Origin of the sequence: Pseudomonas sp. UYEF17 (assembly GCF_040546125.1) — a bacterium.
Taxonomy (GTDB): domain Bacteria; phylum Pseudomonadota; class Gammaproteobacteria; order Pseudomonadales; family Pseudomonadaceae; genus Aquipseudomonas; species Aquipseudomonas putida_Z.
Genome location: NZ_JBEPNE010000004.1, coordinates 344,364 through 458,341 on the forward strand (window position 1 = coordinate 344,364; position 113,978 = coordinate 458,341).

Consider the following 113,978-nt stretch of genomic DNA (forward strand, 5'->3'; position numbering starts at 1 on the left):
CTTCCTGGTGTGTTCGTTCTGGCTGGCCGATGTGTATGTATTGCTGGGCCGCCAGGCACAAGCGCAGGCACTGTACGAACGCCTGACCAGCCTGTGCAACGACCTTGGCCTGCTGGCCGAACAGTACGACCCGGCGGGCCAGCGCATGCTCGGCAACTTCCCCCAGGCGTTCAGCCATATCGGCATCATCAACACCGCACTGAACCTGCACCGCGCACAGTGCCCGGTGCGTGATCGGGCGAGTTGTGGATAGAGTCGCATCCTTCGGTAATTAATGTGTGACGCATTGCGTCACACATGATACTTTGCTTCGTGTGATGCATGGGGTCACACTTGGCTCGTCTCCCAAATGGACACGGCGAGCTACCCATGATCATCAGTTTTCGACACAAGGGACTGCGAATTTTTCATGAAACGGGCAACACCCGAGGGATCCAGGTCTCTCACGCAAAGCGCTTGAAGCGGCAACTCCAGTTTCTTGATTGCGCCATGTCTGCGCAAGATTTGAGCGTTCCAGGCTGGCAGTTGCATCCGCTCAAAGGGGAGTTATCGGACTTCTGGTCAGTCAGTGTCTCTGGTAACTGGCGGCTGATCTTTCGCTTCGTGGGTTCGGATGTCGAACTGGTCGATTACCTTGATTACCACTGAATAGGAGAGCTGAGCATGCCTTTGCACAATCCGCCACATCCAGGCGAAACCTTGCGTGAAGATGTTCTGCCCGCGTTAGGTCTGACGGTGAAAGCCTTCGCATCGCATCTTGGGTTCTCTCGAGAAGCGCTTTCGCGGGTATTGCATGGTCGCGCGGCGATGTCTCCAGACTTGGCAATACGCCTGGAGATGGCTGGAATCAGCACCGCCCGGTTGTGGTTGGCCATTCAGGCTGATTACGATATCTGGCAGGCGCGTCACCGACAGCAACCTGTGATTACCCGGTTGTTTCAGGCCGCCTGATGTAAAAGTGTGAAACGACCGGGGTAGACTAGGGCAAACCCCTTCGGCACGGAGCACACATGGGCATTCGCGGTACTGATCGGCAGATCGACAACATCGAGTTCAATTTCATCTACCCAGACGGTTATGAGCTTGCGGTGTGGACGGCCCAAGCCTGATGGCCAACCACAAGATCGAAATCCGCCGGCGCAATATCGAGAAGATCCTGCAGGCGGCGGAAAAGGTGTTCGCCGAGAAGGGCTACGGCGCCACCTCGATGGGTGATATCGCCGAGCACGCCGAGTTGCCGCGTTCCAACCTGCATTATTACTTCAGCACCAAGGACGACCTGTTCCGCGCGGTGCTGCAGGACCTGCTGGATGTGTGGAAGCAGGACGCGCTGTGCTTCGAGAACTTCGACGACCCGCGCGTGGTGCTGACCAGTTACATCCGGGCGAAGATGGGCCACTCGCGCTCGCGACCGCTGGGCTCGAAGATCTGGGCCGAAGAGATGCTGCATGGGGCGCCGGTGCTGGGAGTGAACCTGGATGAAAGCCTGGTGCCCTGGGCCAAGCTGAAGGAAGCCAAGATCCGCCGCTGGGTGGAGGAGGGGCGCATCCTGCCGGTGGAACCGTCGGCGCTTTTGTACATGATCTGGGCCTCGACCCAGCACTATGCCGACTTTGGTTACCAGGTGACGTTGCTCAATGGCGGGGAGGCGTTGTCGGACATGGCCTTTGAAAATGCCGTGCAGACGGTGACCAGCGTGATCTTGCGGGGGATCGGGCTGGAGCCTTGAACCGAGAGCCAGGCTGACGCGGCTTTTGTAGGAGCGGCCTTGTGTCGCGATCGGGCCGCAAGGCGGCCCCCGGTTTTCTGCATCAAAGCGCAAATTGCCGGGGCCGCTTTGCGGCCCGATCGCGACACAAGGCCGCTCCTACACGAACCGCACCAGATGGGCCGGGCAGCAATCTGCCTCAACTGGCCTCGCGGTAGGGATTACGCGGGTCCTGCGTCCAGTTCAGGTACGGCTTGCCGGTATCCTGAGCCACCATCTCGATGCAGTTCTCCACCGGGCAGGTGATCTGGCACAGGTTGCAGCCCACGCATTCCTCCTCGATCACGCTGTAGGCATGCGTGCCATCTGCCTTCAGCGTACTGGCAATCGCCTGGTGCGAAGTATCCTCGCAGGCAATGTGGCAGCGCCCGCAGCCAATGCATGCTTGCTGGTCGATGTGCGCCACCGACTTGTAGTTCATGTCCAGGTACTTCCAGTCGGTGGTATGCCCCACCGCCTGGCCGCGGAACGCCTCGATGTTGCGGTGCCCGTGCTGGTCCATCCAGCGCGCCAGGCCGTCCTTCATGTCCTCGACGATGCGGAAGCCGTGCAGCATCGCTGCCGTGCACACTTGCACGGCGCCACTGCCCAGGGCCATGAACTCGGCTGCGTCACGCCAGCTGCCGATGCCGCCAATGCCGCAGATCGGCAAGCCGCGCGTTTGCGGGTCGCGGGCGATTTCCGCCACCATGTTCAGGGCAATCGGCTTTACCGCCGAACCGCAGTAGCCGCCATGGGTGCTCTGGTCGCCGACGATGGGGTGGGCGACCATGCGGTCGAGGTCGACGCTGGTGATCGAGTTGATGGTATTGATCAGCGACACTGCATCGGCCCCACCACGGTGCGCGGCGCGCGCCGACTGGCGGATGTCGGTGATGTTCGGCGTGAGTTTGACGATCACCGGCAGCGAGCAGTACGTCTTGCACCAGCGGGTGACCATTTCAACGTACTCCGGCACCTGGCCGACCGCAGCACCCATGCCGCGCTCCGGCATGCCGTGCGGGCAGCCGAAGTTCAGTTCGATGCCATCGGCCCCGGTGGCTTCCACCAGCGGCAGGATGAACTTCCACGAGTCTTCCACGCACGGCACCATCAGCGACACGATCAGCGCGCGGTCGGGCCAGTCCTTCTTCACCTGGGTGATTTCGCGCAGGTTGATGTCCAGCGAGCGGTCGGTGATCAGCTCGATGTTGTTGATGCCCTGCACCTGGCGGTTGGGGCCGTAATGCGCCGAGTAGCGCGACGACACGTTGACTGCCGCCGGGTCTTCGCCCAGGGTTTTCCACACTACGCCACCCCAGCCGGCCTCGAAGGCGCGGACCACGTTGTAGGCCTTGTCGGTTGGCGGTGCGGAGGCCAGCCAGAAGGGGTTGGGTGCCTTGATGCCGGCAAATTCGATGGACAGGTCGGCCATTTACGCAGCCTCCACGTTGAGCATGAGTTGGGCATGGATGGCTTCGGCGGCCAGCTTGCCGTGTTGCACCGCCTGGACGGTAAGGTCCTGGCCCAGGGCGGTGCAGTCGCCGCCGGCATATACGCCCGGCAGGCTGGTTTGCATCCTTTCGTCGACGCGGATGCGCTCGCCGTCGCGAGCCAGTTGTGCGGCCACCGGGTCGCCGAGGCTGGCGTCGTCGAAGCGTTGGCCGATGGCCTTGAAGATGGCGTCGGCGGCCAGCTCGAAGGTTTCGCCGGTGTCGCGCAGGCGGCCGTCTGCCAGCTCGGTGCGGGCAAAGCGCATGCCGCGCACCTTGCCGCTGTCGTCCAGCAGCACGGCATCGGGGCGGGCCCAGGTGTGTAGGCGTACCTGGTTGGCCTTGGCGATGTCCTGCTCGTGGCCGGTGGCACCCATGTCGGCATGGCCACGGCGGTACACCAGGTTGACATCGCGGGCACCCAGGCGGCTCATCTGCACGGCCATGTCGATGGCGGTGTTGCCGGCGCCGATCACCAGGCAGCGGTCGGCCAGGGGCAGCTGGCTCAGGTCGTCGGCCTGGCGCAGTTCGCGGATGTATGCGGTGGCGGCGAGCAGGCCGGGGGCTTCTTCATCCGGCAGGCCGAGCTGGCGCACGGCATTCAGGCCCAGGCCGAGGAACACTGCGTCGTACTGATCGCGCAGTTCGCCCAGGCCGAGGTTGCTGCCCAGGCGCTGGCCATGGCGGATCTCGATGCCGCCTATGCCGAGCAGGAATTCCACTTCACGCTGGGCGTAGTCGTCCACCAGCTTGTAGCGGGCGATGCCGTACTCGTTGAGGCCACCGGCCTTGTCGCTGGCCTCGAACACCACCACATCATGCCCGTGCATGGCCAGGCGGTGGGCGCACGACAGCCCGGCGGGGCCAGCACCAATTACGGCGATGCGCTTGCCAGTGGCCGGCGAGCGCTGGAACGGGTGCTCGGTGAACTGGGCGTTGTCCAGGGCATAGCGCTGCAGCTGGCCGATCAGCACCGGTGCGCATTCCTGCGCGTTGTTGCGCACGCAGGCTTGCTGGCAAAGGATTTCGGTCGGGCAGACGCGTGCGCAACTGCCGCCGAGGATGTTGGCCGAGAGGATGCGCTCGGCGGCGCCTTGCAGGTTTTCGTCGCTGATGCGGTGGATGAACGACGGGATGTCGATGTCGCTGGGGCAAGCGTTGACGCAGGGGGCGTCATAGCAATACAGGCAGCGTGCGCTTTCGACGGCAGCCTGGCGGGCGGTGAGGGGTGGGGCCAGGTCGCTGAAGCGCTCGGCCAGCTGGTCGGCGCCGGCCTGGGGGCGCGGCAAGTGGTTCAGGGCGTCGATCACGGTTGTAGCCTCTCTATTTTTATGGATGCAGGCGACAAGCATTGCGGTGGTTTCTGGGGCCGCTGCGCGCCCCATCGCGACACAAGGCCGCTCCTACAAGGAACCGCGCACTCCTGTAGGAGCGGCCTTGTGTCGCGATGGGCTGCGCAGCAGCCCCAATGGCTTCAGCGCTGGACGGGCGTCGGCCGCTGCACTTCGGCCCTGCGCCCCAGCACCTCGTACACCGACGGATACGCCGGCCGTTCCACATACCGGCCCGCGCCTTTTTCCGCACGCAGGTCGCCATCGGCCCAGAGCACCTTGCCCTGGCTGATGGTATGGCTGGGGATGCCGCGCACGGTACGGCCTTCGAAGATGTTGAAGTCCACCTTCTGGTGGTGGGTCCTGGCCGAGATGGTGCGCGTACCTTGCGGGTCCCACAGCACCAGGTCGGCGTCGGCGCCAACACGAATGGCACCTTTGCGCGGGAACAGGTTGAAGATTTTCGCGGTGTTGGTGGAGGTCAGCGCGACGAACTCATGCATCGACAGGCGCCCGCTGTTCACCCCGGCATCCCACAGCACCGCCATGCGGTCCTCGATGCCGGCAGTGCCGTTGGGGATACGGCTGAAGTCGTCGCGGCCCATGGCTTTCTGCTCGGCGCAGAAGCAGCAATGGTCGGTGGCGGTGGTGTGCAGGTTGCCCGACTGCAGCCCGCGCCACAGCGCCTCCTGATGTTCGCGCGGACGGAACGGTGGGCTCATCACGTAGCCTGCGGCGGTGGCCCAGTCCGGGTCACGGTAGACGCTGTCATCCAGCAGCAGATGGCCTGGCAGCACTTCGCCGTACACCGGCTGGCCCTTGCCCCTGGCATAGGCGATTTCGTCCAGCGCTTCGCGGCTGGAAACATGCACCAGGTACAGTGGCGTGCCCAGGGTCTCGGCAATGCGGATGGCGCGGCTGGCCGCCTCGCCCTCGACCTGGGAGGGGCGTGACAGTGGGTGGGCTTCCGGCCCGGTCAGGCCCTGGGCCAGCAGTTTTTTCTGCAGGTGGTACACCAGTTCGCCGTTCTCGGCATGCACGGTGGGCACCGCACCCAGTTGCAGGCAGCGCTCGAAGCTGGCCACCAGGGTGTCGTCGGCGGCCATGATCGCATTCTTGTAGGCCATGAAGTGCTTGAAGCTGTTCACCCCATGTTTGGCCACCAGTTCGCCCATTTCTTCGGCCACCTGCTCGCTCCACCAGGTGATGGCGACATGGAAGCCGTAATCGCTGGCGCTTTTCTGCGCCCAGCCGCGCCAGGTGTGGAAGGCCTCCAGCAACGACTGCTGCGGGTTGGGGATGACGAAGTCGATGATCGAGGTGGTGCCACCGGCCAGGCCCGCGGCGGTGCCGCTGAAGAAGTCTTCGCTGGCCACGGTGCCCATGAACGGCAGCTGCATGTGGGTATGCGGGTCGATGCCGCCGGGCATCAGGTACTGGCCGCTGCCGTCGAGGATCTCGCAGTCGGTGGGCGGTTCGAGGTTTTGCCCGATGGCGCGGATCAGGCCATCGGCACACAGGACATCGGCGGGGTAACTCTCTTCGTGAGTGACCACGGTGGCGCCACGGATCAACAGGGACATGCCGTTTTCCTCGCAGGCTGACCGGTCTGGGCCGGTTCTTGGAATTGTCTGGGTGCAGGGCGGGCAGGGCGGTTAATCCTGTCAGACCTGACAAGATTGGAGGCTAGATGCAGATACGGCATTCAGCAAGAAAATTTTCCCATTAATTTTGTGGTTTTTAACTCATTGAAATTAAGGAAATTATTTGATTTGCGGTGCTGACTACGGGGCTTTTTGAAACTTTGACTGACTTGACAAGATGGAAATCTGGTCGAGATTTTCAAGCACATAAAGCGTGTGTACTCCGGCCATCGCATCAACCCGATGGGCAAACAACTACAAGAACATCTGGAGAAGGCCCCCATGCAGCAGAGCAGATCGGAAGTGGTCGAGCAGGATGGCCTGTTCGAGCTGTCCGAGGGCAGCGATGTCCTCGACAGCCCGCGCTACAACCACGACATCGCCCCGACCAAGGTGCACCAGCGCACCTGGAACAAATGGCATATCACCGCCCTGTGGGTAGGCATGTCCATCTGCGTGCCCACCTACACCCTCGGCGGCGTGCTCACCGCCTACTTCGGCCTCAGCGTGGGCGAGGCCTTGCTGGCGATTTTGCTGGCCAACCTGATCGTGCTGATCCCGCTCACCCTCAACGCCTTCCCTGGCACCAAGTACGGCATTCCGTTCCCGGTGCTGCTGCGTTCGTCGTTCGGCATCCTCGGCTCCAACGTGCCATGCCTGATCCGGGCAGTGGTCGCCTGTGGCTGGTTCGGCATCCAGACCATGTTCGGCGGCCTGGCCATCCATCTGTTCCTCGGCTCGGTGTTCGACGGCTGGAAAGCTTTGGGCGGCACCGGCGAGGTGATCGGCTTCATGATCTTCTGGTGCCTGAACCTGTGGGTGGTGCTGCGCGGCGCCGAGTCGATCAAGTGGCTCGAAACGCTTTCGGCACCGCTGCTGGTGGCGGTCGGCGTCGGCCTGCTGTTCTGGGCCTTGCCGCACATGTCGATGACCGAACTGCTGGCCCAGCCGCCCAAGCGCCCGGAAGGGGCGAACATGCTCGGCTACTTCTGTGCCGGGCTTACCGCCATGGTCGGTTTCTGGGCCACGCTGTCGCTGAACATCCCCGACTTCAGCCGCTACGCCCGCAGCCAGAGGGACCAGATTCTCGGGCAGATCTTCGGCTTGCCGCTGACCATGTTCCTGTTCGCCGCGCTGGGCGTTGTGCTCACCGCTGCTTCGGCATCGCTGGTTGGCGAGACCGTGTCCGACCCGGTCAGCCTGATCGGCAAGATCCACAGCCCGTTCTGGGTGGCCCTGGCCATGGCGTTGATCGTGATCGCCACGCTGTCGACCAACACCGCAGCGAACATCGTGTCGCCGACCAACGATTTCCAGAACATCGCCCCACGCCTGATCGGGCGCAGCCGCGCGGTGTGGCTGACCGGCTTCATCGGCCTGGCGCTGATGGGCCATGAGCTGCTGAAGAAGCTGGGCTGGATCGTCTCCGACCTGAGCCTGGAGAGCGTGTACTCCAACTGGCTGCTGGGCTATTCCAGCCTGCTGGGGCCGATCGCCGGGATCATGGTGGTGGACTACTTCCTGATCCGTCGGCAGAAGCTGGACCTGGCCGGGTTGTACCGCGACGACGTGTACCCGGCGTGGAACTGGGCCGGTTTTGCCGCCTTTGCGTTGCCGGTCGCGCTGACCGTGATGGCCATTGGCAACAGCAGTTTCAGCTGGTTCTACGACTACGGCTGGTTCACCGGTTCGCTGCTGGGCGGGGCGCTGTATTACCTCTTCGCCGGCGTGGTCGCGCGCAGCCCGGCGCGGGTGGCCAAGCCCTTGCCGTGAGACCGCGCTGGCTTCTTCGCGGGTAAACCCGCTCCCACAGGTACAGCGCAGGTCCTGAGGCCAACGCTGTACCTGTGGGAGCGGGTTTACCCGCGAAGAGGCCGGCACAGACAACAAAAATGCCTGAGGAAAATCCCATGACCCCAGCCCAACAAGTACTGCAATCCACCCAGCACCACATCGACAGCACCCGCCTGTGGCAGTCCCTGATGGACCTGGCCCGCCTCGGTGCCACCGCCAAGGGCGGCGTGTGCCGCCTGGCCCTGACCGACCTCGACCGCCAGGCCCGCGACCTGTTCGTGCAGTGGTGCGAGGGCGCCGGTTGCACGGTCAGCATCGACGCCGTCGGCAACATCTTCGCCCGTCGCCCGGGGCGTAACCCCAAGCTGCCCCCGGTGATGACCGGCAGCCATATCGACACCCAGCCCACCGGTGGCAAGTTCGACGGCTGCTTCGGGGTGATGGCTGGGCTGGAGGTGCTCCGCACCCTCAACGACCTGGGCATCGAAACCGAAGCACCGCTGGAAGTGGTGGTGTGGACCAACGAGGAAGGTTCGCGCTTTGCGCCGTGCATGATGGGTTCCGGGGTGTTCGCCAGCAAGTTCACCCTGGAGGAAACCCTGGCCAAGCGCGACGCCCAGAGTGTCAGCGTTGGCGAGGCGTTGAACGCCATCGGCTACGCCGGCCCGCGCGCCGTATCAGGCCACCCGGTGGGGGCCTATTTCGAAGCGCATATCGAGCAGGGCCCGATCCTCGAAGATCAGGCCAAGACCATCGGCGTGGTGCTGGGCGCGCTAGGTCAGAAGTGGTTCGATCTGACCCTGCGCGGTGTCGAGGCCCATGCCGGCCCTACGCCCATGCACCTGCGCAAGGACGCCCTGGTCGGCGCGGCGGCGGTGGTGGAGGCAGTCAACCGCACCGCCCTCGGCCACCAGCCCCATGCCTGTGGCACGGTGGGTTGCCTGCAGGCCTACCCGGGCTCGCGCAACGTGATCCCGGGCGAAGTGCGCATGACCCTGGATTTCCGTCATCTGGAGGGTGAGCAGCTGAATGCCATGATTGCCGATGTGCGCGCGGTGATCGAGGCGACCTGTGCCAGGCATGGCCTGAGCCACGAACTGGTACCCACGGCCGATTTCCCGGCCTTGTACTTTGACCAAGGGTGTGTCGATGCCGTGCGCGAATCGGCGCAGGCGCTGGGCCTGCCGCACATGGACATCGTCAGCGGCGCGGGGCACGACGCGATCTTCCTGGCCGAACTGGGGCCGGCGGGGATGATTTTCGTGCCGTGCGAGAACGGTATCAGCCATAACGAGATCGAGAACGCCACGCCCGAGGACCTTGCTGCGGGCTGCGCGGTGTTGCTGCGCGCGATGCTGGCAGCGTCGGAGGCGATTGCCAGTGGGCGGTTGGCGGCCTAGCGCCGTTACCGTCAGCAGGTTGCGCTGCCTACCTTGGCCTCATCGCCGGCAAGCCGGCTTGCGGCTGATACGGTCGAGGTGGGAGCGGCCTTGTGTCGCGAAAGGGCCGCACAGCGGCCCCGGCAATATCAGCGTTGATCTCAAGATACTGGGGCTGCTTTGCAGCCCTTTCGCGACACAAGGCCGCTCCCACAGAGGATCGCACCAGCCTGATCAGATCTGCCCGGGGCAGACGCAGGTCGAACGTGCCGCGTGCACAATTGTGGCCATGCCAAATCATCCGGCCGGTTCGAGACAGCCATCGCGCCCGATGTGATAGCGCTGCAGGTCCTGCGCCAGGGTCAGCTGCCCGCTGTAGTGGGCGAGGGCTTCGTCGCGCACGTTGTCGATGCTCGGGCTGCGCCGTGGGTCGTTCTGGTAGCGGGCGCTGAAGTGCGTCAGCACCAGGTTGCGCACGCCCGCAGCTTCGGCAAAGCGCGCCACTGCAGCCGCGGTGCTGTGGCCGAAGGTTACCCCCGTGCGCTCTACCACCGCCTGGGTGAACGTGGCTTCGTGCACCAGCACGTCCGCGCCCTTGGCGACGTCGGCCAACAGCTCGGGGTTGTCGTTGTCGCCGCACACGATCACCCGCCGTGGCGGGCGCGAAGGGCGCAAGTATTCATTGCCGTGCAGCAGCCGACCGCCATGCTGCACCGTCAAACCCTTGGCCAGCTCACCCCACAGCGGGCCGCGGGGGATGCCGTCGGCATCCAGGCGCGGTATGTCCAGGCGCGGTTCGGGGTTGAGCTCGGTGAACACGAAGCCGACGCTCGGCACCCGGTGCGAAAGCTGCACGCTGGTCACTTGCAGGGCGTCACTGCGCCATTCCACCAGCTCTTCCACGGCCAGCAGGCGCAGTTCGAACGGCAGGAAGGTATCGCTGGCCACCAGCCCCTGGCGCACCCAGTCGTGCAGGGCGGCGGGCAGGACAAGGTCCAGCGGCTGGGTGCGCCCGCTCATGCCAGCGCTGGCCAGCAGGCCCGGCAGGCCGAAGCAATGGTCGCCGTGCACGTGGGTGATGAAGATGGCTCGCAGGTCGCGGATCGACAGCGGCGTATGCAGCAGCCGGTGCTGGGTGCCTTCGCCGCAGTCGACCAGATACCAGTGGCTGCCACTGGCTTCGATCACTGCGATGGCGCTGACGTTGCGTGCCTTGGTCGGCACGCCGGCGGAGGTGCCCAGGAACAGCAAATCCATGGTCTGGCTCCTTGTTTCAGTCCAGCAGTGACGTCAGCACCAGCGGGCGGATGGGTGTCGGACGGATACGGGGGGCAGGTAGCGGCGTGGTACTCAACGGGCTCGTTCCTTCGAGGTGGTAAGGGCGCACACCTTAGCCGGATTGCCGCATGTCGTCGATGGCCCGCCAGGTGTTGCCTACTCGGCCTGCCGCCAGATCAGCTTGCTGGTGTCATAGCCTTGCTCCCGGGCGATCGTCAGCAGTTGTTCGCGCAGCTGGTCGGTGACCGCGGGCGTGCGCGAAAGCAGCCACAGGTATTCGCGGTTCGGGTGGCCGACCAAGGCTACGCGGTAGTCCTGGTCGTGGTACAGCACCCAGTACTCGCCCTTGGTCAGGCCGGGCGCGAGGCGGCTGAACCAGTTGTCGAAGCGCACCCAGAGCTTGTCGGTGCTGCCCGGTTGCTGGGCTTCGGCGATGCCCTTGGCCTGGTTCCACTGGCCGTCCTTTTCCTGGCAGCGGTTGGTCACGTCGAGGCGGCCGTCCTCTCGCAGGCCATAGTGCGCTTCGGACTGCACGCAGTTGCGCTGGAAGAACATCGGCAACCGCGCGAGTTCGTACCAGGTGCCCTGGTAACGTTGCAGGTCGACCTGCTGGGTGCGCGGCGGCGCCGGGTGATCGTTGCCGGCACAGCCGAACAGGGCCAGGGTCATGCAGCAAAACAGCAACGTGGTGCGTAGCGCCATGGTGAACCTCCTTGATACGGACGGGGCTTACCTGTGTTTCGATGCGAGCGAGAGGCAAAAGTTGTACGGAATCGTGCCTTTCAGAACGAACCGGTCTGCACTTCGCCGGCACGCACGTAACGGGTGATGACTACGCCCTTGGGCGAAACCTGCGAGTGCTGCAGGGTGAAGGCCGCCGCTGCCGCATCGTCACCGAACAGGCGCTTGCCGTGCCCGAGCAGCAACGGGTGGATCAGCAGTTGCAGTTCATCGACCAGGCCCGCTGCCAGCAATTGCTGCACCAGATCGCTGCTGCCCTGGGTCAGCAGGTTGGCGCCGTCCTGTTGTTTCAGCGCGCGGACCGCTGCTGTGATGTCTGCGCCCAGAGCATGGCTGTTGTGCCAGTCGAGGGTTGCGGGGGTGTGGGTGGCCACGTGCTTGGGCACGCTGTTGAACAGGTTGGCGATGGAGAAGTCTTCCGAGCTGTCTTTTACCTTTGGCCAGTAGCCGGCGAAGATGTCGTAGGTGCGCCGGCCCAGCAGCAACTCGAAGGGCTGGCTGAACAGGGCCTGCATGGCCTGGCCGAAGACTTCCTCGGCGTAGGGCACGATCCAGCCGCCGTAGGTGAAGCCGCCGCTGGTGTCTTCCTGCGGGCCACCGGGGGCTTGCATGACACCGTCGAGGCTGATGAAGGCGGCTACGATGAGTTTGCGCATGGGGACTCTCCTGTTGGCAGCCGGGGTGGCTAGGGGCATGGGATAGTCGAATGGCAGGCAGCAGAATCGACAGGGCTGTTTGAGTGGTCTGCACTGGCCCTTTCGCGGGTAAACCCGCTCCCACATGATCACCACAGTTTCGAAGGCTGTGCAGTACCTGTGGGAGCGGGTTCACCCGCGAAGAGGCCGGTGCAGGCTACCTCAAAGCCAGTAGGTCACCGCCCACCACCCCAGCCCACCCATCACTACGGTATAGGGCAAGGCCATCCACACCATTCGCCCGTACGACAGCCGGATCAGCGGCGCAATCGCCGAAGTCAGCAGGAACAGGAACGCCGCCTGCCCATTCGGCGTCGCCACGCTCGGCAGGTTGGTGCCGGTGTTGATCGCCACCGCCAGCGTCTCGAAATGCTCGCGGCTCATGCTGCCATTGAGGAACGCCTGCTTCACCTCGGTGATGTAGATGGTGGCAACGAACACGTTGTCGCTGATCGCCGACAGCAGGCCGTTGGCCAGGTACAGCATGCCCGGTTGCTGCTCGGCCGGCAGCGCCAGCACCCAGGCAATCAACGGGCTGAACAGTTGCTGCTGGTGAATCACCGCCACCACGGCGAAGAACACCACCAGCAAAGCGGTGAACGGCATGGCGTCCTGGAAGGCACGGCCCAGGCGGTGTTCGTCGGTGATGCCGGTGAATGCCGTGATCAGCACGATCACCATCAGGCCGATCAGGCCGACCTCGGCAACGTGCAGCCCCAGGCAGACGATCAGGATCAGTGCGGCGAACCCTTGCACCCACAGCGCGATGCGCTGGGCAGTGGTGCGTGCTGCATCGTCCTCGGCGGCGTAGGCGGCCAGCACCTGACGCACCGGCTCGGGCATCAACGTGCCGTAGCCGAACAGGCGCAGCTTCTCCAGCAGCACGCAGGTCAGCAGGCCGGCGCCCAGCACCGGCAGCGACACCGGTGCCACCTTCAGGAAGAAATCGGCGAAATGCCAGCCCATCTCATGGCCGATCAGCAGGTTCTGCGGCTCGCCCACCAGCGTGCACACGCCGCCCAGGGCGGTACCCACCGCGCCATGCATCAGCAGGCTGCGCAGGAAGGCGCGGAACTGGTCGAGGTCTTCACGGTGCAACTGTGCGACCTGCTGGTCGCTGTCCAGCGCACTGTCTTCGCGCGGGTTTGCCCCGGAGGCGACGCGGTGGTACACCGCATAGAAACCCACCGCGGCGCTGATTATCACGGCGGTCACGGTCAGCGCATCGAGAAACGCCGAGAGGAATGCCGACAGCACGCAGAACAGCAACGCCAGGATTGCCTTCGAACGCACCCCCAGCAGGATGCGCGAAAACAGGAACAGCAGCAGTTCCTTCATGAAGTGGATGCCTGCGACCATGAACATCAGCAGCAGGATCACCGGGAAGTTGTGCTGCAGCTCTTCGTACAGGGCTTGCGGGGTGGTCATCTGCAACAGCAGGGCTTCGACCAGCAGCAGGCCGCCAGGCATCAGCGGGTAGCACTTCAGGGCCATGCCCAGGGTGAAGATGAATTCGAGCACCAGTGCCCAGCCGGCAGCGACCGGGCCGGCGGTAACCAGCAGCAGCGGGTTGAGCACCAGGAACAGGCAGATGACTGCCTTGTACCAAAGCGGCGACTGGCCCAGAAAGCTGTGGGCGAGGGCGCCGGTCAGGGAGCGCGACATGAATTTGTATCCTTATGATTCGGCGATGGCGCACGGTGCCGGATCAGCGCGTCTTAGGCAAGGCGTAAAGTCCCGTTTTTGGCACAAGTGCGGTCATCGGGGTGGGTTACCATCCGTGCCATGAACCCTTCACCCGCAGGAGTGCCGCCCGTGACCGAGTACAGCGCATTCAAGGTCGAACTGACCGACAGCATCGCCCACGTTCAGATCAACCGCCCGGACAAGCGCAATGCGATGAACGCGGCCTTCTGGGAGGAGATCATCGACATCTTCCGGTGGGTCGACGACACCGACGCGGTGCGGGCGGTGGTGATCAGCGGTGCCGGCAAGCATTTTTCCGCTGGTATCGACCTGATGATGCTGGCTTCGCTGGCCGGGCAGATGGGCAAGGACGTGGGCCGTAACGCACGCTTCCTGCGCAGCACCATCCTGCGCCTGCAGGCGTCGTTCAATGCCGTGGACAAATGCCGCAAGCCGGTGCTGGCCGCGGTGCAGGGTTACTGCATTGGCGGCGCCATCGATCTGATCTCGGCCTGCGACATGCGCTACTGCAGCAGCGACGCGCAGTTCTCGATCAAGGAAATCGACATGGGCATGGCCGCCGATGTCGGCACACTGCAACGTTTGCCTCGTATCATCGGTGACGGCATGATGCGTGAGCTGGCTTTCACCGGGCGCAATGTCGAGGCCGAAGAGGCGCTGCGCATCGGCCTGGTCAACCGGGTCTATGATGATCAGGCCGCGCTGATGGACGGGGTCTTTGCCATCGCCGGCGAGATTGCCGCAAAATCGCCGATCGCCGTGGCCGGCACCAAGGAAATGCTCAGCTACATGCGTGACCATCGCATCGACGATGGCCTGGAGTACATCGCCACCTGGAACGCCGCGATGCTGCAGTCCGAAGACCTGCGCGTGGCGGTGGCGGCGCACATGAGCAAACAGAAACCGACGTTCGCCGACTGATCAGGCCGGGGGACGCGCAGTAAGGGAACCCCCGACATGTCAGCACGCTGGACTACCGCAGTAATCGACCCGCAGATCACCGGGGGGCTGGCCGTGGCCCGCAGCCCGGAAGGGTTCCTGGTGGACGACAACGGCGCGCTGTTCCCTCGCGACTGGCTCAAGCGCCAGGACCTCGATGTGCTGTGCGAGCACGGCATCGGCCACTTCGACGGCCAGCCGGTGTTCCTGCTGGAGCTGCGCAGCGCCACCGACGTGCCCGGCTGCGCCTGGCGCGGCCTGCGCGCGTTCATGCTCGAGGGTGACTTCGACACCTACAAAGTGCTGGGCTATGCCGCGCAGATCGGCACCTGGGCCCGCGAGCACCGTTTTTGCGGCAGCTGCGGCCAGGCAATGACGCAGATCCGCTGGGAACGGGCAATGTACTGCCAGCCTTGCGACCTGCGCAGCTATCCGCGCATTTCGCCAAGCATGATCGTGCTGGTGACCCGTGGCGACGAAATCCTGCTGGCGCGTTCGCCACGCTTCGTCACCGGGGTGTACAGCACCCTGGCAGGCTTTGCCGAGCCGGGCGAGTCGGCCGAGGACTGCCTGGTGCGCGAAGTGCGTGAAGAGGTGGCGGTGGAAGTAAGGAACATCCAGTACGTCGGCAGCCAGTGCTGGCCGTTCCCGCATTCGATGATGCTGGGCTTCCATGCCGAGTATGCCGGCGGCGATATCGTCATGCAGCCGGACGAGATCGAGGACGCCAAATGGTTCAGCGTCCACGACCTGCCGCCGCTGCCGGCTGGGCGGTCGATTGCCCGGTACTTGATCGATCTGTACGTTGCGCGCCGCCTAGGCTTGGCCGAACCAGTGCTGCCACGCTAGGCGCACGGTCAATGCCAGCACCACGGTGATGAACACTGGGCGGATGAACTTGCTGCCGCCACTGATCGCCGTGCGTGCGCCGAAGAAGGCGCCAACCATCACCGACAGGCCCATGCACAGGCCGACGATGTAGTCCACCTGCCCGGAAATGATGAACACCGTCAGCGCTGCGATGTTGCTGACGAAGTTCATGCTGCGCGCCACGCCGCTGGCACGGACCAGGTCGATGGGGTAGAGCAGCAGGGTGCTGACCGTCCAGAACGCCCCGGTGCCCGGGCCGGCCACGCCGTCATAGAAGCCCAGGGTGAAGCCTTGCGGCACTTGCCACTTTTTCCTGATCGGCGCATCGGCATCCAGCGGCGCCTTGGGCGTGCCGCCGAACAGCAGGTAGACGCCACAGGCGAAGACGATCACCGGCAACATCTTGTTCAGCCATTCGGCCGGCATGTAGTGGGCGATCACTGCACCGAGCAAAGCACCGACCAAGGTGGCGAACAATGCCGGGCGCCATTGCGCCGGGTGGAACAGCTTGCGCCTGTAGTAGGTGAAGCCGGCGGTGGCCGAGCCGAAGGTAGAGCTGAGCTTGTTGGTGCCCAGTACCAGGTGCGGCGGCATGCCTGCGGTGAGTAGCGCCGGGGTGGTGAGCAGGCCGCCACCGCCGGCGATGGCATCGATGAAGCCGGCGACGAAGGCGACCAGGGCCAGGATCAGCAGGGTGAGGGGTTCTACGGTGAGTTCGAAGGGCATGGGGTTTTGGCAGGCAGGGAGGCAGGGGGCGGCAAAGGGCCGCACTAGAAGGGTGACATGGTAATCCTGGGGGAGGTGTGTTGCCAGTGCCGGCCCTTTCGCGGGCATGCCCGCTCCCACAGGTTACCTGCACATTTCGATACCTGTGCAGTACCTGTGGGAGCGGGCGCGCCCGCGAAAGGGGCGGTACAGGCCATCACATCAGCTACGGATAAACGCCAGCAAATCCGCATTGATCACATCGGCATGGGTGGTCGGCATGCCATGCGGGTAGCCTTTGTAGGTCTTGAGTGTGCCGTTAGGCAGTAGCTTCGCCGACAGCACCCCGGAATTTTCATACGGTACGATCTGGTCATCGTCGCCGTGCATCACCAGCACCGGCTGGGTGATGCCCTTCAGGTCTTCGGTGAAGTCGGTCTGGGAAAACGCCACGATGCCATCGTAATGGGCCTTGGCACTGCCAATCATGCCTTGGCGCCACCAGTTGCCGATGATGCCTTCGCTGGCTTCTGCACCGGGGCGGTTGTAGCCGTAGAACGGCCCGGCCGGTACATCCCGGTAGAACTGCGCACGGTTGCTGGCGACCTGGGCCTGGAAGCCGTCGAACACCGATTTGGGCAGGCCACCGGGATTAGCGGGCGTCTGCACCATCAGTGGTGGTACGGCGGCGATCAGCACGGCCTTGGCCACCTTGTCTTCAGGGTGCCGGGCCATGTAGCGCACCACTTCACCGCCACCGGTCGAGTGGCCGACATGTACGGCGCCCTGGATGCCCAGGTGAGCGACGACCGCCGCCACATCGTCGGCGTAGTGGTCCATGTCGTGGCCGTCCCATACCTGGCTGGAACGGCCATGGCCGCGGCGGTCGTGGGCGACCACGCGGTAACCGTGGGCGAGGAAGAACAGCAACTGGGCATCCCAGTCGTCGGCGCTGAGAGGCCAGCCGTGATGGAAGTGGATAACCGGTGCATCGCGCGGGCCCCAGTCCTTGTAGAAGATCTGAACGCCGTCCTTTGTAGTTACATAGCTCATGGTCGGGTCTCCTGTGTGCAGGAAGCGAAGGGAGCTATTGAGAATAGGAGGTATTTTGCCTGGTACTGGAATTTGTGGGGCACTCCCGGCCCTGCTCGGTCCCTTGTAGGAGCGGCCTTGTGTCGCGAAAGGGCTGCAAGGCAGCCCCCGGCAATGTGTGCATCTGTGCTGAAACTCTGGGGCTGCTTTGCAGCCCTTTCGCGACACAAGGCCGCTCCTACAACGGGCTGTGTCAACCGATCAGACGCGGTCGCGCATCCGGTACCAGGCCTTGGCCGCAGCTTCCAGCGGTGCTGCCAGCAGGTCTCCGCCGGGGAAGCGGCCGTTGTCGATGCCTTGGTACAGCGTCAGCAGGTCGTCGTCGCCAAGAATGGCATCGCTGACCGCCCGCGCCGCCGCCAGTGTAGGCAGCACGCCATGGCCAGAGAAACCCTGCAGCCAGTAGCGCTGGCCCTCGCGACCGACATCCGGGGTGCGCTGGATGCTGCAGTCGATATGGCCGCCCCAGGCATAGTCGATGGCCACCCCGGCCAGCTGCGGGAACACCCGCTTCAGGTAGGGGCGGGTGGCGCTGGCGACATCTTTGGGAATACCGCCCAGGTAGGTGCAGCCGCCGCCGAACAGCAGGCGATGGTCCGGGGTGAGGCGGAAATAGTCGGGCACGAACTGGTTGTCGATCACGCAACTGTTGCGCGGCAGTAGCGACTGGGCGAAGTTGGCATCCAGCGGTGCGGTGGCTACCTGATAGGAGCCAACCGGCAACAGGCGGCGCGACAGGTTGCGGTCGAGGCGGTCGATGTAGGCGTTGCAGGCCAGCACCAGCACCTGGCAGCGTACTTCGCCGCGGTCGGTACGGGCCACATAGCCGTCGCCGGCTTTCTGGTAGTCGAGCACCCGGCTCTGTTCGTAGATCCGCCCGCCAGCCGCCTCGATGGTGCTGGCCAGGCCCTGGGCCAGCTTCAGCGGGTTGAGGTGGGCGCCATTGGCGTCGTATAGCGCGGCCTGGTAGCGCGGGCTGTCGATCCATTGCGGCAGCTCGTCGCGGCCGATCAGGCGCAGGGCGTCGTAGCCCCATTTGTGTTCGGCCTCGTGCAGGGCTTCTTCCAGCATATTTACCCGGCGCGGCAGCACGGCGGTCCACAGGCTGCCCAGCCGGTAGTCGATGTCGAAGCCATGGCGCTCGGGCAGTTCGCGCATTTCATCGGCGGCCCAGCACATGCTGGCCCACAGGCGTTGGGTGCGTTCGACGCCCAAGGCCTTTTCCAGCGGCGGCATGTCGCACGACCAGCCGAGCAGTGCCTGGCCGCCGTTGCGGCCGGACGCGGCCCAGGCCACGCGGCTGGCTTCCAGCAGCGTTACGCGCTTGCCAGCCTGGGTCAGGCGCAAGGCGGTGTGCAGGCCGCTGAAGCCGGCGCCAATGATCAGGACTTCGGTGTCGTGGCTGCCTTGCAGGGTAGGGTGCAGGGGAATGCTGGCGGGGTAGGTCTGGGCGTAGTAGCTGGCGACGTGCTGGGCGGATTGTTTGAACATGCAGGGGTCTCATGAAAATTATTGTGTTTATTTTCATGAAAATTTAGCAGGTAAATTTCATGTCGCCAATGCATTGGCCGGGTTTGTGGTTTACCTCGCGTTGTTGTGTTGCCTGTCCTGGCCCTTTCGCGGGTAAACCCGCTCCCACAGAGTCATCACCGGTCTCGAGGTCGGCGCTGTAAATGTGGGAGCGGGTTCACCCGCGAAGGGGCCTGACCTGAAAGTGCAAAATCTTCAGGTTGTCGCCTTTTTTCGAGGCTGTCTTGGCTTGCCTGCGGCCGCTTTGCCCTTCCCGCCACCCCGACGCTTCTTCTTCCACGGCGGCGCAGCCCCGGCTGCCGGCCCGCTGATGGTCATGCGCATGCCGCTGCACCGTTCGACCAGCTTGCCCATCCATGCCGACTGCCGGGCGACGAACTCCTCCAGCGTCATCTCGCCACTCTGCACCATGTCCAGCGCCTGCTCCCAGATAGCCGTGGTGCCTGGGTCGGCAATGGCGCGTGGCACGGCGTCGATCAGGCTGAAGGCCGCAGGGGTGGCGGACAGCGCCTTGCCGTTCTTCACCAGGTAGCCGCGGTCAAGCAGGCCCTGGATGATGCTGGCGCGGGTGGCTTCGGTGCCGATACCAGTGGTTTCCTTGAGCTTCTGCTTCAACCGCGGGTCGTCCACCAGCTTGGCCACGTTCTTCATTGCCTTGATCAGGTCGCCTTCGGTAAACGGCTTGGGCGGCTGGGTCCACAGGTCTTTCAGTTGCAGGCCCTGCACTGTGCAGTCCTGGCCTTCGCGCAGCGCCGGCAGCACCTGGGCCGGTGGTGCCTCGCGGCCCTTGGCCGGGGTCAGCGCCTCGGGCAGCGCACGGCGCCAGCCTGGTTCGACGATCTGCTTGCCTACGGCACGCAGGGCATGGCCGGCGCAGTCGAAGTCGGCCTGGGTACGGTCGTACTCGTGGTTGGGCAGGAACTGCGCCAGGTAGCGGGCGCGGATCAGGGTGTAAACCGCCTTGTGCTTGGCTGGCAGGCGCGACGGGTCGCTGGCGGCGGCGGTGGGGATGATGCCGTGGTGGGCGCTGACCTTGGCATCGTTCCACGCCCGTGAACGGCGTTGCGGCTCCAGGTAGGGCTGCAGCGGCGCCAGGCTGGCATCGGCCCGTTGCAGGGCGGCGAGGATGGCTGGCGCTTCGGCGTGCTGGCTTTGCGGCAGGTAGCCGCAGTCGCTGCGCGGGTAGGTGATCAGCTTGTGGGTTTCGTACAGGGCCTGGGCGATGTCGAGGGTTTCCTGGGCGCCGAGGCCGAACTTTTTCGAGCACAGCTCCTGCAGGGTGCCAAGGTCGAAGGGCAGGGGTGCCGCTTCACGCACGCGCTCGGTGGTCACCTTCACGGCCCGGGCTGTACCCGCATTGCCGATGTCGGCGGCAGTCTGCTGCGCCAGGGCCTGGTTCAGGCAGCGGCCCTGGTCGTCGCAGGCGTCCTCGGGCGCGCGCCACTGGGCGTTGAAGCCAAAGCCTGCGTGTTCGAGCTGCACGTCGATGGTCCAGAACGGTACCGGCACGAAGTCGGCGATGCTGCGGTCGCGGTCGACCACCAGGCGCAAGGTGGGCGTTTGCACCCGGCCCACCGGCAGCACGCCCTGATAGCCCGACTGGCGGCCCAGCAGGGTGAACAGCCGGCTCATGTTCATGCCGATCAGCCAGTCTGCGCGCGAACGGCCCAGCGCCGAGTGGTACAGGTTGAAGGTTTCGTGGCCCGGCAGCAGCCGCGCCAGGGCCTTGCGAATGGACGCGTCATCCAGTGCCGACAGCCACAGGCGCTGCACCGGGCCGCGGTAGCGGCAATGCTCGACCAGTTCGCGGGCGATCATTTCGCCTTCGCGGTCGGCGTCGGTGGCGATCACCAGTTCGCGCGCTTCGCCGAGCAGGCGCTTGACCGCCTTGAACTGGCTGGCGGTCTTGGGCTTGACCAGCATCTTCCACTTTTCCGGGATGATCGGCAGATCGGCCAGGTTCCAGCGCTTGTAGCGTTCGTCGTAGCTGTCGGGCGGGGCGGTTTCCAGCAGGTGGCCGATGCACCAGGTCACGCAGACGTCGGTGCCTTGCCAGCAGCCATCGCCCTTGCGGTTGGCGCCGAGCACTTTGGCGATGTCTTTTGCCTGGGAGGGTTTTTCGCAGAGGAACAGGCGCATGGCCGGGGACGCTTCATCGGGGGTGATGGGCGATAGGATGCGCAAGAGAGGGCGCGGAGGCAAGTTTTATCTGGATGGATGTACAGGTTTTTGTCAGGGAAGATGTATTTTGCTGTGCCGGCCTCTTCGCGGGCTTGCCCGCTCCCACAGGTACTGCACAGCATTCAATATCTGTGGGGTCCTTGTGGGAGCGGGCAAGCCCGCGAAGAGGCCGGTACAGGGATCAGGCGCGCGAGTCGCGCACCATGTCCACGTGCGGGATGCCGGCTTCGAGGAACTCTTCGCTGACTACGCGAAAGCCCAGCCGCTCGTAGAACGGCGTGGCGTGCACCTGGGCGCTGAGCATTTGCTGCTTCAGGTCGCGGTTCTGTGCTTCGACAATCACCGCGTTCATCAGCGCGTCACCCACCTTCAGCCCGCGCCAGTCCTTCAGTACCGAGACCCGGCCGATGGTGCCGTCAGGCAGCAGGCGCGCGGTGCCGATCGGGTAGTCGCCTTCCAGGGCCAGGAAGTGCGCGGCGGTCGGGTCATCCGAGTCCCACTCCAGCTCCGGCGGCACGTGCTGTTCGGCAATGAACACCGCTTCGCGGATGCGGCGGATGTCGGCGTTGTCCTTGTGCCAGTCGGCGAGGCGCACACGAATCTTATTCATTGGCGAATCCCAGGCTTCCTTGTTTGACCAGCTGCTGTACCAGCATAAGGCCATCTTCATCCTGCAGCCATTCGCCCAGGTTGTCGATGTGCAGGGCGTCGGCCGCGCAAACCAGCTTCAGCAGCTCGCGCAGTTTGCCCGGCAGCGGGCAGCTGCGGCCGCTGGCGAACAGCAGCAGGTCTTCTTCGAACTCCGACCAGGCCAGGCGGGCGCTCGGGTTGCGGATCAGGATGGCGCCTTGTTCCAGGGCATCGATCAGCTCTTCCTCGGACAGCTCTTCACCGACGATCTGCTCGGGGTAGCGTGGCTCGGTCATGAACTGGCCGAACCAGGTCAGCAGCAGGTCCTTGTCGCCCATGTGCTTGTCGAGCAGCGCCTTGAGGCGGTCGAGGGCGTCGTGCTGGATCTGGTGCGGGTCGCTGGCCGGCTGGGCATCGGCGTCGCTGTAGCGTTCTTCGTCGGGCAGGAACTGGCCGAGGAAATCGGTGAAGTGGGTCAGTACTTCAGCGGCGCTTGGCGCGCGGAAGCCTACCGAGTAGGTCAGGCAGTCGTCCACGGCCACGCCGTAGTGGGCCAGGCGTGGTGGCAGGTAAAGCATGTCGCCCGGCTCCAGGGTCCACTCATCGCTCTGCTCGAAGTCGGCGAGGATGCGCAGGTCGGCGTGCTCCAGCAGCGAGCTGTCGCTGCTGCACATCTGGCCAATTTTCCAGTTGCGCTGGCCGTGGCCCTGCAGCAGGAACACGTCGTAGTTGTCGAAGTGCGGGCCGACGCTGCCACCGGGGGCGGCGAAGCTGATCATCACGTCATCGATGCGCCAGCTGGGCAGGAAGCGGAAGTTTTCCAGCAGTTCGGCTACTTCCGGGACGAACTGGTCCACGGCCTGCACCAGCAGGGTCCAGTCCTTTTCCGGCAGCTCGGCAAAGGTATCTTCGGTGAACGGGCCGCGGCGCAGCTCCCACGGGTGCGCGCCGTGCTCGAGCACGATACGCGACTCTACTTCCTCTTCCAGGGCCAGGCCGGCCAGCTCGTCGGGGTCGATCGGGCTGATGAAGTCCGGGAAGGCCTGGCGCACCAGCAGCGGCTTCTTCTGCCAGTAGTCGCGCATGAATTCGCGGGCCGAGATGCCGCCCAGCAGCTGCAGTGGAGTATCAGGATTCATGTTCAACCTATTGAAAAAATGTAATTTTCGTTCGGGAATAAAAACGCCCGGCCAGGCCGGGCGTTGAACGCGACGGTCAGCTTAGATGCGTTTGGCCTGTGCTGCCGCGTTGCCGATGTAAGTAGCAGGGGTCAGCTGCTTGAGCTCGGCCTTGGCTTCGGCTGGCATGTCCAGGCCGTCGATGAAGGTCAGCAGCGCTTCCGGGGTGATGCCCTTGCCACGGGTCAGCTCTTTGAGCTTCTCGTAGGGGTTTTCGATGTTGAAGCGGCGCATCACGGTCTGGATCGGCTCGGCCAGCACTTCCCAGCAAGCGTCCAGGTCGGCGGCGATGCGGGCTTCGTTGACTTCCAGCTTGCCGATGCCTTTCAGGCTGGCTTCGTAGGCGATGACGCTGTGGGCAAAGCCCACGCCCAGGTTGCGCAGCACGGTGGAGTCGGTCAGGTCACGCTGCCAGCGCGAGATCGGCAGCTTGCTGGCCAGGTGCTGGAACAGCGCGTTGGCGATACCCAGGTTGCCTTCGGAGTTTTCGAAGTCGATCGGGTTGACCTTGTGCGGCATGGTCGACGAGCCGATTTCGCCGGCAACGGTCTTCTGCTTGAAGTAGCCCAGCGAAATGTAGCCCCACACATCGCGGTCGAAGTCGATCAGGATGGTGTTGAAGCGGGCGATGGCGTCGAACAGCTCGGCGATGTAGTCGTGCGGCTCGATCTGGGTGGTGTACGGGTTGAACTGCAGGCCCAGCTCGTCTTCGATGAAGGCGCGGGCGTTCTGCTCCCAGTCGATCTGCGAGTAGGCCGACAGGTGGGCGTTGTAGTTGCCCACGGCACCGTTGATCTTGCCCAGCAGCGGTACGGCGGCAACCTGGGCGATCTGGCGCTCCAGGCGGTACACGACGTTGGCCAGTTCCTTGCCCAGGGTGGTCGGCGAAGCCGGCTGGCCGTGGGTGCGCGACAGCATCGGCACGTCGGCGTGGGCGTGGGCCAGGGCGCGGATGGCATCGGCGATCTGGCGCATCAGCGGCAGCAGCACTTCGTCACGGCCGGCGCGCAGCATCAGGGCGTGGGACAGGTTGTTGATGTCCTCGCTGGTGCAGGCGAAGTGGATGAACTCGCTGACCTTGGCCAGCTCAGGCAGCTTGGCGGCCTGCTCCTTGAGGAGGTATTCGATCGCCTTGACGTCGTGGTTGGTGGTGCGCTCGATTTCCTTGACGCGTTCGGCGTGCTCGAGCTTGAAGTCGGTGGCCAGGCTGTCCAGCAGGGCGTTGGCTTCGGCGGAGAACGCCGGCACTTCGCCGATCTGCGGGTGGGCGGCCAGGCGCTGCAGCCAGCGCACTTCGACCAGGGCGCGGAAACGGATCAGGCCGAATTCGCTGAAAATGGGGCGCAAGGCCTGGGTTTTGCCGGCATAACGGCCGTCTACAGGGGAAACCGCAGTGAGCGAAGAAAGCTGCATGGGGTGTTCTCGGACAGTCAGGCTTTTGGAAGGGCGCATATCATACATGAAAAATGCGCTCAGGTCGGGTGGCTGACCAAAGGTCGGCCCATGAAAAGCATGTCGCGGTCTCTGTGTAGGAGCAGCCTTGTGCTGCGAATGGGCTGCGCAGCAGCCCCGACAAGGTGTGCCGGGGCCGAAATCCTGGGGCTGCTGCGCAGCCCATTCGCAGCACAAGGCTGCTCCTACACAGGGTTCAGCGTGCGCCTTTCAGGAAGGCGAACGCATCATGTCGTACAGTTCGTTCAACAGCTTGCGCCGGCTGAATACCAGCTGCCAGCGGTGCCCGCCCAGCTGGCGCCACAGGCGTGCGGCGCGGATGCCGGCCAGCAGCAGGGCGCGGATCTTCGAAGCGTTGCTGGCCTGCTGCAGGAAGCGCATATCGCCATGTACCTGGATGCGCTGGCGCAAGGTGCTCAGGGTGTCCTGGTACAAGGCTCCACTGGAAGCGATGACGTTTTCATGAACCAGGCCGAAATGCTCGGCCTGGGACTGGATTTGCGGCAGGCGGTTGCCGATGGTGTCGAGCAGGTCGCCGCGCTTGTTCAGCTGGCGCTCCAGGCCCAGCATCGACAGGGCGTAGCGCAGCGGCTCGCGCTGCAGGCTGCTGGGGTCGCGCTCCAGCGCGCCGACCAGCGCGCGATAGCCGTCGCGCAGGTTCAGGTCGTCACCGCCGAACACCTCCAGGGTGTCCTTGGGGTCGCGGACCAGCAGGCTACCGAGCATGCAGCCGATGTTGGCCTCGCTGGCCTGGCCGGTGCGGGCGATGCGGTCGACCAGTACGGCGGCCTGGAACACACCGCCCAACGCAATCAGCTGCTCCTGCAGGTTGCTCATGCGCGCGGGCTCCACGGCTCGGCGGCTTCGATCACGCCGCCGCCCAGGCACACTTCGCCGTCGTAGAACACCACCGACTGGCCCGGGGTAACGGCGCGTTGCGGTTCGTCGAACACCGCACGGTAACCGCTTTCGGTCAGTTCCAGGGTGCACTGCTGGTCGCTCTGGCGGTAGCGCACCTTGGCGGTGAGCTGGCGCGGGCTGCTGAGGTCGACCGGGTTGACCCAGAAAATTTCCGAAGCGAGCAGGGCGCGAGAGAACAACCACGGGTGTTCATTGCCCTGGCCGACCACCAGCACGTTGCGGGTCAGGTCCTTGTGCAGCACGTACCACGGCTCGTCACCGGCGTCCTTCAGGCCGCCAATGCCCAGGCCCTGGCGCTGGCCGATGGTGTGGTACATCAGGCCGTGGTGGCGGCCGATCACTTCACCGTCGGTGGTCTCGATGTTGCCCGGCTGGGCCGGCAGGTATTGCTTGAGGAAGTCGCTGAAGCGGCGCTCGCCGATGAAGCAGATGCCGGTGGAGTCCTTCTTCTTGGCGGTGGCCAGGCCGTGCTTTTCGGCAATGGCGCGTACTTCGGGCTTTTCCAGCTCGCCAACCGGGAACAGGGTGCGGGCGATTTCCTTGCCGCCGACGGCGTGCAGGAAGTAGCTCTGGTCCTTGTTCGGGTCCAGGCCCTTGAGCAGTTCGGTGAGCTCGCCGGTGTCGCGGCGGCGCACGTAGTGGCCGGTGGCGATCAGGTCGGCACCCAGCGACAGGGCGTAGTCGAGGAACGCCTTGAACTTGATTTCGCGGTTGCAGAGGATGTCCGGGTTGGGCGTGCGGCCGGCCTTGTACTCTTCGAGGAAGTGCTCGAAGACGTTGTCCCAGTATTCGGCGGCGAAGTTGGCGGTGTGCAGCTTGATGCCGATGCGGTCGCATACGGCCTGGGCGTCGGCCAGGTCTTCACGGGCGGTGCAGTATTCGGTGCCGTCGTCTTCTTCCCAGTTCTTCATGAACAGCCCTTCCACCTGGTAGCCCTGCTCCATGAGCAGAAGGGCGGAGACGGAAGAGTCCACGCCGCCGGACATGCCGACGATAACGCGGGTCTTGGCGGGGTCTTTGAGTGCTGGGCTGGTCATGGTTACCGGTGTGTATCAAGGGGGAAAAACGCCGATTCTATCAAACCTGCGGCGGCGCGTCAGTCGCGCAGCAGGTCGAGGCTGTGCAAGGGGCCTTTGAGGTAGTCGTCGAGGCAGCGTGGCACCAGCTCGCTGCGCCAGCGGGCGGGGTCGGCCAGCAGTTCGTCGCGGGTCAGCCACACGGCGCGGACGATGTCGCTGTCCAGCGCCAGGTCGGCGTGATGGCGCACGGGGCGGGCGGCGAAGCAGATGCGCTGGTAGGTCACGCCGTTGCTTGGGGCGGTGTACAGGTAGATGCCTACGACGCCGGTGAGCTCGACTTCCCAGGCGGTTTCTTCGAGGGTTTCGCGCAGGGCGGCCTGGGGCAGGGTCTCGTTGGGTTCGAGGTGGCCGGCGGGCTGGTTGAAGACGTGCTGGTTGGCTTTGAACTCTTCGACGAAGAGGAACTTGCCTTCGTGTTCGACGATGGTGGCGACGGTGATGTGGGGTTGCCAGGTCATTGTTGTTTCCTTGTCGATTGAGGGGGCCGCTTTGCGGCCCTTCGCGGGCATGCCCGCTCCCACAAGTGGTGCGCCAGCCTGACTGAAAGCACTTTTCCTGTGGGAGCGGGCGTGCCCGCGAAGGGCTGCAAAGCAGCCCCGGGGGCCAGAAAGCACAAACCCCGGTGCGTGGCCGGGGTTTGTGCTGTTACTTCAAGCGAACCTTACAGGGCGGCAATGGCGCTGTTCAGGGTCTGGCTTGGGCGCATCACCTTGGCGGTCAGCTCGGCATCCGGGGCGTAGTAGCCACCGATGTCGGCCGGCTTGCCCTGGACGGCGTTGAGCTCGGCGACGATGGTCTCCTCGTTCTCGGTCAGGGTCTTGGCCAGTGGTGCGAAGCGTGCCTGCAGGGCAGCGTCGTCGTTCTGCGCAGCCAGGGCCTGGGCCCAGTACAGGGTCAGGTAGAAGTGGCTGCCGCGGTTGTCGATACCACCGACTTTGCGCGAAGGCGACTTGTTGGTGTCGAGGAACTTGCCGGTGGCCTGGTCCAGGGTATTGGCCAGCACTTTGGCGCGCGGGTTGTCGTAGGTGTTGCCCAGGTGCTCCAGGGAAGCGGCCAGGGCCAGGAATTCACCCAGCGAGTCCCAACGCAGGAAGTTCTCTTCCACCAGCTGCTGCACGTGCTTCGGTGCCGAACCGCCGGCGCCGGTTTCGAACAGGCCGCCACCGCTCATCAGCGGCACGATCGACAGCATCTTGGCGCTGGTGCCCAGTTCCATGATCGGGAACAGGTCGGTCAGGTAGTCACGCAGCACGTTGCCGGTCACCGAGATGGTGTCCTTGCCTTCGCGGATGCGGGCCAGGGAGAACTTGATGGCGTCGACCGGTGCCAGGATGCGGATGTCCAGGCCGGAGGTGTCGTGATCCTTCAGGTACTTCTGCACCTTCTCGATCATCACGCCGTCGTGGGCGCGGGCCGGGTCCAGCCAGAACACTGCAGGGGTGTTGCTCAGGCGGGCACGGTTGACGGCCAGCTTGACCCAGTCCTGGATCGGCGCGTCCTTGACCTGGCACATGCGGAAGATGTCACCGGCTTCGACGTTCTGCTCGAGAACGACCTGGCCTTTGCTGTCGACCACGCGCACGACGCCGTCGGCCTTGATCTGGAAGGTCTTGTCGTGGGAGCCGTATTCTTCGGCCTTCTGTGCCATCAGGCCGACGTTCGGTACGCTGCCCATGGTGGTCGGGTCGAAGGCGCCGTTGGCCTTGCAGTCTTCGATGGTGGCCTGGTAGATGCCGGCGTAGCAGCGGTCCGGGATGATCGCCTTGGCATCCTGCAGTTCGCCGGCGGCGTTCCACATCTTGCCCGAGTCACGGATCATGGCCGGCATCGAGGCGTCGACGATGACGTCGCTCGGCACGTGCAGGTTGGTGATGCCTTTGTCGGAGTTGACCATGGCCAGGGCCGGACGCTGGGCGTACAGGGCCTGGATGTCGGCTTCGATCTCGGCCTGCTTCTCGGCTGGCAGGTCCTTGATGCGGGCGTACAGGTCGCCGATGCCGTTGTTGGCGTTGAAGCCTACTTCAGCCAGGGCGGCGGCGTGCTTGGCCAGCACGTCGTTGTAGAACTCTTCGACGATGACGCCGAACATGATCGGGTCGGAGACCTTCATCATGGTGGCTTTCAGGTGTACCGACAGCAGCACGCCGGAAGCCTTGGCATCGGCGATCTGCTCGGCGATGAAGGCTTTCAGGGCCTTGCGGCTCATGGTGGCGCAGTCGATGACTTCGGCAGCTTTTACCGCAGTCTTTTCTTTCAGTACGGTGGTGTTGCCGTCTTTGCCGACCAGCTCGATGCGCAGGCTGTCGTCAGCTTCGATCAGTGCGGCTTTCTCGCTGCCGTAGAAGTCACCCTGGGTCATGTGGGCAACGTGCGACTTGGAGTCGGCAGCCCAGGCGCCCATCTTGTGCGGGTGCTTGCGGGCGTAGTTCTTGACCGACAGCGGCGCGCGGCGGTCGGAGTTGCCTTCGCGCAGGACCGGGTTCACGGCGGAACCTTTGATGCGGTCGTAGCGGGCGCGGGATTCTTTCTCTTCCGCGGTGGCCGGCTCGTCGGCGTAGTCAGGGATGTTGAAGCCCTTGCCCTGCAGTTCCTTGATCGCGGCTTTCAGCTGCGGTACCGAGGCGCTGATGTTCGGCAGCTTGATGATGTTGGCTTCAGGGGTGGTAGCCAGCTGGCCCAGTTCCGCCAGGTGATCGCCTACTTGCTTCTCTGCGCCCAGTTGCTCCGGGAAGGCGGCGAGGATACGGCCAGCCAGGGAGATGTCGCGGGTTTCGACGGCGATGTCAGCCGAAGCGGTGAAGGCTTCGATGATCGGCAGCAGCGAGTAAGTGGCGAGGGCGGGGGCTTCGTCGGTGAAGGTATAGATGATCTTGGAACGGGTGGGCATGCGGGTTAACTCTCTGTGTGCTGAGCGTGCTCGAGTCTCGTGGTGCGCAGGGTAGGCGCATCGCCCTGGCAACGCCATGAGCGGAAAGTCGAGAGGCTGCGAGCGGTGATGGTGGATGCATCAGTCGAGCGTCAAGTGCTGGGCTGCGGTAACAGTCCAGGCTTCGTGGCCAGGCTTTGTGTCCATTCATGGCCAAGGGCGGTCCGCATTTTTCCAAGGGATCGCCCCGATGACCCTTCGGTCGCGGCGGAGTATACCAAACCATTCGGGCTAATCAGCAAGGCCAAGTGATATCGGCCCATTTATAAGACCAAAGACTAAGCGGCAATGTGGCGGGTTGTCGCATGCCTTGCAGGTCGGCAGATGTGGTTTAGGCTCAGTGGATCGCATGATGTCCAATCACACCCGACAGCGGAGTAGTGCAAGCATGGGATACCAGAAAATCAAGGTTCCGACCGACGGCGCGAAGATCACCGTCAATGCAGACCATTCGCTCAACGTTCCCGACAACCCGATCATTCCTTATATCGAGGGCGACGGGATTGGCGTCGATGTCTCGCCGGTAATGATAAAAGTGGTCGACGCCGCCGTGCAGAAGGCCTACGGCGGCAAGCGCAAGATCGCCTGGATGGAGGTGTACGCCGGCGAAAAAGCCACCCAGGTGTACGACCAGGACACCTGGCTGCCCCAGGAAACCCTCGATGCCGTGCGTGATTACGTGGTGTCGATCAAGGGGCCGCTGACCACCCCGGTGGGCGGCGGTATCCGTTCGCTCAACGTGGCCCTGCGCCAGCAGCTGGACCTGTACGTGTGCCTGCGCCCGGTGCTGTGGTTCCAGGGCGTGCCCAGCCCGGTGAAGAAGCCAGGCGATGTGGACATGGTGATCTTCCGCGAGAACTCCGAAGACATCTATGCCGGCATCGAGTGGAAGGCCGGTTCGCCCGAGGCGAACAAGGTGATCAAGTTCCTCAAGGAGGAAATGGGCGTTACCAAGATCCGCTTCGACCAGGACTGTGGCATTGGCGTCAAGCCGGTGTCGAAGGAAGGCACCAAGCGCCTGGTGCGCAAGGCCCTGCAGTATGTGGTGGACAACGACCGCGAGTCGCTGACCCTGGTGCACAAGGGCAACATCATGAAGTTCACCGAGGGTGCCTTCAAGGACTGGGGCTATGAAGTGGCGCGCGACGAGTTCGGGGCCGAGTTGCTCGATGGTGGCCCGTGGATGAAGTTCAAGAACCCCAAGAGCGGCCGTGAGGTCATCGTCAAGGACGCCATCGCCGACGCCATGCTGCAGCAGATCCTGCTGCGCCCGGCCGAGTACGACGTGATCGCCACCCTCAACCTCAACGGTGACTACCTGTCCGATGCCCTGGCGGCGGAAGTGGGCGGTATCGGCATTGCGCCGGGTGCCAACCTGTCCGACACCGTGGCCATGTTCGAGGCCACCCACGGCACCGCGCCCAAGTATGCCGGGCAGGACAAGGTCAACCCGGGCTCGGTGATCCTGTCGGCGGAGATGATGCTGCGGCACATGGGCTGGACCGAGGCGGCGGACCTGATCATCAAGGGTACCAATGGCGCGATTGCCGCCAAGACCGTGACCTATGACTTCGAACGCCTGATGGACGGCGCCAGGCTGGTAAGCAGTTCAGGCTTTGGCGATGAAATGATCAAGCATATGTAAGGCAACGGAAAACCGGCCGCTTCCAGTCAGGAGGCGGCCGGTTTTTTCGTGTACCGGCAGGCAGCGCGGCAGTTCAGGCGTCGGCAGTGCTGCTGGTGTGCGGAGCCCTGGCGGCCGCGGCGGCAGTGGCGCTGCTGATATTCACCGCGTGCAGGCCTTTGGGGCCCTGGACGATGTCGAAGCTCACGGCCTGGCCGGCCTTGAGCGTCTTGTACCCGTCCATCTGGATGGCTGAATAATGAGCGAACAAGTCGTCAGTCTTGCCCTCTTCATTGATGAATCCGTAGCCCTTGGCATTGTTGAACCACTTGACTTTACCGCTTGCCATCCCTATGTCCCTCTGCAAAGGACTCCATCACTGGAGTATCATCCACTTCATCCGCATACGAACCATGCGAAAAATCTGGTTGACTGCGCGGATCTTTATCGACCACGGTGGGTTCTTATTGGTTGTAACACCGTTTTGCCGATAGTCAAGGTCGCCCGGCGCCTGCGCTGGCCGTGCCCTTCGCAGTCAACCCACAACCTTAACCTGTCGCTCATGATGAAATTCTTTCCATGCATGCACCTAGTGAGATTCGACTAACATTCAATCAGGATCGCCCGCAATCGAATGAGGACGACGGCTCGGGTCTTGCAGTTCAGGAAGCCAAGCCGATCCTGCAGGCGCCACCGATGTACAAGGTGGTTTTGTTCAACGATGACTACACGCCGATGGATTTCGTCGTCGAAGTGCTCGAGACGTTCTTCAATCTGAACCGCGAGCTGGCGACCAAGATCATGCTGACCGTCCATACCGAAGGGCGGGCAGTGTGCGGATTGTTTACCCGTGACATCGCCGAAACAAAGGCTATGCAGGTCAACCAATACGCCAGGGAAAGCCAGCATCCGCTACTCTGTGAAATCGAGAAGGACGGTTAATCGCCGACCACTTGGGTATGAGGTGAAGCTATGTTAAACCGCGAGCTCGAAGTCACCCTCAATCTTGCCTTCAAGGAGGCTCGTTCGAAGCGTCATGAGTTCATGACCGTCGAACATCTGCTGCTGGCACTCCTTGACAATGAGGCTGCCGCGACCGTTCTGCGCGCCTGTGGCGCCAATCTCGACAAACTCAAGCACGACCTGCAAGAGTTCATCGATTCCACCACACCCCTGATCCCGGTCAACGATGAAGATCGCGAAACCCAGCCGACCCTGGGCTTCCAGCGTGTACTGCAGCGTGCCGTGTTCCACGTGCAAAGCTCCGGCAAGCGTGAAGTCACTGGCGCCAACGTGCTGGTGGCGATCTTCAGCGAACAGGAAAGCCAGGCCGTGTTCCTGCTCAAGCAGCAGAGCGTGGCCCGCATCGACGTGGTCAACTACATCGCCCATGGCATCTCCAAGGTGCCGGGCCATGGTCCGCATTCCGAAAACGACCAGGAAATGCAGGATGAAGAGGGCGGCGATACCGCCTCTTCGAGCAACCCGCTGGATGCCTATGCCAGCAACCTGAACGAACTGGCCCGTGCCGGCCGTATCGACCCGCTGGTAGGCCGCGAGCAGGAAGTTGAGCGCGTGGCGCAAATCCTTGCCCGTCGGCGCAAGAACAACCCGCTGCTGGTGGGTGAGGCAGGCGTAGGCAAGACCGCCATCGCCGAAGGCCTGGCCAAGCGTATCGTCGATGGCCAGGTGCCCGATTTGCTGGCGCAGAGCGTGGTGTATTCCCTCGACCTCGGCGCACTGCTGGCGGGTACCAAATACCGTGGCGATTTCGAGAAGCGCTTCAAGGCGCTGCTCGGCGAGCTGCGCAAGCGCCCGCAGGCGATCCTGTTCATCGACGAAATCCACACCATCATTGGTGCCGGTGCGGCGTCGGGCGGGGTGATGGATGCGTCCAACCTGCTCAAGCCGTTGCTGTCGTCCGGTGAGATCCGTTGCATCGGTTCGACCACGTTCCAGGAATTCCGCGGCATCTTCGAGAAGGACCGTGCCCTGGCGCGGCGCTTCCAGAAGGTCGATGTCAGCGAGCCATCGGTCGAAGACACCGTTGGCATCCTGCGTGGCCTGAAAGGGCGTTTCGAAAGCCACCACAACATCGAGTACAGCGACGAAGCCTTGCGCGCCGCCGCTGAGCTGGCCTCGCGCTATATCAATGACCGGCACATGCCGGACAAGGCCATCGACGTGATCGACGAAGCCGGTGCCTACCAGCGCCTGCAGCCGGAGGCCAACCGCGTCAAGCGCATCGACGTGCCGCAGGTCGAAGACATCGTCGCCAAGATCGCGCGGATTCCGCCGAAGCACGTCACCAGTTCCGACAAGGAACTGCTGCGCAACCTCGAGCGTGACCTGAAGTTGACCGTATTTGGTCAGGACCAGGCGATCGATTCGCTGGCCACCGCCATCAAGCTGTCCCGCGCCGGCCTCAAGTCGCCGGACAAGCCTGTCGGTTCGTTCCTGTTCGCCGGCCCGACCGGCGTCGGCAAGACCGAAGCAGCACGGCAGCTGGCCAAGGCGCTGGGCGTGGAGCTGGTGCGCTTCGACATGTCCGAGTACATGGAGCGCCACACCGTGTCGCGCCTGATCGGTGCGCCTCCTGGCTATGTTGGCTTCGACCAGGGTGGTTTGCTGACCGAGGCGATCACCAAGCAACCGCACTGCGTATTGCTGCTCGACGAAATCGAGAAGGCCCACCCGGAAGTCTTCAACCTGCTGCTGCAGGTGATGGACCACGGCACCCTGACCGACAACAACGGGCGCAAGGCCGACTTCCGCAACGTGATCCTGATCATGACCACCAACGCTGGCGCAGAAACCGCCGCGCGGGCCTCGATCGGCTTTACTCATCAGGACCATGCGTCCGATGCCATGGAAGTCATCCGCAAGAGCTTCACGCCGGAGTTCCGCAACCGCCTGGACACCATCATCCAGTTTGGCCGCCTGAGCCACGAGACGATCAAGAGCATCGTCGACAAGTTCCTTATCGAACTGCAGGCGCAGCTGGAAGACAAACGAGTGTTGCTGGAAGTCAGCGATGATGCACGCGGCTGGCTGGCGGCCTCGGGCTACGACGTGCAGATGGGTGCGCGGCCGATGGCGCGGCTGATCCAGGACAAGATCAAGCGGCCGCTGGCCGAGGAGATCCTGTTTGGCGAACTGGCCGAGCATGGTGGCGTGGTGCACGTCGACCTGCGCGATGGCGAGTTGGTGTTCGACTTCGAGACCACGGCTGAGGTTGCGTGATAGCGGGGGCCGCGTTGCGGCCCATTCGCAGCACAAGGCTGCTCCTACAGGGAATGCGCGTTGCCCTTGTAGGAGCAGCCTTGTGCTGCGAATGGGCTGCAAAGCAGCCCCTGCAATCCTGAAGGCACAAAAAAGCCCGGCACATGGCCGGGCTTTTTCATGGCTTGAGCTTAGCGCGCACGGTAGGTGATGCGGCCCTTGCTCAGGTCGTAGGGCGTCAGTTCGACGCGGACCTTGTCGCCAGTGAGAATACGGATGTAGTTCTTGCGCATCTTTCCGGAGATGTGCGCGGTTACGACGTGCCCGTTTTCCAACTCCACGCGGAACATGGTGTTGGGCAGGGTGTCGACGACAGTACCTTCCATTTCGAAGCTGTCTTCTTTCGACATGCAGTAGAGCCCTCGGATCCAGTGTTGGCCCGACGCATAACCGCACCGGGCAAAAAAGTGGCGTGGATTATGCCCGAAAACTGTGTGTCAAGCCAATGCCTTTCAGTTGAGGGTGACCCAGCGCTGATTTATCAACAGTTCGATAGGCCGATACTGCGTCTTGTAGTTCATTTTCTTGCAGTTCTTGATCCAGTAACCCAGGTAAACCGCCTCCAGGTCCTGGCGCAGGGCTTCGGTGATCTGCCAGAGGATGGCGAAGCGGCCCAGGCTGCGGCGTTCTTCGTCCGGCTCGTAGAAGGTGTACACCGCTGACAGGCCGTTGGGCAGCAGGTCGCATACCGCTACCGCCATCAGGCGGCCTTCCAGGCGGAACTCGTAGAACCAGCAGAACGGCAGGTCGCGCACCAGGAAGGTGGAGAACTGGTCGCGGCTGGGCGGGTACATGTCACCGTCGGCGTGGCGCGTTTCGATATAGCGCCGGTACAGCTCGAAGTACTCTTCCTTGAACGCCGGGCGTGCGGCGGTCACGGTCAGGTCGGCGTTGCGCTTGAGGATGCGCCGTTGCTGGCGGTTGGGGATGAAGCGTGCCGCCGGGATGCGTGCCGGCACGCAGGCATTGCAGTTCTGGCAATGCGGGCGGTACAGGTGGTCGCCACTGCGGCGGAAGCCCATTTCCGACAAATCGGCGTACACGTGCACGTCCATCGGCTGGCTGGGGTCGAGGAACAGTGTGGTTGCCTGTTCGTCGGGCAGGTAGCTGCAGGAGTGGGGCTGAGTGGCATAGAACTTCAACCGCGCCAACTCTGTCATGATCAACCCCCTCGGTGAGACTTTGCTTTAAGTGTAAGCCAGCTATGGGAACTCGCCTAGGGAAGCCATGTGGCGCTGTTGGGCTGGTCGAGGTGGCGTGCCAGGTAGCCGGCGAACTCGGCGCGGCTGATGGCGTGGGCGCCCAGGCTGTGCAGGTGGTTGGTCGGCATCTGGCAGTCGATGAGGACGAAGCCGGCCTGGCGCAGGTGGTTGACCAGGGTCACGAAGCCGACCTTGGAGGCGTTGTCGGCGCGGCTGAACATCGATTCGCCGAAGAACAGCTGGCCCATGGCCAGGCCGTACAGGCCGCCGACCAGCTCGCCATCCTGGCGCACCTCCACCGAATGGGCGATACCGCGCCGGTGAAGCTCGCAGTAGGCGGCGCGCATGGTGTCGGTGATCCAGGTACCGTCGGCGTAGTCGCGTGGCGCGGCGCAGGCGGCGATCACCGCCGGGAAGTCGGTGTCGAAGCTGACCTGGTAACGACCCTGGCGCATCAGCTTGGCCAGCGAGCGCGACACGTGCAGCTGGTCCGGGAGCAGCACCGTGCGCGGGTCGGGCGACCACCAGAGGATCGGCTGGCCGTCCTGGTACCACGGGAAGCAGCCATGGCGATAGGCCTGCACCAGGCGCTCGGGGCTCAGGTCGCCGCCGGCAGCGAGCAGGCCGTTGGGGTCGTGCAGGGCCTTTTCCAGTGGCGGGAAGGTCAGCGAGTCGCGGGTCAGCCAGGTGAGCATGGTCTATCGTGCGGTGGGGGAGGGGAGAGGGCAGCATGGCGCGGGTGAAAAGCAGGGTCAATCTCTTTGGCCCCCAAAGCCAGAGGGGCACCTTGTAGGAGCAGCCTTGCGCTGCGAAGAGGCCATTAGTGCCACAGCCGGTGTGACGGCCTTGGTGGCCTCTTCGCAGCACAAGGCTGCTCCTACAAGGAGCAAGGTTGCCTCGGTAATTTAGGCAATTTCCTACACATTCATGGAACAGCAGGCACCATCCGCTACATTTGCTGTCACACCTGTGCAAAAACACAGCATAAGCCTTTGTCACAAAAGAAAATGCATGCTCAAATTGCAGCTATATGAAAGTCGCCCCCGGCCATACCCCCATCTGGCGTGCCGCCATGGCGGCTGGCGGGCAGTAATGTTAAAAGTAGTGGTTCATTGGCCGCACCGTCGGCCGATCACTATTGGACGCGCAGCACGCGCAGGAATAGACGCGTTTTGAAGAAATCCACCGCAACTCCAGCTCCCTTGCCCGTCCCCCTGTGGCGGCAGCAGCTGCATTATCGCCTCAAGGAAGGTGCGTTGATCGCTGTCGGCGCCCTGTGCCTGTACCTGTGGATGGCGCTGCTGACCTACGATACGTCGGACCCGGGCTTCAGCCACACCAGCAACATCGACCAGGTGCAGAACGCCGCCGGGCGTGCCGGTGCCTACTTCGCCGACATCCTGTTCATGGTGCTGGGGTACTTCGCCTACATCTTCCCGCTGCTGCTGGCGATAAAGACCTGGCAGATCTTCCGCGAACGCCACCAGCCCTGGGACTGGAGCGGCTGGCTGTTCTCCTGGCGGCTGATCGGCCTGGTGTTCCTGGTGCTGTCTGGTGCGGCGCTGGCGCATATCCATTTCCACCCGCCTGCGAGCATGCCGTTCTCCGCCGGTGGCGCACTGGGCGAGAGCCTGGGCGACCTAGCGCGCAACCTGCTGAACGTGCAGGGCAGCACGCTGATGTTCATTGCTCTGTTCCTGTTCGGCCTGACCGTGTTCACCGACCTGTCGTGGTTCAAGGTGATGGACCTGACCGGCAAGATCACCCTCGACCTGTTCGAGCTGGTGCAGGGCGCCGCCAACCGTTGGTGGGAAGCGCGCAACGAGCGCAAGCGCCTGGAGGCGCAGCTGCGCGAGGATGAACCGGTGGTCAAGGCCGCGCCAATGGCCGCCGACAAGCGCGAACCGGCCAAGCCGGCGCTGCGCGAGCGCATCTTCAAGCGTGAAGAAGCACCTGCCCAGCCGGTCGAGCCACGTGAGCCAACCCTGTCGCGCGAGCCTGTGGTGCCACGCGAGTCGCCGGCACCACGTGAGCCGGTAATCTCCCGCGAACAACCTGCCGCGGCCCCGATGATCGTGCCGCCGACACCCGCCAGGGCGCCGGAGCCGAGCAAGCGGGTGATGAAGGAGAAGCAGGCGCCGCTGTTCGTCGACAGCGCGGTGGAAGGCACCTTGCCGTCGATCTCCATCCTCGACCCGGCCGAACAGAAGAAGATCGAGTACTCGCCGGAATCCCTGGCCGGTGTCGGCCAGTTGCTGGAAATCAAACTCAAGGAATTCGGCGTGGAAGTGGCGGTGGACTCGATCCACCCGGGCCCGGTGATTACCCGTTACGAAATCCAGCCGGCCGCCGGTGTGAAAGTCAGCCGTATCGCCAACCTGGCCAAGGACCTGGCGCGTTCGCTGGCAGTGACCAGTGTGCGTGTGGTCGAGGTCATCCCCGGCAAGACCACCGTGGGTATCGAGATCCCCAACGAGAACCGGCAGATGGTGCGTTTCTCCGAAGTGCTGGCCACGCCGCAGTACGACGAGCAGAAGTCGCCGGTCACCCTGGCCCTGGGCCACGACATCGGCGGCAAGCCGGTGATCACCGACCTGGCCAAGATGCCGCACCTGCTAGTGGCCGGTACCACCGGTTCCGGTAAGTCGGTGGGTGTGAACGCGATGATCCTGTCGATCCTGTTCAAGTCCAGCCCGGAAGACGCGCGGCTGATCATGATCGACCCGAAAATGCTCGAACTGTCGATCTACGAGGGCATCCCGCACCTGCTGTGCCCGGTGGTCACCGACATGAAGGATGCCGCCAACGCCCTGCGCTGGAGCGTGGCCGAGATGGAGCGGCGCTACAAGCTGATGGCGGCCATGGGCGTGCGTAACCTGGCCGGCTTCAACCGCAAGATCAAGGACGCCCAGGACGCCGGCGAGATCATCCATGACCCGCTGTACCGCCGCGAGAGCATGGACGACGAGCCGCCTGCGCTGAAAACCCTGCCGACCATCGTGGTGGTGGTCGACGAATTCGCCGACATGATGATGATCGTCGGCAAGAAGGTCGAAGAGCTGATCGCCCGTATCGCCCAGAAGGCACGTGCGGCCGGTATCCACCTGATCCTCGCTACCCAGCGCCCATCGGTGGATGTGATTACCGGCCTGATCAAGGCCAACATCCCGACCCGCATGGCGTTCCAGGTGTCGAGCAAGATCGACTCGCGGACCATCATCGACCAGGGTGGTGCCGAACAGCTGCTGGGCCACGGTGACATGCTGTACATGCCGCCGGGCACCAGCCTGCCGATTCGTGTGCACGGCGCGTTCGTCTCCGACGACGAGGTGCACCGCGTGGTGGAAGCGTGGAAGCTGCGCGGCGCCCCGGACTACAACGACGACATCCTCAACGGCGTCGAGGAGGCCGGCAGCGGCTTCGAAGGCGGCGGCGGTGGTGGCGATGGCGAAGATTCGGAAAGCGACGCCCTGTATGATGAGGCCGTGCAGTTCGTGCTGGAAAGCCGCCGCGCGTCCATCTCGGCCGTGCAGCGCAAACTGAAGATCGGCTACAACCGCGCCGCCCGCATGATCGAAGCCATGGAAATGGCCGGCGTGGTCACCCCCATGAACAGCAACGGCTCGCGGGAAGTGATAGCCCCGGGCGGCCCGCGCGACTGACGAACACCTTGCCGGGCGCCAACGGTGGCGCCCGGCCTTTTCAATGCTCGATGAGGACTCCCATGCGCGCGATTCGCATGCTGTTGGTTTCTGCCCTGGCCGCGGCTTCTGTGTCGGCCACCGTATCGGCTTTTGCCGGTGAGCAAGACGTACAACGCCTGACCCAATTGCTGGAAAAGTCGCAGACCATCGAGGCCAACTTTTCCCAGCTGACCCTGGACGCCGGCGGCACCAGCCTGCAGGAAACCTCCGGCAAGATGACCGTCAAGCGCCCGGGCCTGTTCTACTGGCACACCGATGCGCCGCAGGAGCAGGTGGTGGTATCTGACGGCAAGAACGTCACCCTGTGGGACCCGGACCTGGAGCAGGCGACCATCAAGAAGCTCGACCAGCGCCTGAACCAGACCCCGGCGCTGCTGCTGTCCGGTGACGTGTCGAAGATCAGCCAGAGCTTCGACATCAGCTCGAAGGAGCAGGGCGAAGTGATGGACTTCACCCTCAAGCCGAAGACCAAGGACACCCTGTTCGACTCGCTGCGCGTGTCGTTCCGCAAGGGCCTGATCAACGACATGCAGCTGATCGACAGCGTCGGCCAGCGCACCAACATCCTGTTCAATGGCGTGAAAGCCAACCAGGCGGTGCCGGACAGCAAGTTCAAGTTCGACATCCCCAAAGGCGCGGACGTCATCAAGGAGTAACCAGAGCTCGCCATGGACCTGTTTCGAAGCGAACCCGTCGCCCAGCCCCTGGCCGCTCGCCTGCGCCCGTCCAACCTGGACGAGTACGTCGGCCAGGAGCACCTGCTGGCGCGCGGCAAACCGCTGCGCGAGGCGCTGGAGCAGGGTGCGCTGCACTCGATGATCTTCTGGGGGCCGCCAGGGGTGGGCAAGACCACCCTCGCGCGGCTGCTGGCGCAGTTCTGCGACGCGCACTTCGAAACGGTGTCGGCGGTACTGGCCGGGGTGAAGGAAATTCGCCAGGCGGTCGAGGTGGCCAAGCAGCAGGCTGGCCAGTACGGCCGCCGTACCATCCTGTTCGTCGACGAAGTGCACCGCTTCAACAAGTCGCAGCAGGATGCCTTCCTGCCCTATGTGGAAGACGGCACCCTGCTGTTCATTGGCGCCACCACCGAAAACCCGTCGTTCGAGCTGAACAACGCATTGCTGTCGCGGGCGCGGGTGTATGTGCTCAAGAGCCTGGACGAGGCGGCGCTGCGCAAGCTGGTCAACCGCGCGCTGACTGAAGAACGCGGCCTGGGCAAGCGCAACCTGCGGGTTGGTGACGACGCCTTCAAGATGCTGATGGCCGCCGCCGATGGTGATGGCCGGCGCATGCTCAACTTCCTGGAAAACGCCTCGGACCTGGCTGAAGATGGCAGCGAGATCGACGTCGAGATGCTGCAGAGCCTGCTCGGCGACAGCCGCCGCCGCTTCGACAAGGGGGGCGAGGCGTTCTACGACCAGATTTCCGCGCTGCACAAGTCGGTGCGCGGCTCCAACCCCGATGGCGCCCTGTACTGGTTCGCGCGCATGCTCGATGGCGGCTGCGACCCGCTGTACATCGCCCGCCGCGTGGTGCGCATGGCCAGCGAGGACATCGGCAACGCCGACCCGCGCGCGCTCAGCCTGTGCCTGGCGGCCTGGGATGTGCAAGAGCGCCTGGGCAGCCCCGAGGGCGAACTGGCGGTGGCCCAGGCCATCACCTACCTCGCCTGCGCACCGAAGAGCAACGCGGTATACATGGGCTTCAAGACCGCCCTGCGCGAGGCCGCCGAGCACGGTTCGCTGGAAGTGCCGCTGCACCTGCGCAACGCCCCGACCAAGCTGATGAAGCAACTGGGCTATGGCGACGAGTACCGCTATGCCCACGATGAACCCGACGCCTATGCCGCCGGCGAAGACTACTTCCCCGAGGAGCTCGAGCCGCGCCAGTACTACCAGCCGGTGCCTCGTGGCCTGGAACTGAAGATTGGCGAGAAGCTGCGCCACTTGGCCGACCTTGACCGCAACAGCCCCCGCCAGCGGAGAAAACCGTGATTGCACTGATTGCCGCCGTCAGCGCTGGCGGTATTGCCGGTACCTTGTTGCGCTTTGCTACCACCAACTGGGTGGCTGCCCACTGGCCACGGCACTTCTATCTCGGTACGCTGGCGGTCAACCTGATTGGCTGCCTGCTGATCGGCCTGCTCTATGGCCTGTTCCTGCACAAGCCGATCGTGCCGGTCGAGCTGCGCGCCGGGCTGATCGTCGGCTTCCTCGGTGGCCTGACGACTTTTTCCTCCTTTTCGCTGGATACCGTACGCCTGCTGGAAAGCGGGCAAGTGCCGCTGGCTCTGGGCTATACCGGTATCAGCGTGGTGGGCGGGCTGCTCGCGACCTGGGCCGGCCTGTCCCTGACCCGATTCTGAACCAACACCTACACATAACGAGAGAACGATATGCTCGATTCCAAACTGTTACGCGGCCAACTTCAGGAAGTGGCGGATCGCCTGGCCTCCCGTGGCTTCAGCCTGGATGTCGCGCGCATCGAATCACTGGAAGAGCGCCGCAAGGCTGTGCAGACCCGCACCGAGCAGCTGCAGGCCGAGCGTAACGCCCGTTCCAAGTCTATCGGCCAGGCCAAGGCCAAGGGCGAAGACATTGCGCCGCTGATGGCCGACGTCGAGCGCATGGCCATCGAACTGGCTGCCGGCAAGACCGAACTGGACGGCATCCAGGCCGAACTGGATGGCATCCTGCTGACCATTCCCAACCTGCCGGACGCCAGCGTACCGGTCGGTGCCAGCGAAGACGACAACGTCGAAGTGCGCCGTTGGGGCACGCCGAAGGCTTTCGACTTCGAAATCAAGGACCACGTCGCCCTTGGCGAAGTCAGCGGTGGCCTGGACTTCGAAGCCGCCGCCAAGCTGTCTGGCGCACGCTTTGCCGTGCTGCGCGGCCCGATCGCCCGCCTGCACCGCGCCCTGGCGCAGTTCATGATCAACCTGCACACCGGCGAGCACGGCTACGAGGAGCACTACACCCCGTACCTGGTCCAGGCCCCGGCCCTGCAGGGCACCGGCCAGCTGCCGAAGTTCGAGGAAGACCTGTTCAAGATCAGCCGCGAAGGCGAGGCCGACTTCTACCTGATCCCGACCGCTGAAGTGTCGCTGACCAACCTGGTGGCCGGTGAAATCCTCGACGCCAAGCAGCTGCCACTGAAGCTGGTTGCCCACACCCCGTGCTTCCGCAGCGAAGCCGGTGCTTCCGGCCGTGACACCCGCGGCATGATCCGCCAGCACCAGTTCGACAAGGTCGAGATGGTGCAGGTGGTCGAGCCGTCCAAGTCGATGGAAGCCCTGGAAGGCCTGACTGCCAACGCCGAGCGCGTGCTGCAGCTGCTGGAGCTGCCGTACCGCGTGCTGGCCCTGTGCACCGGCGACATGGGCTTTGGTGCGGTGAAGACCTACGACCTGGAAGTGTGGGTACCAAGCCAGGACAAGTACCGCGAAATCAGCTCGTGCTCCAACTGCGGTGACTTCCAGGCGCGCCGCATGCAGGCCCGCTGGCGCAACCCGGAAACCGGCAAGCCAGAGCTGGTGCACACCCTCAACGGCTCCGGCCTGGCCGTAGGCCGTACCCTGGTTGCCGTGCTGGAAAACTACCAGCAGGCCGACGGTTCGATCCGTGTGCCGGAAGTGCTGAAGCCTTACATGGGCGGCGTCGAGGTTATCCGCTAAATGGATTACCTGCCGCTGTTCCACAAGCTGCAGGGCGGCCGCGTGCTGGTCGTTGGCGGCGGTGAGATCGCCTTGCGCAAGGCGCGCCTGCTGGCCGATGCCGGCGCCGCGCTGCGCGTGGTGGCACCGGATGTCGACGGCCAGTTGGCCGCACTGGCCCGGGAAGGTGGCGGCGAGGTGCTGGTGCGCGGCTATCAGGCAGCCGACCTGGTCGGTTGCCGGCTGGTAATCGCGGCCACCGACGACCCCGGGCTCAATGCCCAGGTGTCGGCGGATGCGCAGGCCCTCAGCCTGCCGGTCAACGTGGTGGATGCGCCGGCCCTGTGCACGGTGATCTTCCCGGCGATCGTCGACCGTTCGCCGTTGGTGGTCGCGGTGTCCAGTGGCGGTGATGCCCCGGTACTGGCGCGTTTGATTCGCGCCAAGCTGGAGGCCTGGATCCCGTCCGCCTATGGCGAGCTGGCCGGCTTGGCCGCGCGCTTCCGCGACAAGGTCAAGGCCTTGTACCCGGATGTCAACCAGCGCCGTGGCTTCTGGGAAACCGTGTTTCAGGGGCCGATTGCCGAGCGCCAGCTGGCCGGGCAGGGCGCCGAGGCCGAGCGCCTGTTGCAGGCGATGGTCGACGGTGCGCCGGTGCAGCAGGGCGGTGAGGTGTACCTGGTGGGGGCGGGCCCGGGCGATCCGGACTTGCTGACCTTCCGTGCCTTGCGCCTGATGCAGCAGGCGGATGTGGTGCTGTACGACCGCCTGGTGGCACCGGCGATCATCGATATGTGCCGCCGCGATGCCGAGCGTATCTACGTGGGCAAGCGTCGCGCCGACCATGCCGTGCCTCAGGACCAGATCAACCGCCTGCTGGTCGACCTGGCCCGGCAGGGCAAGCGTGTGCTGCGCCTGAAGGGCGGCGACCCGTTCATCTTCGGCCGGGGCGGCGAAGAGATCGAGGAACTGGCCGAGCATGGCATCCCGTTCCAGGTGGTGCCGGGCATTACCGCGGCCAGTGGGTGTTCCGCCTATGGTGGAATTCCGCTGACTCACCGCGACTATGCCCAGTCAGTACGTTTCGTGACCGGGCACCTGAAGGATGGCACCAGCAACCTGCCTTGGCATGACCTGGTGGCGCCGGCACAGACCCTGGTGTTCTACATGGGCTTGGTGGGCTTGCCGACCATCTGCGCCGAGCTGATTCGCCATGGCCGCGCGGCCAGTACCCCGGCGGCGCTGGTGCAGCAGGGGACTACGCGTAATCAGCGGGTGTTCACCGGCACCTTGGCGGACTTGCCGGACCTGGTGGCCCAGCATGAAGTGCATGCGCCAACCCTGGTGATTGTCGGGGAAGTGGTGCAGTTGCGTGACAAGCTGGCCTGGTTCGAAGGTTCGCAGAACAGCTGAAATCGTTGGGGCTGCAAAGCAGCCCCTGCAATCTCAAGCCTGCCAAATCCCCTTGCCTGGCAACCGCTCCCGATCATGCGGCAGGTTGAAGTCCTGCAGCGGCCCCTTGGGTACGATCCCGTTCGGGTTGATGGTCTTGTGGCTCATGTAGTAGTGCTTCTGGATATGCTCCATGTCCACTGTACCCGCCACCCCCGGCCACTGGTACAGCTCACGCAGCCAGTTCGACAGGTTGTGATAATCGCTCAGGCGGCGCAGGTTGCACTTGAAATGCCCGTGGTACACCGCATCGAAGCGCACAAGGGTGGTGAACAGGCGCACATCGGCCTCGGTCAGGTATTCCCCGGCCAGGTAGCGGTTGTGGCTCAGCAAGTCTTCCAGGTAGTCCAGTTCGTTGAACACTTCGTCAAACGCAGCCTCGTAGGCTTCCTGCGTAGTGGCAAAGCCTGCGCGATACACGCCGTTGTTCACCGCCGGGTAGATGCGCTCGTTCAGCGCCTCGATGGTCGGGCGCAGCGGCTCTGGGTACAGGTCCAGTGTATTGCCGGTCAGTTCGTTGAACGCGCTGTTGAAGATGCGGATGATCTCCGACGACTCGTTGTTGACGATGCGTTTCTCTTTCTTGTCCCAGAGCACCGGTACAGTCACGCGGCCAGTGTAGTGCGGGTCATCCTGTGTGTAGCGCTGGTGCAGGTACTGCAGCGCGTCGAGGTGGTCGCCGCTGGAACCTTGCTGCTGGTCGAAAGTCCAGCCATGGTCCTGCATCAGCCAGCTGACCACCGACACGTCGATCAACGGCTCCAGGCCCTTGAGGGCACGGAAGATCAGGGTGCGGTGCGCCCATGGGCAGGCTAGCGAGACGTACAGGTGGTAACGGCCAGCTTCGGGAGCGGGCAGCTGATTGCGGCGTTGGGCGTTTTCGCGTTTGAACGTGCCGTCCTTGCCGTTTTCATACCACTGGTCATGCCAGCGGCCATCGATCAAAAGGCCCATGGTGAGCTCCTCGGAACAAAGTTGTTTGTCGTTGGAGCCCAGTCTAGGGGAAAACGTTCGAATAACTAGCGCAAAGACTGCACTCTTACTATCTAGTTATTCGATTGGTTGCGTGCGCCCCAGTAACCACGTGCCGTGGCGAAAGCCTGCTCACGGTCTTGGCCCAGGCCGCGCAAGGCCAGGGCGATGGTCGCGACCACGGCCATTTCACCGTAGCTGTCCTCGGCCTCGCCGCGCCAGACCGCCAGCAATTGCTCGGGCTGCAGGCTTGGCGGCTTCACGTGGCGGCGTTCGCTCAGCGCTGGCCATTCCTCGTCCCAGGCTTCGCCGGCGGTGGTGCCGTACAGATGGCTGATGACATCGGGGTTAACCTCGATCTCGCCGCCATCGCCCTTGATTACCACGGCATGGTCGCCCAGCAGGCGGCTGGCCTCGCGGTGCACCGCCTGGTAACCGGGGTGGAAGATGCTCTGCAGGCCACAACGCGCAGCTAACGGGTTGAGCACCCGGGCCAGCGAGTGGATGGGCGAACGCAGGCCCAGGGTGTTGCGCAGATCGATCATGCGCTGCAACTGCGGCGCCCAGTCCTGCAGCGGGAAGAAGGCCAGGCGCTGCTGGTCCAGGGCCCGGTTGACCGCAGCCCAGTCACGGCATAGCGGGATTTCCAGCAAGGACAGCAACTGCTCGGTGTACATGCGCCCGGCGGTATGTGCACCGCCACCGTGCATCAGGATGCGCACGCCATTGTTGGCCAGGCATTTGGCAGCTAGCAGGTACCAGGGCAGGTGGCGCTTCTTGCCGGCGTAGGTGGGCCAGTCCAGGTCAACGGCGATGCGTGGCGCCTGCAAGTGGGCGCGCAGGGCCTCGGTGAAGCCGGCCAGTTCTTCGGCGCTCTCTTCCTTGTGCCGCAGCAGCATGAGAAAGGCACCGAGCTGGGCATCTTCGACCTTGCCTTCCAGCAGCAGGGTCATGGCAGTGCGGGCTTCTTCACGGGTCAGGCCACGCGCGCCGCGCTTGCCTTTGCCAAGAATGCGCACGAACTCGGCGAACGGGTGTTCGGCGGGGGTTTCCAGTGTAAGCGGGCGAGGTTCTGTCATATGCAGTTGGTCGGCTTGGGCAGGCCCGCCAGCTTGGCGGCCAGTTTGGCGGGAGTGCCGTTGAACAGGTGGTTGAGGTGCGGGCTGTTGCCCTTTTCCGGGCCCAGTTTGAGGGCCGTGTACTTGATCAGCGGGCGCGTGGCCGGGGACAGCTGGAACTCCTGATAGAACTGGCGCAGCAGTTCGAGGATTTCCCAGTGGTCCGCCGTCAACGGGATGCCCTCGCGCGCGGCCAAAGCCTCGGCAGCGGCATGCGACCAGTCTTGCAGGTCGACCAGGAAGCCGTCCTTGTCCAGGGCGATCGCCTGATCGCCAACGTTGAGGGTATTCATAGCCAGCTGTTGACCTTGTCGTAATGCAGCGACAGTTCGACGAACCCGGCGTAGTCCACGGCCTTGGCCAGCTCGTTGCCGACCGCGCGGGCCTGCACGTCTTCTTCCAGGGCGAACAGGCGCTGGGCCAGGCCGGCGGCTTGCAGCTGGCGGTGCGGTTCGCTGCCGCTGCGCAGGGCATATACAGCATCGCCGCACAGCAGCAGGGCGTCGTCGGTGCCGAGCAGGCGCAGGCAGCTGGCCAGGCGCTCGTCGCCAAACGGGGAGTGGGCAATTACATGCAGGGTCGTCATCAGAGCGTTACCACCTGGTCGAAACGGGCGATCAGCGCGGTCAGGGCCGCGTCGTCCAGCACTTGCACCGGCAGCGTCAGAGTGTCGGCTGGCAGGCCGCGGCGAGTGAGGCTGTGGCTGCAGGCGAACAGTTCCTCGACGCCGAACATTGGCAGCGCCTGCAAGTTGGCGGCCAGATTCTTCTGTTGCACAGCGGTGGGCTGCTGGTCCGCAGCGAGCTGGAACACGCCGTCATCGAGGAACAGCATGCCCAGCGGCAGATCGAACGCGCCGCCAGCCAGGGCGATGTCCAGTGCTTCACGGGCCGATGGGCCGTTCCACGGCGCCTGGCGGCTGATGATCAACAAGGATTTGGCCATTTCAGTCGCCTCCGAAGCAGACAAGGCGATCTGCAACTTGCGCTGCCTCATGAAGCTGGCCAAGCCCCGACAGCTCCCAAGGCTTGGGCAGGTTCACGGCCGGGCGCTGGTAGCGGTTGGCCTCGGCCTCGTCGAGCACGCCACGGCGCAAGGCAGCGGCGATGCACACCACTGCGTCCAGCTGGTTGGCTGCAATGAAGGCGCGCCATTGGCCGGCAACATCCAGCTCGTCCTGGGGGGCGACCACGTTGGCCGAGGCACTGTGAACCCCGTCCTGGTAGAAGAACAGCCGGGCAATCTCATGCCCGCCGGCCAGCACCGCCTCGGCGTAGCGCAGGGCGCGCCGCGAGGAGGGCGCATGGGCCGGGGAGAACACCGCGATAGCGAATTTCATGGATAACTCATGCAAAAGGAATGGTGCCATGATAAAGCAAAAAAGCCCGCGCCCGCTTGTACATGGCGGGGCGGGCTTTTTGTCTTGCACCAATCTTCAGGTCTACGCGGCCTCGTGTAGGAGCGGCCTTGCGTCGCGATGGGCTGCAAAGCAGCCCCATGGCCCTGACAGAAGGACTCCAGGCTCAAGCCTGTTCCTTGCTCTCCGGCAAGAACCAGTTCAACACCAGGGCACAGATACCCCCGGTAGCCACGCCCGACTCCAGCACATTGCGAATCGCTGCAGGCATGTGCGCCAGGAACTCCGGCACCTGCGCCACACCCAGGCCGAGGGCCAGGGATACAGCGATGATCAGCAGGGCACGACGGTCCAGGCGAGTGCTGGCCAGGATATTGATCCCCGAAGCCGCAACCGCCCCGAACATGACCATGGCCGCACCACCCAGCACCGGCTCCGGCACCGCCTGGATCACCCCGGCAACGCTCGGAAACAGCCCCAGCAGCACCAGCATCACGGCAATCCACATACCGATATGGCGGCTGGCGATCCCGGTCAGCTGAATCACGCCATTGTTCTGGGCAAAGATCGAGCTCGGGAAGGTGTTGAACAAACCGGCCAGCAGCGAGTTAGCCCCGTTCACCAGCACACCGCCCTTGATCCGCTGCATCCACACCGGCCCTTCGACCGGCTGGCGCGACACCTTGCTGGTGGCGGTTACGTCACCGATGGCTTCCAGCGAAGTTACCAGGTAGATCACCAGCATCGGGATGAACAGTGCCCAGGAGAAGCCCAGGCCGAAGTGCAGCGGCGTCGGCACCTGGAACAGCGCGGCTTCGTGCATGCCGGTGAAATCCAGGCGGCCCAGGTAACCGGCCAGCGCATAGCCGGCCGCCAGGGCAATAACGATGGCGCAGCTGCGCATCCACACCACCGGAATGCGGTTGAGGATGACGATGATCGCCAGCACCACGCCCGACAGCAGCAGGTTCTCGCCATTGGCGAAGGTGCCATTGGCCATGGCGCCGAAGCCACCACCCATGCTGATCAGGCCGACCTTGATCAGGGTCAGGCCGATCATCAGCACCACGATGCCGGTTACCAGCGGGGTGATCAGGCGTTTGACGAAGGGCAGGATGCGCGACACGCCCATCTCGACGAACGAGCCGGCGATTACCACACCAAAGATGGCCGCCATCACGCCTTCTACCGGCGTACCTTGCTTGACCATCAGCGCCCCGCCGGCAATCAGCGGGCCGACGAAGTTGAAGCTGGTGCCCTGGACGATCAGCAGCCCGGCACCGAACGGCCCGAAGCGCTTGCACTGGACGAAGGTGGCGATACCCGAGATGACCAGCGACATGGAGACGATCAGGTTGGTATCACGTGCGGAAACCCCCAGCGCCTGGCAAATCAGCAGGCCAGGGGTGACGATCGGCACGATGATCGCCAACAGATGCTGCAGTGCTGCCAGCAGGCCGATCAACAGCCGTGGCTTGTCCTCAAGACCAAGCACCAGTTCATTGGCAGGCGCCGCCGCGCCTGGGCTGTGTTCGTGTGAGCTCATTGCGAAAAGCTGCCCCGGAAGAAAAAAGGAGCGCATTCTACGGGGTGATGGCGAAATGGGGTAGAGAAAAGCACGATGGCGGCATGATCGGCGACCATTCGCCTGGTTATCTGACTTTATGGTCAGTTATTGGGCGCTTTTTCCCAGGTGTCGAACCTGTGGGAGCGGGCGTGCCCGCGAAGAATGCGACTCGGTGTATGGCACCGGCTTCGCCGGTGTTCGCGGGCTCGCCCGCTCCCACAAGGCTCCAGCTAAATCGATGAGTTGAGCGCCCACAAAAAAAGCCCGCCGAAGCGGGCTTTCTCTTGCAGCAATCAATCAGTCATCACGACCCATGATGCCAAACAGCTGCAGCAGGCTGACAAACAGGTTGTAGATCGACACATACAGGCTGATGGTCGCCATGATGTAGTTACGCTCGCCACCGTGAATGATCGCGCTGGTCTGGAACAGGATGCAGACCGACGAGAACAGCACGAAGCCAGCGCTGATCGCCAGTTGCAGGCCGCTGATCTGGAAGAAGAAGCTGGCCACCACAGCACCCAGCAGGACAAAGAAGCCCGCAGTGATGAAGCCGCTGAGGAAGCTCATGTCCTTGCGGGTAATCAGCACATAAGCCGACAGGCCGCCGAACACCAGGGCTGTCATGGCAAATGCCGAGCTGACCACCTCAGCGCCACCGGCCATGCCCAGGTAGCGGTTGAGGATAGGGCCGAGGATAAAGCCCATGAAGCCGGTGAGGGCGAAGGTGGACACCAGGCCCCAGGCCGAATCACGCAGTTTGTTGGTAAGGAAGAACAGCCCGTAGAAGCCGATCAGCACCACGAACACGTTCGGGTAGCCGACGCGCATCTGCTGGGCCACGAAGGCCATGACACCGCTGAAGGCGAGGGTGAGCGCCAGCAGGCTGTATGTGTTGCGCAGGACCTTGCTGATCTCCTGCTGCTCGACCTGCTGGCCGTGGTGTACGGCGTAATCCTGTTCGCGCATGGCGACACTCCTTGGTAAACCTGTGGTTTTAAGACGTTCAGATGCTAGGAGTCTATCAGAGCTCCCGCAACCCGCGACACAGAGAGTTTGACAGCTTGTTTCATTACGGTATTATGGCGGCCGCAAAACGAGCTGGAAGCGTGGCCGAGTGGTTTAAGGCAACGGTCTTGAAAACCGTCGATGGGCAACTATCCTAGAGTTCGAATCTCTACGCTTCCGCCAAATTTCTCATTAAAGCCCCTGAAAACGGGGCTTTTTTGTGTGTGATGATTTTTCTACCCATGTTTGTACCCACTTGAAGAAAATGCCTGTGATGGCGGTTTTGTATAATTTATCGAGTCGAGTGCCTGGCGAGGCACGGCTGGAGGGTTATGATTTGGCGAATTTTGTCAAGCACGGACTCTGCCAGATGCTCTCAAGCCCTTTTTCGATGATCAGATCAGTCAGCGAGGCTACAGCACCGGTAGTGAATATTTGCGAGAGCTGATTCGCAAGGACCAGGATCGGCAGCATCTGCGAGGCTTGCTACTGGCTGGCGCTGAATCAGGCCCAATTGCTCCTGCGGATGGTGACTATTTCGAATCTCTACGCGCCAAGGTTGTTAAGACTCAAGGATGAGGGCCAAGCCCGTCATTTCTTTGGGCTCTTGCCAACCAAGACGTAGAAGACGTTATCAGCTATTACCTTGGTGAGCAGGCCAAGCAGGTTGCACTCGGTTTTATCGATGCCCTGGAAAATGCCTATATCCACATCAGCCGCCACCCGGCCTCGGGCATGCCTCTGTACGTTAATGAGCTGAATTTATCAAGGTTGCTCTACTGGCCGCGGAGGCACTATCCCTATCTGATGTTCTACGTTGAGCGCGTCGACCATGTCGATGAATGGCGTGTTTTACATGGGGTGAGGGACATTCCTGGATGGTTGGTTGAAAGCCTCTCTCATTAGCTGCAAGCAGGCGGTCATCTATAAAAGCCATCGCTGGGTTCAGCACAGCTTAATAGGCTATATCTACCCATTTGTGATCGGGTGGGCGGTGCAAAAGGTCAGATCAGCCTTTCACTAGTAAGCGCGTGCTTGGTTGCAATGATGCGAAGTTCTCTTTGAACGCCCTTCATCCTTTTCTCTACCTCGAGTCGCGCTTGCGTTTCATCACCTTCGAAAGGAGGTTGAGCTGCCTCCAAAGACAGTTCCCACATGACGACAAGCTCGACTTGGCGTTCCAGGTGCTTCATAGCCTCTTCCAGCTGGGCCTTGAGGAGGGACTTCGCTTGGTTGGCTATTTGTCGCTCGATTTGGGCAGTTTTCTTCAACTGCTCTTCCCGCGCCTGCTGCGTCTTGGTCATGGCGTACAGGCCATCGATGAGGGCAGCGACTATCGAGGTTTCCGGTTGATCGTGCTTGTTGGCCAGGTGGCGGAGCCTCGTCACGGTCTTGGTCGGGAGGGAGAAGGTGCATGCCTTCCTGCCGTTGATCGGCGAGCGGTATCTACGCTGTCGTAGAGCGTTCTTCAAGCGCTCGATCAGTTTTATTCCTTCCGTGGTCTGTTCGATATCCTTGATGATCTGTGTCGTCCTGGCGTAGCCCGGGTTGTCGAATCGACCCAGGAAGATGTCTCTGGGGGCGCGCTTGCGCAAATAGGCTTCCGCCCACTCCCACTCGTTTTGGCGCAGCCAATTCGTGTTGTCCTCAGTCACCATTCCACCCTCTGTCTGGATGCCTTCTTTGTAATCCTGTCATGGGCATCCTGCAATGGTTTTTGTCGCGTTACGGTAACGTTATGCGTTTGTCGTATATTTATTTATGTAATTTTTTACAGGGTGTATAAACTGTTCTTTATTTGTCGAAGGATTTAAGCTTTGCTGATTATCGACTGCATGAGCGTGAGTCTGACGGGTTGTGGGGTAGAGGCAAGGTTTCTGCTGGAAGCAATGGCTTGCCGTGCTTTGCGCGATGGTGCTGACACGATTCCCGGCAATGCTAAGGCAATGGCCAAATGGCTCCATGTCTCGGAGCGGATGGTGAGCGGCGCCCTCGTCGAGCTCGTTTCTTGCGGTGCGATATGCCGACTGTCGAGAGGGGTGGGCCGGGGGCGACCAGCAGTCACTTACCGGATCGCTGCCGCAGAGGTTGCGCTGCTGGCGGAAAAGAAAAGCTCATATGGGGCACACGCCAAACTCCTTGAGCGACTGTTCTCTGGAGACGATCTGACAGTAGAGATGCTGGGGGCAGTGTCCAAGACTGAATCGAATAGTGCAGCGCTGAGCAAGGTTGGAAGGCCGGCGCCCCCAGGCGCCCGCGGTCGCTTGAGTGCATCCAACCGATTGCTGCTGGGAACGTTATTGGTGCGTGCTGATAGCTTCGGGCAGGTGACCGGGGTAAGCAATCTGGAGTTAATCCGACTCACGGGGCTCGATGCCGAGAGTTTGAAACATCGGCTCAAGCGGTTGCTGGCAGTGGGGCTGATTCGTACCTACGTGCCGGGAGCATCAAGCTCGGTTTTCAGGGCTGGGAAGATCTCGAGTTCCTATTTTCTCAACCTGAACCATCCAGCTTTTGGATTGAAGCGAAACTGTGCCGTCGTGGTGCACCGACTGGGCTGGGAAGATGAGAGGCGTGTCTCACATGAGGAAAGCCTATGGAGAGATGTTCTTCGTGTAAGCAAACATGGCAGCGAAGTTCGAACTGAAACACCCTCGGCTGTGATCCGCTTTCTTGCTGGACAGAGGGGAGTGGTGTTCAGGCTTCTTCAATTCATGCTCCTGCAATATGCATCCGAATTGCTTGCTCGTCACTGGCGTGAGCTCGGAGCTACAGGTTTTGTCGACGGTGGCTGGGTTCGAGAAAGGATCGAGGGAGCCTTGCGAAAGTCATCCATGCCCGAAGGTGGCCAGGACGATGTCGACAAGGAGTGGAAAGCTGTCATCAGCTATTTTCACGGCGAAGTGCTCAAGATTGCTCGGGATTACAGGTCAAGATTCGGGCAGGCAGATTGGATTGAGTTCGATTCGGGAGGCTTGAGCATACTGCCGGTTTTACACGGCACAGGATATTCGATCATTACGGTGCTATTGCGGCCACCTCCGGAGTGGCTATCCGAGTGCACGGTGTTGCTGGAGGAAAGGCCCGGTGTCGTTAACCCCGAGTCGTACAGTGGAGAGGCTGATATGGACTTGGTTACGCGGATTCACTACGGGCTTGCATCTTACCCGGCCAAGCGGTTGCTGATGAAGTAGTTCAAATTTTACTACCCCCGGCAATCCTCTGAACGAATACGAGGAGCCCGTTCATGAGGATCATCCGCCTGAAAGAAGTAATCGACTCGACTGGCCTGGCCCGGTCGACCATCTACAAGTACATTTCGGAAGACACCTTCCCGAAGCCGGTCTCGCTGGGCGACCGCTGTGTTGGCTGGGTCGAAAGCGAGGTGCACGACTGGATCTTGGCACGGATCGAGGATCGTGACCTGGCTGAGGGAGCACGATTGCGTGCCACCGGCCATCTGAGTGTGGCTAGCTAGAAATGATCATCTGCGCCATGACTGGCTACGGCTGGTCATGGCGCTTATGCCAGCAGTCTGATTCTGGGCGGGTCGACGATCTTCAGAAAGCCGGAGCGATGTTGCTCCCATCGTTCCGGCAGGCGCTGGTTAGGCACTGGCCACCATGGCACTGGCTCTGGTTTTTGTCCGGAATACATTTTTGGAGAAAACGTCGCTGTGGCTTGGAGAGCTGGTTGGATTTTCCCGAGCCAGTCGGAGCTTTCAGCTGCGGTGCGGGTAGTATGCTTTTACTAGCTATCACTACCCGAAGGCTTTCGCCTAACCCCTTAGTGGATGGGCATCACTGAGACCCAGCATACGGATGGGGAGCGATTATCTGTGACGGCTCCTCAACCAGCCGTTCAACTAAATCAGTTCGCCACGACAGGCCAGGTTCCTACCATCACGGATACGCTACGTGACCGAGCGTCCAGTTGAGAGTGTTCAGGCCAGGCGATGTAACGGTTAAAAAATCACACACTAGGCAGTGGTTATGACACTCCAATCCTGAGAGCTCATAACCATGTTCGATGATAACCGCACCTATAACCATACCGCCCAGCGTTACCCACTCCGCCATCCCGACAATTCCAACCTCCGTCTGCATTACGACGAGACCTTCGAAGGCCTACCCCTGATGGTCGACAAGGGGCCTTTCATCCGGGAATATCTGTCGGACCTCAAACGCACCATCGAGCTAGCCTTGGCTGAATATCCGAGGCTGTTGGCATTCAGAGTGGATCTCCGGTTACCTCAGGGCATTGATCTACCTGACTACGCCTATACGAATCAGGTGATCAGTCGGTTTTTCGAGTCCTTCACGAAGAAGATCCACTATCACCAGAGGAAGGTGGGTGAGCGTGGCTACGTTCGCGACTGCAAAGTGCGATACGTCTGGTGTAGAGAGGTTCCACAACGCGGTAGGCCCCATTACCACGTGCTGATTATGTTGAACCGTGATGCTTATTACACGGTAGGGCGTCTGGGTTCCGAGAGGGTGAACATGATCAGCCGTATGGAAGAGTCTTGGGCTGGTGCTTTGGGGGTATCGATCGAGCAGGTGAGAGGGCGGGTGCACATCCCCGAGAATGCTGAATATCGAGTCGACCGAGAAATCCGTCGTGGCAAGGTCGATGAATTGCCAGGGCTGTTCTATAGAGCTAGCTACCTGTGCAAGATGGCTACGAAGTCCTACGGAGGGCGTCAGCGAGGGTTTGGCGCCAGCAGGAGGTAGGACTAAGGTTATGTCGATCGCGAAACCTCAAAGCACAGATGTTAAACACGCCACTGGTCGAATGGGACCGCAAGCCAATTCAGCAAGTGATGATTCAACTTGGCGAATGTCTAAAGAAACCGGTTCAGTTCAGTCTTGCAAGAAAAGTCGGATCACAGCCTGTACCTTTGGTCCGAGGCTAGTGGAGTCTATATGGATGCTGCTGAGCTGGTGAAGAGCCAGGCAACCACCTGTAGAGAGACGATGGTCATTGTAATTCTAAATGGAGAATCTGGTATTCGATATAGAATTTTTTCCTATAAATTGCCAAGCTATAGGCCTCATCATTACAAGAAGAACGGTCATTGCTCATGCTCTTTGCACAGAAATGCTCCATAGGCGCTAAGCTTCTAGTGTTGCCCATCTTGTTCGTGCTTGGCTTACTGTTTGTCTCCACTATGGCCTATTACGGGCTGGCTAGGCAGCAGGCAGTGATCAAAGAAATTCAACAGTTGCGCTTTCAGCAATATCGACAGGTTTTGGACACTACGACTGCCTTGCAGGCGGCGATTGTAGGTGCCTATGCCACGGGCTCACGCATACTTGAATCAGGTGGGAGGACGGCACAGGAGGAACTGGAGTCCTACTTCGAGGACATACGATCTAGTGTCGACGATATGCGTGCCGGCCTTGCCAATGGGGCTCGTGAGACACGCTTGGGTGACGACGAAAAAGCACTCTATCAAGCGGTGCAGGAACAGGCTGCTGTTGTTACCCAGGGTCTGGATGAATTTCAGCGTACAGCCTTAAAAGATCAGACTCAGGCTACTTCGTTGTTAGGACGGATACGCGCCGACAGCGACGGCTTGCAAGCGAAGTTCAACCGCCTATTAGCGATGCAAGCGCAACTGACTTCTAATGCGTTTGCCGCGGCCGATGCTTCGCAGCGTCAGGTGTCAAAGATGCTAATAGTGGTGTCACTGGCCGCCAGTGTTCTGGCATTGCTGGTCAGTCTTTTGTTACGAGGGCAGATCTTGCGCCCCATCCGGGAAATCGAGCAGGCATCGATCAGGTTGCGAGACGGTGATCTGACGTACCGAGTGCGCTTGATCGGTGGCGACGAGATCGCTCACACTGCGCAGGCGTTCAATGAACTAATTGACAGTTTCCAGCAGGCGATGCGTCAGGTTGCCGTGGTAGCCGCCTCGGTCAGTGCATCGGCTGAGACGCTGGTAGGCGCCTCGGCGCAGGTGGCCGAGAGCTCCTCAGCACAGACCGGTGCGGTTGGGGTAGTATCGATGACCATCGAGCAGATGAGCGCCAGTATTGCCGCCATCTCCAACCATGCCCAGAGCCTGCGAGGTTCGGCCGAGGCTAGCTTGCGAGGCACGCAGGACGGACACTTGGCGCTGTCGCGTCTACTCGAAAACATCGACAGCGTACGGCTGGCATTCTTAGCGATTCGCGGCTCGGTAGGTGCTTTTGTCGAAAGCACCTCGGCGATTACCGCCAGTATCACCCAGGTCAAGGATCTCTCTGCACAAACCAACTTGCTGGCGCTCAATGCGGCGATCGAGGCGGCGCGGGCAGGTGAAAGTGGGCGCGGCTTCAGTGTGGTAGCAGATGAAGTGCGTCAGTTAGCGCAACGCTCGGCCCAAGCGGCCAATTCAATCAATGATTTGACAGTTAACCTTGAAGGCCAGTCCGAGGCGGTTGGCGACGCTCTGCATGCAGGCACTGTGGCACTGGATGACAGTGGCAGGCTATTGAGCGAACTGGAGAGCACTTTGCAGCAAGCTGCGGACCTAGTTGGGAACTCGACTAAAGGTGTAGACCAGATCGCTGATGCGGTGAGTGTGCAAAGCGAGGGCGGGCGAGGGATCGCGGAGCACATCGAGCACATTGCCCGTATGGCTGGGGAAGGAGATGCGATTACACGTCAAGTTTCTGGAGCGGTGGTATCACTGCGTGAGTTTTCGGAGGAACTGAGCCTGGCGGTGAGTCGCTTCCGCTTCTAAATCTGTTTTTGTGGGGAGCGGCGCATGCGCCGCTCCCCACAAAATCAGTGAGAGCTAACGGTTACGAATCAGTTGTAGGAACTCTTGGCGAGTGTTATACGAGTCGCGCATGCATCCGAGCATGACCGAGGTGCTCATTACCGAGTTTTGCTTTTCCACACCGCGCATCATCATGCACATATGTTTCGCCTCGATCACTACCGCCACACCGGCGGCATGGGTAACTTGGGCAATCGCTTCGGCAACCTGGCGGGTCAGGTTTTCCTGAATCTGCAGTCTGCGAGCAAACATATCGACTATACGCGCCACTTTCGACAGCCCCAGCACTTTGCCTGTGGGGATATAGGCAACGTGCGCCTTGCCAATGAACGGCAACAGGTGGTGCTCGCACAGCGAATACAATTCGATATCACGGACGATGACCATCTCGTCGTTGTCCGAGTCGAACAGTGCGCCGTTGACGATCTGCTCAAGGCTTTGCTGATAGCCATGGCACAGGTACTGCATGGCTTTAGCGGCGCGTCTTGGAGTGTCCAACAAGCCCTCGCGCTGCGGGTTTTCGCCAATGCCCTGCAGAATTTCGCGATAGTTTCGGGTCAGTTCCTCGTTCATTGTTGTCCCTGTTTAGAGTTGAATTATAGAAATTTTGTCGGTGGCTTGGCTGGCGTCGTGAAACTGTGCAGTCGAGCCATTACGCCATTGCTCCAGTAACAGCGCTTGACGCTGGTGGGCATGATGTAGAAAGCGCTCTTTCACTGGCCCGTAACCGCGCACGCTGTTTGGCAGCTCCAGCAGCTCGCGGGCTAGTTGCAGGTTGTCGCTGCGCAGGCCTGCGAACACTTCATCCAGAATGCTTTCATAGTTACGCAACCAGTTACGCTCGACCCTGCGCTCATGGGTATGGCCGAACGGATCGAGCCAGCTGTTGCGCAGTATCTTGAGTTTGGCCAGCAGCTTGAAGCCTTGCAGCATCCAAGGCCCGTAGCAGCGTTTTTTGGGTTCTTTGCTAATGCTGTTATCGTTGAGCAGCGGCGGTGCCAGGTGGAAACGCAGGCGGTAGTTGCCTTCGAACGTTGACTGGATCTTTGTCAGAAAGTCGCCGTTGCTGAACAGTCGGGCTACCTCGTATTCATCTTTGATTGCCAGGACCTTGAAGTAGTGGCGGGCAACGCTTTTGGACAGCTCGTCCGGCTGGCCCAGCAGCCGAGTTTCGGCCTCCATAAACTGCTCTACGCGTTGCCGGTAACGCTGGGCATAGGCTTTATTCTGATATTGCGTCAGGACGCTCATACGCCGCTTAACCATTTCTTCCAGGTTTTGCGAAAGTATGCGGTCGGCGCTTTGCTTTTTGCCGGCTTCCACAATGCTAAGTACCCGTGGCAAATCGTGGGCACTGCGTCGGCCCCAGGCGAAGGCTGCCAGGTTGAAGGCTACCGCGGTGCCATTCAACTCGATGGCCTGTTCCAGCGCCTCTTCGCCGACCGGTAACCAGCCTTTCTGATAGGCATAGCCCAGCATGAAGGTATTTGTAGCGATTGAATCGCCCATCAGAGTCGTGGCAATTTTGCTTGCGTCGACAAAGTCCGCCCGCGCTGCGCCAACGGTTTCGGCTATTTGCGCTGACATGCCTTGCGTATGGAATTGCGGGTCAGGGTGGCTGGCCAGATCACCGCTTTGCGCCTGCAGAGCAAAGGTACGCACGAACGCACTGGTAATGCTTTGCTCGCTGTTGACCAGAGCGTGCGTCACACCTTGGCGCAACTTGGATAACGTTTCGGTGTTGGCACTGACAACCAGATCGCAACCCAACAACAAGGCTGCTTCACCTTCGGCGATCCGCGGGGCGAACAACTGATCCTGGCGGGCAGCGATGCGAATGTGGGACCAGACGGCGCCGCCTTTTTGTGCCATGCCAGCCATGTCGAGGTTAAGCGTTCCCTTACCTTCGATAAATGCCGCCATGCCCAGTAAGGCACCTATGGTTACTACACCAGTGCCGCCCACACCGGTCACCAGAATGCTGTATGGCTCTTCGAGGGCGACGACCGACGGAGCGGGCAAGTCCCAGTCATCGTCGGCCTTGGCTGCCAGGGCCTGTGGCTTGCGCAGCGTTCCGCCTTCGACGGTGACAAAGCTTGGGCAAAAGCCGTTCAGGCAAGTGAAGTCCTTGTTGCACGAAGATTGGTCGATCTCGCGCTTGCGGCCGTACTCTGTGTCCACCGCCACCACCGACATGCAGTTGGACTTGCTGCTGCAGTCGCCACAGCCTTCACATACCGCTTCGTTGATCACCACTCGACGTGCCGGGTCGGGGAACTTGCCGCGCTTTCGACGCCTGCGCTTCTCCGCTGCGCAGGTCTGGTCATAGATGATTGCCGACACTCCCTGGAACTGGCGCAATTGCTCCTGGACCTCGTCCATCTTGTCGCGGCGTACTACCGGGACACTTTGGGCCAGATCATCAGTGCCCTTGTACTTCTCAACATCGTCACTGACCACCACTAAGCGCTGAACGCCCTCTGCAGCCAGTTGGCGGCTGATTTGTGCCACGCTGAGGCTGCCGTCCACTGGCTGCCCGCCTGTCATGGCAACGGCATCGTTGTAGAGAATCTTGTAGGTAATTTGCGCCTTTGCCGCGATGGCGGCACGAATAGCGAGAATACCGGAGTGGAAGTAAGTACCGTCACCCAAGTTGGCGAAGACGTGTTGGGTGGTGGTAAACGGCGCTTGGCCGATCCAGGCCACACCTTCGCCCCCCATTTGGCTGAAAGTTTGGGTTTGCGGGTAGATCCAGGCGGCCATGTAATGGCAGCCGATACCGGCCAGCGCGCGGCTACCTTGCGGCACCTTGGTCGAGGTGTTGTGCGGACAGCCAGAGCAGTAGTGCGGCACGCGTTCCATCAGGTTGCTGAACTGGCCTTTGCACGCCAGCTGCGCTTCCAAAAGGGCTAGGCGCATTTGAAGCGAACCGCCTGGGTGCAGGCGCAGGATTCGCTTGGCCAGGGCTCGTGCGATCATCGCCGGCGTCAGGTCATTTATAGCCGGCAGCAGCCAATCGGTGTGCGGCAGGCTCCATTCACCCTTGTCGTCGAACTTGCCAACGATACGCGGACGTACGTCCTCACGCCAGTTGTAGAGCTCTTCCTTGAGTTGGTACTCGATCATGTGGCGCTTTTCTTCCACCACCACAATCTCTTCCAGACCTTCGGCGAACTGTCGCACACCTTCAGCTTCCAGCGGCCAGACCATGCCGACCTTGTAAAGGCGCAGACCGATTTTTTGCGCTTGTGTTTCGTCGATCCCAAGGATGCGCAGGGCCTGGCATACGTCGAGATAGGACTTTCCCGAAGTGACAATGCCAATTCGTGCATTCGGCGAATCCATGACAATGCGATCGAGGCGGTTGGCTCGGGCATACGCCAGGGCGGCATACAGCTTATGCTCCAGCAGGCGCTGTTCCTGGGCCAGTGGTGGGTCGGGCCAGCGGATGTTCAGACCCCCTTCAGGCAACGCAATGGTCGGGATTACAGGCTGTACGCGATGAATGTCGATATCGACGACGGCCGCGCTTTCAACAGTGTCCGCCACAGCCTTGAGGGCGACCCAGCAGCCTGAGTAGCGCGACATGGCCCAACCATGCATGCCATAGTCGAGGTACTCCTGTACGCCGGAGGGCGCCAACACCGGCATCATCACTGCCTTGAAAATGTGCTCGGTCTGGTGGGGAAGGGAAGAGGAGCGGGCGCCATGGTCATCGCCTGCAATGGCCAATACACCCCCAAATTTTGATGTGCCAGCTGCGTTCGCGTGGCGGAAAACATCACCGCAACGGTCTACGCCGGGGCCCTTGCCGTACCACATGCCGAATACGCCATCATACATGGCACCTTCGAACAAATTGACCTGCTGCGTACCCCAGATCGAGGTTGCGGCAAGGTCTTCGTTCATACCAGGGTGGAACACTGTGTGGTGTGCTTTGAGGTAGTCACGTGCTTTCCACAGGGCCTGATCGAGTCCCCCTAGCGGCGAGCCTCGATATCCGGAAATGAACCCGGCGGTATTCAGACCGTTGGCCTGATCGCGTAGCCGTTGCATCAGGGGCAGGCGCACTAGCGCCTGAATCCCCGTGAGCAGTACATGTCCACTGTGTTGTACGTACTTATCTTCCAGAGAAACCGGGGTACTCATGTTCATCCTCCAGGCGTTGTTCTTGTATGGCTGCACCGGTAAGGGCGATGCCTTGTAGAGGCCGACTCTAGAAAGCAGGGGCGCGATCGTAAAATCACAAAAACAGCCGTGAGGTATTGGTGTTTCAAATACCTGCATGCGTCGGCATTGGCGGTGTTGCAGCTCAAACCGGGACTGTCGGGCCTAGATGCTAATTAAATATGGACAAATAATCAAAAAACGTTCAATTATTTGTCTTGAAGACGCTTGAGAACAAAACAGACAAGGGAGAAAGCCATGCGTGCAGCCATCATTTCCGAACGCAATGCGTTGCCACAGGTACGTGAGTTCAATGAGCCGCAAGCGCAAGACGGTGCGGTGCTGATCGACGTGGACACGGCCGGCCTTGGGGGGTGGGATGTGCTCGGGGCCTACCGTCTGGGTGTCGAATACCCTTGCGTCATCCGTGGTGAGGGCGTGGGACGAGCGCCGGATGGGCGGCGGGTATATTTCGGTGAGCGTTCGGTGCTGCCCTACGGTGCCTGGGCCGAGCGCACTTTGGTGCCGCAAGCCGAAGTGTGGAATGTGCCGGATGATGTGGACGACAAAACCGCGATCAGCATGGGTATTGCCGCTACCGGGGCCATCGTGCCGTTGGAAAAGGCTGAGATTCAGAAGGGCGAAAAGGTCTTGGTCCTCGGCGCCACCGGCACCCTGGGACAGATTGCCTTGCAGCTTGCGCGTGGCATGGGTGCTGGCAAGGTCGTTGGTGCTGCGCGTTCACAGGAAGCGCTTGGCCGTCTGAAGTCGCGCGGAATCGCCGACGAGGTCGTTACCCTGGGTGGCAGCGATGATGTTGACGCACTTAAGGAGGCAGCGGCCGGTGGCTTCGATGTGGTACTCGACCTGGTGTGCGGACAACCCTTGCTGACGTCTCTGAAGGCCACCAATTGGGGGGCACGCATTATGACCATTGGCACTGGTGCTGGCCGCCAGCTCAACCTGGATATCGCCGACCTGCTGTTTCGCAGCTTGTCGTGCATCGGGACCGGCCAGCGTCCCCCTGCGGACCGTGAACAGATCTGGCTGCGACTGTTGAAGATCGCCAGGGAACAGCAGATACACGTGGACTACTTGGATTTCACCCTTGACCAGGCCGCAGAGGCTTGGGCTGCTCAGATAGATGGACCGCACGCCAAGATCACGGCCACGATCCGCCGCTGAAGGCCGCAGCGGCAAGCGGTTTCATTGGTTCTGGCGGCGGGCTCGGCATAGCAGATGATCAAGGGCAAAGACGTTTCCATGCGCCAGCTTCGGTACTTCGTGGCGGCGGCTGATGCGGGTCAGTTCTCCCAGGCGGCTCTGAAGGTGCACGTGTCGCAGTCGGCCATCACCGCCGCGGTGCAGCACCTGGAAGAGACTATGGGTGTTAGCCTTTTCGACCGTTTGCCCTATGGCGTGACACTGACAGCCGAAGGCAATAAGTTTGCCCAGCATGCGCGGCATATCCTCGAAACGTTGCAGGACGCCCTGAGCGAGCCGCTGTTCCTCAGCCACTCGACACGGGGAAGCGTGCGTGTTGGGGCTTCCTACACGCTGCTGGGCTACTTCCTGCCAGCGCTGCTTGCACGATTCAAGCGCAACTATCCGCAGGTGGAGATCGAACTCGTCGACATAGATCGCCACAGCATCGAGCAGGCCGTTAACAATGGCGATCTCGACCTAGGCTTGGTGATAGTGTCCAACACCCCCAGCCTGAATGTGTTCTCCCATCAGGTGTTGATTCGGTCCCGCCGGCAACTCTGGTTGGCCATCCAGCACCCCTTAATGACTGCCTCCTCAATCAACCTCGAAGACGTGGCGCAGCACGCCTACATCCTTGCCACCGTGGATGAAGGTGACAGCTCGACGTTTCGCTACTGGGCGTCTCGTGGGTTGGCTCCCAACGTGGCTTTTCGTACTTCTTCCATGGAGGCGCTGCGCGGCATGGTCGGCCATGGCTTTGGCGTCGCCATTCTTTCCGACATGCTTTACCGACCTTGGTCCCTGGAGGGTAAGAGGATCGAGGCTCGGCCATTGACGGATGTCATTCCGCCCATGGAATTGGGACTGATTTGGCGACCCGACAAGCAGTTATCGATATCGGCCCAAGCGTTTCGACAGTTCCTGATCATGGCGTGTACGTCGTGAAACCTTGCTGGCCTTGCGTTGTTCCTCAGGGCGCTATGCGCAACACAGATAAAAATGAACAAAAATAAAATAAATGTCTATATTTTAATTGGTTCCGAAATTGCCGAACGGTGACCGTTCGGCCTGCTGGCCGATTACAACAAGGAGAACGCCATGCTGATCGATGTACACGCCCACCTGCTGACAGAGGGTATGCTGAACCGCCACGAATTTTGGGGCCCGTTCATGAAGGTGCAGGGGTTGACTGTCGGCCATTTTTCCCTAGGCACCAAGCAGCCGGCCAAAGCCACTAGCGACGCTGAGGCGCAAGTCAACCTATTGGCACGCATGACCCACGCCAGTCGTCGCAAGTTGATGGCCGAGCGGGGTGTCGACAAGCTGGTGGTCTCCACGCCTTCGCATTGCTTCATGTATTGGGCTGGTGATTTTGCCAACGAATACGCGCGTATTTGCAACGACGAGATGTCAGAGTTCTGTCGCGCCGACCCGGACCATTTCGACTTCTGGTGCCATGCCAATCTGGCCGATCCGCGCAACGCAGCCAAGGAAATCGAGCGAGCGGTAACCCAATTGGGGGCCAAGGGTGTATGCGTAGGCGGTGCCAACTTCAACGGATTGCAAGCTCATGACGAGCAGTTGTTCCCAGTGTGGGAGAAGCTCACACAGCTGGATGTACCAATCATGGTGCATGGCTTCAATCAGTCGATCTACTGGGGCGAAAAACATACCGACGACAAGTTCGAAACCACGTCCATTGTGGGCGATTGCGTCGATGAGACCCTGTTTTTCTGGTACCTAATCTGTGGAGGTGCCCTGGATGTCTTTCCAACCCTGAAAACCTACATCACCCATGCGGGGGGCATGGCGATCTTCCAACTGGGCCGACTCAGCGAACTCAACCAAGCTATGGCGCCCGATACGCGCAACCAGCGGCCGCTGCTGGACTATCTGCAGAACTTCTACTTCGATCTTGACGTACACGCACCTGGTTTGCGTCGTGGTGTCGCTGAAGTGGTGGGTTCTGAACGCTTGCTGTACGGTACAAACTTCGGTGGTGCCTATGACCACGGTGACCTGACGGCCGGGCTAGGACTATCGGTTGCGGATCGTGAGCGGATCCGCAGTGGTAACGCAATTGAACTGCTCAAACTGAAAGTGCCAGCTCACGCTGCGCGTGCTGTGACGCCGTGACGGGCAGTTTGCTGGCGATGAGTGCTGGGCGGCCGTATCCTCAACGTGTCGGGCGGCTGCCGCGACAACTCGGCGACCTCAGCGCCGCTTGGCTGACGGAGCTGCTGCAGCCGCGTTACCCCGGCATCGAAGTGCAGGCGTTGGCGGTGGTGGAGGTCCGCAATGGGCACACTACCAAGCTGCGCGCCAGGCTCGAGCTGAACGAGGTCGGTCAGCGCGCAGGGATACCGTCCCATGTCTGCCTGAAATCGAACTGGTCAGAAGGCTTCGAGAGCGGCGATATCTGCGAATTGGAGTCGCGTTTCTATCATCTGACCCGCGCGTGGTCCGGCGCGCCATTGCCTGCCACGTATTTCACTGATTGGGACGCCGATGGTGGTGGGCGCGGCGTAGTGGTAATGGAGGATCTTGGGCTGGCAGCCGGGAAGTTCGGCCACAGCACTGATCACCTGGGCGTGGATGGAGTCGCGCAGGGGCTGGAGTCTTTAGCCGCGTTGCATGCCGTGACCTGGGCCCACCCACGGCTGCACCGTCAGGTCTGGCTTCCGGTGTCGATGGCCAACCCGGTAGACAACGACGGCCTGCTGCGTATGTACAACTACATCAAGGTCAACCTGGGCAAGGATGACTACCGGCAGCGTCTACCTCGTTGGATCTATGAGACGCCAGAGCTCTTCAGCCATGCTTTCGATGAGTTGGCTGCCTTCGAGCGGGCACAGGTTTCGCCCTCTTGCTTGATCCATGGCGATTCGCACCAAGGGAACAGTTTTCAGCGTGACAATGGACAACGCATCTGGCTCGACTGGCAGTTGGCAAGACGCGGGCGGCCATGGCGCGATGTGGCGTACTTCATGCTCGGCGCGTTGACGATAGAAGAACGCCGCGCCGAGGGGCAACGGCTTCTGCAGGTGTACCGCGAAAAGTTGATCAGTCTGGGAGCGGCTGGTGTACTCGACCAGCACGCCGCCTGGGAGCAACTGCGGCGTTGGCCGGTGTGGGGCATGCAGACATGGATGTCGAACATGGATGACTGGGGGCAGTCAGGATTGCCGATGGTGGAGCGATTTTTTACCGCCGCCGAAGACTTCGACACGCTTCGCCTGCTGACACGAGGACGCAAGCCACGGCGTACTCCGGTGCTGGGCGAGGGCGCTCGTCCGCTGACGCCAGCCTATGCACACCTCTTGAAGGATTGAACATGGTCAAAACGCACGTGCATGGAGGTAAGCGAGGCTGAGTATGGCGGACTGGAGTACTACCTGGCGCGCTTGAGCGGTATAGATCGTTACGGCTTGGACGCGCTCCGCAATCGACTCCTAGTGGCTTAGGGCAGGGTACTTGCGGTGACCCGTACGGGTTGCCATTGGGCCAATGCAATTCCCAGCAGAATCAGTCCGCCGCCTACCGCGTGATACAGGTGCAATGGCTCACCGAGCAGCCCAATCGCCAAGGCTGCGGTGAAGAGAGGGACCAGATTCATCAGTGCCGCGGTTTTTTCCGGGCCCAGGCGTTGCAGGCCTTGCATCCACAGGCCCGGTGCCAACGCCGAAGCGAATAGACCAGCAAACAGAACCAGCGGCAGGCTCTGAGCGCTCAGGGCCATCGATGATGTAAGCAAAAATGGCGGTACCAGCATTAACGTGCCGCAGAGTATCTGTACATAAAGGCTTTCCCAGGTGGGCAGGGGGATTTGCCAGCGCTTCACCAGCACGCAATACAGGGCGTAGGACAGTGACGCCAGCAGCATCAGCCATTCACCCAGACCCACCCCGCGCTGCCAGAGCGATGGCAGGTGGCCCGCGGTCAGCAACCATGCCAACCCTGCGAATGAAACTGCCGTGCCTGTCAGTAACGGCAGGGTGGGGCGTGTGTTCAGCAGCGGGAAGGCTACCAGTACCGTCAGCAAGGGCATGGTCGCCAGGATCAATCCCATTGAGGTGGCACTGACCGTATGTGCAGCAAAGTAGGCCAGAGACTGATACAGCGACATGCCGAGCAATCCCAGTAGCCATAGTTTGGGCAGGTATGGCCGTATCCTCTGGCGCATTCTCCAGACCCTGGGCAGCATGACTGGTGACAACACCAGCAATGCGGTCAACCAGCGATAGAACGAAATGGCCGCGGGATCTATCACCCCCACCGACAGGCGATTGACCACGGTACTGGCAGCCCAGATCAGTGTGGCAAGCACTGGAAACAGCAGCTTCATTACGGGCGCTCTAGTGGCTGTCGGTGTTTCGAGCGGCCAGTGCCGCGGCAAAATCACGCTTGAGTGTCGGGAAGTAGGCAATCTGGCCACCCATGCCCCCGGCAATGTCTATCGAAGCCGCGCTGATGAAACAGGCGTATTCGCTGGAAAGGAACAACACCATGCCTGCAACATCTTCCGGTTTGCCATAACGGCCGATCGGCACCACCTTCATAACCATCGCATCGAACTCCTCACGGCTGACCCCGGGGCCCATCTCCTTGTAGTGGCGGTCCCACTGGCCAGTGTCGATCCAGCCCATGTTCAGGCTATTGACGAGAATATTGTCCTTGGCCAGCGACATGCCCAGCGAGCGCGAAAGCGCTACACATGATGCACGGTTGATCACCGAAGGGATCCCGTCGGGGGTCGGCACGGTGCCGGCCAGGGCATTGATCTCGATGATCCGCCCCCAGCGCTGTTGCCGCATGAACGGCACCACAGCCTGGACGAAGCGAAAATGCCCCATCTGCAACACATTGGCGTGTTCAAGGATGGCTTCCGGCGTGAGGGTCTCTAGGTTGCCCCCACGCCCCTGGCCCGCGTTATTTACCAAAATGTCCACGCCTCCCCAGGTCTGCACCACCTCACCGACGAAATGTTGAACACCCTGAGTGTCCGTGACATCCACGGCTCGGGCCAGTACCGCCTGCGCATGTTCCTGCAGTTGTGCTTCCGCTTCGCGGACGGCCGCCAAGCTACGTGCGCAGATGGCCACACGGGCACCTTCCAGTGCGAAGGCACGGGCTATCGCAAGGCCTATACCGCGTGAAGCACCAGTGACAATCACGCGTTTTCCGCTCAGATCGATGTTCATGCGGGGCAAGCTCCTTGTGATTCTTGTTGGATTGACGCAGGCACGTTGCGGGTGTCTTCAGTGGCTTGTTTACCGGAAAAAAGCCGGTTGAGCAAAACATAATTGAACAGTTAGCATTTTTGTGTGCAGTATTGACCATGCTTTTCTCCATGCCCTCTGACACCGGGGGCGATCAGCGGCAACAAAAAAATCGACTGAGATTCTAAATACAGAATTGAAATCTTTATATGGAATTATTTGTTTTTCTCGGTTAATTTGAAATCAAGCCATGGGCGCGCTTCACCGGTGAAACCTGCCGACAAGCTCACCCGAGCTGCTTAGGCAGGTGAGGTAGCAGTACGTCAGCACGGCTGTAGCCAGTACTTGGCCTTATACAAACGACTGAAAATAAAAATAAAAGGTGCCGTATGAAAGACATGACCAAGCAGGGAAGGCATGTGTTTAGCCGCAGCGCGATAGCGCTGGCAGTGCTCGGCGGGATGAGTGGAGCGCACGCTGTTTCGTTTGACCTGAGCAACCCTGACTACCGCCTGCGTTGGGACAATACCGTCCGCTACAACTTGGGCGTGCGCATGGAAGACCAAGACCACCGCATCATGCGGACCCCGACCTACGACGAGTCCGACAGCAAATTCGACAAAGGCGATATCGTTACAAATCGACTCGATGTGTTGAGCGAAGTGGATTTCTCCTACCTGAACGAATGGGGGGCACGCCTGAGTGCTGCTGGCTGGTACGACAATGCCTACCGTGACACCAAGGTCCACAGCCAGGTGGGTGGCCAGACCAGCTACGAAAATGGTCACTACAGCGATGAGGTCAAGCGCTATGTCAGAGGACCTTCTGGTGAAATCCTCGATGCGTTCGTGTGGAAAAACTTTCAGGTAGGCGATACACCGCTTAACGTCAAGATCGGTCGCCATACCAACTACTGGGGCGAGGGCCTGCTGTTCGGTGCACACTCAGTTTCCTACTCTCAGGCCCCGAGCGACGGTGTAAAAGCCGCTACCAGCCCGGGTATCGAGACAAAAGAAGTATTTCTGCCCATCGGCCAGATATCTGCCAAGGCCCAGGTCACTGATCATCTTTCCATCGCCGGCCAGTACTTCTATGAGTGGGACTACACCCGTATTCCCTACGGCGGGACCTACTTCGGCGGTGCAGACTTCCTGTTCGAAGGTCCGGATCAGATGCCAGCCGGTGCTGGGGCACTCAAGCGCGCCTCCTCCAAGTATGGTCGCGACAGTAATGCCAACTGGGGCGTGATGGCCAAATACAACGTTGAGGCGATCGAATCGACCTTCGGCTTCTACTACCGCCAGTTCGACGACTATCAGCCTTGGCTCGCACCGCAGGTCAAGGCGAACCTGGGTGAGTACCGCGTCGTGTACCCCCGCGGGGTCAAGCTTGCCGGTATCAGTTTTGCTCGTGTGTTCGATTCGGTGGCCGTGGGCACGGAGCTGTCATACCGCAAGAACGGCGCATTGAACGCCACTGGTGTCAGCACGCTGGATGACGAGGGGCCGCGTGGTGACACCATCCACTTTATCGCTAACGCCGTGTATGGCATGCCACGCAACTTCATTGCCAATAACGCGACCTTGGTTGGCGAGTTTGCCTACAGTCACCTGGTCAAGGTGACCGAGCATGACGAGTTGTTCAAGTACAAGGGCAATGCCGCCTGTACGGACGCCCGTACACCCGGTGTCGCCGGCTCCGGCGACGCGTCCGATGGTTGCTCGACGCGCGACTACTACGCGGTGGCAGTCAACTACACGCCGCAATACCTGAGCATCTTCCCATCTTGGGACATGGACGTACCTCTGACCATCAACTATGGCATTCATGGTAACGCTGCCTCGGCTGGTGGCGGCAGTGAAGGTGCGATGTCCTGGTCGGCTGGTGTGAAGTTCACCTATCAGCAACAGTATGAATTCGGCCTACGTTACGCCGATACCCGCGCCCAACCCAAGAACCTGGCAAATGGCACCGTCGGCGGCAATGGCGGCGTTGGTAACACAGACCGGGGCTGGTTGGCATTCACATTCAAAACCTCCTTCTGAACAAATCCAATAAAAACGGAGACTGCCCGAATGAAAAGACAATTGGCCTTGTCCCTGGCGCTGTTCGGCATCGCTACCTGCAGCGTGGCCGCGGTCAGCCCGGAGGAAGCGGCGCAGCTAGGTAAAACCCTGACCCTTTTCGGTGCGATCAAAGAGGGAAATGCAGAGGGCACGATCCCTGCCTACGATGGCGGGTTGCGTACTGCACCGCCAGATTTCAAACCAGACAGCGGGTTCTGGGCCGATCCATTCCGCAATGAGAAACCCTTGTTCCGCATCACTTCGCAGAATATGGCCCAATACGCTGACAAGCTCAGTGAAGGACAAAAGGAAATCCTCAAGAAATACCCGGAGTACTACTTCGATATCTATCCGAGCCACCGCACCACGGCATATCCAAAGGAGGTGTTGGATGCCACGGTACGCAACGCCACCACTTGTAACACACAGAGAGACGGGCTGGCAGTCGACCCGGCCTGCCGTGGAGGGTTGCCATTCCCGATTCCGAAGACTGGCAACGAGGTTATCTGGAACCAGCAACTGCGATACAAGATCGGCCCCGGGTACTCCACCACCAGCTCCTCTAATAGCTGGGTGATGGATGCGAATGGTCAGCGGACCAAGGCTGCCGAGCAAGCCACGTTCGAAGAGCAGCCCTACTATCAGCCTACGCAGGCCGACCGCGATCCAATGATGTATGCCCGTGTGTATTCACTGAACAACTATCCGGCACGCCGTTCGGGTGAAGTCACCGTACTCAACGATTATCTGGACCCTGCGGCCAAAGCGCGTCGAGCCTTCAGTTATTCGCCTGGCCAGCGGCGGGTGAAGCTGGCGCCGGAGTTTGCTTTCGATACGCCAGTCGCTAGCCAAGGCGGGGTTACGCTGTTCGATGAGCTGCAAATGTTCTCGGGCAGTCAGGACCGTTTCGATTACAAGCTGGTGGGCCGAAAGGAGATGTTCATTCCTTACAACGCCTACAAGTTCTACTTCGAGTGCAACCAGGACGAGCAATTCCTTAAGCACCATGCCAATCCGGCGTGCGAGCGTTGGGAGTTGCACCGTGTATGGGTTGTCGAGGCCACGCTCAAGCCGGGCAAGCGACACGTCTACAGCAAGCGAACTTATTACCTAGACGAGGACACCTTTGGGATTGGGCTGTACGACGCCTGGGACCAAAGCGGTGCCTTGTATCGCGCGATCTTCCTCAGTGGTGTGCAGTTGTACGACAAAAACTTGCCGTACAACGTGAAAAACGTCGTGTATGACTTCAACAAAGGCATGTGGGCGCTGCTCAACGACGGGTTGAAGGGCGGCTACAAGTTCGTCGATACACCACGAACCGAACGGGACATGAACCCCGAGGCAATTGTCGCTCGGGAGACCCAGCGCTAAGCCCTCCGGGCTGGTTGTGAGCTGCGCGCGTGCAAAGTGGTTCGCAGTTGAAAACGTTGTTCCTGAGCCCGGCAATGAGTGGCGCTTGTTGTCGGGTAGCAGGGCGACTCTGGCATGGTGAGGATAAAAACAATGATTAGCCAAGGCCTAGCAAGACCTAATTCTTTGAGTGTGCACTTGTTGAGTGCGGCTCTGATTCCTTTGTGGCTGGCCATGATGGGGACAACCCAGGCTGGCACGCCCACCATTGATCCGCTTGAAATGCAGGCGCCGACACTCGCACAGCCGCTGACCGCACCGTTGATCAGCGTGGCCCGCGCCGGCGACGTGCTGGTCGGTGTCGGCCTGCACGGCCTGATTCAACGCTCCCACGACAATGGCACCAGCTGGGAGCAAGTCCCCAGTCCGGTGTCCAGTGACTTCGTTCAAGTGCGCTTCAGCGATGCGCGAAACGGCTGGATTGTCGGCCACGACTCAGTGGTGTTGCACAGCAGTGACGGCGGCGCCACATGGGTCGTGCAGATGGATGGGCGCAAGTTGTTCAGCCTGCTTGGCAGTGTCTATGGCCGGCGGGCCGAACAGGGCGACCAGGAAGCCGGCGATCTGGTCCAGGAGGTAAACCGCGCGGTGGCTACGTCCGCGACACCCGCTGTGATACCGGCGCCCTTGCTGGACGTGTTATTCGACGCCAGCGGTCGCGGCTTCGTCGTAGGTGCCTTTGGCATGATCCTTCGAAGTGAGGATGCCGGCAGCACCTGGCAACCCTGGCTCGAGCGCGCAGACAACCCACGCAGAATGCATTTGTATGGACTGGCGGAGCGCAATGGCACGTTCTACATCAGCGGAGAACAGGGTGTATTGCTGCGCCTTGAGCCTGGCCAACAGCGCTTTGAAAAAATCGAGACGCCCTACACCGGCACCTATTTTGGCATCGCCGCCTTTGAAAACCTGCTGCTGGCCTACGGGCTGCGCGGCAATTTGTTCGCAAGTGTTGATGATGGCCAGCAGTGGCAGCAGATAGAAACCGGGATCGACACCAGCCTGGTCAGCATTGTGGAGCAAGGACCGGCGCTAGTGATGGTGAGCCAGGGCGGGCAACTGGTCAGTCTGGATCTCCACAGTCTCAAGGTCACTCCGCTGGTACAAACGCGCGTGGGCGAGGTGTATGCAGCAAGCGACACGAAGCAGGCCGGGCGGCTAGTGGTGGCACGCTTTGCCGGTGCCAAGGTCATCGATATCGCCCGGGCTAACTGACGCCGTCGGCACGATTCCCTAACGAGAAAGAAAACATGGTCGAGCAAAAATTCAACAGCGGGATGCCAGTGATCACCCACCTGGAGGACTTCGATAAAAGCTCCGGCGGCTGGTTTGAGCGGGTGATCTTCCGTAACCGCATGTTGGTCATCGTTGCCTGCCTGCTCGCCACCGTGGTGCTGGGCTTCTTCGCTGCACAGCTGCAGGTGAACGCCAGCTTTGAAAAGATGATTCCAAGCTCCAGCCCGTACATCAAGAACTACCTGGCTTACAAGAACCAGTTGCCGGGCCTGGGGAACAGCGTTCGTGTGGTGGTCGAGAACAAGACGGGCGATATCTACGACGCCGACTATCTGCTGGCCCTGCAGAAGGTCAACGACATGTTGTACCTGATTCCTGGCGTAGACCGCTCATGGATGAAGTCGTTGTGGATGCCCATCGTACGCTGGAAGGAGGTCACGGAGGAGGGCATCGATGGCGGGGCGGTGATGCCATCGGACTACGACGGCAGCGAACAATCCATCCAGGCCTTGCGTCGTAACATCACACGCGCCGGCATCATCGGCAATCTGGTGGCCAACGACAGCAAGTCGAGCATGCTAGTGGCACCGCTGCTCGATACCAACCCGCAAACCGGCGAGCCGCTGGACTACGGCGTGTTCTCCAAACAGCTCGAAGAGAAGATTCGCGCGTTAGAGAGCGACAAGATCGGCATCCACATCGTTGGCTTCAGCAAGCTGGTGGGCGACCTGATCGATGGTCTGTATTCGGTCATGCTGTTCTTTGGTGCCTCGGTAGTGATTGCAGGGGTGTTCGTGTACTTCTACACCCGTTGCCTGCGCAGTACGCTGCTGCTGGTAGGCGTAGCGGTGGCTGGCGTGGTCTGGCTGCTGGGGCTGATGCAACTGCTGGGTTACGATCTGGACCCTTACTCGATTCTGGTGCCGTTCCTGATCTTCGCCATTGGCATCTCCCATGGCACCCAGAAAATGAACGGCATTCTCCAGGACATCGGCCGCGGTACACACAAGTACGTGGCGGCGCGTTACACGTTCCGTCGCCTGTTCCTGACCGGGCTCACCGCGCTGTTGACCAATATCGTCGGTTTTGCAGTGCTGGTCATCATCGACATCCCAGTGATCCGCGATCTGGCCCTGACCACGAGCATCGGTGTGGCGGTACTCATCTTCACCAAGTTGCTGTTGATTCCGGTGGCGTTGTCGTACCTGGGCGTGAGTGCCAAAGCCGCGCGCATCGCAATCGCCAAGGACCAGGCGGGGGAGGCCGGACAAGGTATTTTGGGGCGTGTTTGGCGTGGCCTGGACCGTTTTACGGAGCGCCCGATGGCCACCGCGATCATTGCTTTGTCGCTGGTGGTGACACTGCTGGGCAGCATGGTGATGATGCACCTGAAGGTGGGCGACCTGGATCCAGGGGCTCCCGAGCTGCGCCCGGACTCGCGCTACAACCGCGACAATGCCTTCATTACCCAGAATTACGGGCTCTCCAGTGACCAGTTCGTGGTCATCATGAAAACCGACGAAGACAGTTGCAGGCTTTACCAGGCTTTGCAACGCATGGACAAGTTGGCCTGGCAGCTTAACCGGACTCCGGGGGTGCAGACCACCCAGTCTCTGGCCGAAACCGTGCGCATGATCAGTTCGGGTATGGCCGAGGGCAGCCCGAAATGGCTCAGTATCAGTCGCGACCAGGCCATTACCAACGCGGCGGTGGATGCGGCAATGATTTCCGCCCCTGGAATCACCAATCAGCAGTGTTCGGTTACCCCAATGATTGCCTACCTGGCCGATCACAAGGCAGACACCTTGAGCCGGGTTCTGAAAGTATCGGAAGCGTTCGCCAAGGAAAACAACACCAGTGCGGACGCCGATAACCCAGTGGAGTTCCTGCTGGCAGCGGGCAATGCCGGCATCGAGGCCGCAACCAACATCGAGGTCGAGAAGGGCATCATCACCATGTACCTGGCGGTGTACGGCGCAACGGCGCTGCTGTGCCTGCTGACGTTCCGCAGCTGGCGCGCGACGGTGGTTGCGCTGATCCCTCTGCTGATGACCACGATCATCTGCAAGGCGCTGATGGTGTGGTTGGGCATCGGCCTGAAGGTCGCGACGTTGCCGGTCATTGCGGTGGGCGTCGGTGTCGGCGTGGACTATGCGCTGTACCTACTCAGCGTACAGCTGGCGGTGCAAGAGCGCGGCGCCAGCCTGGCAGTCGCCTACCGTCGTTCGCTGGACTTCACCGGCCGCGTGGTCGCGCTGGTCGGCCTGACCATGGCGGCCGGGGTGATTACCTGGGCCTGGTCACCCATCAAGTTCCAAGCCGACATGGGCATCCTGCTGACCTTCATGTTCCTGTGGAACATGCTCGGGGCGCTGGTCCTGATCCCGGCACTGTCACATTACCTGCTCAACCCCAGACGCAACGCCAAGGCCGGGACCACCCTGGATCTTGACGAGGCCCGCGTGCAGCAGCGCCCCGACAAGCCTGCAAGCGTGGCCAAACGCCATGCATTGCCCGCGCCCACCGTACGCGGCGTGCCCGCTGACTGAAAAGGCCGGGTATAGGCCTTGCCAACCCCTTTGAGGAGAGAGAAATGTTCGAATTACTGATGAGTGCCGACATGATGGTGCCGGACCCGGACGCCATGACGGAAATACTGGTCGACAAGCTCGGTATCTACAAGCATGAACGCTGGCGCCAGGCGTTCGACAATCACCCGTACATTGCGCACTTTCTGCGGGTGCACAAGTCTCTGGCAGTGTCTCCCACGCGCATTGAGCCGCAGTGGCACCTGGATCGCCCCAATCCGGGCGACCCGCTGTTCCATGAGTTCCTGGAGAGTCTAAAGGACTACCAGGGCCGCCATCGGCCCATGCTGACCCACTCCATCGTGCTGGCGCTGCATGGTGACAAGTTCGATGCGCTGGTGGACAAGCTGATGCGCCGTCGCCTGCCTTTTCGCATGGCGCAGCGTACCCCGGAAATGCCATTCGATCGTCTATGGCTCGGTGCGACCCCCGAGAAGCCCTGTTACCAGCCGTCCGTGGATGGGGGCCTGTGCATCGAGATCATGCCGACCGAGCCATTGCAGATGCCGGCCGAAACCTACCAACTGCCGCCGGTCAAGCCGCGAGATCTCAAGCCCGGCGACATGGTGCGCGTGACCGCCCGTGGGTTCCTGGTGCGAGACCTGGATGAAACTCTGCGCAAGATTTCCACCAACCTGGACTGGGAACCGAGCGGGCCGGTAGAGCATATCGCCGGTGAAGGATATCGCCGTGCACGCATGGGGTTCAGCGTGCCCAACAGCGCCACCCTCGATGTACTGGAGGCCACTTATTGGAACACTGATGCCGGCCATTACCTCAACAACTGGGGGCCGGGCCCTTACTACATCCGCATCGGCGTCAACGACTTGGCCGCCAAGGCCGAGGACCTGCGCGCCCGCGGCACCCGTTTTGAGTGGGTTGAGTCATCGCAGGCGGTGGACGGCCGGGCGCTGATCAAGGTCGACCCGCAAGAGCTCAATGGTCAGGTGTTCGAGTTTGAGGAGTGCCCTGCATGAGCACAGCGCTGAGCGAGCAGGTGATCAACGAGGCGGTGCGCGTGGAGTGTGACGCACGGGTCGGCTGGGTGGTACTGACTCGCCCCAACCAGATCAACGCCATCAATGACGCGATTCGTCAGGGGGTACCGCAGGCGCTGACCCTGCTGCAGCAAGATCCCGAGATTCGCGTGATCGTGATTCGTGGTGAAGGCGAGCGCGGCTTCTGCGCCGGCGCCGACATCAAGGAACGCCGTGGCCCTGAATCCAGCCTTCAGGTTCGCCAGCGCATGGAAAAGGTGCGCTGGATCGAAGCTCTGGACGGTATCGCCAAGCCGGTGATCGCGGCCATCCACGGCTACTGCATGGGCGGCGGGCTGGAGCTGGCGTTGGCCTGCGACATTCGCTTCGCGGCGCCCAATGCGGTGTTTGCGCTGCCGGAAACCGGCCTGGGGCTGATCCCCGGTGGCGGCGGCACGCAACGTCTGTCGCGTGTGGTCGCACCGGGCCAGGCACTGGACATGCTGCTTTCTGGTGATCGCATGGATGCAGCACAAGCGCAGCGCATCGGGCTGGTAAGTCGGGTGGCCAGCGACAACCACGGCCTGCTGGAGGAGGTCACGACCTTTGCCCGGCGTATCGCCGCCAAGCCGCCCACCGCATCGGCCTTCGTCAAGCAGGCGGCCCGTGCCGCGCTGGAGTTGGACCTCAAGAGCGGACTGAACCTGGAGCTCGACTTGTTCGCGCTGCTGGCACCTACCCACGACGCGCGCGAGGCTGCCCAGGCCTTTAGCGAACGGCGTGAGCCGCGTTTCACCGGCGAGTGACGGGCTCACTTACAACAAGGAAATCCACATGAGTACAGGCAAGCTGGCAGGACGGGTGGCCATCATCACGGGCGCCGGTGGCGGGTTGGGGGCAGAATGCGCCCGCGTGCTCGCCTCCCATGGTGCGAGCATCGCCGTGGTCGACATCAACCTGGACGGGGCCACGACGGTTGCCCAATCGTTGCTCGACGAAGGGCACCAGGCGTTGGCGATTCGCACCGACGTGTCGTCGGAGGCCGACGTCCAGGCGATGGTTGCCCAGGTCAGGCAGCGGTTTGGTCGTATCGACGTACTGCACAACAATGCGGCAATCCTCAATGCTGAGCAGCGCCAGGCAGACCGCGATTTCGTCAATCTCGACATGGCGGCCTGGGACCGCGCCATCGCCGTTAACCTGCGCGGCGCGGTGTTGTGCACCAAGCACGTGATCCCGGCCATGCTGGAACTGGGCAAGGGCTCGATCATTTTCGCCACCTCGGGGCTCGGTATGCAGGGTGACATGTCCCTGACCGGATACGCTACCTCCAAGGCCGGCCTGATGATGTTACCGCGCATGGTGGCCTCGCAGTACGGCAAGCAGGGCATTCGCGGCAATGCCGTACAGATCGGTTTGGCGCCCTCCGAACACGCCATGCCGCCGGCGTTGCTAGACATCCTGCGCGACAACCACTGTACCGCCGAACTAGGCACCCCGCGCCAGATCGCCGATGTCGTGGCGTTCCTGGCGAGCGACGAGTCGTCCTTCGTTACCGGCAGCACACTGGTGGCCGATGGCGGGTTCAGTACCCACACCCCTTCATTGGTGGCCATGCGCTCGCTATTCGCGCAGATGGGCAGAACTGGCATGTGACCCCCGCGGCGACGCGTACCTGCGTCGCCGCAGCTGACCTTCGACTTGGAAGCATGTGATGAACCAGACGCAATCCGCAGTAAACCCTGATTTTGATGTGATCGTGGTCGGCGGGGGCACCAATGGCCTATCTGCTGGCTGCTACCTGGGCATGGAGGGCAAGAAAGTGCTGGTGCTCGAAGCCCTGGACAAGGTGGGTGGCATGGCCTCCTCGGGCTACCTGATACCTGAGGCGCCGCAGCACTTGGTTCACCCCTGCGCGCTGGACATGATGTCGATGCGCGTGCACGCCCACGTGCCGGCGGAGCTTGGCCTGGAGCAACACGGCTTCAAATCGGTGGAACTGGCGCCGGGGTATGTGTATCTGCACCCGGACGGCCAATCGCTGATCTTCTGGCGTGACCGCGAGCGTACCGCTGCCGAGATCCGCCGCTTCAGCACCCGCGACGCCGACGCGTTTCTTGAATTCATGAAGGTCATCGACCTGTTCCTGGAGATCGCGCTGCCGATGATGCGGGTCGATCCGGCCAAGGCCAACCTGGGGGTCAAGCTGCGGATGGTCGCCACAGCAATCAGGCATAGGGCCCTGAAGCCCGAACTGATGGCGCTGATGACTGGGTCGGCTCTGCAGGCGGCGCGCGAACGATTCGAGCATCCGATCACCCGCTCGGCGATGTGCGCGCTTACCGGGCTTGCGGGCGACATCACAGCCGACGGCGGTGGCATCTACTACGCCCTGCTAGGGTTCCTGCACCGCTTCGGTGTGGGGCGGGTGATGGGCGGCATGCAGCAGTTGAGCAATGCCATGCGGGCCCGCCTGGAGGCGTTGGGCGGCCAGGTGCTGGTGTCGGCCAGCGTCAGTGAAATCGTGGCCAGTGACGGCGTGGTCAAAGGCGTGAAATTGGCCGATGGCCGTACCTTCTCTGCCCGCGCCGTGATTGCCGGCTGCCACCCCCGGCCGGCGCTGGAGATGGTCACTGCCGGTCAGCTTCCCAAGCATCTGCTGACCCGCATCGCCATGGCCCCGGCCAACGCCAAGGGCTCGGGCCCGTTGAAGGTGGATGTGGCCCTACGCGGGCAGATTTCGCTGCCACGCTTCGAGGCGGTGCGCGGCGATGGTGTCGACTTGCGCAACACCTGTCTGCTGATCGGCACCGAAGAGGCCGTGCTGGAGAACTTTGCCGCCTGTGCGCGGGCCGAAGTGCCGACCTTGCCCTACATCACCATGGCCGTACCCAGCGCCGCCGACCCGTCACAGGCGCCTGAGGGCCAGGATGTGCTGTACATCTACCCACCGGTGATGCCGGTCAACCCGAATGAAGGGTGGGATGCCCTGCGTGAGCGAGTGGCTGATCAGGTGATCGAGCAGTTGTACGCCTATGTCGACGGTATCGAGGGGCAAATCATCGGCCGACGCATCGAGGCTGCCCCGGACTTCACCGCGCGCCTGAATACCGTGAATGGTTGCGTGGTGCATATCGATACCACTTCGATGCGCTCCAGCACCATGCGCCCGGCGCACGGCCTGGGTGGCGATACGCTGCCGGTGGCGGGGTTGTACTTGGGCAGTGCGGGCATCCATCCTGGGGGTGGAGTCAATGGCATGGCAGGCCGGCTGGCGGCCAGGCGGGTCAGCCGCTACCTGAGCAAGTCGCGGCGCTGAAAAGCGCCCCGTCTACAGGGGCCGCAGACAGACGAAACCGGCAGCCGTCAGAGGCTGCCGTTTTTCTTTTCTGCGTTCAGAGACAGGCTCGCAATGACGAAGTCGGCCGAGTATTGGCGCCAGGTAATCATGCCTTCGGCAGAGTCGGTATCCAGGCCAGCGAGGGTCGACATCGAATAGCGGTTGGTGAACCAGCCCGTGGTCACCAGCGAGGCACAGGCCAGTAGCAGGCGTGGGTTGATGTCGGCGCGAAAATCCCCGCTGGCGGCGCCCCTGCGTAGGATGGCGTCGAGCTTGGCAATCAGTGCCGGCGCCATTTCTTGGAAATGATTACGAGGTGTTTCGTGGGCGTCGTGATAGCGAATGCCCTCCAGCGCCAGGCTGCCGAGGAAGGGGTCGAGCCGGTACTGGTCGAAGAAGTGATTGAGGACGGCACGCAGCGCCACAGGCGGTGGCAGTTGCTCGACCTCCAGGTTCACCAGCTCGGACATGATGTGGCTCGACGACTCGTCCAGTACCGCTACGAACAGGCCTTCCTTGGAACCGTAGTAGTGGTAGACCAGCTGTTTGGTGACGCCGGCCTCCCGAGCTATTTCTTCCACCCGTGCCCCAGCCAGGCCTTTCTTGGCGAACTCGACACGTGCAGCCGCGAGCAGCCGTTTCATCGTGCTGCGCTTGCCCTGTTCGACACCGTCTGTTGCTTTGACTACCACCCTGGACTCCTCATGCCGGTGTTGGCCCTTGTTGTTCACACCTTGAAGCATTTACCCGGCTGCCTTCGTTTGACCCCGAGTCAAACGAATCGGAGCCGCCCCTTACAGACAAGGGCATACCATAGGTTGGCAGGCGATACATCCTACGTAAAGCGCAGAAATATCGGTGCGCAGGCAAGAATAAAAACAACACAGGAGATCCTGATGAGCAACGAAAGTGCAGCCCTGGACCTGGCAACGGCGTACAACGCCGTGTCGGAAATGTACCGCGGTACCGATCTGGACATTCACGCGGTGTGCCGCGAGCAACGATTGAAATCACCCATCTACGAAGGCGATTTCATCACCCAGTTCGGCGTGCCGACCAATGCGGGCACTCAGCAGGGCACGCGCCCGACCTTCGCGTTGTTCAAGTACCAGGACGTGATGAGCGTGCTGCGCGACGGCGCCACCTACACCAACGGTTTCATCGCTGAGGGCCTTGGTGCGTTTTTTGATGGACTGATCATCCTGGCTATGGACGGTGACGAGCACCGCAAGGTGCGCGCCTTGTTGCAACCGGCGTTCATGCCCGAAACGGTCAACAAGTGGCGTCCGCAGATCGACCAGGTGATCCGCGAGGAATATATCCATCCGATGCTGCCGGCGAAAAAGGCCGACCTGATGAAGTTCGGCCTGGAGCTGCCGATTCGCATCATGTACGCACTGATGGGGTTTCCCTCCGACGACCCGTCCAAATACAAGCAGTACGCGGCCTGGGCACTGGCCATCGTGGGGGGCAACCAGATCGACCCGAGCAAGATGGTCGAGGCGCGCCGCCAGGCCGGGATCGCGGTTAAAGGGCTATACGACGCGCTGGCCGAAGTGGTGGTGCAACGCCGTCAGGCGGGCAGCCAGGGCGACGACGTGGTGGGCCGCCTACTGCGCGCCGAATACGAGGGGCGCACGCTGAACGACCATGAGGTCATCACCTTTACTCGCTCGTTGCTGCCGGCGGCAGGTGAAACCACCACGCGCATGTTCGGCTCGGTCATGACCCTGCTGCTGACCACGCCGGGCCTGCTGGAGCGGGTCAAGGCCGACCGCAGCCTGATTGCCAAGCTGATGGACGAAACCACGCGCTTCGAGCCGGTGGCCACCTTCAAGGTGCGCGAGACGGCCAAGGACGTCGAATTCCATGGCGTAAAAATCCCCAAGGGTTCGTTCGTGCAGTGCATGGTGGTATCGGCCAACCGCGACGAAGACGCCTTCGAAAACCCTGACGTGTTCGACATCGACCGCAAGCCCAAGCCTTCCTTCGGCTTCGGTTTCGGTCCGCACATGTGTATCGGCCAGTTTGTCGCCAAGGTCGAGATCAGTTGCGCGGTCAACGCCATCCTCGACCTGTTGCCCAACCTGCGCCTGGACCCCAGCCAACCGCTGCCGATGATTAGCGGCGCGCAGCTGCGCGGCGTATCCAGGTTGCCAGTGATCTGGGACTGAGCCTACCTCGGATACCACATTTAGCTTTACGGCCTTACAAAAACAACAGAGGGCACTATGAGAACGTTCAAGACCATTCCAGAGCGCGGCGACTTCGGCTTCCAGCAACTGGTGGGCCCGCACAAGGTAAGCGGCGCCTCGATGTCGGCCGAGCGCGGCTTTTTCGGCCTGCACCTGAGCAAGAGCTCACCCTTCGGATCGGTGCGCGATGAGCAAGGCAACATCTATTCCTTCGTTCGCTCGCTGATGGCCCCCAACGGCACGCCGAACCCGACCAAGTTCTTTTACCTGAACAACCATGTCGACAAGGTCAACCTGCGCATGGACCACGAGAAGATGGCCAAACAGGCGCTAACGCCCATGCCCGTGCACAGCCTCGACGGTGATACCGCGCGCTGGGCCAGCCAACCGGGGGAACCGGGCAATGCCTGGGAAATCACTGCCAGCAGCGAACGCCTGACCTGGAAGGAGGAGGGCCTGTTCGCTATCGAGGGTCGCCTGCTCGGGCCGGGTTTGCAATGGTACTTGCCGGGCGTGGAGTGGGGTACGTTCTATGTTTCGCAGTTGTGGGATGTGGCGGGCGTATGCGAGGGTCGGCCGGTCAAAGGTGCGCTGGCGCTGGACCAGTTCTACATGGCTGAAGGCGGCGCCATCCATTTCAAGAAAGACCTGGTGGTGAACAACAACAAGCACGTGATCTGGTGGTCGTTCGTCACCGTGTACAAGGACGGCACCTGGGATACCGGCTCGTTCATGGTCGGCCACGACCATCTCGGCTATGCCTTCTTCAACAATGAAAAAGGCGAAGTGCGGGTGACCACCGACATCGAAGGCCAGACCGAGCACAAGGACGGTAGCTACTTCCTGAAGTCGGCGCGGATCGTGCTGGAAGGCAAGGAAGAATGGGAGTTCCTGCCGGACGAGCGGGGCGAGATGATCGATTTTGTCGGCGGCTTCCCGATCACTGCCCAGCAGGAAGGGCGCTGGCGTCGGGTAGGCGATACCCGTGAGCCGTCGCACTGGCTGGGCTGGGGTGAATCTGACCGGCGCAACGGTTCGGCGCGTAATGTGCCTGGCAAGGATCTGTAACGCTGCACTGTGCGCCTGCCTCGGTGGGCAGGCGTATGCATAAAGCAAAACCCTCAACCAATAACAACAACGGGGAACCGCGATGAAGTTTCGCGACAAAGTAGTACTGGTAACCGGTGCGGGTCGTGGCATGGGTCGGGCGATTGCACTGGCCTACGCGCGCGAAGGGGCGCGGGTGGTGGTCTCGGCACGTACTGCGCGCTACGGTGAAGACACCGTCGAGCAGATCCGCGCACTGGGCGCCCAGGCATGCCTGGTGGGCGGCGACATTGCCGACCGCGATGCCATCAGGTCGATGGTCGAGGGCGGCGTGGCGCAGTTCGGCGGCCTGGATATCGTGGTGCACTGTGCCGCCGACACCCGTCACGGGTTGATCGCCGAGATGCCGGACGACGCGTTCGATCACATCGTGCGCAGCAATATCCAGTCGCTGTTCTGGCTGGCCAAGGACAGCGCGCCGTACCTGTCCAAGGCCCCCGACAAGGGCCGGCTGATCTTTATCTCCTCCGGTGAAGCCAACCGCAAATACACCCCGCGGCTGATCGCCTATGGTTCCAGCAAAGCTTTCATGAATGCCTTCGCCCGTGGGCTGGCGGTGGAATTCGGCGCCATGAACATTCTGGTTAACGTGGTCGAGCCCGGCCTTATTGGCACTGATCACATGCTCGAAACCCTGGGCGAGGAGCTGCCCCACAAGCTGGCGGCGCATTTTCCGGTCGGGCGTCTGGGCGAGTCTGCCGACATTGCCAATGCGGTGCTGTTCCTGACCTCCAACGAGGCGTCGTATATCACTGGCACCTCGTTGCTGGTGGACGGGGGCGCCACCATGGTGGCGTTGCCCAAGGTCGAAGAAATCCTCAAGGGCCAGTAACGCGCCGCGCTGCTACGGGAGTGAAAGTGCATGACTACAGACACACGTGAGCGCCAACGCGCTGGCAACGATTTTTCCGAATTCAGGCGCGGCTGGCGCGTGGTGCTGTTGGGGCTGTTCGGCATCTGCACCAGCATCACCGCCGCCTTGCTGTATGCGTTCGGCACCCTGGTGATTCCGCTGGAACAGGCCTTCGGCTGGAGCCGGGGCGACTTGCAGGCCTCGATTTCCTTTCTGTTCGCCGGGGTGGCCATCTCCACCCAGATGGTCGGTTGGCTGTATCGGCGCTACGGCCTGCGTCGGGTCGCCATCGTCTCGATCATGCTGCAGATCGTCGGCTACTTCGCCATCACCCAGATCCAGGGGGCAATCGCCTGGTTGTACCTGGCGTTCTTCAGCATGCCGATCGTCTGTGCCGGTACCATCGCCATCACCTGGACGCAGCTGGTCAACCTGTGGTTCGAGCGTAACCGGGGGCTGGCCCTGGCGGTGATCCTGTGCGGCACCGGTCTGATGGCGATGATCCTGCCTCCGTTATTGTCCCGGCTGATAGGTGCCTATGGCTGGCAGGCCGGTTTCATTGCCCTGGGGGCGATGCCGCTGCTGTTCACGCTGCCGCTGGCGTTGATGTGGTTGCGCATGCCGGTCGAGGTCGCCGCGGCCGACCCTTTGACGGCGCAGCCGCAACCGTCGTTGTCGGGCATGAGCTTCAGACAGGCGCTGCGCTCGGGCAAGTACTGGGGTTTCAATATCGCGTTGATCCTATCAGTGTCATTGACAGTGGGCATGGTCACCAACATTGTGCCGATGCTGCAAAGCAAGGGCCTGAGCGCGCAGCAGGCCAGCCAGATCTTCAGTACGTTCGGCATTTCGATCATTGGCGGGCGCCTGCTGGTGGGGTACCTGCTGGACCGCTACTCGCCGTCGCTGGTGGCGGCGGTGAGCCTTGCGTTACCGGCACTGGGGTGCGCAATCTTCTTTTTTGGCGGCTCGCAGCACGTACCGCTGTTGATGCTGGCGACCCTGTGCATCGGTGCCAGTGCCGGCGCCGAGTTTGACCTGGCGGCGTTTCTGATGGCGCGCTACTTCGGCCTGAAGGACTACGCGCGCATCTTTGGCCTGCACCTGTGCCTGATCACCATCGTGTCCGGCCTGGTGCCGATGCTTTTCGGCCACCTGTTCGATGTGTACGGCAGCTATTCGGCAGTACTGGTGAGCTGCTTCTTCTGCGCCATCATCGGCCCGATCATTCTGCTGTGGCTGAGAATGGAACCGGCATTTCAAGCGCTGCAGCGTCAGCTCAAACAACAAACTGCCTAGGGACGACCCTTACATGACAATGGACAAACACGTGATCGAAGACTTTCTGCACGGCCAGGTCGACTGCTGGAACCGCGGCGACAAGGAAGGCTTTTTTGCCCACTACCGCAGCGTGTCACCCAATGGCTTGAGTATCGAGTATGTTGGCAAGCCGCAGCATGACGCTTGGCAGGTGCTGGAGGGCATGTGGGCGCAACAGCAACCCAAAGTTCGGGTCGAGGTACGCCAGTGCATCATCAATGGCAATGAAGTGGCGTGCCACCACTTGAACGCTTTTCGCGAGCAGGACGGTGGCATAGAGACGATCGAGCTGTACCGGTTCGAAGGGGGGCGGTTGTCCGTGCGTTACTTCATCAACCAGTAGAACCATCGGTAGAACAGGAGAGCTCGCGCCAGGCTTCTATCTGAGCGAGCATTCCGGTGAGCTTGACGCTGATCTGGCCGTAGGCGTCGGAACCGGCCAGGTAGCGCAATGGTGGCTGGTCGGTGTTGGCCAGGCGCACCAGGGCTTCGCCCAGCTTCGCCGGGTTGCCGCCCTGTTGATGATTGCCGGCAGCCGACGCAGCCTTGACCTTGGCCGTGAACGCGGCGTAGTCCTGCAACCCGCGTTCACCGAACATTGCGGAGCTGGCATCGAGAAAGTCGGTGCGAAACACCCCGGGTTCCACCAGCGTGACCTTGATGCCGAACTGCGCTACCTCCTGGGCCAGGGATTCGGAGAACCCCTCCACCGCGAATTTGGAGGCGCAGTATAGTGCGGCGCCTCCCATGCCTAACACGCCGGCCATGGACGACACATTGAACAGGTGGCCGCTACGTTGTGCGCGCATCACCGGCAGCACGGCGCGGCACACGTTGAACACACCGAACACATTGGTGGCGAACTGCTTTTCGGCATCGCTCGGCAGGTTGTCCTCGAAGGGTGCCAGTTGGCCATACCCGGCGTTGTTGACCAGCACGTCGATTCGACCGAAGCGGGCCACTGCCTGCTCCACGGCGGCCAATGCCTGCGCTTGATTGCTGACTTCGAGGGGCACCGCCAGCACCCGGTCGCCGTACTCGGCAAACATGCCTTGCAGGTGCGCCAGGCGCCGGCCACTGACCACCACGCAGTCACCGTCCGCCAATGCCGCCCTGGCAATGGCGGCGCCCAACCCGCGGCCCGCACCGGTAACAAACCAGACCTTGTTCATTGCATCGCTCCATCAGGTTGCGCAAACGCCGCGCTGGGCCCTTGGGGGTACAGTGCGGCGAGATGTGGGTGAGGGCTGTCAGTCGCGGTTAGCCGCTTCCCAAGTCTTGAGGTCGAAACCTTCGGCTGCTGCTTGAGCCGCCGTCAGCCTGGGTGCGCGGGCGAGAATCTTGCGCGCGGCCATGTGGTCGCCCAGGCGGTTGCAAGACTCCACAGCCACCAAGCGCTCATTGCGAAAGCACAGCACCGAAAGTTGCCGGTCATGGGCAGAACCGAGCACAACCGTGCTGTCGTAGCCGCTGGACAGCCCGGCGATCTGCAGCTTTAGGTCGCCTTGATCGGTCCAGAACCAGGGTAGGGCGGCATAGGGCGAGGGCTTACCCATCAGGCGCGCGGCCACGGTACGCGCCTGGTCGATGGCGTTCTGCACCGACTCGAGTCGGGTGTGCTGCTCTTCGTTCTGTACACATGGAAAGCTGGCCACATCACCGAGTGCGGAAATCTGTGGGTCAGAGGTGAGTAGGTGGGCGTCCACCTTGATGCCGTTCTCGATGTCCAGGCCGGCCTCGGTGGCCAGTTGCGTATTGGGGATAACGCCGATGCCGAATACCACCAGGTCAGCCGGCAGGGTGCGGCCATCTGCGGTTTGCACGCCGCACACCTTGCCGTTGTCGTCGAGAATGCGGGCAAGGCCTTGGCGGAAATCGAAGTGCACGCCCCACTGCTCATGCGCCTGGCGAAACAACTCGGACATTTCCCGCGACACCGCACGCGCCATGGGGCGCTCGCCCAGCTCCAGCACATGCACCTGCGCACCCTGGGCGGCGGCTACCGCGGCAAACTCGAGGCCGATAAAGCCTGCGCCGACCACCACCACGTTGCGCGCCTGCCTGGCCAGCGGCGCCAGGGCGTCGGCATCGGCCTTGGTCTTGATGCCGAACACCTGAGGCAGCTCCGCGCCAGGCACTGGCAGCGGGCGGTTGTGCGCGCCGGTCGCCAGTATCAGGTGGTCATAGCTCAGGGCGGTGCCGGAAGCCAGCACCACGCGGCGGTTGAGCCGGTCGATGGCGGTGGCCGGGTCGTGCAGCAGCTCGATGCGCTGGGTGGCGTAGAACTCGGCCGGGCGGAATAGCAGGTTGTTTTCCTGGATCTTGCCGAGCAGGTAGGCCTTGGACAGTGGTGGGCGTTGGTAGGGCAGGCCGGGTTCATTGCCGATCAGGGTGATACGGCCTTCATAGCCTTCCTGGCGCAGCGATGCGGCCACTTGGAATCCGGCTTGGCCGGCACCGACGATAACGACTGAGGCGAGGGTCATGAGTACTCCTTGCAACGCATTCAGAATTGCGAAGAGGGCAGGTGCAGTACCATGCCTTCCATGTCTTCACTGATAATCAGTTGGCAGCTCAGGCGGCTGTTGTCACGACGCTCGAAGGCGTACTCGAGCATGTCACTCTCCATGCTTTCCGGTGCCTGCACCTTGTGCAGCCACGCTTCGTCTACGTAGGTGTGGCATGTGGCGCAGCTGCAGGCGCCGCCGCAATCGGCGGGCAGGCCCGGCACGCTAGCGAACGTGGCGGCCTGCATGACCGACTGGCCGACTTCGCCGTTGACCTGATGGTGGGTGCCGTTATGTTCGATAAAGGTCAGTGTGGGCATGTTCTGCTCCGTTTCTTGTGGGCTCAGGAGTGGCTGGGCAAGGGCTGCGCGTCGAAGCGCGGCACTCGTCCAAGGGTCAGTAGCAACAGCGGGCCGACCACGCAACATGCGGCGCTGTACACCAGCATGGCGGTGTATGAGCCGGTACGTGCGAGTAGGAAGGCGAACAGCAGCGGCGCCAAGGCCGATGCCACGGTATTGAGGCCCTGGTGCACACCGAATAACCGGCCGTATTCACGCAGGCCGAAGTAGCGCGCAATCAGGAACGCGGCGATATCAAACTCTGCCCCGGCGCCGAACCCGACCAGCACGGCTGCCAGCATCAGGGGCATGAACTCGGTGGTGCCACTCAGGTATACCAGGCAGCCGACAGCGGGCAGCAGCAGGCTGCACGCTGAGACCACCGGCGGCCACAGGCGGTCGAGCAGATAGCCGATGACCATACGCCCCAGGATCAGCGAAATACCGAAGCCGCTGAAAATGGTGGCCGCATCTGCCGCCGATAGCCCCTTGGCTTGGAGCATCGGCACCGTGCTGGTGACCATGCCGACAATCGACGAAATTACCAGGCCCAGCGCCAGGTTGCAGGTCCAGAATTTCAGCGAGCACATGCCTTCGCGAAAGCTCATGCCCGGCAATTGCTCCAGGGCGTCCTGCCGGGTGGTATCGGCGGCCTTGGGCAGCTTGAACCACAGCAGGATCAGCGGCAGCAGCACCAGCAGGTTGAGCAGCGCAAGGATCACGAAGGCCGCACGCCAGTCCCACTGCTCTATGCCCCACGTCATCAGCCGGGGAACGGTGGCGGCGGTGACGCCGGTACCTGACAGGCCAATGGCCAGCGCCAGGCCGCGATTTCGGTCGTACCAAAGGCTGATCAGTTGGGTCCAGGTCACGGCCAGTGCGCCCATGCCCACGATCGGCAGCAGCGCAAAGGCCAGGTACATCGACCAGATCGAAGAGCTGACCTGGGTGGTGGCCAGGTAGCCGACCGACAGCAGCAACAGGGACACCACGGTGACGCGCCTCATGCCAAAGCGCAGGTTGAACCAGCCCACTAGTTGCAGCGACACCACCGCGCCGCCAAACAGGAAGGTGATGCACGCCTGCAATTCGCTTTTGCCCCAGCCAAAGGCATCGCCCAGCGGTACCACTAGCGTGCCAAAACCGTACAGAAGCGCGGCATTGATGCTGATGGCCACGCCGGCAACTGACAGAAGCAGGATTCTCCAGCTGTGCCGGAACTCGTGCAGGTCGATGGCCGCCTGGTTTTTCGAAGGGTTCATGAGTTGGCTTCCTTGTAGGTTTTGTTGAGCCAAACACTGCATTTTTTGTGTGAAAACCGTGATTTCCGGTTTGTCCAGCACAGCCGTATGACTCACAGACAAACGAATGTGCTGCGCTGCGCACCCAGTTGAATCACCCTCGGTCACGCCATGTTCAACATCGCGCTGACCGCAGAGCGTTTGCCAGGGCGCAACCGTGGTTCACTGCTGCAACTGAGGCCGAGCATATCCTCGCTAAAAATAAATTGCACATAAAATAAATAAGTGTTCATAATTTGCTGAGACTGAACCTGATAAGGAGAAAAAAATGAGTTCAGAAAAAGCGCAGTTCAAAGCTGTTGCCGACCGTAGCCGCTGCTGTGGTTACGGCCTGTGCGCCACCATTTGCCCCAGTGTGTACAAGCTCGATGCCGACGGCCTGGTGTACTTCGATGACGCTCGGGTACCCCCCGAACTTGAAGAAGATGCCCGCGAGGGCGCTGCTGCTTGCCCGGCCGAAGCAGTATGGCTGGAGCCCATCGACGCCCAAGACTGCCCCGCTTGAGTACACACTCACTTGAGAGGGTGTCATTACCAACGAGTTGAGGAGGTGCTGATGGGACGTTTACACAACAAGGTGGCCCTGATTACCGGCACCGGAGGCGGCCAAGGCCGTGCGGCAGCGCTGCGCTTTGCCCGTGAAGGGGCGATCGTGGTCGGGTGCGACTTCAATGCCGAGGGCCACGAACAGACCCGTGCCCTGATGAGCGACGAGGGGTTTACCTTGTATGGCACTGCCCCCGTGGACCTGGGCGATCACGAGCAGGCCAGGGCGTGGATCGAGGCGGCCGTCGCCGAGCACGGGCGCATTGATGTTCTCTACAACAACGCTTCAGCAGCGCGCTTCGGCCTGGTGAGTGAGCTGTCGATCGAAGACTGGCAGTACACCCTGCGTAATGAAATCGACCTGCTGTTCTATACCACCAAGTACGCCTGGGCATACCTGGCCGAGCAGCGCGGAGTGATTATCAACGTTTCTTCCACTGCGGCGTGGGGCGGTTCGAAGGTGGCCGGTATCAGTGCCCACGCGGCAGCCAAAGGCGCGGTAGTGTCGTTTACCCGGCAATTGGCCGTGGAGGGAGCAGCCGTCGGTATTCGTGCCATCAGCCTGAGTCCTGGCTTCGTCGCCACGCCTGGCACTCAAGCGTTTCTGGAAAACCCCAAGGCCCGCGCCATGCTGCTCGACGGTGTGCTGATGGATCGCCCCGGCGAACCTGAAGAGGTGGTGGCGCTGGCGGTGTTCGTGGCTTCCGAAGAGGCCTCCTTCATTACCGGTTCGGACTTTGTCATAGACGGCGGGCTGCTGGCGGTCTAGCCCTGCTGCGACAGCGCGAGCGATAGTTGGCATCGTTTCATCTCGAACAAGAACAAGGTGAACAAATTGGACATCATTGGTATCGGTTATATGGGCTTCGAAACCCCTGATCTTGACGCCTGGCGCGAGTATGGCCCGCAGGTGATGGGCTTTGGTATCGGCAAAAATCCGCCCGGCGACCCGGCGTCGCTGTATTTCAGAATCGATGATCGCCGTCACCGCTTCGCATTCCATCCGGGTAAGGTGGACCGCATCGCGTATATCGGCTGGGAAGCCATCGGGCGCATGGCGTTCGAGGATGGGATCAGGAAGCTCGAGGCCGCCAACGTGGCCTACACCCGTGGTGACGCGCAGCTGTGCGAGACCCGCGGCGTGCGTGAGGTGGTGCGTTTTCGTGACCCGGTCGGCTACCAACATGAGTTGTTTTACGGACAGAAATGGCTGCCGCGTTCATTTCAGCCAGGGCGCCCCCACAGCGGCTTTCTGGCCGACGAGCGCGGTGCAGGGCACGTAGTGCTGATCACTCCGGAGTACACCCCGGAACTTGAAGACTTCCTGCTCAATGTCATGGGCTTCAGCTGGTATGGCGCGGGAGCGGGCAAGGGGCGTACCGGCTTCTTCCGCTCCCGGCTCAACCATCACACCAGCCACGACATCGCCTATGGCCATGGGCCCGGGCGAATGGGCGTCCAGCACGTCGGGCTGTTCGTTCGCAACGTGCGTGATGTGGGCGAGACCTACGATATCGTGCGCCAGCGCGAACTGCCGATGATGATGACGCTCGGCCAGCATGCGCAAGACCCGCACCTGTCCTTCTATCACTACAACCCCTCGGGTTTTGCCTTCGAAACCATTGCTGAAATCGAGCCGTGGCAAGGCGACCCCTACGAGCTGAACCCCGAAAAACTGAGCCTGTGGGGCCACGAGATGGTGGGGCCCATCCTGGGACCGAGTGTCAAGACTCCCGAAGAGGTCCATGACGCCGAGTATCTGCCTACCTACCTGGCCCGGCAGTGACATGCGCCTGGCGCGGATCGAGCTGGGCGGGCAGGCGTTCTGGGCATTGGTAGACGCCAGCAGCGAGCACTGCAGGCAGGTTCGGGCGCCGTTCGCGTGCTGGGCGCGGCTGGGCGCGGGGCTGCACCTGGACGCTCTGGACCTGGCTGGCGAACGCCTGCCGTTGGCCCGGGCACGTTTGCTGCCGCCATTGGAACCGGGCAGCCGCGTGTTCGGCGTGGGCCTGAACTACCTGAGCCACCTCGAACGCCTGGGCAGTCAGGCCCCGGCACACCCACTGGCCTACCTCAAGCCCGAGTCGGCCTTGGTCGGGGCCAATGACCCGATCAGGTATTCGCCGCTGACCAGGCAACTGGATTACGAGGTGGAGCTGGTGGCGGTAGTGGGGCGAGCGCTGCAGGATGAACCCCGCGCCAGCGCCTGCCTTCTGGGTTTCACTGTGGGTAACGACATCAGTGCACGCGATGCGGGCCAGCAGATCGGGCGGCTCGACCTACTGACCCAGAAGGCCATGGACTGCACCACGCCCGCAGGGCCGTGGATCGTGACGGCTGACGAGCTGGGCGGCGAGCAGCAGCCTGCGCTGGAGATGCGCCTGAGCGTCAATGACGAAGTACGCCAACACGACAATACCCAGCACATGATCTTCCCCCTGGACGAGCTGCTCAATTACCTGGATGCACGGATCAAGCTGCGCCCCGGCGACCTGGTGTTCACTGGCTCCACGCACGGGGTGGGCCTGGAAAGCGGGCGCTTCCTGCAACCGGGTGACCAGGTGGTGGCGCAAATCTCCGGCATCGGCCAGCTGCGCAATACCATTGCTGCGCCGTGCCCGCTCGGCCCGGCCCGCGCGGTGGGGCGCCTGGGGCTGCCGCTGGATCACTAAACCCTGATGGGCTAGACGTTCTAAGGAGCAATGATGAGCGAGGGTTCGGCGTGGGCGCCATTTCGCAACCGGGCCTTTCGGGGCTTGTGGCTGGCCGGTGCGGTGGTGAATCTGGCGATCTGGATGCAGACGGTCGGCGCAGCGTGGATCATGACCACGCTTACCGCCTCACCAATCATGGTGTCGCTGGTGCAAAGCGCGGTGACACTGCCGGTCTTTCTATTCGCACTGCCGGGCGGGGTGCTCGCCGACCTGGTCGACCGACGTCGCTGGCTGATCGTCACCCAGTGCCTGATGGTGTTCGCGGCCATCATGCTCAGCCTGTTGGCCGGGTTCGAGCGCCTCGAAGCCTGGGGGCTGCTGGCTTTCACCTTCGTGCTGGGCACCGGCAGCGCGCTGGGTATGGCGGCGTGGATGGTGACCATGATCAGCGTGCTGTCGCGTGATCAGGTACCGGCAGCGGTCGCCCTGAATGGCATTGCGGTCAACGCCACCCGTGCCCTGGGGCCGGCCTTGGCCGGGGCGTTGATTGCCTACTGGAACAACACGTCTGTGTTCGTGCTGATCGCGCTGTGCATGGGCGCCGTGATGTTCTTTCTGTTGCGCCTGGCGCCGGCACCGCCTGTCCACGGGCTTCCGCCGGAAACCCTGATAGGCGGTATGCGCAGCGGGCTGCGCTACATTCGCCATTCGGCGGTACTGTCCAGCGCAATGCAGCAGGTGCTGGTGTTCACTGCCAGCGCCAGTGCTCTGTGGGCGCTGATGCCCCTGGTTGCGCGCCAGCAACTGGGCATGGGCGCCGGTGGCTACGGCCTGCTGATGGCATTCCTGGGGGCGGGGGCGGTACTGGCTGCACTGAACTCACCTCGCCTGCATCGCAGGCTCGGCCTGCGTCAACTGATTGCCTGCGGTACCGCCGCCTTTGCCGCCGCCGCGCTGGCCGCTGCGTTGTCGAGCAACCGCTACCTAGTGTGCGTCATGATGCTGTGTGCCGGGTTCGGCTGGATGGCGGTCAACGCCACGCTCTCTTCGGTGGTGCAGACTTATGCCGCCAACTGGGTGCGCGCCCGCGTAGCGTCGATGTACGTATTGACCCTGATGGGCGCGATGGCCTTCGGTGGCGCCGCCTGGGGGGTGCTGGCCGAGTATGCGGGGCTGCAGGCAAGCCTGCTGGTTTCGACGCTGTGCCTGTTCGCCGGGGTGCTACTGACGCGTAACGGCCGTGTGGAACTGGGCCAAGAAGCCGACTTTGCACAGGCGCCGCTGACCGACAACCTTCAATTGCAGGCCCCAGTGGCGCACGCCGACGGGCCGGTTTCGGTGGAGGTGATATACGAGGTGCCTGCGCCGCAGCGAGATGATTTTCTGTTGGCGGTGTATGCGGTAGGCAAGGCGCGGCGGCGCAATGGCGCGCAGAACTGGCGGCTCTACCGCGACATGGCCGAGACGCAACGCTACAGCGAACGGTTCATCGTCGAGTCCTGGCTCGACTACTTGCGCCAGCAGGTGCGGGTGACCCAGGCCGACCTGGCTCTGGAAGGGCTTTTGCAGCAGTTTCGCCGCGAAGACCTGCAAACCCGCCGGCTGATCTACCAGCCGCCGCTGAACCCATAGGCTCCGGATCGCGGTAAATTCCCATGTAAAACTTTACGGGGCGAGTAATTCTCAGGCTAGAATGTTGGTAACAACTAGTTACCGGACGCAGTATGGACACTTCAGACATGAGCGACACCGCCAAATCGGCCAATGCAACCCTCGTCAAGCCGGTATCCAACGCCATACGCATCCTGCGTCATCTGAGCCAGGTCGGCAAACCTGAACGCTCCTTGGATATCGCCCGGCAGCTTTCCATCAACCCCAGTACCTGCTTCAACATCCTGCGTACCCTGGTGCAGGAGGATGTGGTCGATTTCAGCCCGCTGTCCAAACGCTACTCAGTGGGCTCCGGCCTGGCGCGCCTGGTGGAGCAACTGGTGACTCAGGGTCATCGCGTGCAGATGGCCAAGCCGTTGTTACAGAACCTTGCGTCGCGGCTGCGGGTGACCATCACGCTGTGGCGCAAGATGAGTCCGGACCGGATCGTGATCGTCAGCTCCGCGGCCAGCCCCACCGATGTGCGCATCGACATGGCCGAAGGCCAACGACTGCCGATCCTGATGGGCGCAAGCGGGCGACTGTTCGCCACTCAGCTCGACATGCACGACCCGCTGGTGGAAAGTAATTTCGAGAAGATCCGCTGGGCCCGGCCGTTGTCTCTGGAAAATTACCGCGAGGACGTCAAAGTGGCTGCCGAGCGCGGCTGGGCGATGGACGATGGGCATTTTTCCGGCGGTATCCTGGCCGTGGCAGCGCCGATCTATTCTCCTTCCAACAGCATCGAGTTCACCGTTTCGGCGGTGATGTTCCGCGGCCAGCGCGACGAAGAGGGCCTTGCCGAGATGGGCAAGGCGCTGATCGAGTTCTGCAACGAAGTGGCCTGCGTACTCTACTGAACCCCGTCGCTATTCGCGTACCAACAGTAAGCTGCCCCCCAGCGGGCCGCCGCCTGCGGCCACCGTACTGACGCCATGGTCGCGGGTTTGCCGGCCTTCGGCGCGCCCCCACAGTTGCAGGCACGCCTCGTGCACATAGCCCAGCCCGTGGGTGCGCCCGCCTGACAACTGCCCGCCATTGGTGTTGATCGGCAAGCTGCCTTGCAGCGCGATACGCCCTCCACCTTCGACAAAGGACCCGCTTTCACCCACCGGGCACAGACCCAGGGCTTCCAGCCAGATCAGGGTCAGGATTGAGAAGCCGTCGTACAGCTGCGCTGAGCCGACGTCCTGCGGGGTGTAGTCGGTGCGCGCCCACATCATCTGGCCGACATCGAAGGCGGCCATCCGGGTCAGTGAAATCTGGTCCCACGACCAGGGCTGGTTCAGCGCGGCGCCCATCGCCTCGATGCGGATCGGCCTGTTCGGCAGATCCTGGGCGACATCGCGATGCGACAGGATGATCGCGGTAGAGGCATCGCAGTGCACATCGCAGTCGAACAGGCGCAGGGGCGAGGAGATCATCCGCGCGTTCATGTAGTCGTCCATCGTCATGGGCGTGCGGTACACCGCCTTGGGGTTGCGCATGGCATTGCGTCGGCAGGTGAGGGCGATCTGTGCCAGTTGCTCGGGGCGGGTGCCGTACTCGTGAAAATGGCGCTGGGCATACAGGGCCATCAGGTTGATTCCCGAATGCACATTGAATGGGGTGAACCATTGCCAGGCGTAGCTGTTGTCGCGGCCCTGGGTTTTGGCGGTCAAGGCGCCGGCCTGGCGGTTGACTGCGCGTGCCGAGGCTTCGGTGATGGTGCGGAACACCAGCACATGCTTGCATAACCCGGCGGCGATCGCCATCGCCCCGTTGATCACCCCAGCCAGGGGACCCGGTCCTTCGTAGCCTGCGCCAAACCAGTTGACGTTGAGCCCCAGTGCACTCTTCAGTGCGCTGGGCCCCACCGGGGAAAACGGGTCGCCATTGTTGTTGTCGCCGGGCCAGCAGGCCACCCCGTCGATATCGCTGCGTTGCAGCCCAGCGTCGGCAATCGCTTGCAGGCACGCATCGAGGGTCAGACGCATGGCTGATTTGTCCGACGGCCGGCCGACTTCCGACTGGCCGATGCCGGTGATGGCCACGTCTTTTTCGTAACGGTGATCGAACATCATTGAGCCCTCTCGAACAGGGGCAGCCACACGTCCTCGACATTGAGGAAACTGACCCGAACCGGCATGTCGATGTGCACATCCGTGACCGGCATGCCCACTACGTTGCTGATGAACTGCAAGCCGGCCTGTTCGGCGAGTTCGATGATCGCCACCACGTAGGGCACCTCTAGGTCGGGCGTCCAACCCTGATAGTTGATGGTGAAGCTGAGCACCTTGCCCCGGCCAGACACCACTTCGGGGCCCACCTCAAAGCTGGCGCACTGCGGACAGAGCGGAGCAGGCGGGTGAAAGTAGCGGCTGCACGCGGCGCAGCGGTGGATCAGTAACTGGCCCGTTTCACCGCCTTGCCAGAAGGCGCGGTTGTCGGCGTTCAGTGCAGGGAGTTTTCTAGGCATCAGCAGTCCGTGGTGAATGTTTGACATGGAGTCACACAGTATCATTTGCACATATTTTGGAAAAGTGTCATATATTGGCTTAGGCGAAAGCACGAATCGACCGTTCGCGCGGTAAAACAACAAGAGGATTTGGCTATGTCCCAGTCATTACTGGACAAAAGGGTAGTCGTCACGGGCGGTTTCGGTGTCTTGGGCAGCGCGCTGGGCAAGTACTTGCTGGCGCAGGGCGCGCGAGTGGCCCTTCTGGACCGCAGCGAGGCACCTGCCGACCTGCTCGATACGCACAACCTGCTGCGGCTGGGCGGCGTCGATCTGACCTCGACCGAGTCGGCCGCTGCCGCCTTCGAACAGGTGGCAGCGCACTGGGGCGGCGTCGATGGCCTGGTCAATGTCGCCGGCGGGTTTGCCTGGGAAACCCTCGAGGGTGGCAGCCTGAACACCTGGGACCGTCTGTACCAGATGAACGTGCGCACCGCCGTGGTAAGCGCCCAGTCGGCGCTGGCTTACCTGCTGCAGTCCGGCGCCGGGCGAATCGTCAATGTCGGCGCGCTGGCATCGGTCAAGGCCGCTGCCGGCATGGGCGCCTATGCTGCTTCCAAGGCGGGGGTGGCCCGGCTGACCGAAGCCCTGGCCGAGGAGCTGAAAGACCGTGGCGTGACGGTGAACGCGGTATTGCCCAGCATCATCGACACCCCAGCCAACCGCGCTGACATGCCTGACGCCGACAGCAGCCGCTGGGTGACCCCGCAGGCACTGTCGGGGGTGGTCGCGTTCCTATTGTCCGATGAAGCGGCCGTCGTGACCGGCGCGTTATTGCCTGTGAGCGGTCGGGTATGAGGCTGGTCACTTATACGGACGCCAATGGCGTTGACCGTGCCGGTGCACTGCTCGACCAGGACCGCCAGGTGCTCGATCTGCAAACGGCCTATCGGGTGATGCAAGGGGGCGACAGCGCCGCTCTGGGTAGCATCCTTGCGTTGGTCGAAGGCGGTGATGCGGCGCTGGAGCTGGCCCGCGCCCTGGTAGCCAAGGCGCCCTCGGCGGCTGTGCTGGAGCGCTCTGCGGTCAAGTTGCGAGCACCGATCCAGCCACCACCGCAAATGCGCGATTGCTCCTGTTTCGAACTGCACCTGCGCCAGAGTTTTGCCGCCGCCCGGCGTGCCCGAGCGCTGCGTACCGACGATCCCGAAGCGACCTTCAAGGCCATGAATACGCGTGCCGACGACCGAGTGATTGAGACCTTTAACAAGCAGCCCATCTACTACAAGGGCAACCGCTTTGCCGTGGTGGGCATCGACGACGAGTTCCAGTGGCCCAGCTTCAGCTGCGCGATGGATTTTGAGCTGGAGTTCGGCTGTTACATTGGCAAGCGAGGCAAGGACATCAGTCGTGAGGCCGCTGGCGCGCACATCGTCGGTTACACCATTTTCAACGACATGAGCGCCCGCGATGCCCAGGCTCTGGAAATGCCCGGCATGCTCGGCCCAGCCAAGAGCAAGGACTTCGACACTGCCAACATCATGGGCCCATGCCTGGTGACTGTGGATGAACTGGGAGACCCCTACGACCTTAACATGTTGGCGCGGGTCAACGGCGAGGAGTGGGGGCGTGGCAACACCCGGGACATGCGCTGGCGATTTGAAGACGTGATCGCCCATGTTTCGCGCTCCGAGACTCTATACCCCGGCGAGTTCCTGGGCTCGGGCACGGTGGGTAACGGCTGTGGCCTGGAGCAGTTGCGTTACCTCAAGCCTGGCGATGTGGTCGAGCTGGAAATCGACGGTATCGGCATGCTGCGCACCCAGGTTGGCCGCAAGGCGGCTACTGAGGCCTGACACTGAACCGCCAAGGGTCTACTTTTTTGAACGTGAATTAAGTGTACAAAAATTAATAAAGTGTCTTATATTTCGTTGCGGGCCCGCCGTGACACCCTGAGCAGGAGGCAATCATGCTAACAAGAACAAGCCCCGTATTGTCTGATGGAACCAAGGTCTCGGACCTCATTTATCCCAACACTCGCGAAGTGCAGATGCGCGTGCTGTCCGACCGTGAAATCTACGAGCTGGAGATGGAAAAGATCTTCGGCAAGATCTGGGTACTGCTGGGCCATGAAACGGAGATCCCTAACGCCGGGGACTTCATGGTTCGCGACCTGGGTTCTGACTCGGTGATCGTCGCCCGTGGCAAACAAGGCGAGGTGTTCGTCACCTTAAACGTGTGCCCGCACCGCGGCATGCGCATCACCACCGCCGATTGCGGCAACACCCAGATCCATAAATGCATCTACCATGGTTGGGCATTCCGTCCGAACGGGGATTTCATCGGTTCGCCGGTGGAGCGCGAGTGCATGCACGGCAAGATGATGCCTAAAGAGGAGCTGGGGCTGAAAAAGGCGCGGGTCACGTTGTATGGCGGCCTGGTGTTTGCCACCTGGAACACCGAGGGGCCGTCCTTCGAGGAGTTTCTGGGCGACGCTAAGTGGTACTACGACATGCTGTTCTGTCGTTCCGACAAGGGCATGGAAGTGCTCGGTCCGCCTCAGCGCTTCATCGTCAACGCCAACTGGAAAACCGCTGGCGAGCAGTCCGCCGCGGACGGCTTCCACACCCTGACCCTGCACCGCTGGCTGGGCGAGGTGGGCAACTATGCGAAGAAGGGCGAGGGTGAAACCGCCGACCTGAGCCCGGAAATGATCGGTGTCGAGATCAGCTCGCCGCATGGCCATGCCCTGCGTTGCATCGACCTAGCCCGCAAGATCAAGCGCCTTACCGGCCTGGACCCGGCCGAGCTGAGCGTGCAGCAGAAGCTTGAAGCACTGCCACCTGCCGGCATGACCGCCGGGATGGTCGAGCAGCTGGCACGCAACCTGAGCGACGAGCAGTTGCAGGTGCTCACCAGCATGCCTCCACAAGTGGGTGGAATGTTCCCGAATATTCTTTTTGGGTTTGTCTACATTCCACAGCCCGACGGCAGCGTCGTCGGTTCCATGACCCTGCACGCCTATGTGCCGCAAGGCCCTGACAAGTTGGAGTTCGTCAACTGGGTGTTCGCCGAGAAGGACGCGCCACCAGAGCTGCGAGACAAGATGCTCAAGCAGACCATTCAACTATTCGGCACCTCCGGCATGGTCGAGCAGGATGACTCCGATACCTGGCCGCACATGACGTTGGCCGCCAAGGGCGCGATGGGGCGTAAGAGCACCCTCAAGTATCAGGCCTGCTACGAGACGGGTGCGCCTGAAGGCTGGCCCGGCCCGGGCATTGTCAACGAAGGCTTTACCAAGGACGACACGCAGTGGCACTGGTGGCTGTACTGGCACGAACTGATGACCGCCGCGGATGAGGCATGAGCATGGGGGTCGCTCGCTTTTCGAAGCGGCCCTTGTGCTGTCGCCTCAACTCGTCACCCTTCAAGTAGAAGAACAACAATGAGGAATTGCTCATGACGCAGGTTCAGCAACGCGGCGTGGAGGAGATCCAGCCTGGCTCCCCGGTCGGCACACGGCGAGTACCGGTGGGGTCGGCGCTCTACAACGACGTGGTGACCTTCCTTTTCGAGGAGGCCACCTTGCTCGACCAGATTCGCCTTCAGGAATGGGCCGAGCGCCTGGACACCGACCTGGTTTACACCGTGCCGCTGCGCCAAACGCGCCTGGCCTCGGAACTTAAGACCACGATCGTGCGCAGCGTGCAGCACTACCACGACGACTACCGCTCGATGATGGGGCGCATCCTGCGCTTGTCCGGCAAGAGCGCCTGGGCAGAAGACCCGCCTTCGCGTACCCGCCGGCTGGTGACCAACGTGTTCGTGGAGGAAACGCAGAAGCCTGACGAGTTCGTGGTCACCAGTTACCTGTTGCTCACGCGCAGCCGTTTCAAAGACCACCACGTCGACATCATCAGCGGTGAGCGGCGCGATGTGCTGCGCCTGGGGGCGGCCGGGTTCAAGCTGGCGCGGCGCGAGGTGATTCTGGACCAGGCGGTGCTGGGCACCCCCAACCTGGCCATCTTCCTCTAAAGCGTCGTGTAAAGGCCACGCGGCTTGTCACGCCGCGTGGTCACCGGGCATGGCACGCAGCCACGCCTGGTCCTGGGCGCACAATGCCTGTGGGTTGTTGCTGAAATCCAAGGTCGAGCCCTGCATACGCAGTGCCTGTTCGGCGCGGGCCGGTTGCTGGCTGTAGCAGCGACCGCTGCTGACGGCGTGGGCTTGTTCGTCGAGGTTGTAGGCGCGCCCCATCGATATAAGCGTGCAACGGCGCAGAAGCAGCGACGCTTCGGCGGTGTCTTCGCTGAGGGTGCCCAGCGCCCAGCGCGCCATCCCTTCGCGAAGGTTGACCCCTGCAAAGGGTGGCGGCCCTTCGATCATCGTACCGTTCACTTCCCAGCTCAGGACCTGCCCGCTGTTGCAGCTCAGACTGGCGCGGGTATGCCCGTCGATACGTGCGCCGACCTGGATCTCGTAGCGCCGCTCGCCGGCGCCGCGGGCGGCGCGCGCAATAGCCAGGCCGGCCAGGTCGAGCAGGTGGGTGCATTGATGGCTGGCGTCAGTGTGCCGGGTGACCGAATGCGCAATGCGCGCCAGTGGCATGCCTACCAGTGCCTGCAGTTGGTCGCCAGCCTGCGGGCACAGCGAATAGGGGTAGCGCAGCGCTTCGCCACCGACGGCCGTGACATGGCCGGCTGTGTGGCTGGCCCATACGCGAAAGTGGTGAAAATCATCTTCCAGGGCCGCACGAACGTGGTCTGCGTGGGCAATGATGTCTACGCGGCGTCGAAATACAGTCATCCTGGTGTCCTTTTGCAAAGGGTGTAAGGGGTCGCTGAAATCGGCTATATTTGAACACTAAATACTTTAATGTTCACTAAAAACAAGAAAAGGAGCGGTTATGGCCCTGCTGAACGAACAGGTCGCGCTGATTACCGGCGCAGGGGGCGGAATCGGCCGAGGCATCGCGCTGAACTTCGCCAGAGAGGGAGCTGCGGTGGTGGTCGCAGAACTGGATGAAGCCAGCGGGGAAGCGGTGGTAGCGGATCTCAAGGCGCTTGGCGCCAGGGCGGTGTTCATTCGCACGGACGTCTGCAGCAAGGCCGATATCGAAGCCGCGGTGCAACTGGCCGTAGACGAGTTCGGTGGCCTGGACATACTGGTTAACAACGCGTTTGCGCCCACGCCCAACGTGTTGCTGGAAGACAAGACCGATGCGATGCTCGCGCAGACACTGGGTTCGACCGTGTGGGCAGCCTGGTGGGCGATGAAGGCGGCGCTCCCGCACATGAAGGCGCGCGGGGGCGGCAAGATCATCAACTTCTACTCGATCGATATCGAGATCGGTGCCTGGCTGCATGGCGACTACAACACAGCAAAATCGGCCATCGTGGGGCTGACCCGCAGCGCGGCCTCTGAATGGGGGCGCTTCAACATTCGCACCAACGCCATCGCGCCCACCGCGATGGGCGCCACTTTCCACAAGCTGGCGGCAGAGAACCCGGGGTTCGCTGAAATGTCTGCTTCCATGCGCCCGCTGGGGCGTTGTGGCGAGCCTGAGGCCGATATCGGTCCGGTGGTGGTGTTCCTGGCCAGCGAGATGTCGCGCTTCATTACCGGCGAAACCATTCACGTCGACGGCGGTCTGCACCTGCCTGGCTACAACTCTCGGCCCAAAGGCATCCCCGTGCGCGAATACTGAAACCAAAAAAAAGCGCGGCTAGTGCCGCGCTTTTCGCGTGCTGGGTGAAGCGGCTACTTCTTGGCAACGCTGATCGAGGTAGTCTCGAGGTCCCAGGTAGTAGAGGTTTTGCCTTCGTCGCGCAGCAGGTATTTCAAAACACGGCCCTGTGGGTTCTTCGGCAAGCTGGGGCGAAACTCGATGTAGCGGGGTAGGGCGTAGTAGGGCACCGTCTCCACGGCCCAGTGAAACAGGTCTTCGGGGTGCAGCGTGGCGCCTTCATGCAAAACTGCAGTGACCTTCACGTCATCTTCGCCTTTGTCGGACGGCACCGCATGTACCGCCACTTCGGCCAGGGCAGGATGCACGCCGAAGGCCGCCTCCATCTCGAAACTGGAGATGTTTTCTCCACGGCGTCGCAGATAGTCCTTTTTGCGGTCGACAAAGTAGAAGAAGCCGTCATGATCGAACTTGCCGATGTCGCCAGTATGGAACCACATGTTGCGCATCAGCTTCTGGGTGTCTTCCGGCCGGCGCCAGTAGCCCTGGAACATGATGTCCGGGCGCAGTGGGCGTACCACGATTTCACCGGCGGTATCAGGGGGGACTTCCTGGTCAAGGTCGTCGACAATGCGTACATCGAAGTCGGCAATGCGTTTGCCCGAGGAGCCGGGCGCTGCATATTCGCCGGCTGCCAGCGAGGTGATCACGCAGGCTTCGGTCAGGCCATAGCCGTTGCCACCCACCAGCGGCGTGCCGAAGCGTTCGCGCCAGATCTTCTTGGTTTCTTCGGTATAGGGGTTGCCGCGAGCGGTGTGTATCTGCCCGACGCAGCGCAACATGGCCTCGTTGTCTGGCGCCTGTGCGAGGAGCCCTCCCATGCCGCCGAGAATCGAGGCGATAGTGGCGCCCGAGCGTTCCACTTCCGGCCAGAAGCCGGACACCGAAAAGCGCGGCAGGATGGCGGCACGTGCACCCACCAGAATGCTGGCGATGATCGACACGCACAGGGCATTCATGTGGAATAGCGGCAGCGGTGTGATGGTGACGTCATCGGCACTAGCAGGTCCGGCACGCAATTGCAGGCGGGCCAGGTTACACATGAAGTTGTAGCTGATCATGCAGCCTTTGGACGGGCCGGTGGTGCCCGAGGTGTAGATCAGGCAGGCGAGATCGGAAGGTTGCGGCTTAGTGGCCAGCGGGGTGGCGTCCTGGCCGCGATAGCTGTCCAGCGCGGTAATGCGGATCGCGCACTCGGGCACGCTGTCGGGGGTACCGCGGTGCAAAATGTGGCGCACGTCATGCAGCTGTTCTGCCAGCGGTGTGATGCGCTGCAGGTAGGCAGCTTCGCAGATCACCAGCGAGGTGCCAGTGTCAGCGATCTGGTGGCGCAGAAACTCGCCCTTAAGTGCCGTGTTGATCGGCACGCTTACCGCGCGCAGCTTGTTGATGGCCAGCCAGGTGATGACCGCATCGATATTATTGTCGAGCATGGTCAGTACAGTTTCACCCGGCTTAATGCCGAGCGACGCCAGGGCGTTGGCCATTCTTGTCGAAAGTGAATCAACATCACCGTATGTGTATAACTCTCCGCTGAAATCCAGCAGGATTCGCTCCGGATGCCTTGCCACTGCACGGTCTAGCGCATCAATGACAGTGTCTCGTTCTCCTACCGCCCAAGTATCTGGATTCCCACTGCTACCCATGAATTTTCTCCGTTTAGGCCCCGAAACTGCTGGTCTGCCTGGTTTTTGTTTTAAATAGAGAACCTGATTCTAAATGCAAAATCAAAAATTGTCTTTAGCATAAAGTTGAACATATACGATTATTTGTGCGCAGATTCTGTGCTAACGTTGCCTCATCATTACTCTCCACGAGCCTGCAAGTCCATGCCAAAAAATGTAACTCAGGTGGCTGAAGCGCCTAAGGCCGCTGCCAAAACCAGGAAAAAAGCCGCACCTGACGCCCCTGCGAGCGGCCCCAAGGCCGTCAGCACCGTCGAGCGGCGCAATGGCCCGGCAGCGGCAGTCAATAAGGTCAAGCCCAACCGCCGTTCGGAAGAAACCATCGCCAACATCCTAAAGGCGACCGAAGAAGTGGTGCTGATGTCGGGCGCCGATCGCATTTCCATTCTCGATGTGTGCCAGGTCGCGGGTGTATCGCGCGGGACCTTTTACCGCTATTTCTCTTCCCAGGAAGACCTGCTGGACACCTTCTCACGGCACAAGCGTGAAAGCTTCCACACCTCGTTGTCGCAGGAGCTGGGCCACACCAGTGATCCGGAAGCGCGGCTGAACGCATTGTTCGCCTACCTCGACAACTACCTTGAGCAAAGCCGTGCGCGGCGCCTGCTGGTGGTGGCGCCAGACTATGCGCTGGGATTCTTTCGGCGGATTTTCCACGACTCGATCGTGCGTTTTCAGGATGGCCTTGGCATTGTCTTTGATGACTGGGACGACCGCCTAGGCGTACGCCTGGATCGGGAGCTGATCTGCGAAATGATCATTCGCTATGTGTTGAGTGAAATCTTGGTGCCGGAGGCGGCGGGGCGCCGACTATTCCCGGTACGCGTGAAAAAGCTGCTTGGCGCACTGATCATGGGGTCTACCTCGCGCACCCGCCGCTGATACCTTCTTTCGCCATTCTGTACACCTAAGCCCCCGTCAGTCGGGGGTTTTTTGTGGGTTGTCGAAATTCCTCTTCCTCATTTTTGCGCTTGTTGGTCAGTTCAAGCCCTCTTTCCTAGGTTGGGGGCAGGCTCTGCCTCGAGGGTTTCAGGATGGCTTGAAAATAATGTGAACAGAATTTTGATTTCTGCTCAAATTAATTTTAAGCTCTGGCCTAGTAGCGAGCCTTGCTGTTCCCCTTCCCGCGTCGGTTGACCGTGACCACGCAAAGGCACCCCGCTGCAAACCAACAAAAAAGTGCCAACTTCGAGGTACCTGCACATGCTTATCGATCTGCACGCTCACGCACCCCATCCGGGTTACTACAACCAGCACCCGCACTGGGGGCCGTTCTTCGAACAGCACGCCGATGGCGATATCAAGCTGCGGGTGGGGGAATGGATTCTGGGGCTCGGTTCGCCTGAGCGTAAGGCGGCCGTGCGTTCTGGCAACGGCCCCAAGCTTGAAGAGTACTTCGCGCGCTGGGCGGATCCGAAAGTCCGCCTGGCCGGGATGGATGCGGCAGGGCAGAACCTGCAGGTAATCTCGGTGCCGTCGCACTGCTACATGTACTGGACCGAGGCCGAGTTCGCCGTACCATTTGCACGTACCGTCAACACGACGCTGGCTGAGTACTGCTCGGCGGCCCCGGACCGTCTGATGTTCTGGGCCCACGTGCCGTTGAACGCGCCCGAGGCGGCCGCCGCCGAACTGCGCTATGCCTGTACCGAGCTGGGGGCCAAGGGCATGGTGGCAGGTGGTGCCAACTTCGGCGGCCTGGAGTTCGATTCTCCGGAGCTTGACGTGGTGTGGCGCACCCTCTGCGACCTGGACCTGCCGATGTTCATCCACGGCTACAATCAGTCGGTCACCTGGGGCAAGAACGCCAACGACGACCGTTACGAAACCACCGCCATCGTCGGCATGCAGTACGACGAAAGTCGCTGCTTCTGGAACCTGATCTGCGGTGGCGTGCTGGACCGCTTCCCCGACCTCAAGGTTTACATCACCCACGGCGGCGGCTACGTGCCGTATCAGCTTGGGCGTCTGGCCAAGACCAACGAGAACCTGGACGTCAAATACAACAAGAAGCCGTTGCTCGACTACATGAAGAACTTCTACTTCGATGTCGAATTGCACGAAGTGCCGATGCGCCAGGCGTTGGTCGATATCATCGGTGCCGACCATGTGCTGTACGGCAGCAACTTTGGCGGCAGCGATGCGGTGCGTCATGACCTGACCCATGGCCTGAAGCTTTCGGATGCCGATCTGCGCAAAATCCGCTATGAGAACGCCTGCCGCCTGCTGCATCTGGATCCCACCAAGCTGGGCAAGGTAGGTGCCTGATGAAGCTGGCACGCTGTGAGCACCCAGCAGTCGGTATTTTCTGGGCTGTGGTAGATGTCGCCCAGGATCAGGTAACTCCTATTTCCGGCGACTTCAGGGACTGGGCGCCGGGCGTGGCGGCTGGGCGGGGTATCAGCTCCGTCCGGCTCGCCGGCCCGGCGCTGGCGCTGTCGAAAGTGCGTTTGCTTCCACCGATCGAACCGATCAATCGGGTAGTGGTGGCGGGCGCCAACTATGCCAAGCACCTGGTGGAGTTCGGATTGAACGCACCGGCGCAGCCGGTCGCATTCCTCAAGGCCTACGGTGCGTTAATCGGCGCCAGGGATCCAATACGCTTTCCACCCTTGACCGAAGAACTCGACCACGAGGTTGAACTGGTGGCGGTGATCGGCACGGGCGAGATCGACCTTGAAAACCCGCTGGCCTGCGTGCTCGGCTACACCGTCGGCAACGACGTGAGTGCGCGTGACCTGCAGCGCAGCGGGCCGCCCGGCATCGGCATGGACCTGTTCGCCGCCAAGAGCCAGGACCAGACCACGGGCCTCGGCCCGTGGATCGTCACTAAGGACGAGTTTGCGCAAGGCTCCCCGCGGTTACGCCTGACCTTGAAAGTGAATGGCGAGATTCGCCAGGACGGGTCCACCGCGGAGATGACCTGGGACGTGGGGCAGTTGATCCGCTTCGTGCAGCAACGCTCCAGCTTTGCCACGGGCGACGTCCTGTTCACCGGCTCGCCGGCGGGCGTCGGCATGGGTACTGGCCTGTATCTCAAGGAGGGCGACGTGGTTGAGGCCAGCGTCGAAGGCATCGGCACATTGCGAAATGTAGTCGGCAAAAAACCGCAGCTAATCGAGAACCACACATGAACGCCAACAACAAAGAGAAAGTAGTGGTCGTGGGTGCAGGGCTGATGGGCACCGGCATCGCACATGCGTTCGCCAATTCCGGTTTCGTCACCGTTCTGGTCGATACCAATGCGGCTTCGTTGACCCAGGCGCGGGCCAGTATCGAAAAAATCCTTGGCGATGGAGTGCGCCTGGGCAAGGTCGGCGAGGAACACGCACAGCGCTCGCTGGTCAACCTGCTGACCACCAGTGACCTGGACGAAGCTGCCAGCGGTGCGAACTGGCTGGTGGAAACTGTCTCCGAGCAATTGGCGGTGAAGCAGGCGGTCATCCGCCAGGCTGCTCCGCTGCTGGCCGCCGACGCCATCATTGCCACTAACACCTCAGCTCTGAGTGTGACCGAGATCGCCACGTCGGTAGATGTCGCCGAGCGGGTCATCGGCATGCATTTCTTCAACCCGGTGCACAAGATGAAACTGGTGGAGCTGGTGCGTGGCCTGGCCACCAGCGACGAGGTGGTGGTGCGCACCCGCGCATTGTGCGATCAGATCGGCAAAACCTCGATCATTGTCAATGAATCGCCGGGGCTGACCACCAGCCGGATGTCGGCGCTGTTGGGCAACGAAGCGATGTGGATGCTGCAGGAAGGCACCGCTACCGCAGAGGACATCGATACCGCATTACGGTTGGGCTTCAATCACCCGATGGGACCGTTGGAGCTGGGTGACCTGACTGGCTGGGACACGCGGCTTTCGGTATTGCGCTATTTGCACCAGACGTTGGGCGAGAAGTTCCGTCCCTGCCCCCTGATCATCAAGATGGTTGCGGCCGGCCGCCTCGGACGCAAGACAGGGCAGGGCGTGTATCGCTATGTTGATGGCAAGCAGGTCCCGGGGTCCGGGCTCAAGGCGAGTGCACTATGAGCGACGTCGTCATCGTTGATGCGGTGCGTACTGCCATTGGCAGGTTTCGCGGCAGCCTGGCGGGCGTGCGCGCCGACCATCTAGGCTCGCTGGTAATCAGTCGCTTGCTCGAGCGTGTCGATGTTGCTCCCGAAAAAGTCGAAGATGTGATATTCGGCTGCGTGACCCAGATAGGCGAGCAGTCGGCCAATATTGCTCGCACCGCGCTGTTGGGGGCTGGCTGGCCGGTCGGCATTCCCGGCCTGACTATCGACCGCAAATGCGGCTCGGGTGAAGTGGCGGTGCATCTGGCCGCTGGCGCAATTGCCAGCGGTGCGGCGCAGGTTGTCGTGGCAGGTGGCGCGGAAAACATGAGCCGCGTACCTATGGGCAGCAACCGTGACCTACATGGTGAGGCCTTCGGCTGGATGGCGGCGCAGCACTATGAGTTGACCAGCCAAGGTGAAGCGGCCGAGCGGATCGTCGACAAATGGTCGCTCACCCGCGATGCCCTGGATGATTTTGCCTTTGCTAGCCACCAGCGCGCCGCCGCTGCGTGCGACGCCGGGTATTTCGACAATGAAATCATTCCGGTCGTGGTCGATGATCTGAAGGAGCGATCCCTGATCGAGCCTGATGGTGTGTTGCACCGGGATGAAACCATTCGGCGGGATACTTCGCGGGAAAAGCTGTCGACCCTCAAGACCAGTTTTCGTCCAGAGACGGGGCGCATCACCGCCGGCAATTCGTCGCAGATTTCCGACGGCGCCGCCGCGCTTCTGCTGATGAATGCGGACACGGCGAAAAAGCTTGGGCTCAGGGCAAGGGCACGCATCCGTGCTTTCACCACGGTCGGCTCCGATCCCACCTTGATGCTAACCGGGCCGATCGCCGCCACTCACAAGGTGCTGGCAAAGGCGGGGTTGAACCTCGATGACATCGACCTGTTCGAGGTCAACGAAGCCTTCGCCTCAGTGCCGCTGGCCTGGATGTTGGAAACCGGCGTGCCTCACGACAAGTTGAACGTCAACGGCGGTGCCATTGCCCTGGGGCACCCTCTGGGGGCCAGTGGCGCGCGTCTGATGACCACTTTGCTCAATGAGCTCGAGCGCCGCGGTGACCGCTTCGGCCTGCAGGCCATCTGCTGCGCTGGCGGCATGGGCACCGCCACAATCATTGAACGGCTCGATTGAAGTGGCCCGCCTGCCTCTGGTTGCCCTGAGCGACATGCCGCCCGCGTTGCGGGACGCCGTCGACCGCGGGCAGCGCAGCCGCATGCTCAGTTCCATCACCCCGGTTCAGGTCTGGGCGCACCGCCCGGCGGCTGCCCTGGCCTGGCTGGGGCTGATGGAGTGCCTGCATAGCGACAGCCAGCTATCCGAGCGCTTACGCGAGTTGGTACGCCTGAAGATCGCCAGCATCACCACCTGCCGGGCCTGCCAACTGGCGCGTAAGTCGGACACCGTCACCGAACAGGACATCGCCTGCATGGCGAGCGACGACGCCCGGTTCAGCCCCGAGGAAAGGGCGGCGTTGACTTACGCCGAGTTGTTTGCCAGCGATTACCTGGCGATCGACGACCGGCATTTTAGCCAGCTCGCTGCGTATTTTTCTGCCGCACAGATAGCTGAATTGGGTATGTACTGCGCTCTGATGCTGGCGGGCGGGCGTATGACGCTGGTGCAGCAAGCGTATTAAAGGCGGACATGAATCAATTTTAGTATCCATAAAACCAGTATTTGTTCATTTGTACTCGAGTAGGGCCTAGCATCAAACCCCATAGAGGGCCCATACCAAAAACTCATTAAAAATAATGACAATAAAACCGGAGATGATCATGTCCACACCGGCACAAAGCGATCTGACCAAGGCATTTTCCGACGTAGCCAGCAATTACCGTGGTACCAATGATATCGACCTGCATGCGACCTATCGCGACATGCGCGCCAATTCCCCTGTACTGCAAGACAACTTCATGGCGCGCCTCGGGGTGCCATCCATCGCCGGGCTGGACGCCGCACGGCCTACCTTCACATTGTTCAAGTACGACGACGTGATGGCTGTGATGCGCGATGCTGGCAACTTCACCAGCGGCTTTATCGCCGAGGGTCTGGGCGCCTTTTTCGACGGTTTGATACTGACCGCGATGGATGGCGAGGCGCACAAGAACATCCGCAGCCTGCTGCAACCGGTGTTCATGCCCGATACCGTCAATCGCTGGAAAGAAACCAGGATTGACCGGGTGATTCGTGAGGAGTACCTCAAGCCCATGGTGCCGGCAAAGTCGGCCGACTTGATGGACTTCGCGCTGTATTTCCCCATCCGTGTGATCTATTCGCTGATCGGTTTCCCGGAAGACCGGCCGGAGCAGATCGAGCAGTACGCGGCCTGGGCGTTGGCGATCCTGGCGGGTCCTCAGGTTGACCCGGAGAAGGCCGCGGCGGCGCGTGGCGCGGCGATGCACGCCGCACAGGCGTTGTATGACGTGGTCAAGGACGTAGTAGCCGATCGCCGCGCGCAGGGCGGTACGGGCGACGACCTCATCAGTCGCCTGATCCAGGCCGAGTACCAGGGCCGATCCCTGGACGATCATGAAATCGCGACCTTCGTGCGTTCGCTGCTGCCGGCGGCCAGTGAAACCACCACCCGTACCTTCGGCACCCTGATGTCGCTCCTGCTCCAGCACCCTGAAGTACTGGAGCGGGTGCGCAATGACCGCAGCCTGGTGAACAAGGCCATCGATGAAGCAGTGCGCTTCGAGCCCGTGGCTACCTTCAAGGTGCGCCAGGCCGCCAAAGACCTGCAGATCCGCGGTGTACCTATCCCGCAAGGGGCGATGGTGCAGTGCATTGTCAGCTCCGCAAACCGCGACGAAGACGCCTTCGAACACCCCGACGTATTCGACATCGATCGCAAACCGAAGCCTTCGTTCGGCTTCGGCTTCGGTCCGCATATGTGCATCGGCCAATTCGTGGCCAAGACCGAGATCAACTGCGCGCTGAACGCGATTCTCGACCTGATGCCCAACATCCGCCTAGACCCGAGCAAGCCCGCGCCGCAGATAATAGGCGCGCAGCTGCGCGGTCCGCATTACCTGCATGTGCTGTGGGATTGAAGCAGCCCCTGGTCGTCGCTGATAGCCTTGCATTCGACTAAATATGAACACAAACAAAAAAAGTGTTTAATTTTAGTTGAATCTGCTCTATGCTTCATTCACAACAACAAGCCCGAATGCGAAGGGGATAGCCATGAAAGTTGAAGATCTGATTCTCGTCAGTGTCGATGACCACGCGATTGAGCCGCCCAATGCCTTTGCCCGCCATATGCCGGCCCGCTTCAAGGGGCGCGAGCCGCATGTGGTCAAGAAAGGCGAGCGCGACGTCTGGGTGTTCGAGGAGCAGGCCACCGGCTACATGGGCTTGAACTCGGTAGTCGGCCGGCCGAAAGAGGAATACGGCATGGAGCCGCTGGGCTACGACCAGATGCGTCGTGGCACCTGGAACATCAAGGACCGTGTCGACGACATGAACGCTAACGGCGTACTGGGCTCCTTGTGCTTCCCCACCTTCCCGGGCTTTGCCGGCCAGCGCTTTCAAGTGCACGGCGACCGCGCCGTGTCGCTGGCTGCAATCCAGGCCTATAACGACTGGCACCTGCACGACTGGTGCAACGCCGCTCCGGGCCGTTTCATCCCGCTGATGATCGTACCGTGGTGGGACATGAAGGCCGCCGCCGCTGAAGTCGAGCGCCTGGCACGGCAAGGCGTGCATGCCATTTCGCTGTCGGATAACCCGGCCATCCATGGTTACCCGTCGATTCACAGCGACTATTGGGACCCACTGTGGAAGGCCTGTAGCGACAACAAGGTGGTCATCTGCTGCCATATCGGTACTGGCGTGAAAGCGAATCATGCGTCTGACATGTCGCCTATTGATGCCTGGATCACGTCCATGCCTATCTCCATCGCCAATTCGGCGGCCGACTGGATCTGGGCGCCAATGTGGAAGAAATTCCCCGACCTGCGCATGGCCCTGTCCGAAGGGGGCATCGGCTGGGTCCCCTATCTGCTAGAGCGTGCTGACTTCACTCACCGCCATCACAACGCCTGGACCAACTCCAACTTCGGCGGGAAGATGCCTAGCGATATCTTCAACAAGCACTTCATCACCTGTTTCATTGAGGACAATTTCGGCCTCAAAAACCTGGATTTCCTCAACGCCGACATGGTTACCTGGGAAAGCGATTACCCACACTCCGACTGCACATGGCCCAACTCGCCGGAAACCGCCTGGGAAGGGCTGCAACACCTCTCCAAGGACGTCATCGACAAGGTCACCCATCTGAATGCGATGCGCGAGTTTTCCTTCGACCCATTCTCCATCCACGGTCGCGAAAACTGCACGGTGGGTGCGCTGCGGGCCCAGGCCACACACGTCAGCATCGAGCCCGCCCTAGGCCTGGGCGGCGCCGACCATGGACGCCATGACAACAAGCCTGTCACCTCCGGCGACATCAATGCGATGTTCGCCCAGGCTGACGCGCAAACCGCGTTGTAAGTCGCCCACCTTGCTTCAGGTGTCGCGCATCGGCGGCTGAAGCAAGGGGGCGGTTCTGTGGTCGCCTCAAGCGGGGCGATTGCGCCTGTGTTCAGCGTTAGAGAGCGGATATGGCCATCAGTCAATTCAGCTACAACTCCATCCCTCCCGAGGCCGAGGCGCTTCGCGCCGACGTCCGGGCATTCATTCAGGCCCATCTGGCCGATTATCCACCGACCTTGCGTGCCCATTCCTGGATGGGCTTCGATACCGAATTCAGTAGGCAGCTGGGCGCCCGTGGCTGGGTCGGCATGGCATTGCCCAAAGCCTACGGTGGCGCGGCGGCGGGGCCATTTGCGCGTTATGTGGTCATCGAGGAACTGCTGGCTGCCGGTGCGCCGGTCTCGGCCCATTGGATTGCCGACCGCCAGAGCGGGCCGCTTATCAACCGCTTCGGTACCGAGCAGCAGAAGCAGCGCTATCTGCCTGCCATCTGCCGGGGTGAAAGCTACTTCTGCATCGGCATGAGCGAGCCCAATTCCGGCTCGGACCTGGCCTCGATCAAGAGCAATGCGCTACGCGAGGGCGACAGCTGGCTGCTCAATGGGCAGAAGGTCTGGACCACCAACGCGCACCATTCGCAATACATGATTGCGCTGGTGCGCACCGGCGAAAAACAGGCCGCGCGTCACGAGGGTATGTCGCAATTCATCGTCGACCTGAGCCTGCCAGGGATTACCATCCGGCCAATCCGCGACCTGGCCGGGGGTGAGCATTTCAACGAAGTATTCTTCGACAACGTTCGCCTACCCGCCGACGCGCTGATCGGCAGCGAAGGCAAGGGCTGGGAGCAGGTAACTGCGGAACTGGCGTTCGAGCGCAGCGGCCCAGAGCGCTTTCTCAGTTGCATGGCGCTGCTCACCAGCCTGATCGACGCGTTGGGCAAGGTGCCCGATGCCCTGCAGGCACGGGAGATCGGGCGCCTATCGGCCAGGCTACTGACGTTGCGCAACATGTCGCTGTCGGTCACCGCACAACTGGCTGCAGGGGAGCATCCGGCCTGGGCCGCCTCGTGCGTGAAAGACCTGGGCAACGTGTTCGAACAGGAACTGCCGGAAATCGCGCAGTTGCTGCTGGACACCGAGCCGCGCCAGGTCGGTGGCAGCGAATACGCACGGGTGCTGGCCTACCTGACGCAAATGGCGCCGTCTTTTTCACTGCGTGGCGGTACGCGCGAGATTCTACGCGGCATCATTGCCCGTGGCCTGGAGTTGCGATAATGCGCGAATTATTTGAGACGATGATCGAACGCCTGTTTGCCGATCTGTCCACCCCGGCCTATGTGCTTGGTTGCGAGGGCGGCGAGTGGCCAGCCGAGCTCTGGTCTGCACTCGATGAGTCAGGCTTTACCCTAGCGGGCGCCGCCGAAGCGCTAGGCGGCGCGGGCGCCAGCTGGGCGGATATCTATGTAATGGTCCGAGCCGCCGGGCGCTATTCGGTGCCGGCCCCGCTGGGCGAGGCCTTGTTGGCCAACTGGCTGCTGAGCAAGGCGGGCCTTGAAGGGCACGAAGGCGCTTTGAGCATCGCCGCCCATGCCGATTTGGCCCTGATCGATGGGCACGTCAGCGGCACCGCCCGCGCCGTACCCTGGGGGCGCAATGTAGATGCCGTGGTGGCCGTCGCCACCACCGATGCAGGTACACCGCAGGTGGTGTTGCTGCGACGCAGCATGGCCTGCGAACTCACCCCCAGCCTCAACGTGGCGGGAGAGCCGCGCGATGACCTGGTCTTCCGTGGTGCGCGCGTAGTTGCCCACGCACAGCTGCCTGATGGCCTCGGTGTCGATGTCC

General features: G+C 61.8%; 105 protein-coding genes and 1 tRNA gene (2 of these 106 cut by a window edge). 62 read left to right on the forward strand and 44 right to left on the reverse strand.

Features of this window, described 5'->3' with window-relative positions; all coding sequences use genetic code 11:
- The 4 genes from ABIB24_RS09100 to ABIB24_RS09115 all read left to right on the forward strand — a co-directional run.
- On the forward strand, positions 1-253 hold the end of the coding sequence (locus ABIB24_RS09100) for a glycoside hydrolase family 15 protein (protein ID WP_274078704.1). It extends 1,544 nt beyond the left edge of the window; 253 of the gene's 1,797 nt are visible here — the last part of the coding sequence; its start codon lies off the left edge, out of view; its stop codon occupies positions 251-253.
- Between the two features lie 116 nt (positions 254-369).
- Complete coding sequence (locus ABIB24_RS09105) at positions 370-648, forward strand: type II toxin-antitoxin system RelE/ParE family toxin (protein ID WP_025339799.1); 279 nt, start codon at positions 370-372, stop codon at positions 646-648.
- A 15-nt stretch (positions 649-663) separates the two neighbouring features.
- On the forward strand, positions 664-951 hold the full coding sequence (locus ABIB24_RS09110) for a HigA family addiction module antitoxin (protein ID WP_025339798.1): 288 nt from the start codon (positions 664-666) through the stop codon (positions 949-951).
- 157 nt (positions 952-1,108) lie between these two features.
- On the forward strand, positions 1,109-1,729 hold the full coding sequence (locus tag ABIB24_RS09115) for a TetR/AcrR family transcriptional regulator (protein WP_025339797.1): 621 nt from the start codon (positions 1,109-1,111) through the stop codon (positions 1,727-1,729).
- A gap of 178 nt (positions 1,730-1,907) precedes the next feature.
- On the opposite strand, the gene preA is transcribed toward ABIB24_RS09115, so the two are convergent.
- The 3 genes from preA to hydA all read right to left on the reverse strand — a co-directional run bounded on the left by preA (position 1,908) and on the right by hydA (position 6,154).
- Positions 1,908-3,182, reverse strand: coding sequence for an NAD-dependent dihydropyrimidine dehydrogenase subunit PreA (gene preA / locus ABIB24_RS09120; RefSeq protein ID WP_025339796.1), 1,275 nt, complete (start codon positions 3,180-3,182; stop codon positions 1,908-1,910).
- A complete protein-coding gene (locus tag ABIB24_RS09125; RefSeq protein ID WP_274078705.1) occupies positions 3,183-4,550 on the reverse strand; it encodes an NAD(P)-dependent oxidoreductase in 1,368 nt (455 codons plus the stop codon).
- Between the two features lie 164 nt (positions 4,551-4,714).
- On the reverse strand, positions 4,715-6,154 hold the full coding sequence (hydA, locus tag ABIB24_RS09130; protein ID WP_137164375.1) for a dihydropyrimidinase: 1,440 nt from the start codon (positions 6,152-6,154) through the stop codon (positions 4,715-4,717).
- A gap of 342 nt (positions 6,155-6,496) precedes the next feature.
- On the opposite strand from hydA, the gene ABIB24_RS09135 reads away from it, so the two are divergent.
- Together ABIB24_RS09135 and ABIB24_RS09140 are read left to right on the forward strand one after the other, a co-directional pair.
- Complete coding sequence (locus tag ABIB24_RS09135; RefSeq protein ID WP_137164374.1) at positions 6,497-7,987, forward strand: NCS1 family nucleobase:cation symporter-1; 1,491 nt, start codon at positions 6,497-6,499, stop codon at positions 7,985-7,987.
- A gap of 137 nt (positions 7,988-8,124) precedes the next feature.
- Positions 8,125-9,408, forward strand: coding sequence for a Zn-dependent hydrolase (locus ABIB24_RS09140; protein WP_354316347.1), 1,284 nt, complete (start codon positions 8,125-8,127; stop codon positions 9,406-9,408).
- 276 nt (positions 9,409-9,684) lie between these two features.
- Here the strand turns inward: ABIB24_RS09140 and ABIB24_RS09145 are convergent, their stop codons facing one another.
- The 4 genes from ABIB24_RS09145 to nhaB all read right to left on the reverse strand — a co-directional run bounded on the left by ABIB24_RS09145 (position 9,685) and on the right by nhaB (position 13,766).
- On the reverse strand, positions 9,685-10,644 hold the full coding sequence (locus tag ABIB24_RS09145) for a ribonuclease Z (RefSeq protein WP_137164372.1): 960 nt from the start codon (positions 10,642-10,644) through the stop codon (positions 9,685-9,687).
- 177 nt (positions 10,645-10,821) lie between these two features.
- Positions 10,822-11,367: a lipocalin family protein gene (locus tag ABIB24_RS09150; protein WP_085590553.1), complete on the reverse strand. Its 546-nt coding sequence runs from the start codon at positions 11,365-11,367 to the stop codon at positions 10,822-10,824.
- 80 nt (positions 11,368-11,447) lie between these two features.
- Positions 11,448-12,062 carry a dihydrofolate reductase family protein gene (locus tag ABIB24_RS09155; RefSeq protein ID WP_274078707.1) on the reverse strand — a complete coding sequence of 205 codons (615 nt, stop codon included), beginning with the start codon at positions 12,060-12,062 and terminating at the stop codon, positions 11,448-11,450.
- 201 nt (positions 12,063-12,263) lie between these two features.
- Positions 12,264-13,766, reverse strand: coding sequence for a sodium/proton antiporter NhaB (gene nhaB / locus ABIB24_RS09160; protein ID WP_274078708.1), 1,503 nt, complete (start codon positions 13,764-13,766; stop codon positions 12,264-12,266).
- Between the two features lie 150 nt (positions 13,767-13,916).
- Here nhaB and ABIB24_RS09165 point away from each other — a divergent pair, with 150 nt between their 5' ends.
- Entirely contained in the window at positions 13,917-14,729 is an 813-nt protein-coding gene (locus ABIB24_RS09165) for a crotonase/enoyl-CoA hydratase family protein (protein ID WP_274078709.1), read from the forward strand.
- Between the two features lie 36 nt (positions 14,730-14,765).
- Positions 14,766-15,596 (forward strand): NAD(+) diphosphatase, encoded by an 831-nt coding sequence (gene nudC / locus ABIB24_RS09170; protein WP_274078710.1) that lies wholly within the window; start codon positions 14,766-14,768, stop codon positions 15,594-15,596.
- Here nudC and ABIB24_RS09175 read toward each other — a convergent pair.
- The 11 genes from ABIB24_RS09175 to ABIB24_RS09225 form a co-directional block, all read right to left on the reverse strand.
- Positions 15,564-16,343, reverse strand: a complete 780-nt coding sequence (locus ABIB24_RS09175) for a TSUP family transporter (RefSeq protein ID WP_013973303.1) — start codon at positions 16,341-16,343, stop codon at positions 15,564-15,566. The genes nudC and ABIB24_RS09175 overlap by 33 nt on opposite strands.
- A 201-nt stretch (positions 16,344-16,544) precedes the next feature.
- On the reverse strand, positions 16,545-17,375 hold the full coding sequence (locus ABIB24_RS09180; protein ID WP_075045649.1) for an alpha/beta fold hydrolase: 831 nt from the start codon (positions 17,373-17,375) through the stop codon (positions 16,545-16,547).
- 240 nt (positions 17,376-17,615) lie between these two features.
- Positions 17,616-18,905, reverse strand: a complete 1,290-nt coding sequence (locus tag ABIB24_RS09185; protein ID WP_137164366.1) for an NAD(P)/FAD-dependent oxidoreductase — start codon at positions 18,903-18,905, stop codon at positions 17,616-17,618.
- 234 nt (positions 18,906-19,139) lie between these two features.
- A complete protein-coding gene (locus ABIB24_RS09190) occupies positions 19,140-21,083 on the reverse strand; it encodes a DNA topoisomerase III (RefSeq protein WP_354316349.1) in 1,944 nt (647 codons plus the stop codon).
- Positions 21,084-21,306: 223 nt separating this feature from the next.
- Positions 21,307-21,735: a GNAT family N-acetyltransferase gene (locus tag ABIB24_RS09195; protein WP_003258855.1), complete on the reverse strand. Its 429-nt coding sequence runs from the start codon at positions 21,733-21,735 to the stop codon at positions 21,307-21,309.
- Entirely contained in the window at positions 21,728-22,894 is a 1,167-nt protein-coding gene (locus ABIB24_RS09200; RefSeq protein ID WP_085590573.1) for a ribosomal protein uL16 3-hydroxylase, read from the reverse strand. Before ABIB24_RS09200 ends, ABIB24_RS09195 begins: the two co-directional genes overlap by 8 nt.
- A gap of 81 nt (positions 22,895-22,975) precedes the next feature.
- A complete protein-coding gene (gene purB / locus ABIB24_RS09205) occupies positions 22,976-24,346 on the reverse strand; it encodes an adenylosuccinate lyase (RefSeq protein WP_013973297.1) in 1,371 nt (456 codons plus the stop codon).
- Between the two features lie 249 nt (positions 24,347-24,595).
- The gene (hflD, locus tag ABIB24_RS09210) at positions 24,596-25,222 is read right to left on the reverse strand and encodes a high frequency lysogenization protein HflD (RefSeq protein WP_015270973.1); all 627 of its coding nucleotides are present in this window, start codon (positions 25,220-25,222) and stop codon (positions 24,596-24,598) included.
- Positions 25,219-26,343, reverse strand: a complete 1,125-nt coding sequence (mnmA, locus tag ABIB24_RS09215; protein ID WP_025339779.1) for a tRNA 2-thiouridine(34) synthase MnmA — start codon at positions 26,341-26,343, stop codon at positions 25,219-25,221. Before mnmA ends, hflD begins: the two co-directional genes overlap by 4 nt.
- Before the next feature lie 59 nt (positions 26,344-26,402).
- Complete coding sequence (locus ABIB24_RS09220) at positions 26,403-26,843, reverse strand: NUDIX hydrolase (RefSeq protein WP_025339778.1); 441 nt, start codon at positions 26,841-26,843, stop codon at positions 26,403-26,405.
- A gap of 203 nt (positions 26,844-27,046) precedes the next feature.
- On the reverse strand, positions 27,047-29,272 hold the full coding sequence (locus ABIB24_RS09225) for an NADP-dependent isocitrate dehydrogenase (RefSeq protein WP_085664675.1): 2,226 nt from the start codon (positions 29,270-29,272) through the stop codon (positions 27,047-27,049).
- Positions 29,273-29,699: 427 nt separating this feature from the next.
- Between ABIB24_RS09225 and icd the strand changes: the two genes are divergently transcribed.
- Entirely contained in the window at positions 29,700-30,956 is a 1,257-nt protein-coding gene (gene icd / locus ABIB24_RS09230; protein ID WP_025339776.1) for an NADP-dependent isocitrate dehydrogenase, read from the forward strand.
- Positions 30,957-31,029: 73 nt separating this feature from the next.
- Here the strand turns inward: icd and cspD are convergent, their stop codons facing one another.
- A complete protein-coding gene (gene cspD / locus ABIB24_RS09235; RefSeq protein ID WP_025339775.1) occupies positions 31,030-31,284 on the reverse strand; it encodes a cold shock domain-containing protein CspD in 255 nt (84 codons plus the stop codon).
- A 230-nt stretch (positions 31,285-31,514) separates the two neighbouring features.
- On the opposite strand from cspD, the gene clpS reads away from it, so the two are divergent.
- Positions 31,515-31,877 (forward strand): ATP-dependent Clp protease adapter ClpS, encoded by a 363-nt coding sequence (clpS, locus tag ABIB24_RS09240; protein ID WP_013973290.1) that lies wholly within the window; start codon positions 31,515-31,517, stop codon positions 31,875-31,877.
- 30 nt (positions 31,878-31,907) lie between these two features.
- A complete protein-coding gene (gene clpA / locus ABIB24_RS09245; protein ID WP_025339774.1) occupies positions 31,908-34,178 on the forward strand; it encodes an ATP-dependent Clp protease ATP-binding subunit ClpA in 2,271 nt (756 codons plus the stop codon).
- Between the two features lie 170 nt (positions 34,179-34,348).
- On the opposite strand, the gene infA is transcribed toward clpA, so the two are convergent.
- The 3 genes from infA to aat all read right to left on the reverse strand — a co-directional run bounded on the left by infA (position 34,349) and on the right by aat (position 36,114).
- Positions 34,349-34,567, reverse strand: coding sequence for a translation initiation factor IF-1 (infA, locus tag ABIB24_RS09250; protein WP_002553999.1), 219 nt, complete (start codon positions 34,565-34,567; stop codon positions 34,349-34,351).
- A 102-nt stretch (positions 34,568-34,669) separates the two neighbouring features.
- The gene (locus ABIB24_RS09255) at positions 34,670-35,377 is read right to left on the reverse strand and encodes an arginyltransferase (RefSeq protein ID WP_013973288.1); all 708 of its coding nucleotides are present in this window, start codon (positions 35,375-35,377) and stop codon (positions 34,670-34,672) included.
- A gap of 56 nt (positions 35,378-35,433) precedes the next feature.
- On the reverse strand, positions 35,434-36,114 hold the full coding sequence (gene aat / locus ABIB24_RS09260) for a leucyl/phenylalanyl-tRNA--protein transferase (RefSeq protein ID WP_075045644.1): 681 nt from the start codon (positions 36,112-36,114) through the stop codon (positions 35,434-35,436).
- A gap of 417 nt (positions 36,115-36,531) precedes the next feature.
- Here aat and ABIB24_RS09265 point away from each other — a divergent pair, with 417 nt between their 5' ends.
- The 6 genes from ABIB24_RS09265 to cysG all read left to right on the forward strand — a co-directional run bounded on the left by ABIB24_RS09265 (position 36,532) and on the right by cysG (position 44,191).
- Positions 36,532-39,081, forward strand: a complete 2,550-nt coding sequence (locus ABIB24_RS09265; RefSeq protein WP_402831064.1) for a DNA translocase FtsK — start codon at positions 36,532-36,534, stop codon at positions 39,079-39,081.
- A gap of 62 nt (positions 39,082-39,143) precedes the next feature.
- Positions 39,144-39,779, forward strand: coding sequence for an outer membrane lipoprotein periplasmic chaperone LolA (lolA, locus tag ABIB24_RS09270; protein ID WP_003258873.1), 636 nt, complete (start codon positions 39,144-39,146; stop codon positions 39,777-39,779).
- A 12-nt stretch (positions 39,780-39,791) separates the two neighbouring features.
- Positions 39,792-41,117 carry a replication-associated recombination protein A gene (locus tag ABIB24_RS09275; protein ID WP_013973284.1) on the forward strand — a complete coding sequence of 442 codons (1,326 nt, stop codon included), beginning with the start codon at positions 39,792-39,794 and terminating at the stop codon, positions 41,115-41,117.
- Positions 41,114-41,488, forward strand: coding sequence for a fluoride efflux transporter CrcB (gene crcB / locus ABIB24_RS09280; RefSeq protein ID WP_075045642.1), 375 nt, complete (start codon positions 41,114-41,116; stop codon positions 41,486-41,488). The genes ABIB24_RS09275 and crcB overlap by 4 nt, the downstream gene beginning before the upstream one ends.
- A gap of 30 nt (positions 41,489-41,518) precedes the next feature.
- Complete coding sequence (gene serS, locus ABIB24_RS09285; protein WP_354316352.1) at positions 41,519-42,799, forward strand: serine--tRNA ligase; 1,281 nt, start codon at positions 41,519-41,521, stop codon at positions 42,797-42,799.
- Positions 42,800-44,191 (forward strand): siroheme synthase CysG, encoded by a 1,392-nt coding sequence (gene cysG, locus ABIB24_RS09290; protein WP_354316353.1) that lies wholly within the window; start codon positions 42,800-42,802, stop codon positions 44,189-44,191. It abuts the gene before it with no gap.
- 33 nt (positions 44,192-44,224) lie between these two features.
- Here the strand turns inward: cysG and ABIB24_RS09295 are convergent, their stop codons facing one another.
- From ABIB24_RS09295 to ABIB24_RS09330, 8 genes are all read right to left on the reverse strand, one after another.
- Positions 44,225-45,184: a glutathione S-transferase family protein gene (locus tag ABIB24_RS09295; RefSeq protein WP_354316354.1), complete on the reverse strand. Its 960-nt coding sequence runs from the start codon at positions 45,182-45,184 to the stop codon at positions 44,225-44,227.
- Positions 45,185-45,276: 92 nt separating this feature from the next.
- Positions 45,277-46,281 (reverse strand): glycosyl transferase family protein, encoded by a 1,005-nt coding sequence (locus tag ABIB24_RS09300; protein ID WP_238066586.1) that lies wholly within the window; start codon positions 46,279-46,281, stop codon positions 45,277-45,279.
- Positions 46,278-46,613, reverse strand: coding sequence for a TusE/DsrC/DsvC family sulfur relay protein (locus tag ABIB24_RS09305; protein ID WP_354316356.1), 336 nt, complete (start codon positions 46,611-46,613; stop codon positions 46,278-46,280). Before ABIB24_RS09305 ends, ABIB24_RS09300 begins: the two co-directional genes overlap by 4 nt.
- Positions 46,610-46,906: a sulfurtransferase complex subunit TusB gene (gene tusB / locus ABIB24_RS09310; RefSeq protein WP_046614859.1), complete on the reverse strand. Its 297-nt coding sequence runs from the start codon at positions 46,904-46,906 to the stop codon at positions 46,610-46,612. The genes ABIB24_RS09305 and tusB overlap by 4 nt, the downstream gene beginning before the upstream one ends.
- Positions 46,906-47,265, reverse strand: coding sequence for a sulfurtransferase complex subunit TusC (gene tusC / locus ABIB24_RS09315; RefSeq protein WP_354316357.1), 360 nt, complete (start codon positions 47,263-47,265; stop codon positions 46,906-46,908). Before tusC ends, tusB begins: the two co-directional genes overlap by 1 nt.
- Position 47,266: 1 nt before the next feature.
- Positions 47,267-47,659: a sulfurtransferase complex subunit TusD gene (gene tusD, locus ABIB24_RS09320; RefSeq protein ID WP_013973276.1), complete on the reverse strand. Its 393-nt coding sequence runs from the start codon at positions 47,657-47,659 to the stop codon at positions 47,267-47,269.
- A gap of 184 nt (positions 47,660-47,843) precedes the next feature.
- Positions 47,844-49,223, reverse strand: a complete 1,380-nt coding sequence (locus tag ABIB24_RS09325; RefSeq protein WP_137164359.1) for a nucleobase:cation symporter-2 family protein — start codon at positions 49,221-49,223, stop codon at positions 47,844-47,846.
- Between the two features lie 318 nt (positions 49,224-49,541).
- The gene (locus ABIB24_RS09330) at positions 49,542-50,213 is read right to left on the reverse strand and encodes a Bax inhibitor-1/YccA family protein (RefSeq protein ID WP_003251184.1); all 672 of its coding nucleotides are present in this window, start codon (positions 50,211-50,213) and stop codon (positions 49,542-49,544) included.
- A gap of 134 nt (positions 50,214-50,347) precedes the next feature.
- Between ABIB24_RS09330 and ABIB24_RS09335 the strand changes: the two genes are divergently transcribed.
- From ABIB24_RS09335 to ABIB24_RS09345, 3 genes are all read left to right on the forward strand, one after another.
- Positions 50,348-50,435: transfer RNA gene (locus tag ABIB24_RS09335), tRNA-Ser, on the forward strand.
- 180 nt (positions 50,436-50,615) lie between these two features.
- The gene (locus ABIB24_RS09340) at positions 50,616-50,831 is read left to right on the forward strand and encodes a ribbon-helix-helix domain-containing protein (protein WP_082421386.1); all 216 of its coding nucleotides are present in this window, start codon (positions 50,616-50,618) and stop codon (positions 50,829-50,831) included.
- A 54-nt stretch (positions 50,832-50,885) separates the two neighbouring features.
- Complete coding sequence (locus ABIB24_RS09345) at positions 50,886-51,158, forward strand: type II toxin-antitoxin system RelE/ParE family toxin (RefSeq protein ID WP_309295694.1); 273 nt, start codon at positions 50,886-50,888, stop codon at positions 51,156-51,158.
- A gap of 98 nt (positions 51,159-51,256) precedes the next feature.
- Here ABIB24_RS09345 and ABIB24_RS09350 read toward each other — a convergent pair whose 3' ends face one another.
- Positions 51,257-51,910, reverse strand: a complete 654-nt coding sequence (locus ABIB24_RS09350) for a hypothetical protein (RefSeq protein WP_060493181.1) — start codon at positions 51,908-51,910, stop codon at positions 51,257-51,259.
- Positions 51,911-52,069: 159 nt separating this feature from the next.
- On the opposite strand from ABIB24_RS09350, the gene ABIB24_RS09355 reads away from it, so the two are divergent.
- The 4 genes from ABIB24_RS09355 to ABIB24_RS09370 all read left to right on the forward strand — a co-directional run bounded on the left by ABIB24_RS09355 (position 52,070) and on the right by ABIB24_RS09370 (position 56,982).
- The gene (locus ABIB24_RS09355) at positions 52,070-53,446 is read left to right on the forward strand and encodes a hypothetical protein (protein ID WP_169774705.1); all 1,377 of its coding nucleotides are present in this window, start codon (positions 52,070-52,072) and stop codon (positions 53,444-53,446) included.
- Between the two features lie 53 nt (positions 53,447-53,499).
- Complete coding sequence (locus tag ABIB24_RS09360; RefSeq protein WP_182328433.1) at positions 53,500-53,730, forward strand: helix-turn-helix transcriptional regulator; 231 nt, start codon at positions 53,500-53,502, stop codon at positions 53,728-53,730.
- Between the two features lie 544 nt (positions 53,731-54,274).
- Positions 54,275-54,985, forward strand: a complete 711-nt coding sequence (locus ABIB24_RS09365) for an inovirus Gp2 family protein (RefSeq protein WP_182328432.1) — start codon at positions 54,275-54,277, stop codon at positions 54,983-54,985.
- A 350-nt stretch (positions 54,986-55,335) separates the two neighbouring features.
- Positions 55,336-56,982: a methyl-accepting chemotaxis protein gene (locus ABIB24_RS09370; RefSeq protein WP_086974750.1), complete on the forward strand. Its 1,647-nt coding sequence runs from the start codon at positions 55,336-55,338 to the stop codon at positions 56,980-56,982.
- Between the two features lie 54 nt (positions 56,983-57,036).
- Here the strand turns inward: ABIB24_RS09370 and folE are convergent, their stop codons facing one another.
- Positions 57,037-57,594: a GTP cyclohydrolase I FolE gene (gene folE / locus ABIB24_RS09375; protein ID WP_046785888.1), complete on the reverse strand. Its 558-nt coding sequence runs from the start codon at positions 57,592-57,594 to the stop codon at positions 57,037-57,039.
- A 12-nt stretch (positions 57,595-57,606) separates the two neighbouring features.
- Positions 57,607-61,170: an indolepyruvate ferredoxin oxidoreductase family protein gene (locus ABIB24_RS09380; protein WP_060493177.1), complete on the reverse strand. Its 3,564-nt coding sequence runs from the start codon at positions 61,168-61,170 to the stop codon at positions 57,607-57,609.
- Between the two features lie 276 nt (positions 61,171-61,446).
- Here ABIB24_RS09380 and ABIB24_RS09385 point away from each other — a divergent pair, with 276 nt between their 5' ends.
- The 4 genes from ABIB24_RS09385 to ABIB24_RS09400 all read left to right on the forward strand — a co-directional run bounded on the left by ABIB24_RS09385 (position 61,447) and on the right by ABIB24_RS09400 (position 65,726).
- Entirely contained in the window at positions 61,447-62,373 is a 927-nt protein-coding gene (locus ABIB24_RS09385) for a quinone oxidoreductase family protein (protein WP_054573037.1), read from the forward strand.
- Positions 62,374-62,427: 54 nt separating this feature from the next.
- Positions 62,428-63,339 (forward strand): LysR family transcriptional regulator, encoded by a 912-nt coding sequence (locus ABIB24_RS09390; protein WP_046785890.1) that lies wholly within the window; start codon positions 62,428-62,430, stop codon positions 63,337-63,339.
- Between the two features lie 153 nt (positions 63,340-63,492).
- Positions 63,493-64,530: an amidohydrolase family protein gene (locus ABIB24_RS09395; protein WP_046785891.1), complete on the forward strand. Its 1,038-nt coding sequence runs from the start codon at positions 63,493-63,495 to the stop codon at positions 64,528-64,530.
- Positions 64,527-65,726 carry a phosphotransferase gene (locus ABIB24_RS09400; RefSeq protein WP_052750419.1) on the forward strand — a complete coding sequence of 400 codons (1,200 nt, stop codon included), beginning with the start codon at positions 64,527-64,529 and terminating at the stop codon, positions 65,724-65,726. The genes ABIB24_RS09395 and ABIB24_RS09400 overlap by 4 nt, the downstream gene beginning before the upstream one ends.
- A 128-nt stretch (positions 65,727-65,854) precedes the next feature.
- On the opposite strand, the gene ABIB24_RS09405 is transcribed toward ABIB24_RS09400, so the two are convergent.
- Positions 65,855-66,739, reverse strand: coding sequence for a DMT family transporter (locus tag ABIB24_RS09405; protein ID WP_046785892.1), 885 nt, complete (start codon positions 66,737-66,739; stop codon positions 65,855-65,857).
- A gap of 10 nt (positions 66,740-66,749) precedes the next feature.
- Positions 66,750-67,595 carry an SDR family oxidoreductase gene (locus ABIB24_RS09410; RefSeq protein ID WP_075045772.1) on the reverse strand — a complete coding sequence of 282 codons (846 nt, stop codon included), beginning with the start codon at positions 67,593-67,595 and terminating at the stop codon, positions 66,750-66,752.
- Between the two features lie 407 nt (positions 67,596-68,002).
- Between ABIB24_RS09410 and ABIB24_RS09415 the strand changes: the two genes are divergently transcribed.
- The 8 genes from ABIB24_RS09415 (at position 68,003) to ABIB24_RS09450 (ending at position 79,212) form a co-directional block, all read left to right on the forward strand.
- Positions 68,003-69,658, forward strand: a complete 1,656-nt coding sequence (locus ABIB24_RS09415; RefSeq protein WP_046785894.1) for a DUF1302 domain-containing protein — start codon at positions 68,003-68,005, stop codon at positions 69,656-69,658.
- Between the two features lie 30 nt (positions 69,659-69,688).
- On the forward strand, positions 69,689-71,053 hold the full coding sequence (locus ABIB24_RS09420; protein WP_046785895.1) for a DUF1329 domain-containing protein: 1,365 nt from the start codon (positions 69,689-69,691) through the stop codon (positions 71,051-71,053).
- A gap of 132 nt (positions 71,054-71,185) precedes the next feature.
- A complete protein-coding gene (locus ABIB24_RS09425; protein ID WP_075045771.1) occupies positions 71,186-72,307 on the forward strand; it encodes a WD40/YVTN/BNR-like repeat-containing protein in 1,122 nt (373 codons plus the stop codon).
- Positions 72,308-72,342: 35 nt separating this feature from the next.
- Positions 72,343-74,877: an efflux RND transporter permease subunit gene (locus tag ABIB24_RS09430; protein ID WP_075045770.1), complete on the forward strand. Its 2,535-nt coding sequence runs from the start codon at positions 72,343-72,345 to the stop codon at positions 74,875-74,877.
- Between the two features lie 44 nt (positions 74,878-74,921).
- Entirely contained in the window at positions 74,922-75,893 is a 972-nt protein-coding gene (locus tag ABIB24_RS09435) for a VOC family protein (protein ID WP_046785898.1), read from the forward strand.
- A complete protein-coding gene (locus tag ABIB24_RS09440) occupies positions 75,890-76,699 on the forward strand; it encodes an enoyl-CoA hydratase/isomerase family protein (protein WP_182328431.1) in 810 nt (269 codons plus the stop codon). The genes ABIB24_RS09435 and ABIB24_RS09440 overlap by 4 nt, the downstream gene beginning before the upstream one ends.
- A gap of 28 nt (positions 76,700-76,727) precedes the next feature.
- On the forward strand, positions 76,728-77,549 hold the full coding sequence (locus tag ABIB24_RS09445; RefSeq protein WP_046785900.1) for an SDR family NAD(P)-dependent oxidoreductase: 822 nt from the start codon (positions 76,728-76,730) through the stop codon (positions 77,547-77,549).
- A 58-nt stretch (positions 77,550-77,607) separates the two neighbouring features.
- A complete protein-coding gene (locus tag ABIB24_RS09450; protein WP_046785901.1) occupies positions 77,608-79,212 on the forward strand; it encodes a phytoene desaturase family protein in 1,605 nt (534 codons plus the stop codon).
- Between the two features lie 47 nt (positions 79,213-79,259).
- Here ABIB24_RS09450 and ABIB24_RS09455 read toward each other — a convergent pair whose 3' ends face one another.
- On the reverse strand, positions 79,260-79,925 hold the full coding sequence (locus tag ABIB24_RS09455; RefSeq protein WP_054573070.1) for a TetR/AcrR family transcriptional regulator: 666 nt from the start codon (positions 79,923-79,925) through the stop codon (positions 79,260-79,262).
- A 204-nt stretch (positions 79,926-80,129) separates the two neighbouring features.
- Here ABIB24_RS09455 and ABIB24_RS09460 point away from each other — a divergent pair, with 204 nt between their 5' ends.
- The 5 genes from ABIB24_RS09460 to ABIB24_RS09480 all read left to right on the forward strand — a co-directional run bounded on the left by ABIB24_RS09460 (position 80,130) and on the right by ABIB24_RS09480 (position 85,051).
- The gene (locus ABIB24_RS09460) at positions 80,130-81,407 is read left to right on the forward strand and encodes a cytochrome P450 (protein ID WP_169774697.1); all 1,278 of its coding nucleotides are present in this window, start codon (positions 80,130-80,132) and stop codon (positions 81,405-81,407) included.
- Positions 81,408-81,464: 57 nt separating this feature from the next.
- Entirely contained in the window at positions 81,465-82,496 is a 1,032-nt protein-coding gene (locus ABIB24_RS09465; RefSeq protein ID WP_041505808.1) for a hypothetical protein, read from the forward strand.
- A gap of 82 nt (positions 82,497-82,578) precedes the next feature.
- Positions 82,579-83,367: an SDR family NAD(P)-dependent oxidoreductase gene (locus ABIB24_RS09470; protein ID WP_054573042.1), complete on the forward strand. Its 789-nt coding sequence runs from the start codon at positions 82,579-82,581 to the stop codon at positions 83,365-83,367.
- Positions 83,368-83,397: 30 nt separating this feature from the next.
- Entirely contained in the window at positions 83,398-84,687 is a 1,290-nt protein-coding gene (locus ABIB24_RS09475; protein WP_046785903.1) for an MFS transporter, read from the forward strand.
- Between the two features lie 13 nt (positions 84,688-84,700).
- Complete coding sequence (locus tag ABIB24_RS09480) at positions 84,701-85,051, forward strand: nuclear transport factor 2 family protein (RefSeq protein WP_046785904.1); 351 nt, start codon at positions 84,701-84,703, stop codon at positions 85,049-85,051.
- Here ABIB24_RS09480 and ABIB24_RS09485 read toward each other — a convergent pair.
- The 4 genes from ABIB24_RS09485 to ABIB24_RS09500 all read right to left on the reverse strand — a co-directional run bounded on the left by ABIB24_RS09485 (position 85,041) and on the right by ABIB24_RS09500 (position 88,818).
- On the reverse strand, positions 85,041-85,880 hold the full coding sequence (locus tag ABIB24_RS09485; RefSeq protein WP_054573044.1) for an SDR family NAD(P)-dependent oxidoreductase: 840 nt from the start codon (positions 85,878-85,880) through the stop codon (positions 85,041-85,043). The two genes, ABIB24_RS09480 and ABIB24_RS09485, sit on opposite strands and share 11 nt — an antisense overlap.
- 78 nt (positions 85,881-85,958) lie before the next feature.
- Positions 85,959-87,194: an NAD(P)/FAD-dependent oxidoreductase gene (locus tag ABIB24_RS09490; RefSeq protein ID WP_046785906.1), complete on the reverse strand. Its 1,236-nt coding sequence runs from the start codon at positions 87,192-87,194 to the stop codon at positions 85,959-85,961.
- A 20-nt stretch (positions 87,195-87,214) separates the two neighbouring features.
- Positions 87,215-87,535: a 2Fe-2S iron-sulfur cluster-binding protein gene (locus tag ABIB24_RS09495; protein ID WP_046785907.1), complete on the reverse strand. Its 321-nt coding sequence runs from the start codon at positions 87,533-87,535 to the stop codon at positions 87,215-87,217.
- A 23-nt stretch (positions 87,536-87,558) separates the two neighbouring features.
- Positions 87,559-88,818, reverse strand: a complete 1,260-nt coding sequence (locus tag ABIB24_RS09500) for an MFS transporter (RefSeq protein WP_075045768.1) — start codon at positions 88,816-88,818, stop codon at positions 87,559-87,561.
- 307 nt (positions 88,819-89,125) lie between these two features.
- Between ABIB24_RS09500 and ABIB24_RS09505 the strand changes: the two genes are divergently transcribed.
- The 6 genes from ABIB24_RS09505 (at position 89,126) to ABIB24_RS09530 (ending at position 94,567) form a co-directional block, all read left to right on the forward strand.
- The gene (locus tag ABIB24_RS09505; RefSeq protein ID WP_046785909.1) at positions 89,126-89,362 is read left to right on the forward strand and encodes a ferredoxin; all 237 of its coding nucleotides are present in this window, start codon (positions 89,126-89,128) and stop codon (positions 89,360-89,362) included.
- A 51-nt stretch (positions 89,363-89,413) separates the two neighbouring features.
- Positions 89,414-90,172, forward strand: a complete 759-nt coding sequence (locus ABIB24_RS09510) for an SDR family NAD(P)-dependent oxidoreductase (protein WP_046785910.1) — start codon at positions 89,414-89,416, stop codon at positions 90,170-90,172.
- 66 nt (positions 90,173-90,238) lie between these two features.
- Complete coding sequence (locus ABIB24_RS09515) at positions 90,239-91,189, forward strand: VOC family protein (protein ID WP_046786388.1); 951 nt, start codon at positions 90,239-90,241, stop codon at positions 91,187-91,189.
- Position 91,190: 1 nt separating this feature from the next.
- Positions 91,191-92,075 (forward strand): fumarylacetoacetate hydrolase family protein, encoded by an 885-nt coding sequence (locus ABIB24_RS09520; RefSeq protein WP_075045767.1) that lies wholly within the window; start codon positions 91,191-91,193, stop codon positions 92,073-92,075.
- Positions 92,076-92,108: 33 nt separating this feature from the next.
- Entirely contained in the window at positions 92,109-93,689 is a 1,581-nt protein-coding gene (locus ABIB24_RS09525; RefSeq protein WP_103469843.1) for an MFS transporter, read from the forward strand.
- A gap of 107 nt (positions 93,690-93,796) precedes the next feature.
- Positions 93,797-94,567 carry an IclR family transcriptional regulator gene (locus ABIB24_RS09530; RefSeq protein ID WP_196996667.1) on the forward strand — a complete coding sequence of 257 codons (771 nt, stop codon included), beginning with the start codon at positions 93,797-93,799 and terminating at the stop codon, positions 94,565-94,567.
- Positions 94,568-94,576: 9 nt separating this feature from the next.
- Here ABIB24_RS09530 and ABIB24_RS09535 read toward each other — a convergent pair whose 3' ends face one another.
- Both ABIB24_RS09535 and ABIB24_RS09540 read right to left on the reverse strand, forming a co-directional pair.
- A complete protein-coding gene (locus ABIB24_RS09535) occupies positions 94,577-95,767 on the reverse strand; it encodes a thiolase family protein (protein ID WP_051095800.1) in 1,191 nt (396 codons plus the stop codon).
- The gene (locus ABIB24_RS09540) at positions 95,767-96,165 is read right to left on the reverse strand and encodes a Zn-ribbon domain-containing OB-fold protein (RefSeq protein ID WP_046786390.1); all 399 of its coding nucleotides are present in this window, start codon (positions 96,163-96,165) and stop codon (positions 95,767-95,769) included. The genes ABIB24_RS09535 and ABIB24_RS09540 overlap by 1 nt, the downstream gene beginning before the upstream one ends.
- A gap of 135 nt (positions 96,166-96,300) precedes the next feature.
- On the opposite strand from ABIB24_RS09540, the gene ABIB24_RS09545 reads away from it, so the two are divergent.
- The 4 genes from ABIB24_RS09545 to ABIB24_RS09560 all read left to right on the forward strand — a co-directional run bounded on the left by ABIB24_RS09545 (position 96,301) and on the right by ABIB24_RS09560 (position 100,182).
- Positions 96,301-97,002: an SDR family NAD(P)-dependent oxidoreductase gene (locus ABIB24_RS09545; protein WP_046785914.1), complete on the forward strand. Its 702-nt coding sequence runs from the start codon at positions 96,301-96,303 to the stop codon at positions 97,000-97,002.
- Positions 96,999-98,000 (forward strand): fumarylacetoacetate hydrolase family protein, encoded by a 1,002-nt coding sequence (locus ABIB24_RS09550; RefSeq protein WP_182328430.1) that lies wholly within the window; start codon positions 96,999-97,001, stop codon positions 97,998-98,000. The genes ABIB24_RS09545 and ABIB24_RS09550 overlap by 4 nt, the downstream gene beginning before the upstream one ends.
- A gap of 113 nt (positions 98,001-98,113) precedes the next feature.
- Positions 98,114-99,514 carry an aromatic ring-hydroxylating dioxygenase subunit alpha gene (locus ABIB24_RS09555; RefSeq protein WP_051095695.1) on the forward strand — a complete coding sequence of 467 codons (1,401 nt, stop codon included), beginning with the start codon at positions 98,114-98,116 and terminating at the stop codon, positions 99,512-99,514.
- A 92-nt stretch (positions 99,515-99,606) separates the two neighbouring features.
- Positions 99,607-100,182: an aromatic-ring-hydroxylating dioxygenase subunit beta gene (locus tag ABIB24_RS09560; protein WP_046785917.1), complete on the forward strand. Its 576-nt coding sequence runs from the start codon at positions 99,607-99,609 to the stop codon at positions 100,180-100,182.
- A 27-nt stretch (positions 100,183-100,209) separates the two neighbouring features.
- On the opposite strand, the gene ABIB24_RS09565 is transcribed toward ABIB24_RS09560, so the two are convergent.
- Complete coding sequence (locus ABIB24_RS09565) at positions 100,210-100,953, reverse strand: DUF2889 domain-containing protein (RefSeq protein WP_046785918.1); 744 nt, start codon at positions 100,951-100,953, stop codon at positions 100,210-100,212.
- Between the two features lie 100 nt (positions 100,954-101,053).
- Here ABIB24_RS09565 and ABIB24_RS09570 point away from each other — a divergent pair, with 100 nt between their 5' ends.
- A complete protein-coding gene (locus tag ABIB24_RS09570) occupies positions 101,054-101,854 on the forward strand; it encodes an SDR family NAD(P)-dependent oxidoreductase (RefSeq protein ID WP_046785919.1) in 801 nt (266 codons plus the stop codon).
- A gap of 53 nt (positions 101,855-101,907) precedes the next feature.
- Here ABIB24_RS09570 and ABIB24_RS09575 read toward each other — a convergent pair whose 3' ends face one another.
- Positions 101,908-103,539 carry an ATP-dependent acyl-CoA ligase gene (locus ABIB24_RS09575; protein ID WP_054573049.1) on the reverse strand — a complete coding sequence of 544 codons (1,632 nt, stop codon included), beginning with the start codon at positions 103,537-103,539 and terminating at the stop codon, positions 101,908-101,910.
- A gap of 183 nt (positions 103,540-103,722) precedes the next feature.
- Between ABIB24_RS09575 and ABIB24_RS09580 the strand changes: the two genes are divergently transcribed.
- The 10 genes from ABIB24_RS09580 to ABIB24_RS09625 form a co-directional block, all read left to right on the forward strand.
- Positions 103,723-104,460, forward strand: a complete 738-nt coding sequence (locus ABIB24_RS09580) for a TetR/AcrR family transcriptional regulator (RefSeq protein ID WP_182328626.1) — start codon at positions 103,723-103,725, stop codon at positions 104,458-104,460.
- A gap of 321 nt (positions 104,461-104,781) precedes the next feature.
- Entirely contained in the window at positions 104,782-105,846 is a 1,065-nt protein-coding gene (locus ABIB24_RS09585) for an amidohydrolase family protein (protein ID WP_051095689.1), read from the forward strand.
- Positions 105,846-106,712: a fumarylacetoacetate hydrolase family protein gene (locus ABIB24_RS09590; protein WP_060494221.1), complete on the forward strand. Its 867-nt coding sequence runs from the start codon at positions 105,846-105,848 to the stop codon at positions 106,710-106,712. The genes ABIB24_RS09585 and ABIB24_RS09590 overlap by 1 nt, the downstream gene beginning before the upstream one ends.
- Entirely contained in the window at positions 106,709-107,614 is a 906-nt protein-coding gene (locus ABIB24_RS09595; protein ID WP_046785924.1) for a 3-hydroxyacyl-CoA dehydrogenase, read from the forward strand. Before ABIB24_RS09590 ends, ABIB24_RS09595 begins: the two co-directional genes overlap by 4 nt.
- Entirely contained in the window at positions 107,611-108,786 is a 1,176-nt protein-coding gene (locus ABIB24_RS09600) for a thiolase family protein (protein ID WP_182328429.1), read from the forward strand. Before ABIB24_RS09595 ends, ABIB24_RS09600 begins: the two co-directional genes overlap by 4 nt.
- Before the next feature lies 1 nt (position 108,787).
- Complete coding sequence (locus tag ABIB24_RS09605) at positions 108,788-109,291, forward strand: carboxymuconolactone decarboxylase family protein (protein ID WP_169774691.1); 504 nt, start codon at positions 108,788-108,790, stop codon at positions 109,289-109,291.
- Positions 109,292-109,430: 139 nt separating this feature from the next.
- Entirely contained in the window at positions 109,431-110,708 is a 1,278-nt protein-coding gene (locus ABIB24_RS09610) for a cytochrome P450 (protein ID WP_046786392.1), read from the forward strand.
- A 133-nt stretch (positions 110,709-110,841) separates the two neighbouring features.
- Entirely contained in the window at positions 110,842-112,149 is a 1,308-nt protein-coding gene (locus ABIB24_RS09615) for an amidohydrolase family protein (protein WP_046785926.1), read from the forward strand.
- 110 nt (positions 112,150-112,259) lie between these two features.
- Entirely contained in the window at positions 112,260-113,408 is a 1,149-nt protein-coding gene (locus tag ABIB24_RS09620; protein WP_046785927.1) for an acyl-CoA dehydrogenase family protein, read from the forward strand.
- Positions 113,408-113,978, forward strand: the 5' portion of a protein-coding gene (locus tag ABIB24_RS09625) for an acyl-CoA dehydrogenase family protein (protein ID WP_046785928.1). 497 nt of this gene lie beyond the right edge of the window; only the first 571 of its 1,068 coding nucleotides appear in the window; its start codon is at positions 113,408-113,410; the stop codon falls past the right edge of the window. Before ABIB24_RS09620 ends, ABIB24_RS09625 begins: the two co-directional genes overlap by 1 nt.

Coding starts and splice junctions, on each gene's coding strand:
- ABIB24_RS09105 (WP_025339799.1), top strand. CDS start 370: ATGATCATCAGTTTTCGACACAAGGGACTGCGAATTTTTCATGAAACG.
- ABIB24_RS09110 (WP_025339798.1), top strand. CDS start 664: ATGCCTTTGCACAATCCGCCACATCCAGGCGAAACCTTGCGTGAAGAT.
- ABIB24_RS09115 (WP_025339797.1), top strand. CDS start 1,109: ATGGCCAACCACAAGATCGAAATCCGCCGGCGCAATATCGAGAAGATC.
- preA (WP_025339796.1), bottom strand. CDS start 3,182: ATGGCCGACCTGTCCATCGAATTTGCCGGCATCAAGGCACCCAACCCC.
- hydA (WP_137164375.1), bottom strand. CDS start 6,154: ATGTCCCTGTTGATCCGTGGCGCCACCGTGGTCACTCACGAAGAGAGT.
- ABIB24_RS09135 (WP_137164374.1), top strand. CDS start 6,497: ATGCAGCAGAGCAGATCGGAAGTGGTCGAGCAGGATGGCCTGTTCGAG.
- ABIB24_RS09140 (WP_354316347.1), top strand. CDS start 8,125: ATGACCCCAGCCCAACAAGTACTGCAATCCACCCAGCACCACATCGAC.
- ABIB24_RS09145 (WP_137164372.1), bottom strand. CDS start 10,644: ATGGATTTGCTGTTCCTGGGCACCTCCGCCGGCGTGCCGACCAAGGCA.
- ABIB24_RS09150 (WP_085590553.1), bottom strand. CDS start 11,367: ATGGCGCTACGCACCACGTTGCTGTTTTGCTGCATGACCCTGGCCCTG.
- ABIB24_RS09155 (WP_274078707.1), bottom strand. CDS start 12,062: ATGCGCAAACTCATCGTAGCCGCCTTCATCAGCCTCGACGGTGTCATG.
- nhaB (WP_274078708.1), bottom strand. CDS start 13,766: ATGTCGCGCTCCCTGACCGGCGCCCTCGCCCACAGCTTTCTGGGCCAG.
- nudC (WP_274078710.1), top strand. CDS start 14,766: ATGTCAGCACGCTGGACTACCGCAGTAATCGACCCGCAGATCACCGGG.
- ABIB24_RS09175 (WP_013973303.1), bottom strand. CDS start 16,343: ATGCCCTTCGAACTCACCGTAGAACCCCTCACCCTGCTGATCCTGGCC.
- ABIB24_RS09180 (WP_075045649.1), bottom strand. CDS start 17,375: ATGAGCTATGTAACTACAAAGGACGGCGTTCAGATCTTCTACAAGGAC.
- ABIB24_RS09185 (WP_137164366.1), bottom strand. CDS start 18,905: ATGTTCAAACAATCCGCCCAGCACGTCGCCAGCTACTACGCCCAGACC.
- ABIB24_RS09190 (WP_354316349.1), bottom strand. CDS start 21,083: ATGCGCCTGTTCCTCTGCGAAAAACCCTCCCAGGCAAAAGACATCGCC.
- ABIB24_RS09195 (WP_003258855.1), bottom strand. CDS start 21,735: ATGAATAAGATTCGTGTGCGCCTCGCCGACTGGCACAAGGACAACGCC.
- ABIB24_RS09200 (WP_085590573.1), bottom strand. CDS start 22,894: ATGAATCCTGATACTCCACTGCAGCTGCTGGGCGGCATCTCGGCCCGC.
- purB (WP_013973297.1), bottom strand. CDS start 24,346: ATGCAGCTTTCTTCGCTCACTGCGGTTTCCCCTGTAGACGGCCGTTAT.
- hflD (WP_015270973.1), bottom strand. CDS start 25,222: ATGAGCAACCTGCAGGAGCAGCTGATTGCGTTGGGCGGTGTGTTCCAG.
- mnmA (WP_025339779.1), bottom strand. CDS start 26,343: ATGACCAGCCCAGCACTCAAAGACCCCGCCAAGACCCGCGTTATCGTC.
- ABIB24_RS09220 (WP_025339778.1), bottom strand. CDS start 26,843: ATGACCTGGCAACCCCACATCACCGTCGCCACCATCGTCGAACACGAA.
- ABIB24_RS09225 (WP_085664675.1), bottom strand. CDS start 29,272: ATGCCCACCCGTTCCAAGATCATCTATACCTTCACCGACGAAGCCCCC.
- icd (WP_025339776.1), top strand. CDS start 29,700: ATGGGATACCAGAAAATCAAGGTTCCGACCGACGGCGCGAAGATCACC.
- cspD (WP_025339775.1), bottom strand. CDS start 31,284: ATGGCAAGCGGTAAAGTCAAGTGGTTCAACAATGCCAAGGGCTACGGA.
- clpS (WP_013973290.1), top strand. CDS start 31,515: ATGCATGCACCTAGTGAGATTCGACTAACATTCAATCAGGATCGCCCG.
- clpA (WP_025339774.1), top strand. CDS start 31,908: ATGTTAAACCGCGAGCTCGAAGTCACCCTCAATCTTGCCTTCAAGGAG.
- infA (WP_002553999.1), bottom strand. CDS start 34,567: ATGTCGAAAGAAGACAGCTTCGAAATGGAAGGTACTGTCGTCGACACC.
- ABIB24_RS09255 (WP_013973288.1), bottom strand. CDS start 35,377: ATGACAGAGTTGGCGCGGTTGAAGTTCTATGCCACTCAGCCCCACTCC.
- aat (WP_075045644.1), bottom strand. CDS start 36,114: ATGCTCACCTGGCTGACCCGCGACTCGCTGACCTTCCCGCCACTGGAA.
- lolA (WP_003258873.1), top strand. CDS start 39,144: ATGCGCGCGATTCGCATGCTGTTGGTTTCTGCCCTGGCCGCGGCTTCT.
- ABIB24_RS09275 (WP_013973284.1), top strand. CDS start 39,792: ATGGACCTGTTTCGAAGCGAACCCGTCGCCCAGCCCCTGGCCGCTCGC.
- serS (WP_354316352.1), top strand. CDS start 41,519: ATGCTCGATTCCAAACTGTTACGCGGCCAACTTCAGGAAGTGGCGGAT.
- cysG (WP_354316353.1), top strand. CDS start 42,800: ATGGATTACCTGCCGCTGTTCCACAAGCTGCAGGGCGGCCGCGTGCTG.
- ABIB24_RS09295 (WP_354316354.1), bottom strand. CDS start 45,184: ATGGGCCTTTTGATCGATGGCCGCTGGCATGACCAGTGGTATGAAAAC.
- ABIB24_RS09300 (WP_238066586.1), bottom strand. CDS start 46,281: ATGACAGAACCTCGCCCGCTTACACTGGAAACCCCCGCCGAACACCCG.
- ABIB24_RS09305 (WP_354316356.1), bottom strand. CDS start 46,613: ATGAATACCCTCAACGTTGGCGATCAGGCGATCGCCCTGGACAAGGAC.
- tusB (WP_046614859.1), bottom strand. CDS start 46,906: ATGACGACCCTGCATGTAATTGCCCACTCCCCGTTTGGCGACGAGCGC.
- tusC (WP_354316357.1), bottom strand. CDS start 47,265: ATGGCCAAATCCTTGTTGATCATCAGCCGCCAGGCGCCGTGGAACGGC.
- tusD (WP_013973276.1), bottom strand. CDS start 47,659: ATGAAATTCGCTATCGCGGTGTTCTCCCCGGCCCATGCGCCCTCCTCG.
- ABIB24_RS09325 (WP_137164359.1), bottom strand. CDS start 49,223: ATGAGCTCACACGAACACAGCCCAGGCGCGGCGGCGCCTGCCAATGAA.
- ABIB24_RS09330 (WP_003251184.1), bottom strand. CDS start 50,213: ATGCGCGAACAGGATTACGCCGTACACCACGGCCAGCAGGTCGAGCAG.
- ABIB24_RS09350 (WP_060493181.1), bottom strand. CDS start 51,910: ATGGTGACTGAGGACAACACGAATTGGCTGCGCCAAAACGAGTGGGAG.
- ABIB24_RS09360 (WP_182328433.1), top strand. CDS start 53,500: ATGAGGATCATCCGCCTGAAAGAAGTAATCGACTCGACTGGCCTGGCC.
- ABIB24_RS09365 (WP_182328432.1), top strand. CDS start 54,275: ATGTTCGATGATAACCGCACCTATAACCATACCGCCCAGCGTTACCCA.
- ABIB24_RS09370 (WP_086974750.1), top strand. CDS start 55,336: ATGCTCTTTGCACAGAAATGCTCCATAGGCGCTAAGCTTCTAGTGTTG.
- folE (WP_046785888.1), bottom strand. CDS start 57,594: ATGAACGAGGAACTGACCCGAAACTATCGCGAAATTCTGCAGGGCATT.
- ABIB24_RS09380 (WP_060493177.1), bottom strand. CDS start 61,170: ATGAGTACCCCGGTTTCTCTGGAAGATAAGTACGTACAACACAGTGGA.
- ABIB24_RS09385 (WP_054573037.1), top strand. CDS start 61,447: ATGCGTGCAGCCATCATTTCCGAACGCAATGCGTTGCCACAGGTACGT.
- ABIB24_RS09390 (WP_046785890.1), top strand. CDS start 62,428: ATGATCAAGGGCAAAGACGTTTCCATGCGCCAGCTTCGGTACTTCGTG.
- ABIB24_RS09395 (WP_046785891.1), top strand. CDS start 63,493: ATGCTGATCGATGTACACGCCCACCTGCTGACAGAGGGTATGCTGAAC.
- ABIB24_RS09405 (WP_046785892.1), bottom strand. CDS start 66,739: ATGAAGCTGCTGTTTCCAGTGCTTGCCACACTGATCTGGGCTGCCAGT.
- ABIB24_RS09410 (WP_075045772.1), bottom strand. CDS start 67,595: ATGAACATCGATCTGAGCGGAAAACGCGTGATTGTCACTGGTGCTTCA.
- ABIB24_RS09415 (WP_046785894.1), top strand. CDS start 68,003: ATGAAAGACATGACCAAGCAGGGAAGGCATGTGTTTAGCCGCAGCGCG.
- ABIB24_RS09420 (WP_046785895.1), top strand. CDS start 69,689: ATGAAAAGACAATTGGCCTTGTCCCTGGCGCTGTTCGGCATCGCTACC.
- ABIB24_RS09425 (WP_075045771.1), top strand. CDS start 71,186: ATGATTAGCCAAGGCCTAGCAAGACCTAATTCTTTGAGTGTGCACTTG.
- ABIB24_RS09430 (WP_075045770.1), top strand. CDS start 72,343: ATGGTCGAGCAAAAATTCAACAGCGGGATGCCAGTGATCACCCACCTG.
- ABIB24_RS09435 (WP_046785898.1), top strand. CDS start 74,922: ATGTTCGAATTACTGATGAGTGCCGACATGATGGTGCCGGACCCGGAC.
- ABIB24_RS09440 (WP_182328431.1), top strand. CDS start 75,890: ATGAGCACAGCGCTGAGCGAGCAGGTGATCAACGAGGCGGTGCGCGTG.
- ABIB24_RS09445 (WP_046785900.1), top strand. CDS start 76,728: ATGAGTACAGGCAAGCTGGCAGGACGGGTGGCCATCATCACGGGCGCC.
- ABIB24_RS09450 (WP_046785901.1), top strand. CDS start 77,608: ATGAACCAGACGCAATCCGCAGTAAACCCTGATTTTGATGTGATCGTG.
- ABIB24_RS09460 (WP_169774697.1), top strand. CDS start 80,130: ATGAGCAACGAAAGTGCAGCCCTGGACCTGGCAACGGCGTACAACGCC.
- ABIB24_RS09465 (WP_041505808.1), top strand. CDS start 81,465: ATGAGAACGTTCAAGACCATTCCAGAGCGCGGCGACTTCGGCTTCCAG.
- ABIB24_RS09470 (WP_054573042.1), top strand. CDS start 82,579: ATGAAGTTTCGCGACAAAGTAGTACTGGTAACCGGTGCGGGTCGTGGC.
- ABIB24_RS09475 (WP_046785903.1), top strand. CDS start 83,398: ATGACTACAGACACACGTGAGCGCCAACGCGCTGGCAACGATTTTTCC.
- ABIB24_RS09480 (WP_046785904.1), top strand. CDS start 84,701: ATGACAATGGACAAACACGTGATCGAAGACTTTCTGCACGGCCAGGTC.
- ABIB24_RS09485 (WP_054573044.1), bottom strand. CDS start 85,880: ATGAACAAGGTCTGGTTTGTTACCGGTGCGGGCCGCGGGTTGGGCGCC.
- ABIB24_RS09490 (WP_046785906.1), bottom strand. CDS start 87,194: ATGACCCTCGCCTCAGTCGTTATCGTCGGTGCCGGCCAAGCCGGATTC.
- ABIB24_RS09495 (WP_046785907.1), bottom strand. CDS start 87,535: ATGCCCACACTGACCTTTATCGAACATAACGGCACCCACCATCAGGTC.
- ABIB24_RS09500 (WP_075045768.1), bottom strand. CDS start 88,818: ATGAACCCTTCGAAAAACCAGGCGGCCATCGACCTGCACGAGTTCCGG.
- ABIB24_RS09505 (WP_046785909.1), top strand. CDS start 89,126: ATGAGTTCAGAAAAAGCGCAGTTCAAAGCTGTTGCCGACCGTAGCCGC.
- ABIB24_RS09510 (WP_046785910.1), top strand. CDS start 89,414: ATGGGACGTTTACACAACAAGGTGGCCCTGATTACCGGCACCGGAGGC.
- ABIB24_RS09520 (WP_075045767.1), top strand. CDS start 91,191: ATGCGCCTGGCGCGGATCGAGCTGGGCGGGCAGGCGTTCTGGGCATTG.
- ABIB24_RS09525 (WP_103469843.1), top strand. CDS start 92,109: ATGAGCGAGGGTTCGGCGTGGGCGCCATTTCGCAACCGGGCCTTTCGG.
- ABIB24_RS09530 (WP_196996667.1), top strand. CDS start 93,797: ATGAGCGACACCGCCAAATCGGCCAATGCAACCCTCGTCAAGCCGGTA.
- ABIB24_RS09535 (WP_051095800.1), bottom strand. CDS start 95,767: ATGTTCGATCACCGTTACGAAAAAGACGTGGCCATCACCGGCATCGGC.
- ABIB24_RS09540 (WP_046786390.1), bottom strand. CDS start 96,165: ATGCCTAGAAAACTCCCTGCACTGAACGCCGACAACCGCGCCTTCTGG.
- ABIB24_RS09545 (WP_046785914.1), top strand. CDS start 96,301: ATGTCCCAGTCATTACTGGACAAAAGGGTAGTCGTCACGGGCGGTTTC.
- ABIB24_RS09550 (WP_182328430.1), top strand. CDS start 96,999: ATGAGGCTGGTCACTTATACGGACGCCAATGGCGTTGACCGTGCCGGT.
- ABIB24_RS09555 (WP_051095695.1), top strand. CDS start 98,114: ATGCTAACAAGAACAAGCCCCGTATTGTCTGATGGAACCAAGGTCTCG.
- ABIB24_RS09560 (WP_046785917.1), top strand. CDS start 99,607: ATGACGCAGGTTCAGCAACGCGGCGTGGAGGAGATCCAGCCTGGCTCC.
- ABIB24_RS09565 (WP_046785918.1), bottom strand. CDS start 100,953: ATGACTGTATTTCGACGCCGCGTAGACATCATTGCCCACGCAGACCAC.
- ABIB24_RS09570 (WP_046785919.1), top strand. CDS start 101,054: ATGGCCCTGCTGAACGAACAGGTCGCGCTGATTACCGGCGCAGGGGGC.
- ABIB24_RS09575 (WP_054573049.1), bottom strand. CDS start 103,539: ATGGGTAGCAGTGGGAATCCAGATACTTGGGCGGTAGGAGAACGAGAC.
- ABIB24_RS09580 (WP_182328626.1), top strand. CDS start 103,723: ATGCCAAAAAATGTAACTCAGGTGGCTGAAGCGCCTAAGGCCGCTGCC.
- ABIB24_RS09585 (WP_051095689.1), top strand. CDS start 104,782: ATGCTTATCGATCTGCACGCTCACGCACCCCATCCGGGTTACTACAAC.
- ABIB24_RS09590 (WP_060494221.1), top strand. CDS start 105,846: ATGAAGCTGGCACGCTGTGAGCACCCAGCAGTCGGTATTTTCTGGGCT.
- ABIB24_RS09595 (WP_046785924.1), top strand. CDS start 106,709: ATGAACGCCAACAACAAAGAGAAAGTAGTGGTCGTGGGTGCAGGGCTG.
- ABIB24_RS09600 (WP_182328429.1), top strand. CDS start 107,611: ATGAGCGACGTCGTCATCGTTGATGCGGTGCGTACTGCCATTGGCAGG.
- ABIB24_RS09610 (WP_046786392.1), top strand. CDS start 109,431: ATGTCCACACCGGCACAAAGCGATCTGACCAAGGCATTTTCCGACGTA.
- ABIB24_RS09615 (WP_046785926.1), top strand. CDS start 110,842: ATGAAAGTTGAAGATCTGATTCTCGTCAGTGTCGATGACCACGCGATT.
- ABIB24_RS09620 (WP_046785927.1), top strand. CDS start 112,260: ATGGCCATCAGTCAATTCAGCTACAACTCCATCCCTCCCGAGGCCGAG.